84 protein-coding genes and 3 tRNA genes (1 of these 87 only partly in view) are annotated in these 89,985 nt (G+C 57.9%); 29 read left to right on the top strand and 58 right to left on the bottom strand.

Going from position 1 to position 89,985, the window contains the following annotated elements; all coding sequences use genetic code 11:
* Nucleotides 1-5 precede the first annotated feature (5 nt).
* The 12 genes from SK54_RS07080 to mltB form a co-directional block, all read right to left on the bottom strand.
* A tRNA-Arg gene (locus SK54_RS07080) sits at nt 6-82 on the bottom strand.
* A 64-nt stretch (nt 83-146) separates the two neighbouring features.
* Nucleotides 147-223: transfer RNA gene (locus SK54_RS07075), tRNA-Arg, on the bottom strand.
* Nucleotides 224-227: 4 nt separating this feature from the next.
* Nucleotides 228-320: transfer RNA gene (locus SK54_RS07070), tRNA-Ser, on the bottom strand.
* A gap of 342 nt (nt 321-662) precedes the next feature.
* The gene (gene csrA, locus SK54_RS07065) at nt 663-848 is read right to left on the bottom strand and encodes a carbon storage regulator CsrA (RefSeq protein WP_000906486.1); all 186 of its coding nucleotides are present in this window, start codon (nt 846-848) and stop codon (nt 663-665) included.
* Between the two features lie 241 nt (nt 849-1,089).
* Nucleotides 1,090-3,717 (bottom strand): alanine--tRNA ligase, encoded by a 2,628-nt coding sequence (alaS, locus tag SK54_RS07060; RefSeq protein ID WP_015571666.1) that lies wholly within the window; start codon nt 3,715-3,717, stop codon nt 1,090-1,092.
* A 131-nt stretch (nt 3,718-3,848) separates the two neighbouring features.
* Nucleotides 3,849-4,349, bottom strand: coding sequence for a recombination regulator RecX (gene recX / locus SK54_RS07055; protein WP_017382782.1), 501 nt, complete (start codon nt 4,347-4,349; stop codon nt 3,849-3,851).
* 68 nt (nt 4,350-4,417) lie between these two features.
* Nucleotides 4,418-5,476 (bottom strand): recombinase RecA, encoded by a 1,059-nt coding sequence (gene recA / locus SK54_RS07050; protein WP_015571667.1) that lies wholly within the window; start codon nt 5,474-5,476, stop codon nt 4,418-4,420.
* An 89-nt stretch (nt 5,477-5,565) separates the two neighbouring features.
* Nucleotides 5,566-6,063 carry a nicotinamide-nucleotide amidase gene (gene pncC, locus SK54_RS07045; protein ID WP_003862172.1) on the bottom strand — a complete coding sequence of 166 codons (498 nt, stop codon included), beginning with the start codon at nt 6,061-6,063 and terminating at the stop codon, nt 5,566-5,568.
* 130 nt (nt 6,064-6,193) lie between these two features.
* Complete coding sequence (locus tag SK54_RS07040) at nt 6,194-7,072, bottom strand: metal ABC transporter substrate-binding protein (protein ID WP_022649141.1); 879 nt, start codon at nt 7,070-7,072, stop codon at nt 6,194-6,196.
* Nucleotides 7,073-7,086: 14 nt separating this feature from the next.
* Nucleotides 7,087-7,947 (bottom strand): metal ABC transporter permease, encoded by an 861-nt coding sequence (locus SK54_RS07035; protein ID WP_015571669.1) that lies wholly within the window; start codon nt 7,945-7,947, stop codon nt 7,087-7,089.
* A complete protein-coding gene (locus tag SK54_RS07030; protein WP_017382783.1) occupies nt 7,944-8,597 on the bottom strand; it encodes a metal ABC transporter ATP-binding protein in 654 nt (217 codons plus the stop codon). Before SK54_RS07030 ends, SK54_RS07035 begins: the two co-directional genes overlap by 4 nt.
* 290 nt (nt 8,598-8,887) lie before the next feature.
* Nucleotides 8,888-9,988, bottom strand: coding sequence for a lytic murein transglycosylase B (gene mltB / locus SK54_RS07025; RefSeq protein ID WP_181007809.1), 1,101 nt, complete (start codon nt 9,986-9,988; stop codon nt 8,888-8,890).
* A gap of 251 nt (nt 9,989-10,239) precedes the next feature.
* Here mltB and srlA point away from each other — a divergent pair, with 251 nt between their 5' ends.
* The 7 genes from srlA (at nt 10,240) to gutQ (ending at nt 15,174) form a co-directional block, all read left to right on the top strand.
* A complete protein-coding gene (gene srlA / locus SK54_RS07020; RefSeq protein WP_015571673.1) occupies nt 10,240-10,803 on the top strand; it encodes a PTS glucitol/sorbitol transporter subunit IIC in 564 nt (187 codons plus the stop codon).
* Complete coding sequence (locus tag SK54_RS07015; RefSeq protein ID WP_045328227.1) at nt 10,800-11,759, top strand: PTS glucitol/sorbitol transporter subunit IIB; 960 nt, start codon at nt 10,800-10,802, stop codon at nt 11,757-11,759. The genes srlA and SK54_RS07015 overlap by 4 nt, the downstream gene beginning before the upstream one ends.
* Before the next feature lie 12 nt (nt 11,760-11,771).
* Nucleotides 11,772-12,134: a PTS glucitol/sorbitol transporter subunit IIA gene (srlB, locus tag SK54_RS07010; RefSeq protein WP_017692786.1), complete on the top strand. Its 363-nt coding sequence runs from the start codon at nt 11,772-11,774 to the stop codon at nt 12,132-12,134.
* Between the two features lie 14 nt (nt 12,135-12,148).
* Nucleotides 12,149-12,928, top strand: a complete 780-nt coding sequence (gene srlD, locus SK54_RS07005; protein WP_017382786.1) for a sorbitol-6-phosphate dehydrogenase — start codon at nt 12,149-12,151, stop codon at nt 12,926-12,928.
* Between the two features lie 91 nt (nt 12,929-13,019).
* Nucleotides 13,020-13,379, top strand: coding sequence for a transcriptional regulator GutM (gutM, locus tag SK54_RS07000; RefSeq protein ID WP_017692785.1), 360 nt, complete (start codon nt 13,020-13,022; stop codon nt 13,377-13,379).
* Between the two features lie 63 nt (nt 13,380-13,442).
* On the top strand, nt 13,443-14,216 hold the full coding sequence (locus SK54_RS06995; protein ID WP_015571676.1) for a glucitol operon DNA-binding transcriptional repressor SrlR: 774 nt from the start codon (nt 13,443-13,445) through the stop codon (nt 14,214-14,216).
* Nucleotides 14,209-15,174 (top strand): arabinose-5-phosphate isomerase GutQ, encoded by a 966-nt coding sequence (gutQ, locus tag SK54_RS06990; RefSeq protein WP_015571677.1) that lies wholly within the window; start codon nt 14,209-14,211, stop codon nt 15,172-15,174. The genes SK54_RS06995 and gutQ overlap by 8 nt, the downstream gene beginning before the upstream one ends.
* On the opposite strand, the gene norR is transcribed toward gutQ, so the two are convergent.
* The gene (gene norR / locus SK54_RS06985; protein WP_045341533.1) at nt 15,171-16,685 is read right to left on the bottom strand and encodes a nitric oxide reductase transcriptional regulator NorR; all 1,515 of its coding nucleotides are present in this window, start codon (nt 16,683-16,685) and stop codon (nt 15,171-15,173) included. The two genes, gutQ and norR, sit on opposite strands and share 4 nt — an antisense overlap.
* Nucleotides 16,686-16,872: 187 nt before the next feature.
* Here norR and norV point away from each other — a divergent pair, with 187 nt between their 5' ends.
* Both norV and norW read left to right on the top strand, forming a co-directional pair.
* Nucleotides 16,873-18,321 (top strand): anaerobic nitric oxide reductase flavorubredoxin, encoded by a 1,449-nt coding sequence (norV, locus tag SK54_RS06980; RefSeq protein WP_015571679.1) that lies wholly within the window; start codon nt 16,873-16,875, stop codon nt 18,319-18,321.
* Entirely contained in the window at nt 18,318-19,451 is a 1,134-nt protein-coding gene (norW, locus tag SK54_RS06975) for an NADH:flavorubredoxin reductase NorW (RefSeq protein WP_015571680.1), read from the top strand. Before norV ends, norW begins: the two co-directional genes overlap by 4 nt.
* A 126-nt stretch (nt 19,452-19,577) precedes the next feature.
* On the opposite strand, the gene SK54_RS06970 is transcribed toward norW, so the two are convergent.
* The 4 genes from SK54_RS06970 to SK54_RS06955 form a co-directional block, all read right to left on the bottom strand.
* The gene (locus SK54_RS06970; RefSeq protein WP_033487574.1) at nt 19,578-20,600 is read right to left on the bottom strand and encodes a HoxN/HupN/NixA family nickel/cobalt transporter; all 1,023 of its coding nucleotides are present in this window, start codon (nt 20,598-20,600) and stop codon (nt 19,578-19,580) included.
* Between the two features lies 1 nt (nt 20,601).
* On the bottom strand, nt 20,602-22,818 hold the full coding sequence (gene hypF, locus SK54_RS06965) for a carbamoyltransferase HypF (RefSeq protein ID WP_048246957.1): 2,217 nt from the start codon (nt 22,816-22,818) through the stop codon (nt 20,602-20,604).
* 6 nt (nt 22,819-22,824) lie between these two features.
* On the bottom strand, nt 22,825-23,370 hold the full coding sequence (gene hydN / locus SK54_RS06960) for an electron transport protein HydN (protein ID WP_017382793.1): 546 nt from the start codon (nt 23,368-23,370) through the stop codon (nt 22,825-22,827).
* Nucleotides 23,371-23,503: 133 nt separating this feature from the next.
* Entirely contained in the window at nt 23,504-24,541 is a 1,038-nt protein-coding gene (locus SK54_RS06955) for a LacI family DNA-binding transcriptional regulator (protein ID WP_332622756.1), read from the bottom strand.
* A 189-nt stretch (nt 24,542-24,730) separates the two neighbouring features.
* Here SK54_RS06955 and ascF point away from each other — a divergent pair, with 189 nt between their 5' ends.
* Together ascF and SK54_RS06945 are read left to right on the top strand one after the other, a co-directional pair.
* Nucleotides 24,731-26,182, top strand: a complete 1,452-nt coding sequence (gene ascF, locus SK54_RS06950; RefSeq protein ID WP_017382795.1) for a PTS cellobiose/arbutin/salicin transporter subunit IIBC — start codon at nt 24,731-24,733, stop codon at nt 26,180-26,182.
* Nucleotides 26,183-26,200: 18 nt separating this feature from the next.
* On the top strand, nt 26,201-27,625 hold the full coding sequence (locus SK54_RS06945) for a 6-phospho-beta-glucosidase (RefSeq protein ID WP_017692779.1): 1,425 nt from the start codon (nt 26,201-26,203) through the stop codon (nt 27,623-27,625).
* A gap of 88 nt (nt 27,626-27,713) precedes the next feature.
* Here the strand turns inward: SK54_RS06945 and hycI are convergent, their stop codons facing one another.
* The 9 genes from hycI to hycA form a co-directional block, all read right to left on the bottom strand.
* The gene (gene hycI / locus SK54_RS06940; protein ID WP_023295326.1) at nt 27,714-28,169 is read right to left on the bottom strand and encodes a hydrogenase maturation peptidase HycI; all 456 of its coding nucleotides are present in this window, start codon (nt 28,167-28,169) and stop codon (nt 27,714-27,716) included.
* Nucleotides 28,162-28,572 (bottom strand): formate hydrogenlyase maturation HycH family protein, encoded by a 411-nt coding sequence (locus SK54_RS06935; protein WP_017382798.1) that lies wholly within the window; start codon nt 28,570-28,572, stop codon nt 28,162-28,164. Before SK54_RS06935 ends, hycI begins: the two co-directional genes overlap by 8 nt.
* Nucleotides 28,569-29,336: an NADH-quinone oxidoreductase subunit B family protein gene (locus tag SK54_RS06930; RefSeq protein ID WP_023295327.1), complete on the bottom strand. Its 768-nt coding sequence runs from the start codon at nt 29,334-29,336 to the stop codon at nt 28,569-28,571. The genes SK54_RS06935 and SK54_RS06930 overlap by 4 nt, the downstream gene beginning before the upstream one ends.
* Complete coding sequence (locus SK54_RS06925; RefSeq protein ID WP_023295328.1) at nt 29,336-29,878, bottom strand: formate hydrogenlyase complex iron-sulfur subunit; 543 nt, start codon at nt 29,876-29,878, stop codon at nt 29,336-29,338. The genes SK54_RS06930 and SK54_RS06925 overlap by 1 nt, the downstream gene beginning before the upstream one ends.
* A gap of 9 nt (nt 29,879-29,887) precedes the next feature.
* On the bottom strand, nt 29,888-31,597 hold the full coding sequence (gene hycE, locus SK54_RS06920; RefSeq protein WP_023295329.1) for a formate hydrogenlyase subunit HycE: 1,710 nt from the start codon (nt 31,595-31,597) through the stop codon (nt 29,888-29,890).
* 15 nt (nt 31,598-31,612) lie between these two features.
* Complete coding sequence (locus SK54_RS06915; RefSeq protein WP_017382801.1) at nt 31,613-32,536, bottom strand: respiratory chain complex I subunit 1 family protein; 924 nt, start codon at nt 32,534-32,536, stop codon at nt 31,613-31,615.
* A 1-nt stretch (nt 32,537) separates the two neighbouring features.
* Entirely contained in the window at nt 32,538-34,352 is a 1,815-nt protein-coding gene (hycC, locus tag SK54_RS06910; RefSeq protein ID WP_023304318.1) for a formate hydrogenlyase subunit 3, read from the bottom strand.
* Nucleotides 34,349-34,957 carry a 4Fe-4S dicluster domain-containing protein gene (locus SK54_RS06905; protein WP_017382803.1) on the bottom strand — a complete coding sequence of 203 codons (609 nt, stop codon included), beginning with the start codon at nt 34,955-34,957 and terminating at the stop codon, nt 34,349-34,351. The genes hycC and SK54_RS06905 overlap by 4 nt, the downstream gene beginning before the upstream one ends.
* 72 nt (nt 34,958-35,029) lie before the next feature.
* Nucleotides 35,030-35,494: a formate hydrogenlyase regulator HycA gene (gene hycA, locus SK54_RS06900; protein WP_017382804.1), complete on the bottom strand. Its 465-nt coding sequence runs from the start codon at nt 35,492-35,494 to the stop codon at nt 35,030-35,032.
* Between the two features lie 210 nt (nt 35,495-35,704).
* Between hycA and hypA the strand changes: the two genes are divergently transcribed.
* The 6 genes from hypA to flhA all read left to right on the top strand — a co-directional run bounded on the left by hypA (nt 35,705) and on the right by flhA (nt 41,452).
* On the top strand, nt 35,705-36,055 hold the full coding sequence (gene hypA, locus SK54_RS06895) for a hydrogenase maturation nickel metallochaperone HypA (protein WP_006811742.1): 351 nt from the start codon (nt 35,705-35,707) through the stop codon (nt 36,053-36,055).
* A gap of 3 nt (nt 36,056-36,058) precedes the next feature.
* On the top strand, nt 36,059-36,922 hold the full coding sequence (gene hypB / locus SK54_RS06890) for a hydrogenase nickel incorporation protein HypB (protein ID WP_032671926.1): 864 nt from the start codon (nt 36,059-36,061) through the stop codon (nt 36,920-36,922).
* Nucleotides 36,913-37,185 carry a HypC/HybG/HupF family hydrogenase formation chaperone gene (locus SK54_RS06885; protein WP_045141992.1) on the top strand — a complete coding sequence of 91 codons (273 nt, stop codon included), beginning with the start codon at nt 36,913-36,915 and terminating at the stop codon, nt 37,183-37,185. Before hypB ends, SK54_RS06885 begins: the two co-directional genes overlap by 10 nt.
* A gap of 3 nt (nt 37,186-37,188) precedes the next feature.
* Complete coding sequence (gene hypD / locus SK54_RS06880; RefSeq protein WP_032671927.1) at nt 37,189-38,310, top strand: hydrogenase formation protein HypD; 1,122 nt, start codon at nt 37,189-37,191, stop codon at nt 38,308-38,310.
* On the top strand, nt 38,307-39,317 hold the full coding sequence (gene hypE, locus SK54_RS06875; protein ID WP_047745830.1) for a hydrogenase expression/formation protein HypE: 1,011 nt from the start codon (nt 38,307-38,309) through the stop codon (nt 39,315-39,317). Before hypD ends, hypE begins: the two co-directional genes overlap by 4 nt.
* Before the next feature lie 62 nt (nt 39,318-39,379).
* Nucleotides 39,380-41,452, top strand: a complete 2,073-nt coding sequence (gene flhA, locus SK54_RS06870; protein ID WP_032669319.1) for a formate hydrogenlyase transcriptional activator FlhA — start codon at nt 39,380-39,382, stop codon at nt 41,450-41,452.
* A gap of 61 nt (nt 41,453-41,513) precedes the next feature.
* Here flhA and SK54_RS06865 read toward each other — a convergent pair whose 3' ends face one another.
* Nucleotides 41,514-41,858 carry a nitrous oxide-stimulated promoter family protein gene (locus SK54_RS06865; protein ID WP_022649174.1) on the bottom strand — a complete coding sequence of 115 codons (345 nt, stop codon included), beginning with the start codon at nt 41,856-41,858 and terminating at the stop codon, nt 41,514-41,516.
* A gap of 175 nt (nt 41,859-42,033) precedes the next feature.
* On the opposite strand from SK54_RS06865, the gene SK54_RS06860 reads away from it, so the two are divergent.
* Nucleotides 42,034-42,264, top strand: coding sequence for a SymE family type I addiction module toxin (locus SK54_RS06860; protein ID WP_017692767.1), 231 nt, complete (start codon nt 42,034-42,036; stop codon nt 42,262-42,264).
* Between the two features lie 113 nt (nt 42,265-42,377).
* Nucleotides 42,378-44,939 (top strand): DNA mismatch repair protein MutS, encoded by a 2,562-nt coding sequence (gene mutS, locus SK54_RS06855; RefSeq protein WP_017692766.1) that lies wholly within the window; start codon nt 42,378-42,380, stop codon nt 44,937-44,939.
* A gap of 140 nt (nt 44,940-45,079) precedes the next feature.
* Here the strand turns inward: mutS and SK54_RS06850 are convergent, their stop codons facing one another.
* The 3 genes from SK54_RS06850 to SK54_RS06840 are packed head-to-tail and all read right to left on the bottom strand — an operon-like array spanning nt 45,080 to nt 47,331.
* Nucleotides 45,080-45,301: a non-oxidative hydroxyarylic acid decarboxylases subunit D gene (locus SK54_RS06850; protein WP_047745834.1), complete on the bottom strand. Its 222-nt coding sequence runs from the start codon at nt 45,299-45,301 to the stop codon at nt 45,080-45,082.
* Nucleotides 45,302-45,311: 10 nt separating this feature from the next.
* The gene (locus tag SK54_RS06845; protein WP_015571702.1) at nt 45,312-46,739 is read right to left on the bottom strand and encodes a non-oxidative hydroxyarylic acid decarboxylases subunit C; all 1,428 of its coding nucleotides are present in this window, start codon (nt 46,737-46,739) and stop codon (nt 45,312-45,314) included.
* Nucleotides 46,729-47,331: a non-oxidative hydroxyarylic acid decarboxylases subunit B gene (locus SK54_RS06840; protein WP_003862111.1), complete on the bottom strand. Its 603-nt coding sequence runs from the start codon at nt 47,329-47,331 to the stop codon at nt 46,729-46,731. The genes SK54_RS06845 and SK54_RS06840 overlap by 11 nt, the downstream gene beginning before the upstream one ends.
* A gap of 173 nt (nt 47,332-47,504) precedes the next feature.
* Here SK54_RS06840 and SK54_RS06835 point away from each other — a divergent pair, with 173 nt between their 5' ends.
* A complete protein-coding gene (locus SK54_RS06835) occupies nt 47,505-47,912 on the top strand; it encodes a MarR family winged helix-turn-helix transcriptional regulator (RefSeq protein WP_015571704.1) in 408 nt (135 codons plus the stop codon).
* On the opposite strand, the gene SK54_RS06830 is transcribed toward SK54_RS06835, so the two are convergent.
* The gene (locus tag SK54_RS06830) at nt 47,909-48,796 is read right to left on the bottom strand and encodes a LysR family transcriptional regulator (RefSeq protein ID WP_039269915.1); all 888 of its coding nucleotides are present in this window, start codon (nt 48,794-48,796) and stop codon (nt 47,909-47,911) included. The two genes, SK54_RS06835 and SK54_RS06830, sit on opposite strands and share 4 nt — an antisense overlap.
* Nucleotides 48,797-48,905: 109 nt before the next feature.
* Between SK54_RS06830 and SK54_RS06825 the strand changes: the two genes are divergently transcribed.
* Nucleotides 48,906-50,108 carry an MFS transporter gene (locus SK54_RS06825; RefSeq protein WP_039269912.1) on the top strand — a complete coding sequence of 401 codons (1,203 nt, stop codon included), beginning with the start codon at nt 48,906-48,908 and terminating at the stop codon, nt 50,106-50,108.
* A complete protein-coding gene (locus SK54_RS06820) occupies nt 50,105-50,482 on the top strand; it encodes a DUF4440 domain-containing protein (protein ID WP_015571707.1) in 378 nt (125 codons plus the stop codon). Before SK54_RS06825 ends, SK54_RS06820 begins: the two co-directional genes overlap by 4 nt.
* 50 nt (nt 50,483-50,532) lie before the next feature.
* On the opposite strand, the gene rpoS is transcribed toward SK54_RS06820, so the two are convergent.
* The gene (gene rpoS / locus SK54_RS06815; RefSeq protein WP_013098493.1) at nt 50,533-51,525 is read right to left on the bottom strand and encodes an RNA polymerase sigma factor RpoS; all 993 of its coding nucleotides are present in this window, start codon (nt 51,523-51,525) and stop codon (nt 50,533-50,535) included.
* A gap of 59 nt (nt 51,526-51,584) precedes the next feature.
* A complete protein-coding gene (gene nlpD / locus SK54_RS06810; RefSeq protein WP_225986322.1) occupies nt 51,585-52,658 on the bottom strand; it encodes a murein hydrolase activator NlpD in 1,074 nt (357 codons plus the stop codon).
* On the opposite strand from nlpD, the gene SK54_RS22730 reads away from it, so the two are divergent.
* Nucleotides 52,591-52,731: a peptidase gene (locus SK54_RS22730; RefSeq protein WP_223230135.1), complete on the top strand. Its 141-nt coding sequence runs from the start codon at nt 52,591-52,593 to the stop codon at nt 52,729-52,731. The two genes, nlpD and SK54_RS22730, sit on opposite strands and share 68 nt — an antisense overlap.
* Nucleotides 52,732-52,825: 94 nt before the next feature.
* Here SK54_RS22730 and SK54_RS06805 read toward each other — a convergent pair whose 3' ends face one another.
* The 11 genes from SK54_RS06805 to cysG form a co-directional block, all read right to left on the bottom strand.
* Nucleotides 52,826-53,452 carry a protein-L-isoaspartate(D-aspartate) O-methyltransferase gene (locus tag SK54_RS06805; RefSeq protein ID WP_048246953.1) on the bottom strand — a complete coding sequence of 209 codons (627 nt, stop codon included), beginning with the start codon at nt 53,450-53,452 and terminating at the stop codon, nt 52,826-52,828.
* Nucleotides 53,446-54,207: a 5'/3'-nucleotidase SurE gene (gene surE, locus SK54_RS06800; protein WP_017382816.1), complete on the bottom strand. Its 762-nt coding sequence runs from the start codon at nt 54,205-54,207 to the stop codon at nt 53,446-53,448. The genes SK54_RS06805 and surE overlap by 7 nt, the downstream gene beginning before the upstream one ends.
* On the bottom strand, nt 54,188-55,237 hold the full coding sequence (gene truD, locus SK54_RS06795) for a tRNA pseudouridine(13) synthase TruD (RefSeq protein WP_048246950.1): 1,050 nt from the start codon (nt 55,235-55,237) through the stop codon (nt 54,188-54,190). Before truD ends, surE begins: the two co-directional genes overlap by 20 nt.
* Nucleotides 55,234-55,713 (bottom strand): 2-C-methyl-D-erythritol 2,4-cyclodiphosphate synthase, encoded by a 480-nt coding sequence (gene ispF, locus SK54_RS06790; RefSeq protein WP_015571711.1) that lies wholly within the window; start codon nt 55,711-55,713, stop codon nt 55,234-55,236. Before ispF ends, truD begins: the two co-directional genes overlap by 4 nt.
* The gene (gene ispD / locus SK54_RS06785) at nt 55,713-56,423 is read right to left on the bottom strand and encodes a 2-C-methyl-D-erythritol 4-phosphate cytidylyltransferase (RefSeq protein WP_048246949.1); all 711 of its coding nucleotides are present in this window, start codon (nt 56,421-56,423) and stop codon (nt 55,713-55,715) included. Before ispD ends, ispF begins: the two co-directional genes overlap by 1 nt.
* Before the next feature lie 19 nt (nt 56,424-56,442).
* Complete coding sequence (gene ftsB, locus SK54_RS06780) at nt 56,443-56,754, bottom strand: cell division protein FtsB (protein ID WP_003862095.1); 312 nt, start codon at nt 56,752-56,754, stop codon at nt 56,443-56,445.
* A gap of 79 nt (nt 56,755-56,833) precedes the next feature.
* Entirely contained in the window at nt 56,834-57,160 is a 327-nt protein-coding gene (locus SK54_RS06775) for a DUF3561 family protein (protein ID WP_006811767.1), read from the bottom strand.
* 58 nt (nt 57,161-57,218) lie between these two features.
* A complete protein-coding gene (gene cysC / locus SK54_RS06770) occupies nt 57,219-57,824 on the bottom strand; it encodes an adenylyl-sulfate kinase (protein ID WP_015571713.1) in 606 nt (201 codons plus the stop codon).
* Nucleotides 57,824-59,248 carry a sulfate adenylyltransferase subunit CysN gene (gene cysN / locus SK54_RS06765; RefSeq protein WP_015571714.1) on the bottom strand — a complete coding sequence of 475 codons (1,425 nt, stop codon included), beginning with the start codon at nt 59,246-59,248 and terminating at the stop codon, nt 57,824-57,826. The genes cysC and cysN overlap by 1 nt, the downstream gene beginning before the upstream one ends.
* Before the next feature lie 9 nt (nt 59,249-59,257).
* On the bottom strand, nt 59,258-60,166 hold the full coding sequence (gene cysD, locus SK54_RS06760; protein ID WP_006811770.1) for a sulfate adenylyltransferase subunit CysD: 909 nt from the start codon (nt 60,164-60,166) through the stop codon (nt 59,258-59,260).
* A gap of 9 nt (nt 60,167-60,175) precedes the next feature.
* Nucleotides 60,176-61,534 carry a siroheme synthase CysG gene (cysG, locus tag SK54_RS06755; RefSeq protein WP_048246946.1) on the bottom strand — a complete coding sequence of 453 codons (1,359 nt, stop codon included), beginning with the start codon at nt 61,532-61,534 and terminating at the stop codon, nt 60,176-60,178.
* Nucleotides 61,535-61,771: 237 nt separating this feature from the next.
* Between cysG and SK54_RS06750 the strand changes: the two genes are divergently transcribed.
* On the top strand, nt 61,772-62,815 hold the full coding sequence (locus SK54_RS06750) for an aminopeptidase (RefSeq protein ID WP_015571715.1): 1,044 nt from the start codon (nt 61,772-61,774) through the stop codon (nt 62,813-62,815).
* A 93-nt stretch (nt 62,816-62,908) separates the two neighbouring features.
* On the opposite strand, the gene cysH is transcribed toward SK54_RS06750, so the two are convergent.
* The 3 genes from cysH to cysJ all read right to left on the bottom strand — a co-directional run bounded on the left by cysH (nt 62,909) and on the right by cysJ (nt 67,260).
* Complete coding sequence (cysH, locus tag SK54_RS06745) at nt 62,909-63,643, bottom strand: phosphoadenosine phosphosulfate reductase (protein ID WP_017382820.1); 735 nt, start codon at nt 63,641-63,643, stop codon at nt 62,909-62,911.
* A gap of 99 nt (nt 63,644-63,742) precedes the next feature.
* Entirely contained in the window at nt 63,743-65,455 is a 1,713-nt protein-coding gene (gene cysI, locus SK54_RS06740) for an assimilatory sulfite reductase (NADPH) hemoprotein subunit (protein ID WP_015571717.1), read from the bottom strand.
* Complete coding sequence (cysJ, locus tag SK54_RS06735; RefSeq protein ID WP_048246944.1) at nt 65,455-67,260, bottom strand: NADPH-dependent assimilatory sulfite reductase flavoprotein subunit; 1,806 nt, start codon at nt 67,258-67,260, stop codon at nt 65,455-65,457. The genes cysI and cysJ overlap by 1 nt, the downstream gene beginning before the upstream one ends.
* A gap of 303 nt (nt 67,261-67,563) precedes the next feature.
* Between cysJ and queD the strand changes: the two genes are divergently transcribed.
* On the top strand, nt 67,564-67,929 hold the full coding sequence (gene queD, locus SK54_RS06730) for a 6-carboxytetrahydropterin synthase QueD (RefSeq protein ID WP_006811776.1): 366 nt from the start codon (nt 67,564-67,566) through the stop codon (nt 67,927-67,929).
* Here queD and SK54_RS06725 read toward each other — a convergent pair.
* Nucleotides 67,914-70,268 carry a helix-turn-helix domain-containing protein gene (locus SK54_RS06725; RefSeq protein ID WP_048246942.1) on the bottom strand — a complete coding sequence of 785 codons (2,355 nt, stop codon included), beginning with the start codon at nt 70,266-70,268 and terminating at the stop codon, nt 67,914-67,916. The two genes, queD and SK54_RS06725, sit on opposite strands and share 16 nt — an antisense overlap.
* A gap of 171 nt (nt 70,269-70,439) precedes the next feature.
* On the opposite strand from SK54_RS06725, the gene SK54_RS06720 reads away from it, so the two are divergent.
* Nucleotides 70,440-71,609: a M20 aminoacylase family protein gene (locus SK54_RS06720; RefSeq protein WP_048246941.1), complete on the top strand. Its 1,170-nt coding sequence runs from the start codon at nt 70,440-70,442 to the stop codon at nt 71,607-71,609.
* 27 nt (nt 71,610-71,636) lie between these two features.
* Entirely contained in the window at nt 71,637-73,034 is a 1,398-nt protein-coding gene (locus SK54_RS06715) for an MFS transporter (RefSeq protein ID WP_048246938.1), read from the top strand.
* A gap of 17 nt (nt 73,035-73,051) precedes the next feature.
* On the opposite strand, the gene queE is transcribed toward SK54_RS06715, so the two are convergent.
* The 3 genes from queE to SK54_RS06700 are packed head-to-tail and all read right to left on the bottom strand — an operon-like array spanning nt 73,052 to nt 76,044.
* On the bottom strand, nt 73,052-73,723 hold the full coding sequence (gene queE / locus SK54_RS06710; RefSeq protein WP_006811780.1) for a 7-carboxy-7-deazaguanine synthase QueE: 672 nt from the start codon (nt 73,721-73,723) through the stop codon (nt 73,052-73,054).
* Between the two features lie 54 nt (nt 73,724-73,777).
* Nucleotides 73,778-74,485 (bottom strand): N-acetylmannosamine-6-phosphate 2-epimerase, encoded by a 708-nt coding sequence (locus SK54_RS06705; protein WP_017692753.1) that lies wholly within the window; start codon nt 74,483-74,485, stop codon nt 73,778-73,780.
* Nucleotides 74,485-76,044 (bottom strand): maltose/glucose-specific PTS transporter subunit IIC, encoded by a 1,560-nt coding sequence (locus SK54_RS06700; protein ID WP_017382825.1) that lies wholly within the window; start codon nt 76,042-76,044, stop codon nt 74,485-74,487. The genes SK54_RS06705 and SK54_RS06700 overlap by 1 nt, the downstream gene beginning before the upstream one ends.
* Before the next feature lie 166 nt (nt 76,045-76,210).
* Here SK54_RS06700 and SK54_RS06695 point away from each other — a divergent pair, with 166 nt between their 5' ends.
* Nucleotides 76,211-77,035, top strand: coding sequence for a MurR/RpiR family transcriptional regulator (locus tag SK54_RS06695; RefSeq protein ID WP_015571725.1), 825 nt, complete (start codon nt 76,211-76,213; stop codon nt 77,033-77,035).
* Between the two features lie 52 nt (nt 77,036-77,087).
* Here the strand turns inward: SK54_RS06695 and eno are convergent, their stop codons facing one another.
* From eno to rlmD, 5 genes are all read right to left on the bottom strand, one after another.
* Nucleotides 77,088-78,386, bottom strand: a complete 1,299-nt coding sequence (gene eno / locus SK54_RS06690) for a phosphopyruvate hydratase (RefSeq protein ID WP_006811784.1) — start codon at nt 78,384-78,386, stop codon at nt 77,088-77,090.
* A gap of 82 nt (nt 78,387-78,468) precedes the next feature.
* A complete protein-coding gene (gene pyrG / locus SK54_RS06685; RefSeq protein ID WP_003862718.1) occupies nt 78,469-80,106 on the bottom strand; it encodes a glutamine hydrolyzing CTP synthase in 1,638 nt (545 codons plus the stop codon).
* Nucleotides 80,107-80,329: 223 nt separating this feature from the next.
* Nucleotides 80,330-81,121, bottom strand: coding sequence for a nucleoside triphosphate pyrophosphohydrolase (gene mazG, locus SK54_RS06680; protein WP_017382826.1), 792 nt, complete (start codon nt 81,119-81,121; stop codon nt 80,330-80,332).
* Nucleotides 81,122-81,188: 67 nt separating this feature from the next.
* The gene (gene relA / locus SK54_RS06675; protein ID WP_032654831.1) at nt 81,189-83,420 is read right to left on the bottom strand and encodes a GTP diphosphokinase; all 2,232 of its coding nucleotides are present in this window, start codon (nt 83,418-83,420) and stop codon (nt 81,189-81,191) included.
* Nucleotides 83,421-83,471: 51 nt separating this feature from the next.
* Nucleotides 83,472-84,770, bottom strand: a complete 1,299-nt coding sequence (gene rlmD / locus SK54_RS06670; protein WP_023295343.1) for a 23S rRNA (uracil(1939)-C(5))-methyltransferase RlmD — start codon at nt 84,768-84,770, stop codon at nt 83,472-83,474.
* A 57-nt stretch (nt 84,771-84,827) separates the two neighbouring features.
* Here rlmD and barA point away from each other — a divergent pair, with 57 nt between their 5' ends.
* Entirely contained in the window at nt 84,828-87,587 is a 2,760-nt protein-coding gene (gene barA, locus SK54_RS06665) for a two-component sensor histidine kinase BarA (protein WP_048246936.1), read from the top strand.
* A 50-nt stretch (nt 87,588-87,637) separates the two neighbouring features.
* On the opposite strand, the gene SK54_RS06660 is transcribed toward barA, so the two are convergent.
* Complete coding sequence (locus SK54_RS06660) at nt 87,638-88,783, bottom strand: glycerate kinase (protein WP_045331239.1); 1,146 nt, start codon at nt 88,781-88,783, stop codon at nt 87,638-87,640.
* Between the two features lie 77 nt (nt 88,784-88,860).
* Nucleotides 88,861-89,985: the 3' portion of a glucarate dehydratase gene (gudD, locus tag SK54_RS06655; RefSeq protein WP_048246934.1), read on the bottom strand. 213 nt of this gene lie beyond the right edge of the window; the window shows 1,125 of its 1,338 coding nt (coding positions 214-1,338); the start codon falls outside the window, past its right edge; its stop codon occupies nt 88,861-88,863.

The following is an 89,985-nucleotide window of genomic DNA, read 5'->3' as shown; positions in this document are numbered from 1 at the left end:
AAAAATGGTGCATCCGGGAGGATTCGAACCTCCGACCGCTCGGTTCGTAGCCGAGTACTCTATCCAGCTGAGCTACGGATGCATCGGGATTTACTACTGTACTGCTCGATATTCATATCACTTCGAAAGCAATATGAAGTAATAGATGGTGCATCCGGGAGGATTCGAACCTCCGACCGCTCGGTTCGTAGCCGAGTACTCTATCCAGCTGAGCTACGGATGCAAAATGGCGGTGAGGCGGGGATTCGAACCCCGGATGCAGCTTTTGACCGCATACTCCCTTAGCAGGGGAGCGCCTTCAGCCTCTCGGCCACCTCACCACACAACGCCTCTTTCGAGTGCTTCGAGCAACTCGTTAAGAGCTTCTCGTCGCTGCGTGGCGCATATATTACTTTCTGGGACTTATAAGTCAAACAATTTTCCACATGCTTTTTTCGTTTGCACAATTCGCACCCAATTCGCATGTAAAAGCCGCAAAGAGAGTGTTTTATAAGCGGATTTTGCAGGCATCTTCACAGAATTGTGTTGAGAGAAGCGCGTCTTTTGGATGAGATAAAATTATGAGAGTGGTCAAAAACGAAGCGTTTGAAATAGAACGGTAACTTTATGCAGGAAAAATAGCAGGAGGGTTGCGTCTCGCCCGACAGCGAGACGCGACAATATCAGTAACTGGACTGCTGGGATTTTTCAGCCTGGATACGCTGGTAGATCTCTTCACGGTGGACAGATACTTCTTTAGGAGCGTTAACACCAATACGTACCTGGTTACCCTTTACCCCTAAAACTGTCACGGTGACCTCATCCCCAATCATGAGGGTCTCACCAACTCGACGAGTCAGAATCAGCATTCTTTGCTCCTTGAAAGATTAAAAGAGTCGGGTCTCTTGTATCCCGGCATTATCCATCATATAACGCCAAAAAGTAAGCGATGACAAACACGTAAAGTGTAAGCAGTCACGGCATCACATTCTGTTAAACGTAAGTTTAGCCGATATACACAAACTCAACCTGACTTTATCGTTATCGATAGCGCAGTGAGCAAGACGCCATAACGTTACCGCTATGGCGTCTGCTTGTGCTTTGTAGTTATTACAGTTTCGCGCTTACCCAGCTTTCAACGCTGGCTAATGCCGCGGGAAGTGCCGCCGCATCCGTACCACCGGCTTGCGCCATGTCCGGACGACCGCCACCTTTGCCACCCACCTGCTGGGCGACCATGCCAATCAGTTCCCCTGCTTTAACACGATCCGTCACATCCTTAGAGACGCCCGCAATCAGAGAAACCTTACCCTCTGCGACCGTTGCCAGCACGATAACCGTCGAACCAAGCTGGTTCTTCAGATCGTCGACCATGGTACGCAGCATCTTAGGCTCAACGCCCGCCAGATCGCTGACCAGCAGTTTGACGCCCTTAATGTCTACCGCTTTGCTGGAGAGGTTTGCGCTCTCCTGCGCCGCAGCCTGTTCTTTCAGCTGCTGGAGTTCTTTTTCCAGCTGACGGGTACGATCCAGCGCGACACGCACTTTTTCGCCCAGGTTCTGACTATCGCCTTTCAGCAGCTGCGCGATCTCGTGCAGCTGGTCGCTCTGCGCATGCAGGCTGGCAATCGCGCCTTCCCCGGTCACCGCCTCAATACGACGCACGCCTGCCGCCGTCCCCGACTCGGAAACGATGCGGAACAAGCCGATGTCACCGGTGCGGGATGCGTGAGTACCGCCACACAGTTCGGTAGAGAAGTCGCCCATGCTCAGCACGCGAACGCGGTCGTCATATTTCTCGCCAAACAGCGCCATCGCACCTTTCTTCTTCGCTGCCTCGAGATCCATGATGTGGGTTTCGATTGGCAGGTTACGACGGATCTGGGCATTCACCAGGTCTTCCACCGCACGAATTTCAGACGGCTTCATCGCTTCAAAATGCGAGAAGTCGAAACGCAGCACTTTGTCATTAACCAGAGAACCTTTCTGTGCAACGTGCGTACCCAGCACTTCGCGCAGGGCTGCGTGCATCAGGTGGGTTGCCGAGTGGTTCAGACGAATGCGCGCGCGGCGAGCTTCGTCAACGTTGGCCTGAACGCCCTCGCCCACTTTCAGAGAGCCGGAAACCAGTTTGCCCTGGTGACCAATCGCCTGACCGTATTTCTGGGTATCGCTTACGCTGAAGCTGAAGCCATTGCCTTTCAGTTCGCCTTTATCGCCAACCTGACCGCCCGATTCCGCATAGAACGGCGTTTTATCCAGGATAACAACCGCTTCCTGGCCCGCGCTAATGCTGTCTACGGCTTTACCGTCAACAAACAGCGCGGTCACGTTGCTGGTCAGGGCCAGCTCTTCGTAGCCTTTAAATTCAGACGCGCTATCAACGCGGATCATCGCGTTGTAGTCCGCGCCAAAACCGCTGGATTCACGCGCACGACGACGCTGTTCTTCCATTGCGGCTTCAAAGCCTGCTTCGTCAACTTTGATGTTGCGCTCGCGGCAAACGTCCGCGGTCAGGTCAACCGGGAAGCCGTAGGTGTCGTACAGGCGGAAAGCGGTTTCGCCATCCAGCGTGTCGCCCTTGAGTTTCGCCAGCTCGTCGTCCAGCAGCGCCAGACCGCGTTCCAGCGTACGGGCAAACTGCTCTTCTTCGGTTTTCAGAACCTGTTCAACCTGCGCCTGCTGGCGTTTCAGCTCATCGCCGGCAGAGCCCATCACGCCAATCAGTGGCCCAACGAGTTTATAGAAGAAGGTGTCCTTCGCGCCCAGCATGTTGCCATGGCGGATCGCACGACGAATGATACGACGCAGCACATAGCCACGGTTTTCATTCGACGGGATAACGCCGTCAGCAATCAGGAACGCACAGGAACGAATATGGTCTGCGATAACGCGCAGTGATTTGTTGCTCAGATCGGTTGCGCCCGTTACCTCAGCAACGGCTTTGATCAGGGTGCTGAACAGGTCAATCTCATAGTTGGAGTTAACGTGTTGCAGAACGGCCGCGATACGCTCAAGGCCCATACCGGTATCTACGGACGGTTTTGGCAGCGGCTCCATGGTGCCGTCGGCCTGACGGTTGAACTGCATGAAGACGATGTTCCAGATCTCAATGTAGCGATCGCCATCTTCTTCCGCGCTTCCCGGAGGGCCACCCCAGATGTGGTCGCCATGATCGTAGAAGATCTCGGTGCACGGACCGCAAGGGCCGGTGTCGCCCATCTGCCAGAAGTTATCAGACGCGTAAGGCGCGCCTTTGTTGTCACCGATACGGATGATACGTTCGCGCGGGATACCCACTTCTTTTTCCCAGATGTCGAACGCTTCGTCATCGGTCTCATACACGGTCACCCACAGACGCTCTTTCGGCAGATTGAACCAGTTTTCACCGGTCAGCAGTTCCCACGCGTATTGAATGGCATCGTGTTTGAAATAGTCGCCGAAGCTGAAGTTACCCAGCATTTCGAAGAAGGTGTGGTGGCGCGCGGTGTAACCGACGTTTTCCAGATCGTTGTGTTTACCGCCCGCACGCACGCAACGCTGTGAGGTTGTGGCGCGGGAATAATTACGCTTGTCGAGACCAAGGAACACATCCTTGAACTGGTTCATCCCGGCGTTGGTAAACAGCAGAGTCGGGTCATTGTTCGGTACCAGGGAGCTGCTGGCAACAACCTGGTGTCCCTTACTATGGAAAAAATCGAGAAACGCCTGACGGATCTCAGCGGTGCTCTTGCTCATAATTATCCTGAAATCAAGCTAACGAAATGTCGCAGCAGATCTGTATCTGTAAACAGTTGGACGGACCAGCTACTGGAAAAAGTGGGAATAAGATAAGTTTTCTTTAGTGGGAAGTAAAATCCCGCATGCGTTCAATCGGTAAAATTACGCCAGATATCCTGAATATCTTCCATCAGGAAGCCGCGGTAGAGCAAAAAGCGCTGGATTTTAACTTTTTCTGAAAATTCACGCGGCAGCGGCTCACCGTACTTTCGTACCGCCTGCTCACGCGCCAGTTCGCACCAGTCAATTTCACTTTCGCGCATGGCTTTTTCAATCGATTCACGGGCTACGCCTTTCTGGTTCAGCTCCTGGCGGATACGCGCTGGCCCATAGCCTTTACGACCACGGCTGGCAAGAAAGCGAGCGGCAAAACGGCCGTCATCCAGATAGTGATGCTCGTAGCACCAGGCAACCACGCGGTCATAATCTTCCGCGGTGGCATCAATGTCTTCCGGACCGTTTTTGCTCATGACGGGCGCTGACAGTTTCCGCCGCAGCTCCTGTTCGCTATGGTCACGCACGGCAAGAATACGCACGGCCCGATCCAGCAAGCGTGAGTAGGCTGGTCGGCGTGATGTCGGTTCACTCATAAAAAACCTGTCGATTCAGAAATGCAAAAAGGGCCGCATCAGCAGCCCTTCATTTTTATCCGAGAGGATTAAAAGTCTTCGTTGGTTTCTTCAGCATCCGCGCCGTCGACCACGAAATCAGGTTTAGAGTCCTGGTTGTTCAGCAGGAGTTCACGCACCTTCTTCTCAATCTCTTTCGCCGCCGCCGGGTTCTCTTTCAGCCAGGAGATAGCATTCGCTTTACCCTGACCAATCTTGTCACCGTTGTAGCTGTACCATGCGCCCGCTTTTTCAATCAGCTTCTCTTTCACGCCCAGGTCAACCAGCTCGCCGAGGAAGTTGATACCTTCGCCGTAGAGGATCTGGAACTCAGCCTGTTTGAACGGTGCTGCGATTTTGTTCTTCACAACCTTCACGCGGGTTTCGCTACCGACTACGTTATCCCCCTCTTTCACCGCACCGATACGGCGGATATCCAGACGGACAGAAGCGTAGAATTTCAGAGCGTTACCGCCGGTGGTGGTTTCCGGGTTACCGAACATTACACCAATTTTCATACGGATCTGGTTGATGAAGATCAGCAGCGTATTGGACTGCTTCAGGTTACCCGCCAGCTTACGCATCGCCTGGCTCATCATACGTGCCGCGAGGCCCATGTGAGAGTCACCGATTTCACCTTCAATTTCCGCTTTTGGCGTCAGCGCCGCAACGGAGTCGACGATGATCACGTCAACCGCACCTGAGCGCGCCAGCGCGTCACAAATTTCCAGTGCCTGCTCGCCGGTGTCCGGCTGGGAGCACAGCAGGTTGTCGATATCAACGCCCAGTTTACGGGCATAGACCGGGTCCAGCGCGTGCTCGGCATCGATAAACGCACAGGTTTTACCTTCGCGCTGTGCCGCCGCAACAACCTGCAACGTCAGGGTAGTTTTACCCGAGGATTCCGGACCGTAGATTTCTACGATACGGCCCATCGGCAAACCGCCAGCGCCCAGTGCGATATCAAGAGAAAGCGAACCAGTGGAGATAGTTTCCACATCCATGGAACGGTCTTCACCCAGGCGCATGATGGAGCCTTTACCGAATTGCTTTTCGATCTGGCCCAGTGCTGCCGCCAACGCTTTCTGTTTGTTTTCGTCGATAGCCATTATTACTCCTGTCATGCCGGGAGAAGCAACTGCGCTTCACCATGGACTTCTGTTCTGTTGAGGCAATTATACTGTATAGTCATACAGTATCAAGTATTTTGTAGAAATTGTTGCCAGAGCGTTTTTAACGCGTATTCCGTTGCCTGACGACGCACGCTTTCGCGGTCGCCGCTGAAGCATTCCCGGCGGGTGATCCCTTCACCTTTTGAGGTGGCAAAGCCAAACCAGACGGTGCCGACAGGCTTCACGTCGCTGCCGCCGTCCGGCCCCGCGATACCGCTGATGGAGATAGCGTAATCTGCGCGCGCCTCTTTCAGCGCGCCAATCGCCATCTCGATCACCACCGGCTCGCTGACCGCGCCATGCTGCTCAAGCGTGGCTTCACGCACGCCGATCATCTGCGCTTTCGCCTCGTTACTGTAGGTCACAAAGCCGCGTTCAAACCAGGCGGAACTGCCAGCAATATCGGTAATTGCTTTCGCCACCCAGCCGCCGGTGCAGGATTCTGCGGTCGTGAGAGTCGCGCCGCGCTGTTTCAGCGCCAGCCCCACCACTTCGCTTAGCTGCATCAATTCATGGTCAGTCATTCTCGCTCCAGGCCTTAGAAAAACATGCAGCACAAGATAGCACTTTCTCATCAAATATGGGGATGCGCGTCGGGTTTTACGAGGGGGCTTCAGAAAAAAGCCGATGCGGGCGCATCGGCCAGAGAGACGCTTATTTCATGCTGTTAGCGAGGGTGTCCACATTGTGGCGAAATGCCTTGACGTAGGTGTCCGCCACGCCGCCCTTCGCGGACAGCGCTTCCGGGTAAAGTTCACCACCCGGCTGGGCGCCCGTGGCGGTCGCAATCTGCTTCACCAGGCGTGGGTCAAGCTGGTTTTCCATAAACCAGGTTTTCACGCCGTCAGCTTTAATCTGATTGATGATCTCCGCTACCTGCGCCGCGCTGGCTTCACTCTCAGACGACAGCCCCTGCGGCGCCATAAACGTCACGCCGTAGGCGCGGCTGAAATAGCCGAAGGCGTCGTGGCTGGTCAGCACTTTGCGCTTCGCCTGTGGGATGTCGCTGAAACGCTTTTTAGCCCAACCGTCCAGTTGAGAGAGCTGCGCAATATAGGGTTTACCGGTAGCTTCAAGCGCCGCCGTATCTTCAGGATCGGCCTTCACCAGCCCTGAGAGAATATTTTGCGCATACAGCGCGCCGTTCGCCGCGCTGTTCCACGCGTGCGGATCGGTCACGGTTTTACCGTCCTCTTCCAGCGTGTGCGTTTTCACGCCGTCCGAAGCAACCACCAGTTGGCCTTTGAATCCGGAGGCTTTCACCAGACGGTCGAGCCAGCCCTCCAGCCCCAGCCCATTGACCACCACCACGTCAGCTTTACTCAGCGCCGCGCTGTCTTTGGGCGAAGGTTCGAAAGTATGGGGATCACCGTCCGGCCCCACCAGCGTCGTCACCTTCACACGATCGCCGCCAACCTGCTGCGTGATGTCTCCCAGGATGGAAAAGCTGGTCACCACATTAAGCGTTTTCGCCATTACGCCGTGCGTCATCATGCCGAGCGCGAGCGCCACGGCTAATCCTGTACGTTTCATCGTTTCCCCTTGCGTTAAAAAAGCGCCCGCAGGCTATCCGCCAGCCTGCTGCGCGTGCCAAATAAAACTGAAATAAAGAACAATGCGCTGGCGGTCAGCACAATGGAGGGCCCGGCGGGCAGACTCACTGCCCAGGAAAGGCTTAAGCCCAGCCACGCGCAAAAAATACCGCTGATACCCGCCATCAAAAGTAACCCTGGCAGTGTGCGCACCCAGCAGCGTGCCGCCACGGCGGGTAACATCATCAGCCCGACGGCCATCAGCGTGCCGAGCACCTGAAAACCGGCTACCAGGTTGAGCACCAGCAGCGCCAGAAACAGACCGTGTAACATCCCGGGCAGCCAGCGCGCGTTCACCTGCAACCACGCGGTATCAAACGCTTCGCTGACCAGCCCCCGATAAAAAATCGCCAGCGTGAGGAGCGTGAACATGCAAACGCCCGTCACGAACAGGGCTGACGCGCTATCCACGGCGAGAATGGAGCCAAACAGAAGATGAAGCAGATCGACATTTGAACCGCGCAGCGACACCAGCGTGACGCCCAGCGCCAGCGAGCCCAGGTAAAACCCCGCGAAGCTGGCATCCTCTTTAAGCGGCGTGCGGCGGCTGACCAGCCCGGCCACCAGCGCAACGGCGATCCCGGCAATAAACCCGCCGACAGTCATTGCCAGCAGCGACATCCCGCTGAGCAGATAGCCCACCGCAACACCCGGCAAAATGGCGTGAGAAAGGGCGTCCCCCATCAGGCTCATCCGACGCAGTTGAAGAAATACGCCCAGCGCAGTGGTGCTGACGGAGAGCGCCAGGCAAACCACCAGCGCGCGCCGCATAAAGCCGTACTCAATAAACGGCTGGAAGAAGAGATGCCAGATCATGCCACCCTCACCCGCTCGGTTTTCCAGTGCGGCGTATCAGCATCCAGCCGCAGCGTTTGTGGGAAGTGGCGCGAGACGCGTTCGCTGTCGTGCAGTACCGCCAGCAGGGTCTGCCCCTGCATATACATCTCCAGCATCAGATCCATCAGCACGTTGCAGGTCGCTTCATCGACGCCGGTGAAAGGCTCATCCAGCATTACCAGCGGCGCCTGCTGCACCAAAACGCGGGCAAACAGCATGCGCTGAAACTGGCCGCCGGAAAGTTCATCTATGGTAGAGAACGCCATGGACTCCAGCCCCACGCGCTCCAGCGCGCCGGCAATGCGCATGCGGGTATCCCGACGAAAACCGGCAAACAGTGAGATTGCTGGCCAGCAGCCCATACTCACCACGTCCTGCACGGTCAGAGGAAATTGCGCCTCCAGCGCGTGACGCTGCGCCAGCCAGCCCACCACCGGACGTCTCCCCTGCCAGCGAAACGTACCGCTGACGGGCGGAATAAAGCCGGCGAGCGTTTTCAGCAGCGTGGATTTGCCGCAGCCGTTGGCCCCGACGATAGCGGTCATGCTCCCGCGTTCAATCACGCCGGACAGCGCGCGCGTAACGGGCTGGCGATCGTAACCCGCCACCAGGTCGTTCATCACGATCATGGCAACGCCACCGCCCAGCGCACGGCCAGGCCGAGAAACAGAATGAGCACCAGCGCAAGCAGCAGCCGAACCGGGGATGAGAGAGAAAACAGGGACATGGATATCTCAATTCAAAAATAATGTTATAACATAACAATAATGAAAGTCGATTAAGATGTAAACGGTGGGAGTGAAATGGGAGTGTGGCGAAATGTTTCTGCAAACTTCCCTCTCCCGTGGGAGAGGGTCAGGGTGCGGGCAGCCATGCCGGGTGGCGGCGTTGCCTTAACCGGCCTACCCGTCAGGGTAACTTACTGGCTAAACGGTGACGCTGCCGGCACACGCGCCTGAGACACCGCCAGCCCCAGCTGCCACACCGCCATCGCATAGTGCGTGCTGTGGTTGTAGCGGGTAATGGTGTAGAAGTTCGGCAGCCCGAACCAGTACTGATAACCGGTTCCGACATCCAGGCGCAGCAGGCTCACCTGGTCAACATTGCCCAGCGGCTGCGACGGCGTTAAGCCTGCCGCTGCCAGCTGCGCCACGCTGTATTTGGTTTTAAATCCGTTTTCCAGACCAAACGCCTCGCCGTTCGCCTGCACCGCCACCTGGCCGCCCGGCGTCCAGCCATGCGCTTTGAAGTAGTTGGCCACGCTGCCAATGGCGTCTTCGGGATCCCACAGGTTGATGTGACCATCCCCGTTAAAATCTACCGCGTACTGCTTATAGGAGGACGGCATAAACTGGCCGTAGCCCATTGCCCCGGCGAACGACCCTTTCAGATCGAGCGGATCGTCCTGTTCGTCTCGCGCCATCAGCAGGAAGGTTTCCAGCTCGGAAGAGAAATACTCGGCGCGGCGCGGGTAGTTGAAGGAGAGCGTCGCCAGCGCATCAAGGATGCGGGTTTTACCCATAATGCGTCCCCAGCGGGTCTCGACCCCAATAATACCGACGATGATCTCCGGCGGCACGCCATAGACCTGCCACGCACGGTTCAGGGCGTCTTCATACTGATTCCAGAACACCACGCCATTCTGCACGTTGTCCGGGGTAATAAACTGTTTGCGATAGCGCAGCCACGCGCCGTTTGGCCCGGTCGGCACCTGGGCTGTCGGCGCCTGCCTGTCCATCAGGCGCAGCACATAGTCCAGACGCTTCGCCTGAGACAAAATGGCATGCAGCTGCTGGCGGTCAAAACCGTGCTTGCTCACCATTTTATCGATGAACTGTTCGGCCGCAGAGTTATTCGCGAAGTCGCCGCCCATCTGCATCATATTGTGCTGCGGCTCCAGCAGGAATCCTCCGGAAGGCGCGCCCGCCGTTGGCTGAGCGGCTTCGGTCTTGGGTTTGCTACTACAGGCGGACAGGAGAATAAGCGCAGGCAACAGCGCTGCATAACGACGCTTGAACATGTGGCATCCATTTAACGAGTTCGGTAAGAATCCAGTATGGTAAAGCATCCCCAACTCCTCAAGGAAGCGGTACACACCTCCCCGACGCAAATCCGCGCTTTTTTCCACCAAAAATTATTCACCTCACCAATAAACTTTCAAAATAATACATTTTTCTTTCATTGTGAGATCTGATTAACACTTTAAAACCTTTCAAAGTGATTATTATTAGCCGCAGATAGACAAAAACAAACGCCCTACAGGAGAGAAGAATGATAGAAACCATCACCCACGGCGCCGAGTGGTTCATCGGGCTGTTTCAGAAAGGCGGCGAGGTATTCACCGGCATGGTGACCGGGATCCTGCCCCTGCTGATCAGCCTGCTGGTGATCATGAACGCCCTGATTAACTTTATCGGCCAGCAGCGTATTGAACGCTTCGCCCAGCGCTGTGCCGGCAATCCGCTGTCCCGCTACCTGATCCTGCCCTTCATCGGCACCTTTGTGTTCTGCAACCCGATGACCTTAAGCCTCGGCCGCTTTATGCCAGAGAAGTACAAGCCGAGTTATTACGCCGCCGCCTCCTACAGCTGCCATTCAATGAACGGCCTGTTCCCGCACATTAACCCCGGCGAGCTGTTTGTTTACCTCGGGATTGCCAGCGGTCTCACTACGCTGGGACTGCCGCTCGGCCCGCTGGCGGTGAGCTATCTGCTGGTCGGCCTGGTGACCAACTTCTTCCGCGGCTGGGTAACGGACCTCACTACCGCCATTTTTGAGAAAAAAATGGGCATTCAGCTTGATGAGAAAGTCCAGCTTTCGGGAGCCACAGTATGAACCGGATCCGCATAGATAAAGGCACGGGCGGCTGGGGCGGCCCGCTGGAGTTCGACGCCACCGAAGGCAAAAAGATCGTCTACATCACCGCCGGCACGCGCCCGGCGATCGTCGACACGCTGCGCGAGCTGACCGGCTGGGAAGCAGTCGACGGCTTCAAAGAGGGTGAGCCGCCGGAAGCGGAAATCGGCGTGGCGGTAATCGACTGCGGCGGCACGCTGCGCTGCGGCATCTACCCGAAGCGCCGCATTCCGACGGTGAATATTCACTCCACGGGCAAGTCAGGCCCGCTGGCGCAGTACATCCTTGAGGACATTTATGTCTCTGGGGTGAAGGAGGACAACATCACGCTGGTGAATGGCACATCCGCACCGCAAAAAGCGGCCCCGCGCGAGTACGACACCAGCAAAAAAATCACCGAGCAGAGCGACGGCCTGCTGGCGAAGGTCGGGATGGGGATGGGGTCCGCCGTGGCGGTGCTGTTTCAGTCCGGGCGCGACACCATCGACACGGTGCTGAAAACCATTCTGCCGTTTATGGCGTTCGTCTCGGCGCTGATCGGCATCATCATGGCCTCCGGCCTCGGCGACTGGATTGCCCACGGCCTCGCCCCGCTCGCCAGCCACCCGCTCGGCCTGGTGACGCTGGCGCTGATCTGCTCCTTCCCGCTGCTGTCGCCGTTTCTCGGCCCGGGCGCGGTGATTGCCCAGGTCATCGGCGTGCTGATTGGCGTGCAGATTGGTCTGGGGAACATCCCTCCGCACCTCGCCCTGCCCGCCCTGTTTGCCATTAACGCTCAGGCGGCGTGCGACTTCATCCCCGTCGGGCTGTCACTGGCGGAAGCGCGCCAGGAGACCGTGCGCGTGGGCGTCCCCTCCGTGCTGGTGAGCCGCTTCCTGACGGGCGCGCCAACGGTGCTAATTGCCTGGTTTGTCTCCGGCTTTATTTATCAATAAGAGGTTCCTGCCATGACCGTGATTTACCAGACCACCATTACCCGCATCGGCCAGAGCGCAGCCGATGCGCTGAGCGACCAGATGCTGATCACCTTCCGCGAAGGCGCCCCGGCAGATATCGAAGAGTTTTGCTTCATCCACTGCCACGGCGAGTTAAACGGCGAGCTGAAGGCCGGTGGCCAGCTGGAACTGGGCAAGGCGCGCTATGCCGTAACCGCCGTCGGTGACGTCGCCGAGCAAAACCTGCGCGAGCTGGGGCACATCACCTTGCGTTTCGACGGCCAGCCGCGGGCGGAGTATCCCGGCACGGTTCACGTTGAGGGGCCGGTTCCGCAGGCTGTCACCCCAGGCTGCACGTTAAAATTTATTTCGTAATAAAGGAGAGACACATGAGTCAGGTTGCCGTTGTCATTGGTGGGGGACAAACCTTAGGCGAGTTCCTCTGCCATGGGCTTGCCGCAGAGGGCTACCGCGTGGCGGTCGTGGATATTCAGAGTGAGAAAGCCGCCCGCGTAGCGGACGCCATCAACACCGAATTTGGCGAAGGGATGGCGTATGGATTTGGCGCCGACGCCACCAGCGAGCAGAGCGTGATGGCGCTGGCCCGCGGCGTGGATGAGATTTTTGGTCGCACCGATCTGCTGGTCTACAGCGCGGGGATTGCGAAAGCGGCCTTTATCAGCGATTTCGAACTGGGGGATTTTGATCGCTCGTTGCAGGTGAATCTGGTGGGCTATTTCCTCTGCGCCCGCGAATTTTCCCGTCTGATGATCCGCGACGGTATTCAGGGTCGCATCATTCAGATCAACTCAAAATCGGGGAAAGTGGGCAGCAAGCACAACTCCGGCTACAGCGCGGCGAAGTTTGGCGGCGTCGGGCTGACGCAGTCTCTGGCGCTGGATCTGGCCGAATACGGCATAACCGTGCACGCGCTGATGCTGGGTAACCTGCTGAAATCCCCGATGTTCCAGTCCCTGCTGCCGCAGTATGCCGCCAAACTTGGCATCAAAGCAGAGGACGTCGAACAGTACTACATCGACAAAGTGCCGCTGAAGCGCGGGTGCGATTATCAGGACGTGCTGAACATGCTGCTGTTTTACGCCAGCCCGAAAGCCTCGTACTGCACCGGGCAGTCGATTAACGTCACCGGTGGGCAGGTGATGTTCTGAGTTCATTCCCCGGTGGCGCTGCGCTTACCGGTGCTACAATCCCCGTAGGCCGGGTAAGGCGCAGCCGCCACCCGGCAGTTAAGGAGCCGATATGGTCACCGCACTCATCACCGTCGCCGCCCTCGCCTGGCTTTGCCAGATGGCGTTTGGCGGCTGGCAAATCCATCAGTTTAACCGCGCCTTTGATGCCCTGTGCCAGAAAGGCCGCGTGGGCGTCGGGCGTTCCGGCGGCCGCTTTAAACCGCGGGTTGTCGTCGCTGTTGCGCTGGATGAAAACAATATGGTTTGCGATTCCCTCATCATGCGCGGCGTAACGGTGTTTGCCCGTCCGACCAAAATCCAGGCGATCGACGGCATTTCGCTGCATGAATTACAACCTGATGTGATCTTCCCCCATGATTCACTCTGTCAGAATGCACTATCATTAGCGCTTAATCTGAAACATGGATAATTTCGTTGTGAAAGTTATAAACTTGCGGAATTATCATTTCGCAACGTAAGGAACGAAGCGCCTATGAAACCACGTCAGCGGCAGGCGGCCATACTTGAGCATCTGCAAAAGCAGGGAAAGTGCTCGGTAGAGGATCTGGCCCACTACTTTGACACCACCGGCACGACAATACGCAAGGACCTGGTGTTGCTCGAAAACTCCGGCGCCGTCATTCGTACCTACGGCGGCGTGGTGCTCAATAAAGACGAAGCCGACCCGCCTATCGACCACAAAACACTGATCAATACCCACCAGAAAGCGCTGATTGCCGAAGCCGCCGTCAAATTTATCCAGGACGGCGATTCCATTATCCTCGACGCAGGCAGTACCGTCCTACAGATGATCCCGCTGCTCAGCCGCTTTAATAACATCACCGTGATGACCAACAGCCTGCACATCGTCAATGCCCTGTCAGAGTTCGACAGCGAGCAGACCATCCTGATGCCCGGTGGCACCTTCCGTAAAAAATCCGCGTCGTTTCACGGGCAGCTGGCGGAGAATGCCTTCGACCACTTCAGCTTCGATAAGCTGTTTATGGGCACGGACGGCATCGACCTCAACGCGGGCGTGACCACCTTCAACGAGGTGTTCAGCGTCAGCAAAGCGATGTGCAACGCCGCGCGGGAAGTGATTTTGATGGCGGACTCGTCGAAGTTTGGCCGTAAAAGCCCCAACATTGTCTGTAGCCTTGAAAGCGTCGATAAGCTGATTACCGACGCAGGTATCGATCCGGCATTTAAAAAAGCGCTGGAAGCGAAGGGCATCGACGTGATCGTAACCGGAGAGAAAAATGAGTGATTTTCTGTTAAACGCAGGCCGTCAGACCCTGCTGCTGGAGCTACAGGAAGCCAGCCGCCTGCCGGAACGTCTGGGTGAGGATTTTGTTCGTGCAGCCAACACCATTATCCACTGCGAGGGCAAAGTGATCGTGGCGGGTATCGGTAAATCCGGTCATATCGGCAAGAAGATTGCCGCGACGCTTGCCAGCACCGGCACCCCGGCGTTCTTCGTGCATCCTGCCGAAGCGCTGCACGGCGATCTGGGGATGATCGAAAGCCGCGACGTGATGCTGTTTATCTCCTACTCCGGTTCAGCCAAAGAGCTGGATCTCATCATCCCTCGCCTGCAAGAAAAATCGGTGGCCCTGTTAGCGATGACCGGCAAATCCCGTTCGCCGCTGGCGCTGGCCGCGAAAGCAACCCTGGATATTTCCGTTGAGCGCGAAGCCTGTCCGATGCACCTGGCACCGACCTCCAGCACCGTCAACACGCTGATGATGGGCGACGCCCTGGCGATGGCGGTGATGCAGGCGCGCGGTTTTAATGAGGAAGATTTCGCCCGCTCCCATCCTGCGGGCGCGCTTGGGGCTCGTCTGCTCAACAAAGTTCACCACCTGATGCGCACGGACGATGCCATTCCTCAGGTCAAACTCGACACCAGCGTGATGGACGCCATGCTGGAGCTGAGCCGCACCGGGCTGGGGCTGGTTGCGGTATGCGACAATGACCGCCAGGTGAAGGGCGTCTTCACCGACGGCGACCTGCGCCGCTGGCTGGTGGGCGGCGGCAAGCTGGAGGCGCGGGTATCCGAAGCAATGACCCAGGGCGGGCTGACGCTGAATGCCGACAGCCGCGCGATTGAAGCCAAAGAGGTGCTGATGAAGCGCAAAATCACCGCCGCGCCGGTGGTGGACGAGCACGGCAGGCTGTGCGGCGCGATCAACCTGCAAGACTTCTACCAGGCGGGGATTATTTAACCCTTCAGCCCCAGACGTTTCGCCAGCCTGTGAAGGTTGGCGACGTCCATCTCCAGCGCCCGCGCGCACGCCGCCCAGCTGCGGTTATTCTGCTCCAGCGCGCGGGCGATCATCTGACGCTGGAACGCATCCGTCGCCTCGCGCAGGTTTTCGTTCACGCTCTCAGGTATCACCGGCTTCACGGGCGGCATCGTTTCCTCATGCAGCGCGAAATGGCGCGCATGAATAACCACTTCATCCCCCGAACGCGTTGCCCGCGCCAGCACCACCGCGCGGTGGATCGCATGTTCCAGCTCACGCACGTTACCCGGCCAGCCGTAGCTCAGCAGGTGCGTCCTCGCGCCGGGACTTAGCACCACGCGGGAAAGCCCCATTTTGAGCCGACACTGTTCGCAGAAAAAGCCCGCCAGCAGAACCACATCCTCGCCCCGCTCGCGCAGCGGCGGCACCGTGAGCGGGAACACGCTCAGACGGTGGAACAGATCGGCGCGGAAATTCCCCGCCAGCACCGCTTCGCGCAGATCGCGGTTCGTCGCCGCCAGCACGCGCACATCCACGCGTAAGCTGCGATCGTCTCCCACGCGTTGAATATCGCCATACTGCAACACCCGCAGCAGTTTGGCCTGGAGCGAAAGGGAGAGTTCGCCAATTTCATCGAGGAACAGCGTGCCGTTATCAGCCATTTCGAACTTGCCGCTGCGGTTGCTGATCGCCCCGGTAAAGGCCCCTTTGACGTGTCCGAACAGCTCGCTTTCCGCCACGCTTTCCGGCAACGCCGCGCAGTTGAGATAGACCAGCGGATTCACCGCACGGGGCGAGGCTTCGTGGATCGCTTTTGCCACCAGCTCTTTACCGGTGCCGGTCTCCCCGAAGATCAGCACGTTCAAATCAGACGCGGCGACAATCTCAATCTCTTTTTTGAGCTGCGCCATGCCCGGCGAAAGGCCGATCATTTCGGTGTGCGCCACCTGCTCAAACGCCGTCGGGCTACCCGGAAGAATATTCTGGCTCTCCAGCTGTTCTATCAGCAGGGCGTTGTTCAGCGCCCCGGCCGCCAGCGCGGCAATCAGCCGTAGCTCTTCGTCGCTGAAGGTATCGAACTGATCCGGCGACATGCCGTCGAGGGTTAACGCGCCAATCAGGTTCTGCCCGGCAAACAGCGGCAGGCCGATACAGGCGTGCACCTTCAGGCTCTCCTGTCCGGGGATCAGGCCGTCGTACGGATCGGGCAGATCGCTGTCTGCCGGGAAACGCACCACGTCACCCGCGCGGGCGATGGTTTCCAGACGCGGGTGGCCCTCCAGGGTAAAGCGCCGCCCGAGTACGTCCTTCGCCAGACCGTCGATAGCCAGCGGAATAAACTGCCGCCCTTCGTAACGCAGCAGCGCCGACGCATCGCAATCCAGCACGTGGCGCAACGTGGAGATCAGCCGCTGAAAGCGGTCCTGATGACCAATACCGGTTTGCAGTTCTATGGCGATCTTCGCCAGCACATCTACGGAAAAGCTCATCTCTGCCTCACTGTCATTTTGACAATACATAGTGTCATATTGACAATTTTTAAGATAGTCAAAATGACTACCCATTAGGGGGCATCGAAACGAAAACACATTATTTTCAACAAGTTAAAAAGTTGGCACGCAACTTGATATATGACAGTCATCTTATTTGAAAACGCCGTATTAAGTTGAGGTTGCTATGTCTATTCTGGTTAAAAATAACATTCATTGGGTGGGTCAACGTGACTGGGAAGTACGTGATTTTCACGGGACGGAATACAAAACGCTGCGCGGCAGCAGCTACAACAGCTATCTCATTCGTGAAGGTAAAAACGTCCTGATCGATACCGTCGATCACAAATTCAGCCGCGAGTTCGTGCAGAACCTGCGCAGCGAAATCGATCTGAACGACATCGACTACATTATCATCAACCACGCGGAAGAGGATCATGCCGGGGCGCTGACCGAGCTGATGTCCCACATTCCGGATACCCCGATCTACTGCACCACCAACGCCATTGACTCCATCAACGGCCACCACCACCATCCGGAGTGGAACTTCCACACCGTGAAAACCGGCGACACGCTGGATATCGGCAATGGCAAACAGCTGATCTTCGTGGAAACCCCAATGCTGCACTGGCCGGACAGCATGATGACCTACATGACCGGTGACGCGGTGCTGTTCAGTAACGACGCCTTCGGCCAGCACTACTGCGACGAACGTCTGTTCAACGACGAAGTGGATCAGACCGAGCTGTTCGAACAGTGCCAGCGCTACTACGCCAACATCCTGACCCCGTTCAGCCGTCTGGTCACGCCAAAAATCACCGAGATCCTCGGCTTCAACCTGCCGGTGGATATGATTGCCACCTCCCACGGCGTGGTATGGCGTGAAAATCCAACCCAGATTGTCGAATTGTACCTGAAGTGGGCGGCGGACTATCAGGAAGATCGCATCACCATCTTCTACGACACCATGTCCAACAACACCCGCATGATGGCGGACGCCATTGCCCAGGGCATCAACGAAGTTGACCCGAACGTGGCGGTGAAAATCTTCAACGTGGCGCGCAGCGATAAGAATGAGGTATTGACCAACGTCTTCCGCTCCAAAGGCGTGCTGGTGGGTACCTCCACCATGAATAACGTGATGATGCCGAAAATTGCCGGACTGGTAGAAGAGATGACCGGCCTGCGCTTTCGTAACAAACGCGCCAGCGCCTTTGGTTCACACGGCTGGAGCGGCGGCGCGGTAGACCGTCTCTCCACCCGTTTACAGGATGCTGGTTTTGAGATGTCCCTGAGCCTGAAGGCGAAATGGCGTCCGGATCTCGACGCGCTGGAAATCTGTCGTCAGCACGGTCGCGACATTGCCCGCCAGTGGGCGCTTGCGCCGCTGCCGGAAACCGCACCCGCCGCGGCGGTTACGCCGAAAGCTGTAGCAGAAGCCGCTCCTGCCGCTGCCGACCTCGGCCCTTGCATGCAGTGCAGCGTCTGCCAGTGGATTTACGATCCTGAGCTGGGCGAGCCGTTGCAGGATGTCGCGCCGGGTACGCCGTGGAGCGAGGTGCCGGACAACTTCCTCTGCCCGGAATGTTCCCTCGGGAAAGACGTCTTTGATGAACTGGCAACGGAGGCAAAATGAGCCACGGCATCGTCATTATCGGCTCGGGCTTTGCCGCCCGCCAGCTGGTGAAAAATATCCGCAAACAGGATGCTAACGTGCCGCTGACGGTGATCGCCGCCGACAGCATGGATGAGTACAACAAGCCTGATTTAAGCCACGTCATTAGCCAGAATCAGCGCGCCGACGATCTCACCCGCCAGACGGCGGGGGAGTTCGCAGAACAGTTTAACCTGCGTCTGTTTCCGTACACCTGGGTCACCGATATCGACGCCGACGCCCACGTGGTGAACGCGAAAGATAAAACCTGGCAGTACGACAAACTGGTGCTGGCGACGGGGGCATCGGCGTTTGTGCCGCCGGTTGAGGGCCGCGAGCTGATGGTCACGCTCAACAGCCAGCAGGAGTATCAGGCCAGCGAGACCCTGTTACGCGACGCCACGCGGGTGATGATTGTCGGCGGCGGACTGATTGGCACCGAGCTGGCGATGGACTTCTGCCGGGCGGGAAAATCCGTCACCCTGGTTGACCACGCGGCCAGCATTCTGTCAGCGCTGATGCCAGCAGAAGTAAGCAGTCGCTTACAGCATCGTCTGACCGACATGGGCGTGCATCTGCTGCTGAAATCGCAGTTACAGAGCCTGAGCAAAACCGAAACCGGCATTTGTGCGACGCTCGACCGCAACCGCAGCGTTGAAGTGGATGTGGTTATTGCGGCGACGGGGTTGCGCCCGGAAACCGCGCTGGCGCACCGCGCGGGCGCAGAGATCAATCGCGGCGTGAAGGTGGACAGCTACCTGCAAACCACCCAGCCGGACATTTATGCCCTGGGCGACTGCGCGGAAATTAACGGCCAGGTGCTGCCGTTCCTGCAACCGATTCAGTTAAGCGCCATGTTCCTGGCGAAAAACCTGCTCGGCGGCAACGCCCCGGTGAAATTACCCGCCATGCTGGTGAAGGTAAAAACGCCGGAACTACCGCTGCATCTCGCAGGTGAAACGCAGCGTCAGGATCTGGACTGGGAGATTGTCCTTTCGCCTCAGGGCATGGTGGCGCGCGGCACCGATACCGACGGTCAGATGCGCGCCTTTGTCGTCAGCGAAGACAGAATGAAGGAGGCCTTCGCGCTGCTGAAATCGCTACCAGCTTAACCCTCGTCATGCCGGGTGGCGCTCCGCTTACCCGGCCTACAGTACTGCCACGCTTACTTAACCTTTGGATTTTGTTGTCCACCGCCCCGATGTCCCGGGGCTTTTTTTATCGCTACACTTTCAGCGTCAGGAGCGCACCACCAGCGCGTCATAACCGCGCCAGCGATAGTTCGCCATCGAGATCAGCCAGCAGGCGACAAACAGCCCGACCACCACAAATCCGGCATCGCCCAGGTTATCGTTCACCGCGCCAATCAGATCCCACACGCCGCCGCTGAGGGCGAACTTGTCCATCAGCAGACCCAGCGCTTCCAGGCCGCCGATAAACAGCGCCACCACCACCGAAGTGCCGGTGATGGTCATGTTGTAGTAGAGCTTGCGCTGCGGCTTGTTAAACGCCCAGCCGTAGGCACCCACCATCAGCAGGTTATCGAGCGTATCCACCAGCGCCATGCCGCTGGCGAAGAGCGCCGGGAAGATCATGATCGACCACACCGACATCCCGCTGGAGGCGCTGGCGGCGGAGATCCCCAGCACGCCGATTTCGGTGGCGGTGTCGAACCCCAGGCCGAACAGGAAACCGACCAGGTACATCTGCCAGCTTTTATTGACGAGGCGGAAGGTTTTGCCGAACAGCCAGTTCATGACGCCGCCCTGTGCAGGCAGCGTGATGTCGCCCTGCACGGGATTGCCGTGTTTCAGCGCCTGAAAACTGCGCCAGACGCCGCGCAGGATCACCATATTCACCAGCGCCATCGCCAGCAGGAAGGTGGCGGAGACGGCGGTGCCAATCAGGCTGCCGGTTTCGTGGAACCATGCCATGTTTTTCTGAAACGCCGTGGCGGTAGCGGCGATAGCAATGGAGGCCAGCACCACGATGGTGGAGTGTCCGAGGGAAAACCATGCGCCCACGCCGGACGGGCGCTTGCCCTGCTGCATCATTTTACGCGTCACGGTATCAATCGCGGCGATATGGTCGGCATCCACCGCATGACGCAGTCCGTAACACCAGGCCAGCAGGCTGGCGGCCATCAGCGCCGTACTGCCGCTAAAGGTGTGCCACGCCAGCCCCCAGGCCAGCAGGTTAGCCATCCCGAGAGCCAGCAGCAGGCACGCTGCACGAGGTTCATTGCGTAAAAGTCGTAACATTTTAAATCCCTTGTGAACATGATCGGGCGGCAGCAACCACCGCCTGCCCGAAGGAGATCGCTCCGTCGCCTGCGGGCAGGCGCGAAGGAAAAAGAAGCGTGAAATCAGAAAGGTAATGACGAAGGCGCGCGCGCAGCAGGCGGTTGTGAAGGACGCCTCCGCTGAAACACACCGTCGTGAGCGACCGTCGGCGGGCATGCGTTGCCGCCAGTACGCTCAGCCCTTTTGCCAGCGCATCGTGAAAAGCCCAGGCGCGCTCGCCGGGCTCCGCCCGCCAGGTAAGCCACTGTTGCCAGAACAGCGCAAGGTTATCCGTCTGGAGCGTCACCGGATGATCAACCCCTGCGCAGCGTTCGGCCAGCGCCTCCAGCCGGCACGCGGCTTCGCCCTCATAGCGTTGCGTTTCAATACCCAACGCACAGGCCACAGCGTCGAACAGACGACCACAGGAGGAGGCCCGCGGCGCATTGATACCGCGCGACACAGCCGTTGCCAGCAGCGGCCAGTTTTGACGCTGTACCACCTCAGTTTCCGGGTACTGCTGCCAGTCAGGTACGAACGCCAGACAGTGGGCGAGCAAATTGCGCCACGGCTGTTTTGCCGCCAGATCGCCCCCCGGCAGCGCAACGGCTGGCAGACCGCCCAGCCGTTCGCAGTCGCGATAGTTCACCCGCAGGCACTCGCCGCCCCACAGCGCGCCGTTCTCGCCCATGCCGATCCCGTCCAGGGTCAGGGCAATAACATCCCCGCCGTCGAGCGGCCAGCCATTCTCCGCCAGACACGCTGCCGCATGCGCATGATGATGCAGCACGGTCTCAACGGGCAGCGCCTGCGCCCGGGCCCACAGTCGGGCGTGATAACCCGGATGGGCATCGCACACCACGCGCTCAGGCTGAAAGGCGTAGATGTCCTGCATCGTCGAGAGCGCACTGCGCCACTGCGCCTCTACCCCCTCGTCGCTCAGATCGCCAAAATGCTGGCTCAGCACCGCCTGGTTGCCACGCACCAGGCTGAAGGTGTTTTTCATCTCCGCGCCGGTGCATAACATGGGCGGGATGTCGCGGAATCCGGCGGGCAATGTGATGGCATCCGGCACAAAACCGCGTGCGCGACGCAGCATCGTGCCCTCCTGGTCCATCACTGAATCATCCATCCGTTGCAGGATGTCGCGGTTGTGCAGCAGGAAGCCGTCAGCGATGTCACTGAGTTCTTCCAGCGCCTGCTGGTTGCTTATGGCGGGTGGATGGCCGCTGAGGTTGCCGGAGGTCATCACCAGCAGGCGCTGGCAGTCCAGCATCAGCAAATGCTGGAGCGGGTTCGCAGGCAGCATCACGCCGACCGTATCCAGCCCCGGCGCAATCTCCTCAGGAAACGCAGGAAGGCAGGCTTTTGGCGTCAGCACAATCGGCGCAGCGGGTGAACGTAACAGCGTCTGGATGGCCTCCGGCAGATCGTCCGCATGCGGGATCATCACCGCCAGCGGCCTGGTCGGGCGCTGCTTGCGTGCCCGTAATTTCCGAACCGCCTGCGGGTTAAGCGCGTCGCAGACCAGGTGAAAACCGCCCAGCCCTTTGACCGCCACAATCCCGCCGCCTTCCAGCATCGCCACCGCCGCGCTTAACGCCGATTCGCGGGTGGCAGCAGCCTCCCCGGCTCGCCACTCCAGCTGCGGTCCGCAATCCGGGCAGGCCACCGGCTGGGCGTGAAAACGCCGGTCAGCCGGGTTGCGGTACTCCGTTTCACAGGGCACACAGAGCGGGAATGGCGCCATTGACGTGGCCGGGCGGTCATAGGGCATGGCGCGGATAATGGTAAACCGCGGCCCGCAGTGGGTGCAGTTGATAAACGGGTAGCGGTAGCGACGTTCGCGGGGATCGCGCATCTCCGCCAGGCATGCGGGACAGGTGGCGGCATCCGGGACGATTTGCGTGTCCATCGCCCCGCTCTCGCTGTGGCGGATGACAAACTCGTCCGGCAGCGTCGTCCAGCTGAACGGCTGCGTTTCAACGCGATCGATGCGCGCCAGCGGTGGGCAGTCCTGGCGCAGTCTCGCGGTAAAGTCACCCCCACTGCCCGCGAGACGCACCAGGACACCCTCTCCGTCGTTGCAGACGTCGCCTGCCAGCCCCAGCTGGTGCGCAAGCTGCCAGACGAAGGGACGAAATCCTACCCCCTGCACCTTGCCGCGCACCCGAATCTGTACGCCATTAACGCGCATTGCAGCTTAAAACAGCAGCGATGACGAGGTGTCGAACGCCGCGCGGCGGCGTTTTTCGGCACTCATCTGTTCGAGCTTGTCGCGATCGACGCAGACCAGCGCATGCGTCGGACAGGCTTCCATACACGCCGGACCGGCATCGCGGTGGTAGCAGAGGTCACATTTATTGGCTTCGGCTTTCTCCGCGCGTACGCTCAGCCCGATACCGCTGTTGCGCACCACCGGGCGAACCACCACCTCCATCGCGCCATACGGACACGCCACCACACAGGTTTTGCACCCGATGCAGCGCTCCTGCATCACATGCACGAAGCCTTTCTCGCGCTTAATCGCCCCGTTCGGACAGACGTTGGCGCACGGCGCGTCTTCGCACTGGCGACAGATAGCGGCGGTAGAAATATTCACGCCTTTAATGACGTGGATGCGCGGCAGGAAGGTATCAGGGGTGAGAGAGGCGCAATCCTGCTCTGCCTGATGGGACACCACGCACGCCACTTCACAGGTACGGCAACCAATGCATTTGCTGGCATCGGCCATAATAAAACGGTTCATCTGCTTCTCCGGCATAACTGTTATGCGCGAAGCTATTCATAAACCGTGCCAATATTTAATGCATTGATTTTATAGGGAAATTTAAAAGAGAAGGATCTGTCATCGTCATTAGTGACGATGACAGATGTCGACGTCAGCGATGCGGGCCGTCAATGACGGAGTCGCGCAGGATAAGCTCGCCGGAGAAGGTTTGCTGAGGCTTAAACTCACCGCCGTCGAGCATGAAAATAAGACGGCTGATGGTCTCCTGAATCATCTCCGTTACCGGAATACGCACGCTGGAGAGGGACGGCACGATATAGGGCGCGATTGCCACGTCGTCAAAGCCGATGACGGACACTGCGCCCGGCGTGGAGACGCCGCTCTCGTGCAGCTGCCTGATGGCGCCAATCGCCATGTCGTCGTTACTCGCCACCAGCGCGGTAAACGTTTCGCCGCGGGTGAGCAACTGAGAGACCGCCGCCGCGCCGCTGGCCGGGTTCCACTTCCCTTCGGCGATCAGCGCGTCGCGAACTGCAATCCCGTGCTGCGCCAGCGCGTCCTTGTAGCCGGAAAGACGCTCCACCCCGGTGGGGGAATCCAGCGAACCGGTGATAAACGCAATCTCCCGGTGGCCTTTCTCAATCAGCTGCGATACCGCGTCCTGACACGACGCTTTATGATCGGACCAGACGCTGTGACTGCTGTTTTTCCGCAAACGGCGGTTGAGCACCATGATCGGCTGCTCGCATTTCTCAATGATCTCGTCCAGCGCTTCCACGCTCAGAAAACGCGGATAGATGATTACCGCGTCGCAGCGCATGTCGAGCAGGTACTGGATCGCCTCGCGCTCCTCTTCGGCGCTGTGCTTGCCGTCCGCCAGGATCAGCTGACGCCCCTTCTCTTCCGTCATCCGCGCGGCGTTAAACAGCAGCTCGCTAAAGTAGACCCCATGGTACAGGGTGTTCGTCACCACCAGCCCCAGAGTCTGGGTGCGTTTGGTCGCCAGGTTTCGCGCCAGCAGATTGGGGCGATACCCGCTCTCTTCGATGGCCTGAAACACGCGGTCTTTCGTCTCCTGGCTGACGTAACCGTTCCCCGACAGTACCCGGGAGACCGTCGCTTTTGATACGCCTGCCCGCTTCGCCACTTCCAGCATCGTGGTCATATTATTATTCCGTCTGAACCTGATGGGCGCAGTGTACTGCACCGCAGAAAAATTGTCGCAGCGGCGTTATCACGCTTTTTACGGCCACGAGTGATCGTCATCACGAAACGAAAAAATGCATAAAAAGTGGTCTTGTTTCATTAAAAGAAACTCATGATGATTATGTGAAACCGGTTTCCTACATTTCACACAACGATAACAGGATCACATCCGATGGCAAAAAATTACGCTGCGCTGGCGACCGACGTCGTTAGCGCGCTGGGCGGCAAAGAGAACATCGTCGCCGTCACCCACTGTATGACGCGACTGCGCTTCGTCCTGAAAGACGAAAGTCTCACCGACGCCGCACGCCTGAAAAGCATCAGCGGCGTGCTCGGCGTGGTGCGCAACGACAACCAGTGTCAGGTGATCATCGGCAACACCGTGTCCCAGGCATACCGTGAAGTGGTGAGCCTGCTGCCCGCTAACCTGCAACCTGCCGTAGCGGAAGGTCCACAGAAGCTCACGCTGCGCCGGATTGGCGCCGGGATCCTCGACGCGCTGATCGGCACCATGTCTCCGCTGATCCCGGCGATCATCGGCGGGTCGATGGTCAAGCTGCTGGCGATGATCCTTGAGATGACCGGCGTGCTGGGCAAAGGCGACCCGACGCTGACGATCCTGACCGTTATCGGCGATGGCGCGTTCTTCTTCCTGCCGCTGATGGTGGCGGCGTCCGCGGCGGTGAAGTTCAAAACCAACATGTCGCTGGCAATCGCCATCGCGGGCGTTCTGGTTCACCCGAGCTTTATCGAGCTGATGGCGAAAGCCGCGCAGGGCGAGCACGTTGAGTTCGCCTTCATTCCGGTGACGGCGGTGAAATACACCTACACGGTGATCCCCGCCCTGGTGATGACCTGGTGCCTGTCATACATCGAACGCTGGGTGGATCGCATTACCCCGGCGGTGACCAAAAACTTCCTCAAGCCGATGCTGATCGTGCTGATTGCCGCCCCGCTCGCCATCGTACTGATTGGCCCGCTCGGGATCTGGATCGGCAGCGCCATCTCCGCGCTGGTCTACACCATTCACGGCTATCTGGGCTGGCTCTCCGTTGCCATTATGGGCGCGCTGTGGCCGCTGCTGGTGATGACCGGGATGCACCGCGTGTTTACGCCGACCATCATCCAGACCATTGCCGAAACGGGCAAAGAAGGGATGGTGATGCCGTCGGAGATCGGCGCCAACCTGTCGCTCGGCGGTTCGTCGCTGGCGGTGGCGTGGAAAACCAAAAATCCGGAGCTGCGCCAGACGGCGCTGGCCGCGGCGGCCTCCGCCATCATGGCGGGGATCTCTGAACCGGCCCTGTACGGCGTAGCGGTACGCCTGAAGCGTCCGCTGATTGCGAGCCTGATCAGCGGCTTTATCTGCGGCGCGGTGGCAGGCATGGCAGGCCTTGCCAGCCATTCGATGGCGGCGCCGGGGCTGTTTACCAGCGTGCAGTTCTTCGACCCGGCCAACCCGATGACCATCGTCTGGGTGTTTGGCGTGATGGGTCTGGCGGTAGTGCTGTCGTTTGTGCTAACCCTGCTGTTAGGGTTTGAGGATATCCCGGTAGAAGACGAAGCCGAAAAAGCACGCGCCCTGCAAACCGCACCGGTACAGAACAAAGCAGCAGAAGCATAAACTGAAAGCGAGGTAAGAATGTCTGTTTTTCCACAAGGATTTTTATGGGGCGGCGCGCTTGCCGCCAACCAGAGTGAAGGGGCTTACCGTGAAGGCGGCAAAGGACTGACGACGGTCGACATGATCCCCCACGGCGCAAACCGTCTGGCGGTAAAAGTCGGCAAGGAAAAACGGTTTTCGTTGCGGGACGACGAATTCTACCCGAGCCACGAGGCGATTGATTTTTACCATCGCTACAAAGAAGACATCGCCCTGATGGCGGAGATGGGCTTTACGGTGTTCCGCACCTCGATTGCCTGGAGCCGCCTCTACCCGAACGGCGACGAACCGCTGCCGAATCAGGAAGGCATTGCCTTCTACCGCGCGGTGTTCGAGGAGTGTAAAAAGTACAACATCGAGCCGCTGGTGACGCTCTGCCACTTCGACGTGCCGATGCACCTGGTGACGGAGTACGGCTCCTGGCGCAACCGTAAGATGGTGGATTTCTTCGCCCGCTACGCCCGCACCTGCTTCGAGGCGTTTAACGGGCTGGTGAAATACTGGCTGACCTTCAACGAAATCAACATCATGCTGCACAGCCCGTTCTCCGGCGCGGGGCTGGTATTTGAAGAAGGTGAAAACGAAGATCAGGTGAAATACCAGGCCGCGCACCACGAGCTGGTGGCGAGCGCGCTGGCGACCAAAATCGCCCACGAGGTGAACCCGGAAAACCACGTCGGCTGCATGCTGGCGGGCGGCAATTTCTACCCGTACTCCTGCAAGCCGGAAGACGTGTGGATGGCGCTGGAGAAAGACCGCGAGAACCTGTTCTTTATCGACGTGCAGGCGCGCGGCAGCTATCCGGCTTACTCTGCCCGCGTGTTCCGCGAGAAAGGCGTGGTGATTGTGAAAGACCCGGGCGACGATGAACTGCTGAAAAACACCGTCGACTTTGTCTCGTTCAGCTATTACGCCTCGCGCTGCGCGTCGGCGGACATGAACGCGGGAAACACCAGCGCGGCGAACATCGTGAAGTCCCTGCGCAACCCGCACATTCAGGTGAGCGAATGGGGCTGGGGCATTGACCCGCTCGGCCTGCGCATCACCATGAACATGATGTACGACCGCTACCAGAAGCCGCTGTTCCTGGTGGAAAACGGCCTTGGAGCGAAGGACGTCATTGATGAAAACGGCGAGATCAACGACGACTACCGAATCAGCTACCTGCGCGAGCATATTCGCGCGATGGCTGATGCGATTGAGGACGGCGTACCGCTGCTGGGCTACACCACCTGGGGCTGCATTGACCTTGTCTCGGCCTCAACGGGGGAAATGAGCAAGCGCTACGGGTTTGTGTACGTCGAACGGGACGACGCCGGGAACGGCACGCTGGACCGCAAGCGCAAGAAATCATTCTGGTGGTATAAGAAGGTGATTGCGAGTAACGGGGGGGATCTGGAGTAGCCTGTTGCCCTCACCCCAGCCCTCTCCCACAGGGAGAGGGGGATGGGTTTGGTAGGCCGGGTAAGGCGAAGCCGCCACCCGGCACTGCTCAGAGCTGAGAAAATCCCCCATCCCCAACCCACCCGGCAAGCCGTGAATAGACCACGTCCACCGCCTCTTTCACCGGCGGCGTCATCGGGTAATAGAACCCGACAATGTCCGGCTGAATCCCCAGAAACAGCACCTCACCCACGTCGTCTTTAATCTGATCGACCAGGTAGTTCAGCGGCATATTGTGCGTCGTCATCATAAACATTTCGGCGATGTCGTCCGGGTCAATCAGGCGGATCTCACCGGGGTTGAGCCCCATATCGGTGGCATCAACGATTAACAGCCTGTCCGGGCGCAGCTCGCGAATGGCCACCACGTCGTTTTCCGGCGCGCTGCCGCCGTCAATCACCACCCAACTGCCCGGCGGGTTTGCGGCGCACAGTTCCGCCAGCAGCGGACCCGCGCCGTCGTCGCCCATCATGCTGTTGCCGACACACAGTAAAACGTCAGTCACGTAATCTCCTCACCATCAGGTAGATGGCGCTCTCCTGATGAATATCGTGCAGCATGCTAAGCAGCGTTTTGCTCCACGCCTGCTGCTCGGGGGTTTGCCTGCTCAGCGCCTCGTCAAAGGCGTTGGCGAGCATCGCAATGTGGTTGGCATCGATGACGATCTCGCCGTATTTCGGCACGCCCTCCATCTTGCGCCGCGCCGTGCTGCCCTCCTCCAGCGTGGCGATCCACGCCAGGTAATCGGCCCACGGGCAGCTCAGCGCCGCCTCCAGGCAGTCGATCACCCCTAGGTGATGCCCAATCGCCAGGCTGTAATAGACCACCTGCTGCGCCGCAGCCGGCGTGGCATCGTTCTCATCAATAAACTTACGGCTCAGCTGGCTGAACACCACCGTTTCACTCATCGGATACGCGCCTCATCCACGATGCTGTTCAGGTTCGCCACGATCTCATTGAGTCGCGGATCGTTTTCCGCCTCCAGCCAGCGCGCCACCTGATGGTCGCCCTGGCTCAGCAGGCGCAGATAATCGTCGGCAATCTGGCGGCCATAGCGATAGCCCGCCAGTTTCCGCGCCGTGCGGTCAACCTTCACCCGCAGCGGCTGCACCATGTCCGGGTGCAGAATGGCGGCAGGCTGGTTGTCCAGCTCGCCCGGCTCGCGGGCGTGGATTTTTTGCTCCAGCAGGCCGAGCGCCATCGCAAAGCCGTACAGCGTCGCGGCAGGCGTTGGCGGACAGCCTGGAATGTAAACATCAACCGGCACGATTTTGTCGGTGCCGCCCCAGACGCAGTACAGGTCGTGGAAGATGCCGCCGCTGTTGCCGCAGGCACCGTACGAGATGCAGATTTTCGGGTCCGGCGCGGACTGCCAGGCGCGCAGCGCGGGGGATCGCATGGCGCGGGTGACGGCCCCGGTAAACAGCAGAATGTCCGCATGGCGCGGAGACGGCACCACTTTGATGCCGAAGCGCTCGGCGTCAAACAGCGGTGACAGCGTGGCGAAGATCTCAATCTCGCAGCCGTTGCAGCCGCCGCAGTCCACGCGGTAGACGTAGGCCGAGCGTTTGATTTTTTTCAGCAGCGACGCCTTCATGCTGGCGATGGATTCGTCCACCGTCATCGGCACAGGAATGCCGTTAGCATCGCGCGGGCCCAGTAGGTTTTCCATCAGCTGGCCTCTCTCATATGGCGGGTGATATCAATACGGTCGGACGGCAGCAGGCACTTCTGACGCTTGCACTCCGGGCAGGTTTCGAAGTTTTCGCGGTGATGCTCCGCGCGGACGTCGCCGTTGTGCTTCAGCAGCGCGATGGCGTAGTCGATCTCTTTTTGCACGGCGAACGGACGCTTGCAGACGCGGCAGTTGCACAGCGCAAAGCGCGACTGCTGGAGGAAGTCCTCTTTTTTCCACACCGCCAGCTCGTACTCCTGAGACAGGCGAATGGCCACCGTCGGGCAGACCTCCTCGCAGCGGCCGCAGAAGATGCAGCGCCCGAGGTTAAACTGCCAGGCCAGCTCGCCGGTTTTCAGGTCCGTTTCCACCGTTAAGGCATTCGACGGGCAGGCGTTGACGCAGGCCGCGCAGCCGATGCACTGCTGCGGATTGTGCTCCGGCTTGCCGCGAAAGTTTTTATCCACCGGCATCGGCTCCAGCGGATAGCTGCTGGTCTGCGTGCCGGTTTTGATCACTTTTTTGATAAAGGTAAACATGGCGAGTCCTTATTTCAGCGGCGAGTTTTTACGCTCAATGCTGTAGCGCTCAAGCTCTTTGTACGGCACCACCTGGCTTTTCTTCTTGCGCACGTCCACGACGGTCATGCGGTCGGTGCAGGAGTAGCACGGGTCGAGGCTGCCGATGATCAGCGGCGCATCGGAAACCGTGTTGCCGCGCAGCATGTAGCGCAGGGTTGGCCAGTTGGCGTAGGTGGCCGCGCGGCAGCGCCAGCGGTAGAGCTTCTGGTTGTCGCCGGTCATGCTCCAGTGGATGTCGTCCCCGCGCGGCGCTTCGGCAAAGCCGAGGGCAAAGCGGTTTGGAATGTAGGTGAAGCCTTCCACCATCAGCGGGCCGCCCGGCAGATTATCGAGGCCGTAGTCGATCATGTTCAGCGCGGTGAATACCTCGTTGATGCGCACCTTCAGGCGGGAGATGACGTCGCAGCCCTGCTCGCTGTGCACGGTCATCGGCAGCAGGCCGTAGCCGACGAACGGGTGATCGGCGCGGGTATCGCGGGCGTGGCCGCTGGCGCGCACCATCGGACCGACGTTGCTGAAGTCGCGGGCGATTTCCGGATCAAGACGACCGATGCCGACGGTGCGCTGCTCGATGTTGGGCGTGCTGAGCAGCATATTCACCAGCTCCTGCACGTCCCGCCGCATCTGCTGCGCCAGCTGGCGGGTCTGGATCATGTCGTCTTTCAGCAGGTCGCGGCGGATCCCGCCGATCAGGTTCAGGCCGTAGGTTTTACGCGCCCCGGTAAGGATCTCCGCCATCTTCATCGACGCCTCGCGCACGCGGAAGAACTGCATAAACCCGGAGTCAAAGCCAACGAAGTGGCAGGCCAGGCCGAGGTTCAGCAGGTGCGAGTGCAGGCGCTCCACCTCCAGCAGAATGGCGCGGATCATCTGCGCGCGTTCCGGCACCACGATCCCCATGCCGTTTTCCACCGAGGTGGTGTAGGCGGTGCTGTGGGCAAAGCCGCAGATGCCGCACACGCGGTCAGAGAGGAATGTGACTTCGTTGTAGCCCATGCGGGTCTCCGCCAGCTTCTCCATGCCGCGGTGGACGTAGAACAGGCGGTAGTCGGCGTCGATAATGTTCTCGCCGTCGACGAACAGGCGGAAGTGGCCCGGTTCGTCGGAGGTAACGTGCAGCGGGCCAATCGGCACCACGTTATTCTTCTTGCTGCCCAGCTCGTTGATGAACTCGTAGGTTTCGCTGTCGGTGGTCGGGGCCGGGCGCTGGCGGTAGTCCATGCTGTCCTTGCGCAGCGGATAGAGTTCATCCGGCCAGTCGTCCGGCAGCACCAGGCGACGCTCGTCAGGCAGGCCAACCGGCACCAGACCATACATGTCGCGCACTTCGCGCTCGCCCCAGACGGCGGCAGGCACGCGCGGCGTGACGGAGGGGTATTCCGGCTTGTTCGGGTCGACTTCGACGCGCACGGTGAGCCAGCACTTCTCCCCCTGCTCCATCGACATCACGTAGTACACCGCATAGTTGCCACACAGCTGACGCTCGTCGTTGCCGAACAGCACTGACAGCCAGCCGCCCTGCTGGTAATAGAGAAACTCCACCACTTCCGGCAGATAGTTCACCTTAATGGTGACGGTGATCTGGTCTTTGGTTTGCCAGGACTCCTCCAGCACCACGCCCGGGAAAGCCTGATGCAACGCGGCGAGATACTGCTGACCTTTCTTTTCTTCAGACATAAACACTCTCTTTAATCACGCCACCAGCAAGGAGACGAACGCTAAAAATGCAAAACCAAAACCGGCCCAGGTGATGCGTGACGTTTCGACAAAACGCAGGCGCGCCATGCTGTTTTCAAACAGGGCAATCACCAGCACGCCGATAAGCAGCTTGAGCACAGCCACCACCACGGCCAGCAGCAGGCCGCCCGCAGAGAAGTGCGTCATCTGCCCCCACGGGAAGAAAACGCCGACGAACATCTGCAACACCACCAGCTGCTTGAGGCTGATGCCCCACTTCAGCACCGCAAAGCCGTAGCCGCTGTATTCGGTGAGCGGCCCCTCCTGTAATTCCTGCTCCGCTTCCGCGAGATCGAACGGCAACTTGCCCATCTCGATAAAGGTGGCGAACGCGCAGGCGCAGAGCGCCAGCACCAGCGGGAGAGAACGTGAAACCGGCCAGTGGTAAACGGTGTCGGTGATAAAACTGATATGGGTCGAGCCTGCAACCTGCGCGGCGACCCACAGCCCCAGCAGCAGAATTGGCTCAACCAGCACGCCGAGCATCGCCTCGCGGCTGGCGCCGATACCCGTAAACGGGCTGCCGGTATCCAGACCCGCAATCGCAAAGAAGAAACGCGCGATGGCGAAGAGGTAGATCAGCGTAATCAGATCGCCCAGCACCGGCAGCGGCGAGCCCACCGTCACCACCGGCAGCGCGGTGGCGATGGTCAGCATCACGCCCACCATCACAAACGGCGTCAGGCGGAACACCCAGCCTGCGGCGTCCGGCGCGACGCTCTGACGGGAAAGCAGTTTGAAGAGATCGCGGTACTCCTGGAGCACGCCAGGTCCGCGACGGTTGTGCAGCCGGGCGCGCGCCACGCGCGTGATGCCCGACAGCAGCGGCGCGGCGGCGAACAGCACCAGCGCCTGAAGAATTGCCAGTAACAGACTCATGTCAGGCTCCTCGTGAAATGACAATCACCACCAGCACCGCCAGCTCGATCAGCGCCAGGCGGCGGAACAGCACGGGCACGGCGGCACCCTGCCAGCCCGGCACCCAGCCCACCGGGTTCAGCCAGTGGCGCAGCTTCAGCACGGCGGCGAAGTTCTCCTTCACCGGCATAGCGAAACCGTGGGCGGTGATGACCATCGACTGCTCATGTTCGTAGCCGCAGGCCCACGCCGCGCCGCGCGAGCGGGAGGCGAGACGGTCGCGTCTGAAGAACAGCATCAGCACGAACGGCAGGAGCGGCGCGGCAATCAGCAGCAGCGCCATCATCGGCTGGGAAACGACGGTATGCGCCGTGACCAGCGGCAGCGGAATGGCGTGGCCCAGCAGCGGCAGCAGCCACGGCGCGGCGACGCCGCCCGCGATGCAGCACAGCGCCAGTGCGACCACGCTTACGCCCATCAGTAGCGGTGCGCAGCAGGCGTTCTCAGCCTCACGCGTACGCGGTGCGCCCAGGAAGGTGACTCCGTAAACCTTCGCCATACACATCACCGCCAGCGCGCCGGTGATCGCCAGGCCCACCGCCAGCAGCGGGCCGAGTAAACGCCCGATAAACGCCTCGCTCTGGCCGAGGGCGAAGAAGGACTGATAAATCACCCACTCGCCGGCAAAGCCGTTCAGCGGCGGCAGCGCAGCCATCGCCATCAGCCCGACCAGCATCGCCAGCGAAATGACGGGCATTTTTTTGCCAATCCCGCCGAGCTTTTCAATATCGCGGTGCCCGGTGCGGAACCAGACGCTGCCCGCACCGAGGAACAGGGTGCTTTTAAACAGACTGTGGTTGATAAGGTGATACAGACCGCCAATAAACCCGGCGGCAATCAGCGCCGGCTGGTTGAGCGCCAGCCCGGTGACGCCCGCGCCCATGCCGAGCAGGATAATCCCGATGTTCTCCAGGGTGTGGTACGCCAGCAGACGCTGGATGTTGTGCTCCATCAGCGCGTACAGCCCGCCGACGAACGCGGTGATCATCCCTGCAATCAGCAGCGCCACGCCCCACCACAGCGGCGGCTGACCGCCCGTCAGGGTTATCATCAGGATGCCGAACAGACCGACCTTCATCACCACGGTGGAGAACAGCGCAGCGGCCGGGGCTGAGGCATTGGCATGCGCCTGCGGCACCCAGCCGTGCAGCGGGATTATCCCGGCCAGCAGGCCAAAACCAACTACGCCCAACGTCCAGACGTCGTTGCCCAGCGGCTGGCCGTTAAGCATGGCAAAATCCAGCGTGCCGAAACGCTGCCACACCAGCCAGCAGGCCAGCGCCAGCAGCAGCGTGCCGAGACGTCCGAGCGCAAACCACAGCTTGCCGGAGGCGCTGCATCCGGTCAGGAACACGCCGCACAGGGCCATGATTTCTGCCATCACCACCAGCGCGCCGAGGTTGCTGGCGATAACGGTACAGACCGCGGCGGCCATCAACAGGTTAACCAGCAGGCCGTTGGCTTTGGTGTGCTGATGTCGGTGCCAGTCGATATTAAACAGGCTGATAAACAGCCCGCACAGGCCAAAGGTTATCAGCCAGATGGCGTTCAGCGGCGTAAGCTCAACGGCGTGGTGAATCAGCGGGATGAGGGTGTCAACAGACTGGCCGTCGATCAGGACAACCCCGCCCGCCGCCAGCGTCATCAGGCTGCCGACCGCCCCGCCGATACCGGCGATCACCCCGCTCAGCGTTTTATGGAAGGAGAGAAGCAGCGCCAGGACAGCGGCGGCGGCAAACCAGGCCACACCGCTGGTCATCATAACTATCGCGTTCATTTCGCCCCCTCGTTAAGCGCCCGCAGCAGCGAAAGATCGCCAACGTCGGTATTGATGGTCAGCTCGCGCTTGCGTTTGCTGGTGCGAGCGATGTCGCGGATGTTGACCAGGACCAGCGCCCGGGTCGGGCAGGTCCGCACGCAGGCCGGACCCTGCTCATCGAAGCTGCACAGATCGCACTTCACCGCAACGGCGCGAATGCCCGGCACCCAGTCCAGCAGCGTACTCACGCGTGCCGGAGCCGGTGGCGCAGGCGGCGCTTTCGCAGTATTAGCATTCGCCGGAATATGCAGCGGGCGGCTGCCTGAAAACTCAATGGCGCCGAACGGACAGGCGATGCCGCACAGCTTGCAGCTCACGCACAGGCTTTCGTTCAGCTGTACCGCGCCGTCAACGCGGGTGATGGCATTGACAGGACAGACGCCCGCGCACGGAGCGTCTTCACAGTGGTGACAGAGCTGCGGGGCAGACTCTTTCTCATTACGCATGACGCGCAGGCGCGGCATGGACTGTAGCCCGTGCAGGCGGTGCGTTTCCGAGCACGCCGCCTCACAGGTCCGACAGCCAATACAGACCGTCGAGTCAGCAATTACAAAACGGTTCACCGGGTCATCCTCTGGTGATAGTCATTTTTGACGAAAAAAACTGTCTTATCGACACTTCTCGACACTCGCTTTTCAGGCCACGTTCGCGGAGGATTTTCCGTCGATCAGCTGTTTCAGGTTGACTGGCCGATCGTGCTCAACGGCGGCGTAGAGGCCGTTATAAACCGGCGCGATTTTCTCCAGATAGTGCTCCAGCACCTGCTGGCGATCGCGGTTGCTGACATGACCGTCCACCATGCCGTCCGCCATCAGCTGCGCCCGGGCGATGCAGTGCCTGTCGCCCTCTTTCGTCTCGACGTAGTACTCAATCGTGTGGCTGTTGAAGGTCTCCGCCAGGGTGACGTAAATCGTAAAGTGACCGAACAGGACAAAACGCATATCCCCCTGCGCCGCACAGCTCATGGCGTGATGCAGATGGGCCTTCGACAGCGTAATCCCCTGGATCAGTGAATTGCAGTACAGGTGCCATTGCTCCTGGAGCTGCTGATGACGTTGCGCGATGTAATCCGCTTTTTCGCTAATTTCCCAAATAGTCATAAAAGGTATCCGGTTAATGGAGTTAGCGGCTGTTAAGCAGATTTCGTGCCAGTTTTTAATTTATTGATTTAAATGGATTTTAAAGAGAAGCGCACTGTCATCGCCGCGGTGTCGACGTGTCATTTCGACAGCGTTGACATCGTCACGCCATAACGCAAATCAAGCTGGCACCGTTATTGCATTGAAGGGGCAATTCATTAAGGAGGCGTCATGCACGAAATTACCCTCTGCCAGCGGGCACTGGAACTTATCGAACAGCAGGCAGTGCAAAACCACGCGAAACGCGTCACCGGCGTCTGGCTGAAGGTCGGGGCGTTTTCCTGCGTCGAGACCAGCGCCCTCACCTTCTGTTTTGAGCTGGTATGCCGCGGCACGCTGGCGGAAGGCTGCGAGCTGCATATTGAAGAGCAGCAGGCAGAGTGCTGGTGCGAGCAGTGTCAGGAGTACGTCACGCTGCTGTCATCGAAGGTGCAGCGCTGTCCGCAGTGCCAGAGCAGCGGGCTGCGCATCGTGGCGGATGACGGTATGCAGATCCAACGCCTCGAAATCGAGAAGGAGTAATGTATGTGTAGTACCTGCGGTTGCGCTGAAGGCAACCTGTATATAGAAGGGGATGAACACCGTCCCCACTCCGCGTTTCGCTCCGCGCCCTTTTCCCCTGCCCCGCGTCCCGCGGCGGCACTGACCGGCATCACCTTTGCCCCGCAGCGTTCCGACGCGGGCGACCTCCATTACGGCCATGGCGAAGCGGGTACGCACGCGCCGGGCATCAGCCAGCGCCAGATGCTGGAGGTGGAGATCAACGTGCTGGACAAGAATAACCAGCTCGCCGCCCGCAATCGCGCCCGCTTTGCCGCGCGCGAACAGCTGGTGCTGAACCTGGTCTCCAGCCCCGGCTCCGGTAAAACCACGCTGCTGACCGAAACCCTTAAACGTCTGAACGAACACGTCTCCTGCGCCGTAATCGAAGGCGACCAGCAAACGGTAAACGACGCCGCGCGCATCCGCGAAACCGGTACGCCTGCGATTCAGGTCAACACCGGGAAAGGGTGCCACCTGGACGCGCAGATGATTGCCGACGCCGCCCCGCGCCTGCCGCTGGCGGATAACGGTATCCTGTTTATTGAAAACGTCGGCAACCTGGTCTGCCCGGCAAGCTTCGACCTCGGCGAGCGGCATAAAGTGGCGGTGCTCTCCGTGACCGAAGGGGAAGACAAGCCGCTGAAATATCCGCATATGTTTGCCGCCGCCTCCCTCATGCTGCTGAACAAGGTCGACCTGCTGCCGTACCTGAATTTCGACGTGGATAAGTGCCTGGCTTACGCCCGGGAAGTGAACCCGGACATTGAGATCCTGCTGGTTTCCGCCACGCGCGGCGACGGGATGGACGCCTGGCTGAACTGGCTGGAGAACGAACGATGTGCATAGGCGTCCCCGGACAAATTCATTCCATCGACGGCAATCAGGCCAAAGTGGAAGTCTGCGGCATCCTGCGCGATGTCGACCTGACGCTGGTAGGCAGCCACGATGAGACCGGCGCAACGCGTCTAGGCCAGTGGGTGCTGGTCCACGTGGGTTTTGCCATGAGCGTGATTAATGAGGAAGAAGCCCGCGACACGCTGGATGCGCTACAGAATATGTTTGACGTCGAGCCGGACGTGGGCGCCCTGCTGTATGGTGAGGAGCGATAACACATGCGTTACGTTGATGAATATCGCGCGCCGGAGCAGGTGTTGCAGCTTATCGATCGCCTGAAAACCCGCGCCTCGCTGCTGGACTACACGAAAGAAAAACCGCTGCGGATCATGGAGGTGTGCGGCGGACACACCCACGCCATCTTTAAATTTGGCCTCGACCAGCTGCTGCCGGAGAACATCGAGTTTATCCACGGCCCCGGCTGCCCGGTGTGCGTGCTGCCGATGGGGCGCATCGACAGCTGTATCGACATCGCCAGCCGCCCCGGTGTGATTTTTTGCACCTTTGGCGACGCCATGCGTGTTCCGGGAAAAAATGGCTCGCTGCTCCAGGCGAAGGCGCGCGGCGCGGACGTGCGGATCGTCTACTCACCGATGGATGCCCTGACGCTGGCGATGGCTAATCCTGAGCGTAAGGTCGTCTTTTTCGGGCTGGGTTTTGAAACCACCATGCCCGCCACCGCCATTACCCTCCAGCAGGCGAAAGCCCGCAACGTCACAAACTTTTACTTTTTCTGCCAGCACATCACGCTTATTCCCACGCTGCGCAGCCTGCTTGAAGCGCCGGATAACGGTATCGACGCGTTTCTGGCGCCGGGCCACGTCAGCATGGTGATCGGCACAGAAGCCTACGGTTTTATCGCTGAACAGTACAATCGTCCGTTAGTGGTGGCTGGTTTCGAGCCACTTGATCTACTGCAAGGCGTGACCATGCTGGTTGAGCAGAAAATAGCGGCCCTGAGTGCGGTGGAAAATCAGTATCGTCGCGTGGTGCCCGATGCAGGTAACAGACGGGCACAGCAGGCCATAGCCGACGTGTTTAGCGTCGAAGGCGACAGCGAGTGGCGCGGACTGGGGCTGATTGCCGAATCCGGCGTGCACCTGACGCCCACGTATCGCGCCTTCGACGCCGAAGCGCATTTCCGCCCGCAACCGCAGCAGGTGTGCGACGATCCCCGCGCCCGCTGTGGCGACGTACTCACCGGCAAATGCAAACCTCATCACTGCCCGTTATTTGGCAACGCCTGTAACCCGCAAACCGCGTTTGGCGCGCTGATGGTCTCTTCCGAAGGGGCATGCGCCGCGTGGTATCACTATCGCAACCAGGAGTGTGAAGCATGAACACGGTGGAAATGGCGCACGGAAGCGGTGGACAGGCGATGCAGCAGTTGATTAACCGGCTGTTCATGGACGCCTTTAATAACCCCTGGCTCGCCGAGCAGGAAGATCAGGCGCGTATTGACCTCGCGGCCCTGACCGCCCACGGTGACAGGCTGGCGTTCTCTACCGACAGCTACGTGATTGACCCGCTGTTCTTCCCGGGCGGCGATATCGGCAAGCTCGCCGTCTGCGGCACGGCAAACGACGTCGCCGTCAGCGGCGCGATCCCCCGCTACCTCTCCTGCGGGTTTATCCTCGAAGAAGGGTTACCGATGGAGACGCTCACGGCGGTAGTCAACAGCATGGCGCACACCGCCCGCGAGGCGGGGATCGCCATCGTCACCGGGGATACCAAGGTGGTGCAGCGCGGCGCGGCGGATAAGCTCTTCATCAACACCGCCGGGATGGGGGCGATCCCCGCCGACATTCACTGGGGCGCGCAGCAGCTTTGCGCAGGCGACGTGCTGATTGTCAGCGGCACGCTGGGCTGCCACGGGGCAACCATCCTGAACCTGCGCGAAGGCCTGGGGCTGGGCGGGGAACTTCGCAGTGACTGTGCGGTACTCACGCCGCTGATCCAGACGCTGCGCGACATGCCGGGCGTAAAAGCCCTGCGCGACGCCACACGGGGCGGCGTGAATGCCGTCGTGCACGAGTTCGCGGCAAGCTGCGGCTGCGGAATGGAGCTGACCGAGCGCGGCCTGCCCGTTAAGCCCGCCGTACGTGGGCTGTGCGAGCTATTAGGGCTAGACCCGCTTAACTTTGCCAACGAGGGCAAGCTGGTGATCGGCGTGGAACGCGCGGCGGCGGAAGCCGTACTTGCACAGCTGCGCGCGCATCCTTTAGGGAAAGACGCGGCCATCATCGGCGACGTGGTTGAGCGCAAAGGGGTGCGCCTGACCGGGCTTTACGGCGTGAAGCGCACGCTGGATCTGCCGCACGCTGAACCGTTACCCCGAATTTGCTAGACCGCGCCAAAAGCGGTCAGCGCTGAATTTCTCTTTTTGCCAGTTTCTATTGGAAAGCAACAATGCCGTATACACCGATGAGCGATCTTGGACAGCAGGGCCTGTTTGACATCACGCGCACACTTTTACAACAGCCCGATCTCGGCGCGCTGAGCGATGCCCTGACGCGGCTGGTCAGGCAATCAGCGCTGGCGGACAGCGCCGCCATTGTGCTCTGGCATAGCGCAACCCACCGCGCGAGCTATTTCTCAACGCGTGATAACGGCAAAATCTTCGAATATGAAGATGAAACGTTTCTGGCCCACGGCCCGGTGCGGCGTATCCTCTCCCGCCCGGAAGCGCTGCACTGCAATTTTGACCAGTTTCGCCAGGCCTGGCCGAAGCTGGCAGAGAGCAATCTTTACCACCCGTTCGGCCACTACAGCATGCTGCCGCTGGCGGTGGAAGGGCAAATTTTTGGCGGCTGCGAGTTTATCCGCGATACCGACCAGCCCTGGAGCGAGGCGGAGTACGAACGCCTGCACACCTTTACCCAGATTGTGGCCGTTGTCGCGGAGCAGATCCAAAGCCGCGTCACCAATAACGTGGACTACGACCTGCTGAGCCGCGAGCGCGATAACTTCCGCATTCTGGTTGCCATCACCAACGCCGTGCTCTCCCGCCTGGACATGGATGAGCTGGTCAGCGAAGTGTCAAAAGAGATCCATCACTATTTTAAAATCGATGCCATCAGCATTGCGCTACGCGGCAACCGGAAAGGCAAGCTGAACATCTACTCCACCCACTACCTTGATGAAGCCAACCCGGCGCACGAGCAGAGCGAAGTGGACGAAGCGGGAACGCTGTCCGAGCGGGTATTTAAAAGCAAAGAGATCCTGCTGCTCAATCTCAATGAACAGGATCCGGTAGCCCCCTACGAGCGGATGTTGTTCAACACCTGGGGCAACAAGATCCAGACCCTGTGCCTGCTGCCGCTGATGTCCGGCAACACCATGCTCGGCGTGCTTAAACTGGCGCAGTGCGATGAAGCCGTATTTACCACCGCCAACCTGAAGCTGCTGCGCCAGATCGCCGAGCGTATCTCCATTGCGCTGGATAACGCCCTCGCCTATCAGGAGATCCATCGCCTGAAGGAGCGGCTGGTGGACGAAAACCTGGCGCTGACCGAGCAGCTCAACAACGTGGACAGCGAGTTTGGCGAAATCATCGGACGCAGCGATGCCATGTACAGCGTCCTTAAGCAGGTGGAAATGGTGGCGCAGAGCGACAGCACGGTGCTGATCCTCGGTGAAACCGGTACCGGGAAAGAGCTGATTGCCCGGGCGATCCACAACCTGAGCAACCGCAATAGCCGCCGGATGGTGAAGATGAACTGCGCGGCGATGCCTGCGGGCTTACTGGAAAGCGACCTGTTCGGCCACGAGCGCGGCGCCTTTACCGGCGCCAGCAGCCAGCGGCTGGGCCGTTTTGAACTGGCGGATAAAAGCTCGTTGTTCCTCGACGAAGTGGGCGATATGCCGCTGGAGCTTCAGCCCAAGCTGCTGCGCGTTTTGCAGGAGCAGGAGTTCGAGCGCCTCGGCAGCAACAAGCTGATCCAGACCGACGTGCGTCTGATTGCCGCCACCAATCGCGATCTGAAAAAAATGGTCGCCGACCGCGAGTTTCGCAGCGATCTTTACTATCGCCTGAACGTCTTCCCGATCTGCCTGCCGCCGCTGCGCGAGCGCCCGGAAGATATTCCGCTGCTGGTGAAAGCCTTTACCGCGAAGATTGCCCGCCGGATGGGGCGAAATATCGACAGTATTCCTGCCGAAACGCTACGCACACTCTCGGCGATGGAGTGGCCGGGGAACGTGCGCGAGCTGGAAAACGTCATTGAACGCGCGGTCCTGCTGACCCGCGGGAACGTGCTCCAGCTCTCCCTGCCAGAGGTTACTCTCTCTGAAACGACCGTGACCGCAACCGAGCTTGCGAAAGAGGGAGAAGATGAATATCAGCTCATTATGCGAGTGCTGAAGGAGACCAACGGCGTGGTAGCCGGACCGAAAGGTGCGGCGCAACGGCTGGGGCTGAAGCGTACCACCCTGCTCTCGCGCATGAAGCGTCTGGGAATCGATAAAGAGAGTCTGAATTAACCCGTCATTCCGGCGACGTCGCCCTGCGCGTAATTTGTCGCCCACTGCGGCGCGGAGCCGGTTATTTTTTGGGCCGATACTTTTCGGGTAATTCCGGAACCGGACGGCGATCGTCGATCAGATGACGGATGGTCAGAATCGGATGGCGCCATAACATACGTGGCCCTGCCCAGCGCATCACCTGCTTCATCTCTTCCCGTCGGGCGGGCTGATAACAGTGCACAGGGCACTGTTTGCAGGCAGGTTTTTCCTCACCAAACACGCATTTATCCAGCCGCTTATCGGCATAAGCCTTGAGCGCCGAATAGTGCCCCTCTTCTTTTATGGCGTGCGGACACCTGTTTTCGTACAGGGCGATCATTCTGGCGATCGTCTTTTTTTCTCGTGAAATACGTTTACCGGACATAACGTCATCCTCAACAATAAAGTGCATTTATAATACCCTTTTATCCGCACATTTTCAGTCATTGCATTCCATTTTCTGAAGCGCCCTTCCAGAATTACCCCGCCCCCCGCTGCGTTTTACTGGTATTTTATACAGGCATAAATAACCACCTTTGACCGCATTCACCGGAGCGCTTATGCAAGAGATCGCGATCGCCAAACCCTATCGTCACTTGAAAGTGGGTTACTTCAGAAAACGTCATGAAGACCGTAAAACGAAAATTCCAAAACGCTACAGCGTACACGCAGCGCTGAGCCTGAAAGGCGACTGGCTTGAGCAAGCGGGATTTACCACCAACTCGCAGGTTCGGGTGGGCGTCGAGCACGGGAAAATCATTATTGAATTAATGGTGGAAGATGCCTCGTAAAGTCGTGACTTTTTTCTGCGCCGCACCTTTTTTTCATGCGACAATAGAAGGAACAATCGGCCATTGAGCCGCTCAAAGCGTAATATTTTCAAAGAAATGGATATCATAACTCCATGAGCACAATCGACAATTTCGACGCGCATACGCCAATGATGCAGCAGTACCTGAAGCTGAAGGCACAGCATCCGGAAATTTTGCTGTTTTACCGTATGGGCGATTTTTACGAGCTTTTTTATGACGATGCGAAACGTGCGTCTCAGCTGCTCGACATTTCCCTGACGAAACGTGGCGCGTCAGCAGGCGAGCCCATCCCGATGGCAGGTATCCCGCATCACGCGGTTGAAAACTATCTGGCGAAGCTGGTGAACCAGGGTGAGTCTGTCGCTATCTGCGAACAAATTGGCGACCCGGCCACGTCGAAAGGCCCCGTTGAGCGCAAGGTCGTACGCATCGTGACGCCGGGAACCATCAGCGATGAGGCCCTGCTTCAGGAGCGCCAGGATAACCTGCTGGCGGCGATCTGGCAGGACGGTAAAGGGTTTGGCTACGCCACGCTGGATATCAGCTCCGGTCGTTTTCGCCTGAGTGAACCGGCTGACCGTGAAACCATGGCGGCTGAACTACAGCGCACCAATCCGGCAGAACTGCTTTATGCAGAGGATTTCGCCGAGACGGCGCTGATTGAAGGTCGCCGCGGCCTGCGTCGTCGCCCACTGTGGGAGTTCGAAATTGATACCGCGCGCCAGCAGCTGAACCTGCAATTTGGCACGCGAGATTTGATTGGCTTTGGCGTAGAAAACGCCCCGCGCGGGCTGTGTGCCGCAGGCTGCCTGTTGCAGTACGTTAAGGATACGCAGCGTACCGCCCTGCCCCATATCCGTTCCATTACCATGGAGCGTCAGCAGGACAGCATCATCATGGATGCCGCCACGCGCCGCAACCTGGAGATCACTCAGAACCTCGCTGGCGGCATGGAAAATACGCTGGCGTCGGTTCTCGACAGCACGGTTACCCCCATGGGCAGCCGTATGCTCAAACGCTGGCTGCATATGCCGATCCGCAATACCGACACGCTGATCGGCCGCCAGCAAACCATTGCCGCATTGCAGGATCGTTACACCGACTTGCAGCCGGTGCTGCGTCAGGTGGGTGATCTTGAGCGTATCCTGGCGCGCCTGGCACTGCGCACCGCGCGTCCACGCGATCTTGCCCGTATGCGTCACGCGTTCCAGCAGTTGCCGGAACTGCGTGCTCAGTTGGGAGAGATCGACAGCGCGCCAGTGCAGAAGCTGCGCGAAACCATGGGCGAATTTACCGAGCTTCGCGAACTGCTGGAACGCGCCATCATTGATGCGCCGCCTGTTCTGGTGCGGGATGGCGGGGTTATTGCTCCGGGTTACAACGAAGAGCTGGACGAATGGCGTGCGCTGGCCGATGGCGCGACGGATTATCTGGATAAGCTGGAAATCCGCGAGCGTGAACGTCTGGGGCTCGACACCCTGAAAGTCGGCTACAACGCGGTACACGGTTACTATATCCAGATCAGCCGTGGGCAGAGCCACCTGGCACCTATTCACTACGTTCGCCGCCAGACGCTGAAAAATGCCGAGCGCTACATTATTCCCGAGCTGAAAGAGTACGAAGACAAAGTGCTCACGTCGAAAGGTAAAGCGCTGGCGCTGGAGAAACAGCTGTATGACGAGCTGTTCGACATCCTGATGCCGCACCTGGCTGACCTGCAACTGAGCGCCGCTGCGCTGGCCGAGCTGGATGTCCTGGTAAACCTGGCCGAGCGCGCCGATACGCTGAATTACACCTGTCCGACCTTTACTGACAAACCCGGCATTCGCATTACCGAAGGCCGCCACCCGGTGGTTGAGCAGGTGCTGAACGAACCGTTTATTGCCAACCCGTTGAACCTGTCACCGCAGCGAAGAATGCTGATCATTACCGGCCCCAACATGGGCGGTAAAAGCACCTATATGCGCCAGACAGCCCTTATCGCGCTGCTCGCCTACATCGGCAGCTACGTTCCGGCGCAGAAGGTTGAGATTGGCCCTATCGACCGTATCTTCACCCGTGTGGGTGCGGCGGACGATCTGGCGAGCGGTCGCTCTACCTTTATGGTCGAGATGACCGAAACCGCCAACATTCTGCATAACGCGACAGAGAACAGTCTGGTGTTGATGGACGAAGTAGGACGCGGTACCTCCACCTATGACGGCCTGTCCCTGGCCTGGGCGTGCGCGGAAAGTCTGGCAAATAAAATCAAGGCGCTGACGCTGTTCGCAACGCACTATTTCGAACTGACACAGCTGCCAGAGAAAATGGAAGGCGTGGCTAACGTCCACCTTGATGCGCTTGAGCACGGCGACACCATCGCCTTTATGCACACGGTGCAGGACGGCGCGGCAAGCAAGAGTTATGGCCTGGCCGTCGCGGCGCTGGCGGGCGTGCCGAAAGAGGTGATCAAGCGCGCGCGTCAGAAACTGCGTGAGCTGGAAAGTTTGTCACCGAATGCGGCGGCGACGCAGATAGATGGTACGCAGATGTCACTGCTGGCGGTCCCGGAAGAGACCTCTCCGGCCGTGGAAGCGCTGGAAAATCTCGACCCGGATTCCCTGACGCCGCGACAGGCGCTGGAGTGGATTTATCGGTTGAAGAGTCTGGTTTAGTTCTCTGCGGTCTTTTTTGCCGGGTGGCGGCTTCGCCTTACCCGGCCTACAAAACCCGTAGGCCCGGTAAGCGTAGCGCCACCGGGCAAAGGACCGCACAATATTATCGCCCGGTAAGCGCAGCCGCCACCGGGCTTTTTTTACAGCAGCGGCGGGATCGTCGGCACCTGCGGCGCCTTATCAATATCCTTCTGCGTCATGCGGAACGCTTCCGGGTAATGCTCGCGGCTGGTACGGCGCAGCGGTTCGGTATCGCGCCAGGTATACAGACAGTGCTGACACTGGTATACCGTCCAGACACCTTTCACCGGTGATGTTGCCATCACTTCAATATGTTCATCGGCACAACGTGGACAAATCATTTTTTCCTCCTTATTGACGTGCCGCCAGCATCGCGGTCAGTTTTTCGGCCCAGGCTTTGGTTTCAGGGAGATCCTGTACCGGCTGGCTGTAGTGACCACGGTTGTCCGGGGCAACAGGGGTGGTGGCATCAATGATCAGCTTGTCAGTGATCCCCGCCGGGCTGGAGCCGGGGTCAAGCTCGAGCACAGACATATTCGGTAGCTGTACCAGATCGCCTGCCGGATTGACCTTCGATGACAGCGCCCACATCACCTGCGGCAGGTTAAACGGATCGACATCTTCATCCACCATAATCACCATCTTCACGTAACCCAGACCGTGTGGCGTAGTCATGGCGCGGAGCCCGACCGCACGGGCAAAACCGCCGTAACGCTTTTTAGTGGAGATAATCGCCAGCAGACCGTGGGTGTACATGGCGTTTACCGCCTGCACTTCCGGGAATTCCGCCTTCAGCTGCTGATAGAGCGGTACGCAGGTGGCGGGCCCCATCAGATAATCAATTTCGGTCCACGGCATGCCCAGGTAGAGAGATTCGAAAATCGGTTTGGTGCGGTAAGAAACTTTGTCGATACGCACAACCGTCATGTTGCGCCCGCCGGAGTAGTGCCCGGTAAACTCGCCGAACGGCCCTTCAATTTCACGTTTCCGGCCTTCAATCACCCCTTCGAGGATCACTTCCGACCCCCACGGCACATCGAAACCGGTCAGCGGAGCCGTCGCAATCGGATACGGGCTTTCGCGTAGCGCGCCGGCCATCTCATACTCGGATTGATCGTATTTCAGCGGCGTGGCGCCCATCAGGGTGATGATCGGATCGTTACCCAGCGTAATGGCAATTGGCAGGTCTTCGCCGCGCTCTTCTGCCTTATGCAGATGCAACGCAATATCGTGCATCGGCACCGGTTGCAGGCCGAGCTTACGCTTGCCCTTCACTTCCATACGATAGATCCCGACGTTCTGCTTGCCGAAGTGATCGGGGTCGAGCGGATCGCGGGAGACAACGCATGCTTTATCGAGATAAAAGCCCCCGTCACCGTCGTTCAGGCGGAACAGCGGCAGAATGTCGAACAGGTTAATGTCTTCCCCGTCCACCGTGTTCTGCGCCCAGGCCGGGTTTGCACGACGCTCTGGCGCGACGGGAAATTTGTCCCAGCGACGAATAAACTCGTCGATCTGTTTTTTCACCGGGGTATTCGCCGGCAGCCCCATCGAAATAGCGTGGTTTTGCCACGAGCCGATAGTGTTCATCACCACACGGGCATCGGTGAAACCGCGAATATTATCGAACCACAGCGCAGGCGCGCCATCGCCAATGCGCCCGGTAGCGTTGGCGGCCGCCGCTAAATCCGGCTCAGCGTTTACCTCTTCCTCAATTTTCAGCAGCTGCCCTTGCTCATCGAGCGCCTGCAAGAAGCTTCTCAAATCATCAAATGCCATCTTTATTCTCCTGTGAAAAATGTTTCGCTGCCTGCAAACCTTCCCAGCGTCGGGCTTTTTTATGCTCCAGACCGAACTGGTCGAGAACGCGGGTCACGATATGCTGGGTAATGTCATCGGCGGTTTGCGGGTGGTTGTAGTACGCAGGCATAGGCGGCACCATCGCCACGCCCATGCGGGAAAGGGCAAGCATGTTCTCGAGATGGATGGTGCTGAGCGGCGTCTCACGGGGAACCAGCACCAGCTTGCGTCCCTCTTTCAGCACCACGTCTGCCGCACGCCCTACCAGCCCTTCGGCGTAGCCCGCGCGGATACCCGCCAGCGTTTTCATGCTGCACGGGATGACGATCATGCCGTCGGTGCGAAACGAGCCGGAGGAGATGGTGGCAGCCTGATCGGCCGGGCTATGGACGACATCCGCCAGGGCAGCAACGTCATGCGCAGTGAAGGGCGTTTCCAGCTCAATCGTGGTTTTTGCCCACTTCGACATCACCAGATGCGTTTCCACCTCCGGCATTTCCCGCAGCGCCTGCAACAACGCCACGCCTAATGGCGCACCCGTTGCGCCCGTCATTCCCACAATCAATCTCATTCAGCACCTCAATTAGTTTGTTCGTATACGAACATATTAATTAAACTACGCCTTGATCCTGCTGCTGACAAGATTGTTCGCATACGATCACACTAATCGCTAAAAAACTCTCGCGTTAAAATTCAGCCCGAGAGCGGCTATCATAGAGGGAGTATTTTTCCGTCGGAGTGTCCATGGAGTTAAGACAAGAAGCTTTCCACCTGCTACGTCAGCTTTTTCAACAGCATACCGCCCAGTGGCAGCACGCATTGCCCGAACTGACAAAGCCACAGTATGCGGTGATGCGGTCAATTGCTGAAAATCCTGGCATTGAGCAGGTTGCCCTGACTGAAGTCGCGGTGAGCACCAAAGCGACGCTGGCAGAAATGCTGAGCCGCATGGAAGCACGCGGCCTGGTCAGGCGCGAGCACGATCCGGCGGACAAGCGCCGTCGGTTTGTCTTTCTGACGGCCGAAGGTGAGGCCCTGCTTGAGAGCAGTAAACCGATTGGAAATGAGGTGGATGAGGCGTTTTTAGGGCGCCTTAACGGCGCGGAACGAGAGCAATTTTCAGCGCTCATTAAAAAGATGATGCAGGATTAAGTAACCCTGACGCGCATAAAATCAATAAATGTTCGCACTTTCGCGGGCACATGCCGGGCATCAGGATAAACGGCATAGATGCCCTGCTGAGCGAACGTGTACGCCGGTAACAGCGAGACCAGTTCCCCTGCATCCAGTGCGTTTCGCACCAGCCACTCCGGCAGCAGCGCCACTCCACATCCCGCGAGGGTAAAAGCCATCAGCGCCTGGGCGCTGTCTGCATACAGGCGCGGCGCTTTCTTGATCTCAAAGGAAACCGGCTGCCCATCAACGCCTCTCACCTGCCAGCGCAGCGGCGACGTTAAACGCTCATGAATGATCCAGTCCGCTTCCGCCAGCTGCTCCAGCGAGTTAACCGGATGGTTTGCCAGCCAGCCTGGCGTTGCCACGGGCAGGATGGTGAAGAAGGTCATCAACGCGGCGTGGTAGCGCGAATCTGCAAGCGTGCCGAGCCGGATAGCGACATCGAAGCGCTCGGCGATAAGATCGGCATGCAAAGAGGACGAGACATGCCGCACGCGAAGGTCCGGGTGCAACTGGCTAAATTCAGCCAGCAAAGGCACCACCACCTGCGAGCCATATTCGGGCGTGGTGGTGATCCGCAGTTCTCCCGTCAGCCCGGCGTGGTTGGCGCGAACATCATCCTGCAATCGCTCTGCATCCCGTAACAGCATCACGCTTCGTTGATGAAAGAGCTTCCCCGCCTCGGTAAGCGTCAGGCGTCGGGTGGTTCGCAGCAACAGGGTGACGCCCAGCTCCTCTTCAAGCTGACGAATATGAAAGCTGACCACCGCTTTTGTCAGCCCCATCGCCTCCGCTGCGGCGGTGAAACTGCCGGTGTCCGCTACGGCGATAAACATCGCCGTACGCTGTAAATTAAGCATCGCTTGCCTGGTTAACTGTCAAAATAATGTTGACAGTATATCGTGCTTTGTCGCGTTTATCCGTAACGCGCGGGCCGATACGATACGCCACCTCACCGGAGGAACTTCCATGACGTATCGCAGCAAAATCGCCGTCGTCTTTCTGCTCGGCTTTTTCCTTGATTTGATAAACATGTTTATTGCCAGTATCGCCTTTCCGGCGATGGCTCGTGCTTTCAATACCACACCTTCCGCGCTTGCCTGGGTAAGTAACGGATACATTGCCGGGCTGACGCTAGTCATCCCTTTCAGCAGTATCCTGACGCGCCGCGTCGGGCCGAAGCGCGTTATCCTGCTCTCACTGCTTCTCTTTAGCGCGGCCTCCGTTGCGGCGGGTCTCTCATCTTCGCTGGAAAGTCTGATTGCCTGGCGAGTCGTACAGGGCGCCGGAGGGGGGTTACTGATCCCGGTTGGTCAGGCGCTGACCTGGCAACAATTTAAGCCTCATGAGCGGGCCAGACTCTCCTCGGCGGTGATGCTGGTCGCACTGCTTGCCCCCGCGTGCTCACCGGCTGTGGGCGGTATGCTGGTTCAGACATTCAGCTGGCGCTGGATATTTTTTGCCACCCTGCCCGTCGCCATTGTCACCTTTGCTTTGGCCTGCGCGTGGCTTAAAACAGAACCGTCGCCGATAAACACCACCAGGACAGTAAACCTGTCTTTGCTGACGGATCCGCTGTTGCGCTTATCCATGCTTATCTATGTGTGCGTACCCGGCATCTTTATCGGCGTGAACGTAACGGGCATGTATTACCTCCAGAGCGAGGCCAATATGACGCCCGCCGCAACGGGCATGCTTATGCTGCCGTGGTCTGTGGCTTCGTTTGTGGCTATCACCGCGACAGGACGCTATTTCAACCGTATCGGCCCCCGGCCGCTGGTGGTCATCGGTTGCCTTTTGCAGGCGACGGGCATTCTGCTTTTAGTTAACGTCGGCCCGGCAATGCTGCTACCTGCCGTTGCGTTTGCGCTGATGGGCGCGGGGGGAAGCCTTTGCAGCAGTACGGCTCAGAGCAGCGCGTTTTTGACGATGCGACCGGAAGATATGCCCGATGCCAGCGCGCTATGGAATCTGAATCGTCAGTTGAGCTTTTTTGCGGGCGCTCTGCTGCTGGCGCAGGCGCTGAGCTTCATGCAGGATTATCTCGCGCCGCTGGTCGCCTGGCACGGGATGTTTGTTTTTGCCGCAGTCATCACCCTACTGCCCGTACTGTACGTCTACCGTCTTAACAACACGCAGTTACTTGCGCAACTGCAACAGGAGCAACCATGACCCATTTCGAACAAGAGATCCTCGACATTCACGTCGCCCTTGAAAACTGGTTAGGTGCAGGCGAAGGCGATCGGGACGCCCTGCTCGCCCGTTTCCGTCCGGATTTTCTGATGGTTCCACCGAGTGGCAACCCTTTAGATCATCACGCGCTTGCCCAATTTTTATATGCGCAGCGGGGAACCCGACCGGGGCTCAGGATCGACATTGATGCGTTAACAACGCTTCAGACATGGGACAACGGCGCAGTGCTCCATTACCGGGAAACGCAAACCCGGCCAGGCCAGCCCGTCAACGTGCGCTGGTCAACCGCAGTGCTTAATCAGGAAGGGGATAACATCACCTGGCGTTTGCTGCACGAAACGGCGCAGCCGTAAGACATAAAAAAGGCCCGTCTCACGACGGGCCTTTTCTGACGAATGGTTGCTTACTCGCGGAACAGCGCTTCGATATTCAGACCTTGCCCTTGCAGGATTTCACGCAGGCGACGTAGTCCTTCAACCTGAATCTGACGAACACGTTCACGGGTCAGGCCAATCTCACGACCGACGTCTTCCAGTGTCGCAGCTTCATACCCCAGTAAACCGAAACGACGTGCCAGCACTTCACGCTGTTTGGCGTTCAGTTCGAACAACCATTTGACGATGCTCTGTTTCATGTCATCGTCCTGCGTGGTGTCTTCCGGGCCGTTGTCTTTTTCATCGGCCAGGATGTCCAGCAGCGCTTTTTCGGAGTCGCCACCCAGCGGGGTGTCAACCGAGGTAATGCGCTCGTTGAGACGCAGCATACGGCTTACGTCATCAACCGGTTTGTCGAGTTGCTCTGCAATCTCTTCCGCACTTGGCTCGTGGTCCAGTTTATGGGACAACTCGCGCGCGGTACGCAGATAAACATTCAACTCTTTGACGATGTGGATCGGCAGTCGGATCGTACGGGTCTGGTTCATAATAGCCCGTTCGATGGTCTGACGAATCCACCAGGTCGCGTAGGTTGAGAAACGGAACCCGCGTTCCGGGTCAAACTTCTCAACTGCGCGGATGAGACCTAAGTTGCCCTCTTCAATCAGATCCAGCAGAGCCAGACCACGATTGCCGTAACGGCGGGCAATTTTCACGACCAGTCGCAGGTTACTTTCGATCATGCGACGACGCGAGGCAACATCACCACGCAAAGCACGACGTGCGAAATAGACTTCTTCTTCGGCCGTTAGCAGTGGGGAGTAACCAATCTCCCCAAGGTAAAGCTGAGTCGCGTCCAGCACACGCTGTGTGGCACCCTGCGATAACAGCTCTTCTTCAGCCAAATCGTTATCACTGGGTTCCTCTTCTACTAAGGCTTTTTCGTCAAAAGCCTCTGCTCCGTTCTCATCAAATTCCGCGTCTTCATTTAAATCATGAACTTTCAGCGTATTCTGACTCATAAGGTGGCTCCTACCCGTGATCCCTGGACGAGACACCCTGGCTGGCATGTCCCATCAATTTATCGCTGCGGTAAATATTGCAGCGGGTTTACGGATTTCCCCTTGTAACGAATTTCAAAATGCAAGCGTGTAGAACTGGTTCCGGTGCTACCCATGGTAGCGATTTTTTGCCCCGCCTTAACTTCTTGTTGTTCCCGGACCAGCATACTGTCGTTATGGGCGTAGGCACTCAGGTAATCATCATTATGTTTGATGATAATAAGATTACCGTAACCGCGCAGTGCGTTACCGGCATAGACAACGCGCCCGTCTGCGGTCGCGATGATTGCCTGTCCTTTACTGCCTGCGATATCGATCCCTTTGTTGCCCCCCTCAGAGGTAGCGAAGTTCTCGATAATCTTGCCGTCAGTTGGCCAGCGCCAGGTGGTGATTGACGAGCTGGCATTCTGACTGCTTGCAGTCGGTACAGTAGAGCTAACCACAGGTGCCGTAGTCGGTGCTGTGACAACAGTCGCAGTACCTTTATTATTCGGCAACATTTTGTTAGCACTCTGATCACCTGAATCCTCAGAATACGTAATTACAGGTTGTGAAGCAACCACCGTGGTGGTTTTTTGTGCAGGGGTGACGCTGTTATTTTGCGCAGTTACGTCGGCCGCTGAAACGGTGTTGCCTGGCGTAAGCGGTGTCCCCGTCGCGTTGCCAACCTGAAGCGTTTGCCCGACTTCCAGACCATACGGGGCCTGGACGTTGTTTCGCTGTGCCAGATCGCGGAAATCGTTCCCGGTGATCCAGGCAATATAGAACAGCGTATCGCCGCGCTTCACGGTATAGGTGCTGCCGCCGGTATAGCTACCTTTCGGAATGTTCCCATACTTACGGTTATACACTATGCGGCCATTTTCGGTCTGAACAGGCTGATCCACTGGCTGAATCTGCGAAGGCTGCGTAACTGGACGCTGAACCGGCTGGATCTGCGGAGTTTGCTGCGCCGTGGACGTGCCCATTTTAGGCGGAGGGGTAATCAACATTCCGCTGGACGTGTTACCCGAGCCGCTGGTTCCATTGACGGAACTGACGGGCGCAGGTGCATTGTCAGAACTTGTACAGCCTGCCAGCCAGAGCGAAACCAGTGATAATGCCGCAACACGGCTGATGGTGAATTTTGGGCTTCCCGCGCTCATTTATCCCCCAGGAATGTGTTAACTACCAGTGACTTAAAAATAACCGTGATGGCACGAACCTATCGCGCCACACCATACGCTGAATTTGCCTCAATAACCCTGGAAAAATCCGAGTCTCAGGCCAGCTCGCCCTTAACCAGAGGCACAAAGCGCACGGCTTCCACGGTATCGATAATAAACTCGCCGCCGCGTCGACGAACGCGCTTTAAAAGCTGCTGCTCATCGCCGACGGGCAAAACTAGAATGCCGCCCTCGTCCAGCTGCGAGAGAAGTGCAGCGGGAATTTCAGGTGGCGCGGCCGTGACTATTATGGCGTCAAACGGGGCGCGAGCCTGCCAACCCTGCCATCCATCGCCGTGGCGTGTCGATACATTATGTAAATCAAGCTGTTTCAGGCGACGGCGCGCCTGCCACTGCAAGCCTTTAATCCGTTCCACGGAACAGACATGGTGCACAAGGTGGGCCAAGATCGCGGTCTGATACCCTGAACCGGTGCCAATTTCCAGCACCCGGGAGTCTGGCGTTAACTCCAGAAGCTCCGTCATACGCGCCACCATGTAAGGCTGCGAAATCGTCTGGCCTTGCCCGATGGGCAGCGCCACGTTTTCCCACGCTTTGTGTTCAAACGCCTCATCTACAAACTTCTCACGGGGAACCTGGGCAAGCGCATCCAGCACCTGCTCGTTGGCGATCCCCTGTACGCGTAATTGTTCCAGAAGAGTTTGTACACGTTTACTTACCATTGCGCGTTCACTCCGACCCGATCTAACCAGTCCGACACCACATCATGCGCGCTATAAGCGGTTAAATCTACGTGCAACGGCGTAACGGAAACGTAACCCTCATCCACCGCAGCGAAGTCGGTGTCTGGCCCGGCATCGCATTTATCTCCCGGCGGGCCGATCCAGTACAGGGTATTGCCGCGCGGATCCTGCTGGGGAATAACCTGATCGGCCGGATGGCGACTGCCGCAGCGCGTCACGCGGATCCCTTTAATCTCGTCCAGCGGGAGATCCGGCACGTTAATATTGAGGATACGTCCGGTACGCAGCGGCTCGCGGCCAAGCGCACGGAGAATAGAGCAGGTTACCGCGGCGGCAGTGTCATAGTGGGTGTGGCCGTTTAACGAGACCGCCAGCGCCGGGAACCCCAGGTGACGCCCCTCCATCGCCGCGGCCACGGTGCCGGAGTAAATCACATCATCGCCAAGATTCGGCCCGGCATTGATGCCGGAGACCACAACATCCGGCCGCGGGCGCATCAGCGCATTTACGCCCAGAAACACGCAATCGGTCGGCGTCCCCATCTGGACGGCAATATCGCCATTCTCAAAGGTAAAGGTGCGAAGTGAAGACTCCAGCGTCAATGAGTTAGACGCGCCACTGCGGTTACGATCGGGAGCCACGACCTGCACATCCGCAAATTCGCGGAGGTGTTTCGCCAGCGTCTGAATACCTGGCGCATGGATCCCGTCATCGTTACTCAGCAATATTCGCATAATCACCCGACGTGTTGATAAGTTCCCTGACAACACTGGTGGCAAAGCTACCTGCCGGCAGCCAGAAGCGTAACTCGACGGTTACGTCATCCCACCAGTTCCAGCTCAGCTGTTGCGGGTAGAGGAGCATCGCACGGCGCGCCGCCTCGACTTTTTCCCGCACCAGCAATGATTGTAATTCTGGCGCATCCGCCACCGCTGACTGCTCAGCGGCCAGCGCCTCGCCCTGGGTTCCCCAGTCGCCTGAGCCCGGCAAGGCGGCGGTAATCATCAGCGCTTTAGCGTCCACGCGCGACTGGGCATCGGCCATCTCATCGGCCGTTGCCACAAACCAGCTTCCGCGTCCCGCTAATTGTAGCGCATCGCCGACAACAACTTGATTCGCGTCCGGTTTTTTCAGCCGTTCGCTCACAATCTGATTAAACAACGCACTGCGGGCTGCCGACAACCAAAAACTGCGTTTATTCCTGTCGCGCACCGGCGCGCTGCTTTGCGCCCAGCGCAGCGCGCCCAGCAGGTTGCTGCCACCAATGCCAAAGCGCTGTGCGCCAAAATAGTTTGGCACGCCGCGTTCGGTAATGGCCTTAAGGCGTTTTTCAACGTCATCGCGGTCGGTCACTTCACGCAGCACCAGCGTGAAATTGTTGCCTTTCAACGCTCCCGGACGCAATTTGCGTTTGTGGCGGGCATACTCCAGTACCTTACAGCCCTCAAGCTCAAATTTGCTTAAATCGGGCATGGCATTGCCGGGCACGCGGGCGCAAAGCCACTGTTCGGTCACGGCATGCTTATCCTTTTGACCGGCAAAGCTCACCTCGCGGGCGTGAATTTTGAGGAATTTTGCCAGCGCGTCCGCCACGAAGCGGGTGTTGCAGCCGTTTTTCAGAATGCGCACCAGGATGTGCTCACCTTCGCCGTCCGGCTCAAAACCCAGATCTTCCACCACCACGAAATCTTCAGGGTTGGCTTTCAGCAGACCCTTGCCCTGCGGTTTACCGTGCAGATACGTCAGGTTGTCGAAATCCGTCATTTGACCGCCTTCACCAGCAGCGCCACGGCTTCACAGGCAATGCCTTCGCCACGACCGGTAAAGCCCAGCTTCTCCGTGGTGGTCGCTTTGACGTTGACGTCGTCCATATGGCAGCCCAGATCTTCAGCGATAAACACGCGCATCTGAGGGATGTGCGGCAGCATCTTCGGTGCCTGAGCAATGATCGTCACATCAACGTTGCCGAGGGTGTAGCCTTTGGCCTGAATACGACGCCAGGCTTCGCGCAGCAGTTCGCGGCTGTCTGCGCCTTTAAAAGCAGGATCGGTGTCCGGGAACAGTTTGCCAATGTCGCCCAACGCGGCGGCACCCAGCAGCGCGTCGGTCAGCGCATGCAGCGCCACGTCGCCATCAGAATGCGCCAGCAGACCTTTTTCGTAAGGAATGCGCACGCCGCCAATGATAATTGGGCCAACGCCGCCAAAGGCGTGTACATCAAAACCGTGTCCAATACGCATTATGCCTTCTCCTGAGGGGTCGTACGGGTAAGATAAAATTCCGCGAGCTGTAAGTCTTCCGGGCGCGTCACTTTTATATTATCAGCGCGCCCTTCAACAAGCGTTGGGTGGAAACCGCAATACTCCAGTGCCGAGGCTTCGTCCGTAATGGTCGCACCTTCTTTAAGCGCACGCGTTAAGCAGTCGTGGAGTAATTGGAGGGGAAAAAATTGTGGCGTCAGCGCGTGCCATAAATCCACGCGCTCGACGGTGTGGGCAATCGCCGGTTTACCCGGTTCGGCACGCTTCATGGTGTCACGCACCGGGGCGGCCAGAATGCCGCCCACGTTACTGGTTTCACTCAGGGCCAGCAGACGTGACAGATCGTCGTGATGCAGACAGGGACGCGCGGCATCGTGCACCAGCACCCACTGAGCGTTCCCGGCAGCCTGAATGCCCGCCAGAACAGAGTCGGCCCGCTCGGCGCCGCCGTCAACAACGGTAATCTGGGGATGATGTGCCAGCGGGAGCTGCGCAAAACGCGCATCGCCGGGGCTGATGGCAATAACCACGCGTTTCACCCGGGCATGCGCCAGCAGCGCTGCCACGGCGTGCTCGAGGATCGTTTTATCACCAATTGAGAGGTACTGCTTGGGACACTCTGTCTGCATGCGCCGGCCAAAACCTGCGGCCGGCACCACGGCACAGACGTCCGAAAAAGTTGCTGCCATGTCGTAATCCTGGGCCTGATTATCGATTGTTTTGTGCGGAGCCCTGATTGCGTTTAGACGCATCCGGAACCAGGCGATAAAACGTTTCGCCCGGCTTAGTCATACTGAGTTCATTGCGTGCGCGCTCCTCAATCGCCTCCTGGCCGCCATTGAGGTCATCAATTTCAGCAAAAAGTTGATCGTTACGCGCTTTAAGTTTGGCGTTTGTAGCCTGCTGTGCCGCGACGTCATCGCTCACCCGGCTGTAGTCGTGCAGTCCGTTTTTGCCGAACCACAGCGAATATTGCAGCCAGACCAGCAAAGCCAGCAACAGCAGCGTTAGTTTACCCATCCTGCCCCCTGAAAAAACGGCATCATCATCCCATAACTTTCCGCTGGACTCTACTGCGGGGTTTTAATTATGCCGTAAGTTAGCCCATCAGCCATAAAAACAGCAGGCCAAAGATGACCACAACGGTGGCGATAGTGATGAGCGTACTATACAGGAGCTTGCCGTTGAAAAGGGAGTGCAGCGCCACGCCCACAACCACCGCAACGGGCATCAGCGCCAGAAAGAAAGGCCAGGTATAGAGGAAGAAAAAGAGGGTGTTACCACCGTAGATCAAAAACGGGATACCCAGCGCCAGTAACCACGACACGAAGCCGACTATCGCCCCAGGGAAGGACCAGGTCGTCTCGTCGTCGGTCGTTAACGGTTCCGACCCGGTGGTAATCATGTAGTTTTCACTGTTGCGCATAGCTAATCCTGTGACCGTGACTCATCGCTCGGGAAGACAGCTCCCGAACGATACCGTCTCAGGATCTGATAATATCGTCCCGTCTGAGCAGGTCTAATAATTGGCTTACTAAATTTGTTACCAATTGTTGGCCTTCCAGATGAATCTCAGGGGATTCAGGCGCTTCGTAAACCGAGTCAATGCCGGTGAAGTTTCGCAGCTCTCCCGCGCGGGCTTTTTTGTACAGCCCTTTTGGATCGCGCGCTTCGCAGATTGCCAGCGGGGTATCCACAAACACTTCAATAAAGCGATTCTGCCCCACGCGCTCACGCACCATCTGACGTTCGGCGCGGTGCGGTGAGATAAACGCCGTTAGCACCACCAGCCCGGCATCCGCCATCAGGCTGGCGACTTCCCCTACCCGACGAATGTTCTCTTTACGGTCTTCATCGCTGAACCCTAAATCGCTGCACAGGCCGTGACGCACGTTGTCGCCGTCCAGCAGGTAGGTGCTCACCCCCTGCTGATGCAGCGCCTCTTCCAGTGCGCCTGCCACCGTGGATTTACCGGAGCCAGACAGCCCGGTAAACCACAGCACAACCCCACGGTGACCGTGGAGCTGTTCGCGCTGGGCGACGGTGACCGGATGAGGATGCCAGACGACGTTCTCATCATGGGCGGCCATCACTTGCCTCCCAGCAGATCGCGTGCGCCCCAGTGCGGGAAGTGCTTACGCACCAGCGCGTTCAGTTCCAGCTCGAAGGCGCTGAACTCAGACGTCACGCTCGCCTGTGCGTCAGGCTCGCGGACCATGCCGGCACCGACGGTGACGTTGGTCAGGCGGTCAATGAAGATCAGCCCGCCCGTCACCGGATTCTGCTGATACGGATCCAGCACCAGCGGCTCGTCGAAGGTCATATCCACCAGACCGATGCCGTTCAGCGGCAGCTCGCTCACGTCACGGTGGGTCAGGTTGTTGATGTCCACCTGGAACTGAATGCCGTCCACGCGGGCGCGGGTTTTCTTGCCGGCGATTTTAATGTCATAGCTCTGGCCTGCGGTCAGCGGCTGTTCGGCCATCCACACTACATCCACGGATGCGCCCTGCACCGCCGCCAGCGTTTCCTGAGCGTCGACCAGCAGGTCGCCGCGGCTGATATCAATTTCGTCTTTCAGTACCAGGGTTACCGCTTCACCTGCCCCGGCTTCGTCCAGATCGCCATCAAAGGTGACGATACGGGCGATGGTCGATTCCACGCCGGATGGCAGCACCTTGACGCGCTGACCCACCTTCACGGAGCCTGAAGCGAGAGTACCGGAGAAGCCGCGGAAATCGAGGTTCGGACGGTTCACGTACTGCACCGGGAAGCGCATCGGCTGGGTATCGACCACGCGCTGAATTTCAACGGTTTCCAGCACTTCCAGCAGCGTCGGGCCGCTGTACCACGGCATGTTCGCGCTCTGAGAGGCGACGTTATCCCCTTCCAGCGCCGACAGCGGCACAAAGCGAATATCGAGGTTGCCCGGCAGCTGTTCAGCAAAGGTCAGGTAGCTCTGGCGGATCTCGTCGAAACGCGCTTCGCTGTAGTCCACCAGATCCATTTTGTTTACTGCCACCACCAGGTGTTTGATCCCCAGCAGCGTAGAGATAAAGCTGTGACGACGAGTCTGATCCAGCACACCTTTACGGGCGTCGATCAGCAGGATCGCCAGGTCACAGGTGGACGCGCCGGTCGCCATGTTACGGGTGTACTGCTCGTGCCCCGGGGTATCGGCGATAATAAATTTGCGCTTTTCGGTAGAGAAGTAGCGATAGGCGACATCAATGGTAATGCCCTGCTCGCGCTCCGCCTGCAAGCCGTCCACCAGCAGCGCCAGGTCGAGTTTTTCGCCCTGGGTGCCGTGGCGTTTGCTGTCATTGTGCAGGGAAGAGAGCTGATCTTCGTAGATCTGGCGCGTGTCGTGCAGCAGACGACCAATCAGGGTACTTTTCCCGTCATCCACGCTGCCGCAGGTCAGGAAACGTAGCAGGCTTTTGTACTGTTGGGCGTGCAGATAAGCTTCTACGCCGCCTTCATCGGCAATTTGTTGGGCAATAGTCGTATTCATGGCGGCTCCTTAGAAATAACCCTGACGTTTCTTCAGCTCCATGGAGCCTGCCTGGTCGCGGTCAATCACGCGGCCCTGTCGCTCACTGGTGGTCGACACCAGCATCTCCTCGATGATCTCCGGCAGCGTCTGCGCACTGGATTCCACCGCGCCGGTCAACGGCCAGCAGCCGAGAGTACGGAAACGGACCATCTGTTTTTTGATCACTTCGCCCGGCTGTAAATCAATGCGATCGTCGTCGATCATCATCAACATGCCGTCGCGCTCCAGCACCGGGCGCTCGGCCGCCAGATACAGCGGAACGATCTCAATATTTTCCAGATAGATGTACTGCCAGATATCCAGCTCGGTCCAGTTAGAGAGCGGGAAGACGCGAATGCTTTCGCCCTTGTTGATCTGGCCGTTGTAGTTGTGCCACAGCTCCGGACGCTGGTTTTTCGGGTCCCAGCGGTGGAAGCGGTCGCGGAAAGAGTAGATACGCTCTTTGGCGCGGGATTTCTCTTCGTCACGTCGCGCGCCGCCGAAGGCCGCATCAAAACCGTATTTATTCAGCGCCTGCTTCAGCCCTTCGGTTTTCATGATGTCGGTATGCTTGGCGCTGCCGTGCACGAACGGGTTGATGCCCATCGCCACCCCTTCCGGGTTTTTGTGCACCAGCAGCTCGCAGCCGTAGGCTTTGGCGGTACGGTCACGAAACTCGTACATCTCGCGGAATTTCCAGCCGGTATCCACGTGTAACAGCGGGAACGGCAGCGTACCCGGATAAAACGCTTTACGCGCCAGGTGCAGCATGACGCTGGAATCTTTACCGATGGAGTACATCATCACCGGGTTAGAAAACTCGGCGGCCACTTCGCGGATAATGTGGATACTTTCCGCTTCGAGCTGCCGCAGGTGAGTAAGTCGTTTTTGGTCCATAACCGTTCCTTAAGCCAAATTTATAACAGAAGCGCCAAAGCCTTCTGTGTCGGTTGTGTGTTGGAACCAGGCGAGCGTGCTGTGCAGCTGCACCACTTCTCCCACCACGATCAGGGCGGGCATTGGGGCGTCTTTCGCCAGGGTTGCAAGGTCTTGTAAGGTGCCGATGGCGACATGCTGATCGACGCGTGTCCCGCGGGAGATCACCGCTACCGGCGTCGTCGCATCGCGACCGTGCTGAATAAGCTGTTCGCTGATGTCAGCCGCTTTCATCGTGCCCATATAAATCGCCAGCGTTTGTCGGCTCTGGGCGAGATGCGACCAGTCAAACGGCGTGCTGTCGGCTTTATAGTGCCCGGTCACAAAGGTCACGCTCTGGGCGTAATCGCGATGGGTCAGCGGAATACCGGCGTAGGCCGTGACGGCAGACGCCGCCGTAATGCCGGGAACCACCTGGAACGGGACGCCCGCTTCGGCTGCCGCCTGCAACTCCTCGCCACCACGACCGAAGATAAACGGGTCGCCCCCTTTCAGGCGCACCACGGTCTTGCCCGCTTTCGCGGCGGCAATCAGCATCTGGTTGGTGTCGTGCTGGGGCACGGAGTGCTCGCCGGCACGTTTGCCGACGCAAATTTGCTCCGCGTCACGGCGGATCAGCTCGCGAATACCGTCGGTGACCAGGTGGTCATAGAACACGACATCCGCATCCTGAAGAACCTGGAGGCCACGCAGCGTGAGCAGCCCGGCATCGCCCGGCCCGGCGCCCACCAGAATGATCTCCCCGCCCGTACTGCCGGGGTTATCCAGTTCGTCTTCGAGAATTTGTTGCGCCGCCGTCTCGTTACCGGCCTGCATCAGGCTGGCAAAGCGGCCGCGAAACACACGCTCCCAGAAGCGACGGCGTTCCGTCACGCTGGTCAGACGCGTTTTCAAATGGTTGCGCCAGTAGCTGGCCTTCTCCGCCATGCGTCCGAGGCTGGTCGGCAGCAGCGCTTCGATTTTTTCTCTCAGCACGCGCGCCAGCACCGGGGCGGTGCCGCCGGAGGAGATCGCCACCAGCAGCGGCGAGCGGTCGACAATCGACGGGAAGATAAATGAACATAACGGCTGGTCGTCTACCACGTTCACCAGACGGTGACGGGCCTGAGCTGCGTCGGAGATGCGGCGGTTGAGCGCCCGATCTTCGGTTGCCGCAATCACCAGCACCACGCTGTCGATCTTAGACTCTTCAAAATCCGCCTCTGCAACGATCTGCACCTGCGCCCCGGCGCGTTGCAGGAAGGCGATTTTGCGATCGGCAATTTCACCCGTCCCGACAACCAGTACCGGTCGGTCTTTTAAGGCAGCAAAAAGGGGGAGATAGTCCACAGGCAACAACTCACTAACAACCACGAATAAAGGGACTATAGGGGGCGGCTTAGATCGAATGAAATTACGAATTGGAATGAGTAGTTACTCAATGGAATAACGCCGTGGAAAAGCAAATATCAAAAAATGCTTAACACGCGAAATTTCGGGCATTTAGGAGCAATTCAAATTGTGTCTACCCGATCACAGTTTCATACTATGCGGGTTAAAATTTTGCTCTGTTTTTAAGGACTCACTATGTTTTCCGCAATGCGCCACCGATTCGTTGCCCTGGCGCTCGGCGTTTGCTTTATCCTTCCGGCTCAGGCAAAAAATCAATCTTACGGTGAAATAGCCAGTATGCAGGCGCGGCATATTGCGACGGTCTTTCCGGGCCGTATGACCGGAACCCCAGCCGAGATGCTCTCGGCAGACTATATTCGTCAGCAGTTTGCGGATATGGGCTATGAGAGCGACATTCGCGCTTTCCACAGCCGCTACATCTATACCACACGCAATAAAACGCAGAACTGGCATAACGTAACCGGCAGCACGGTCATTGCGGCGCACGAAGGAAAGGCGGCTGAGCAGATTATTATTATGGCGCACCTTGATACCTACACGCCGTTGAGCGACGCCGATGTCGATAATAACCTCGGCGGGCTGACGCTTCAGGGACTGGATGACAATGCGGCGGGTCTGGGCGTGATGCTTGAGCTGGCCGAACGCCTGAAGAATATTCCGACGAAATACAGCATTCGCTTTGTTGCGACCAGCGGCGAAGAAGAAGGAAAACTCGGCGCTGAGAATCTCCTTAAGCGCATGAGCGCTGAGGAGAAGAAAAATACGTTGCTGGTGATTAACCTCGATAATCTGATCGTGGGGGATAAGCTCTATTTTAATAGCGGACAGAGCACGCCGAGCAGCGTACGTAAACTCACCCGCGACCGCGCGCTGGCGCTTGCCCGCACGCATGGCGTCTATGCCGCGACAAATCCGGGCGGTAACCCGCAGTATCCTAAAGGCACAGGCTGCTGTAATGACGGTGAAGTGTTTGATAAGGCGGGCATTCCGGTGCTTTACGTCGAGGCGACGAACTGGGCGCTGGGCAAAAAAGATGGCTATCAGCAGCGCAGCAAATCGAAAGCCTTTCCGGACGGGACCAGCTGGCATGATGTGCGGCTGGATAATCAGCAGCACATTGATAAAGCGCTGCCGCAGCGGATTGAGCACCGCAGCCGGGATGTCGTGAAAGTGATGCTGCCGCTGGTGAAGGAGCTGGCGAAAGCGGGGAAAGCCTGATGTCGTTAAGCCCGGTGGCGGCTACGCCTTACCGGGCCTACGTTTTGTGCCGTTGTAGGCCCGGTAAGCGCAGCGCCACCGGGCGAAAAAACATTACCCTTCGTGCAGCCCGCACTCGCGCTTCAGCCCAAAGAATCGCGTCTCTTCTTCCGCCATTCCCGGTTCCCATTTACGCGTGGTGTGGGTGTCGCCTACCGACAGGTAGCCTTGATCCCACAGCGGATGGTACTTCAGCCCGTGCTTTTGCAGATACTGGTACACCGTGCGGTTATCCCAGTCGATGATCGGCAGCACTTTGAACACGCCGCGCTGCACCGCCAGCACCGGCAGCGTTGCCCGGCTCCCGGACTGCTCGCGGCGCAGGCCCGCGAACCAGGTCTGAGCGTTCAGCTCTTTCAGCGCCCGGTTCATCGGCTCGACCTTGTTGATCTCATTGTATTTCTCAATGCCCTCAACGCCCTGTTCCCACAGCTTGCCGTAGCGCGCCTCCTGCCAGGCCGCGCTTTCCGTCGCGCGGTAAACTTTGAGGTTCAGCTTGAGCTTGTCCGTCAGCTCGTCAATAAACTGGTAGGTCTCCGGGAACAGATAGCCGGTATCGGTGAGGATCACCGGAATGTCCGGGCGGATCCGATTCACCAGGTGCAGGCTGACCGCCGCCTGGATGCCAAAGCTTGACGACAGCACATAGTCACCCGGCAGGTTTTCCAGCGCCCACGCCACGCGCCCTTCGGCGTCGAGTTTTTCCAGCTGGGCGTTGGTTTCTGCCAGGGCCAGAATGCGTTCGACTTTTGGCAGGTCATTTAGGGCGTTTAGATCGAGTACGGACATAAGAACCTCGTTTGCCTGTTTTGCCGGGCGGCACTGCGTTTGCCCGGCCTACAAAACCCGTAGGCCCGGTAAGCGAAGCGCCACCGGGCAAAGGATGCGTTACTCCCAGAAATCCCTTGCGGGATCGAGCACCGGGCGAATGATGCCCGCACGCACCGTAAAGTCGCCGAAGCCTTCACCCGCTTCGCGCTCTTTCGCCCAGCGCCCGACAAGCTCGTCGATGGAATCAAGAATTTCCGGTTCCGTAATATTTTCACGGTACATACGCGGAATGCGCGTCCCCATACGGTTGCCGCCAAGGTGCACGTTGTAACGACCCGGCGCTTTGCCCACCAGACCCAGCTCGGCCAGCATCGCGCGACCGCAGCCGTTCGGGCAGCCGGTGACGCGCATAACAATATGCTCGTCCGGAATACCGTGCTTTTCCAGAATCGCTTCCACTTTATCAGTGAAGGACGGCAGGAAACGTTCCGCTTCGGCCATCGCCAGCGGGCAGGTCGGGAACGACACGCAGGCCATCGAGTTTTCACGCTGCGGTTTAACCGCATTCATCAACCCATGATCGCGCGCCAGCTTCTCGATCTTCGCCTTCTGGCTTTCCGGCACGCCGGCAATAATCAGGTTCTGGTTGGCGGTAATGCGGAACTCGCCTTTATGGATCTTAGCAATTTCCAGCAGACCGGTTTTCAGCGGGCGGCCCGGATAATCCAGAATACGACCGTTTTCAATAAACAGCGTCAGGTGCCATTTATTATCGATACCTTTCACCCAGCCAATGCGATCGCCGCGACCGGTGAATTCGTAAGGGCGGATCGGCTCAAACTTGATCCCCGCGCGACGCTCCACTTCTTCTTTGAACGTCTCGACGCCTACACGCTCCAGGGTGTATTTGGTTTTCGCGTTTTTACGGTCGGTACGGTTGCCCCAGTCGCGCTGGGTAGTAACCACCGCCTCAGCCACGGCCAGCGTGTGCTCCAGCGGCAGGAAGCCGAACTCGCTCGCGGTGCGGGCGTAGGTTTTCTTGTTCCCATGCTCGATGGACAAACCGCCGCCCACCAGCAGGTTAAAGCCGACCAGCTTGCCATTTTCGGCAATCGCCACGAAGTTCATGTCGTTGGCGTGCAGGTCGATATCGTTCTGCGGCGGGATAACCACCGTGGTCTTGAATTTGCGCGGCAGGTAGGTCTGACCGAGGATCGGCTCTTCGTCCGTGGTCGCGACTTTCTCCTGATCGAGCCAGATCTCCGCATAGGCACGCGTGCGTGGCAGCAGGTGCTCGGAGATCTTCTTCGCCCACTCGTACGCTTCGGCGTGCAGCTCGGACTCATACGGGTTCGAGGTGCAAAGCACGTTACGGTTCATGTCGTTGGCGGTCGCCAGCGCGTCCAGCCCCACGGAGTGCAGCATCTGGTGCACCGGCTTGACGTTTTTCTTCAGAATGCCGTGGAACTGGAAGGTCTGACGGTTAGTCAGACGGATGCTGCCGTAAATCGTGTTTTCACCGGCAAACTTGTCAATCGCCTGCCACTGTTTGGTGGTGATGATGCCACCCGGCAGGCGGCAGCGCAGCAGCATCGCATGACGCGGCTCCAGCTTCTGTTCGGCACGTTCGGCGCGGATATCGCGGTCGTCCTGCTGGTACATACCGTGGAAACGGATCAGCAGAAAGTTGTCGCCTTTGAAACCGCCGGTCAGGCCGTCATTTAAATCTTCGGCAATGGTACCGCGCAGGTAGTTGCTCTCTACCTTCATGCGCTCGGCATCAGACAGTTTGCCTTCGACCACCAGTGGGCCAGGATGTTTTTCGCTCATTAGTAGACATCTCGCTGATAACGGCGCTCTACGCGCAACTCACTTAAAAATTCATCCGCCGTTTCGGCATCCATACCGCCGAATTCGGCAATCACTTCCAGCAGTGCCTGCTCAACGTCTTTCGCCATGCGATTGGCGTCGCCGCAGACATAAATGTGGGCACCGTCATTGATCCAGCGCCACAGCTCTGCGCCCTGTTCGCGCAGTTTGTCTTGTACGTATACTTTTTCTTTCTGATCGCGGGACCAGGCCAGATCGATGCGGGTCAGCACGCCCTCTTTGACGTAGCGCTGCCATTCAACCTGGTAGAGGAAATCTTCAGTAAAATGCGGGTTGCCGAAGAACAGCCAGTTTTTACCCGGCGCCTCGTCCGCTGCACGCTGCTGCATAAAGGCGCGGAACGGTGCGATGCCGGTGCCCGGGCCAATCATGATCACCGGCGTTTCCGGGTTTGCCGGCAGGCGGAAGTTGTCGTTGTGTTCGATAAAGACGCACACCTCGCCCTCTTCTTCCACGCGGTCGGCCAGGAAGCCCGACGCCCCGCCCGCCCGCGCGCGGCCTTCGATGTCGTAACGCACCACGCCAACGGTGATGTGGACTTCGTTTTCCACTTCCGCCTGTGAAGAGGCGATGGAGTAAAGACGCGGCGTCAGCGGACGCAGCAGGCCGATCAGCGCGTCGGCATCCAGCTGTGCCGGGGAGAAACGCACCATGTCGACAATCGGCGTCGTCGCGGCGTAATGCTGTAACTTCACCTTGTCCCCCACCAGCGGCAGAAGGGACTCGCTGCGCGTTAAGGTGGCGTAGTTTTCAACGATATTGGCGGTGTTCACCGTCAGCTCGAAATGCCACTGAAGCGCCTCAGAGAGCGGTAAGGTTTTACCTTCCACCTGGACCGGCTCCGTGCCTTTCAGCCACAGCAGCTCGACCAGCTCTTTCACCAGCGCCGGATCGTTCTGATACCAGACGCCCAGCGCATCGCCAGGCTGATAACGCAGGCCGGAGTCACCGAGATCGATTTCGATATGGCGCACGTCTTTTTCCGAATCACGGCCCGTGATTTTCTGGTTTACCGACAGGCTCGCCGTCAGCGGCGCCTCTTTCGTGTAAGGGCTGGTGTGGATTTCGTTGACGGTGCCCGCTGCGGTAACGGCGGCTTGCGCTGGCGTCTCTTTCGGGACGCGGGCCTTCAGCACCTCAACGATGCGCGTCCGCCATTCGGCGGCGGCGGCCTGGTATTCGACATCAGCGTCTACGCGATCCAGCAGGCGCTCTGCACCCAGCTCCGCCAGCTTGCTGTCGAAGTCTTTACCGGACTGGCAGAAAAATTCATAGGACGTATCACCGAGGCCGAAGACGGCAAAGGCGGTGCCCTCCAGCCTGGGCGCTTTTTTCGAGAACAGGAACTTATGCAGCGCGACGGCTTCTTCCGCAGGCTCACCTTCCCCCTGCGTTGACGCCACCACCACCAGCAGTTTTTCTGACGCGATCTGTTTGAATTTATAATCCCCGGCGTTGACCAGGTTGACGTTCAGCTTCGCGGCGAGCAGGTCATCACGCAGCGCTTCGGCCACACGACGGGCATTACCCGTTTGCGAAGCGGAGATAAGCGTGATGGCAGGAATTTCAACGGCCGTTGGCGGGACGCCAGCCACAGCACCCGGCTGCTGATTGAGCATTCCCCAGAAATAGCCGGAGACCCAGGCGAGCTGGGTGGGTGAAAAATCGGAAGTCGCGGCCTGGAGGCGCGCCAGTTGCTCCGGGTTAAGGGGAAGCAAATTTGAAGGTGGGGCCTGTGTTGTCATGCGTCGTTATGTTCCAGTAGCAAAGCGGACTTTAAGCGAATAAATCCAAACTGAAGATAAGGTTAACGGCGGGGATAATAACAATTAAAGAAGGGATGGAAATAATAAATAACCAAATGGACTAACCTGTTTTAGTTATCGTTCTTAACGATAAAAGCGATTAAATAACTATCTGAAATAAAACAATAAAGGCCGATAAACACCATGAATACGAGGCGGTGACCGTTCAAAGCCGTTTTAGTTAATGATAAAAATTGTGCTTTCCGGTACTATGCGGCGGTTTTTTCCGCATTCCTGAGAGCTATGATGTCCACCACACTGTTTAAAGATTTCACCTTCGAAGCCGCACACCACCTTCCACACGTTCCTGCCGGGCACAAATGTGGCCGCCTGCATGGACACTCGTTTATGGTGCGTCTTGAAATCACCGGTGAAGTCGATCCCCATACGGGCTGGATCATGGACTTTGCCGAACTGAAGGCTGCGTTTAAGCCGACCTACGATCGTCTCGATCACTACTACCTGAATGATATTCCGGGCCTTGAAAACCCGACCAGCGAAGTGCTGGCGAAATGGATTTGGGATCAGATGAAACCGCTGGTGCCGCTGCTGAGCGCGGTGATGATCAAAGAGACCTGCACGGCAGGCTGCGTCTACCGCGGGGAGTGAATCTCCTCCGTTGCGGCCTCACGAGGCACGAGCGGCGTAAACTCGTAGAGCACCAGCGCATTACTCTCCAGTGATTCACTCAGTTGCCAGCCGTCATAAAGGCGTTCATCGCGTACGGAAAGCGTTGGACGCGCTTTATGCGCTATCCAGCGCCACATCTCTTCATCAGGGCCGCTTTCGCTGCCAACCCCTTCAAGTAACGGATAGAGCGCGCCGTTGTGCTGATCAAACAGATGACATTTAATTCGCCATTTACCGCACATTCCCTTCAGGTGTAAATGATACTGCTGGCGAAAACGCTGGATGAATGCTTCTTCACTGGAAAGCAGCGGATTAAAAACCACCACATTACGCAGCAACAGCTGATAACCATTGAGATGGCGCGTAAGCAGGACACGCTTATCATTGACCAGCACCTCGCCCCGCAGACGTTGCCAGAGCCAGAGTACCCAATAAACCGGACGCGGCAGACCATGGTTATACTGTAGCGCCAGGCTTGATGTATCGATGGTGTTGTTCGCACGGGCTTCTCCCTGAAGGCCCGAATTGAGCCAGAATCCCGCCAGCCAGACCTGCTCCGAAAGCCCGAGCAGGTTCTGCATCAGCAACGCCCCACGAAAAAACCAGCCGTTTGTCGCCCGCGTGTTGCCGGTGAGGGTATTCCAGGAGAGAAGCCAGACGGGAAGCGAACATTTACGCAAGCGAAGGGCAGCGAGGATCTGGCGGACCTTCAGTATCGGATAATTTTCCGTTGAGGAGAGAGGGGTTGCCCCCAGTTGCGCGGGATCGAGAAGCTCATTGGCATCGGCCGAACAGGCAAGAAAATCGGCCTGCATCAGGATGGCTGAACTGAACAGGGTATCGTCGCTTACGCCCGCGCTGACGGGGGCAAATCGGTGCCATAAACCAAACTTTGCCTGCGGAAGATAAGTTCGTATTGCCTTTTGCTGGGCCAGCCAGACCTGCTCCCGGGTCTCCTCACTCGCCTGTGTTGACCAGTGCATGACGAAGTGCCAGCCCGCGGTGATCTCTGGCGAAAAATGATTAACCGACTGTTGTAAAAAACGGGTAAGAAGATCGCGACGGGTCGTTACGCCGGTGTGCAGTAGCACCGTCCACTGCTTTTTTGCCAGCCAGGTGAAGAGCTGATGCAGATTGTACCAGCAGGCGTAGCCCGCCATCTGGGGGTCATCCCACCCGGTGGCAAACAGACGACTGCTGAGAAAAGGTTCGGCGATATCAATTCCCTCAATGGGAATGGCCTCATTTATCGCCTCCAGATTTTGTCGGACGTCCTCACGCAGCAAATCGTCGAGTTCACGCAGGGTAATGACCACCCGCATACGGCGCAGCGAGGCAGAAAGAGGATTAAGCTGCTCAAGATCCAGGCTCTGCTCCTGCTGCGGATGAACGATGAGCGGCGAGGCTCCCCAACCGCGCGCCACCGGTTCATTGATCAGGCTAAACAGCTTGTCCACGGCGACCGGATAGCGCTGCTCACGCCTGTCCGTCCGAATACGTGCCGCCTCCGGGTGCTGGCGCCGGGCCTTACGAAACTCACCCGGGGACATATTGTGAACACGCCTGAACCGATCGCTCATCATACGCGTGCTGGCGAAACCCTGCTCAAGCGCAATCTGGTGCAGCGGTCGGTTCGTCAGCCGGAGAGCGTCGGCCGCCTTTTCCAGCCGCAGGTGGGTGATGTACTGCATGAAACTGATCCCCACCTCCTTGCGAAAGAGACGAGAGAGCCAGGCTTCAGAGACATATTCACTCGCGGCGATTTCCGCAAGCGTAATACGGCGGGAATAACTGGCATTGATCCGCTCTATCACCCGGGCGATGCGTTTGCTGTGCGCTGAGGAAAGTTCCCGGGACAGCATACGGGCAGGCTGTTGAAAGCGGCTGGTCAGCAACAGCAATATCTCGCTCAGCCAGCGGTACGCCTCCAGCCGGTAGCGGTGCGGGTCGTTGATGAGGGTGACCACAAGAAGCTGGCGCAGCAGATCGCGAAGCGCATCGCATTGGGGCCAGACGCCTCCGGCTTCTGCCGGTACAGCATAATCATGGGCAAAAAAATCATTGCAGAGCTGGACGACCCAGCGCCCGGAAAGGGTTACGCGCAGGGTGACATTTGCCGTTTCGCTCGTGAACTGCCAGCGCCGATGACGGTTGATGATAGCAAGGGTATTGGCCTCCAGGATGTCATGTCCCACATCGGTGTTCAGCTCTGCCCGCCCTTCCAGCACCCAGAGCAACGTTAGCGTATCGCCTTCATCCTCCACGCAGTGGCGAATGTCCTGAATCTCTATCCAAAACTCATCTCCCCGTTGCGCCATCTTACCCCTCACCAAAGACAAAAAATGACCTGATCTTTTTTGTCATAACTGAATTGTATGAAAAACAATCAAAATAAAGCCGTCGCTTTACAACAAAAAAATGCATTTTCAGGCGGGACGATCGTCATAGACTCGAAATTATCATCGTTTGGCAGAAAAAGGATAACAAAAATGACACATCCAATTATCGAAGCTCTGCGTGGCAACGAAGCCCGGTTCACTGAATTACGTCACTATTTTCATCAGCATCCTGAAATTGGTTTTGAGGAGCACAACACGAGCGATCGCGTTGCAGCGCTGCTTCAGGAATGGGGATATGAGGTTCATCGCGGCCTGGCGAAAACCGGTGTGGTCGGCACACTGAAGGTGGGTAACGGGCATAAACGCCTGGGCCTGCGCGCCGATATGGATGCGCTGCCAATGCAGGAAAACAACGGCAAGGCGTGGAGCAGTACCGTTGAGGGTAAATTCCACGGCTGCGGTCATGACGGCCACACAACAACGCTCCTGTATGCAGCGGAGTACCTGGCACGCACCCGCAATTTTAACGGCACGCTGCACCTTATTTTTCAGCCCGCGGAAGAACTTCTGTATGGCGGACGCGTTATGGTAGAGGACGGTTTGTTTGACCTGTTCCCCTGCGACCACATCTTTGGCCTGCACAATATGCCGTCACAGCCCCTCGGAAAAATTGGTCTGCGCGATGGCGCCATGATGGCCTCTTCCGACACCCTTCATATTGAGGTTAACGGCGTAGGTGGTCACGGCGCGGTGCCAGAACATACCGTTGACGCCACCCTGGTTGCCTGTCATATCACTATCGCGTTGCAGTCCATTGTTTCGCGCAATATCACCCCTTTTCAGCCTGCCGTCGTTACCGTAGGCAGCATTCAGGCCGGACATGCCCCCAACATTATCAACGACAAAGTATTGATGAAACTTACCGTGCGCACGCTGGATGAACGCGTGCGGCAAACCGTGCTACAGCGTATCCATGATATCGCCGTTGCACAGGCGGAAAGTTTCAATGCGACGGCCACCATTCGACACATTAACGGCAGCCCGGTGCTGAAAAACAATCCGCAAGCCAACGAGATGGTGCGCAGCGTCGCCACCGATCTGTTCGGTCAGGATGCCGTCGCGGAGATCAATGCGTTTATGGGCAGCGAGGACTTTGCTTTCATGCTCGAGAAAAATCCCAATGGATGCTATTTCACGCTTGGCGCCGGGGATGAGCCTGACCGCTGCATGGTACATAACCCGGGCTACGACTTTAACGACAACATTCTCCTCACCGGCGCGGCGCTGTGGGCCGCACTGACCGAACACTATTTGCGCTGATTCGCACCTTCCCGGGAGGGCTGCACTATGAGTACCGTTTCCCTGACAGGCGCATCCGCCTACGCCGGTAACGATCGGCTGCTGGCGGGTATCGTCATGAGCGTTCTGACATTCTGGCTGTTTGCCCAGTCGGTTATCAACGTGGTTCCGGCCATGCAGAATAGCCTCGATATTGCCCTCGAAACCCTTACGCTGGCCGTCAGCCTTAGCGCGTTGTTCAGCGGCTGTTTTGTCGTCGCCTGCGGTGGGTTTGCCGATAAGTTTGGGCGCATGCGCCTGACCATGATTGGCCTGATCCTGAGCATGATCGGGAGTGGTCTGCTGTTCATTTCATGGGAGCCCGTCCTGTTTCTGTTGGGACGAGCGATACAGGGGCTATCAGCGGCCTGCATTATGCCCGCCACGCTGGCGCTGATTAAAACCTGGTATGAAGGTAAAGCACGCCAGCGCGCAATCAGTTTCTGGGTTATCGGTTCATGGGGCGGGAGTGGCCTGAGCTCGTTTGTGGGAGGCGCCATCGCCACCACGCTGGGCTGGCGCTGGATTTTTATTTTGTCGATGGTGGTAGCGCTGGTCGCGCTATTGCTTATCCGCGCCACGCCGGAAAGCCGCAGCCCTAATGCGTGTCGACACAAACTGGATATCAGCGGCCTGGTGAGTTTTGTCCTTATGCTGGTGCTGTTCAATCTGTTTATCAGCAAAGGACACAGCTGGGGCTGGAGCAGCAGTTTATCGCTTCTTGTACTGTGTGGAGCCGTGATTGCACTGATGTGTTTTGTCGTTACCGGGCGGCGGAAAGGCGATGCGGCGCTGATCGATTTCGCCCTGTTTAAAAACCGGGCCTATAGCGCCTCGGTATTCTCAAATTTCCTGCTCAACGGCTGCATTGGCACCATGATGATTGCCAGCATCTGGTTGCAGCAAGGCCATCATCTGTCACCGCTACAGACCGGCATGATGACGCTGGGGTATCTGGTTACCGTACTGGCGATGATCCGGGTGGGTGAAAAACTGCTTCAGCGCTATGGCGCCAGGCTGCCGATGATGACCGGCCCGCTGCTGACCGCAACAGGTATTTCGCTGATTTCATGCACCTTCTTAAGCAAAGAGGTCTACATTGTTACCGTTTTTCTGAGCAATATTTTATTCGGGCTGGGGCTCGGATGTTACGCCACGCCCTCAACGGACACGGCGGTAATGAATGCCCCTGAAAACAAAGTGGGGGTGGCTTCTGGGATCTATAAGATGGGCAGTTCCCTGGGCGGCGCCATGGGGATCGCGGTCACCGCATCGCTGTACGCGCTATGGCTGCCGATGGGAACGGCCAGTGCCGCGCAGTATGCCTTGCTTTTCAACAGTGCGATTTGCCTTGGGTCGGCAGTCGTGACCTGGGCTTTACTGCCAACAACAAAAGCCCCGCGTTAAGCGGGGCCACAAAAGTATCAGGCAATGTTCAGATATTTGTGCGTCTGCATCGACAGCCGCCAGTTGCGGGCGATACAGGTTTCAATGCACAGACGGGTCGCATCGTCTTTCTGGCTGATAGGCTGTAGCGCGATCACGCGCTGCTTTTCGTCCGTCAGCGTCGCCAGCAGTTCATCCAGCGCTTCGATGTCACGCACGCGCCCCACCGGATGTTTGATCTCATCAGCACGCTCAAGCGCCTGCGACAGTACGTCATACCCGCCGCGCATATTCACTTTCGGTGAAACCGTTACCCACGTTGAATGGGAGCAGCGCACTTCATGGGTGCCGCTGGTTTCGATCTGACAGCTATAGCCGTTCTTCTCGAGCAGTTCGGTGAGCGGCATCAGATCGTGAATGCAGGGTTCCCCGCCGGTGATCACCACATGCCGCGCCGTCCAGCCCTGACGACCAATAATGGCAAGCAGATCTTCCGCGCTGCCCGCGCCCCATTTATCGCTCTCTTTGGTTTTCGCCAGAATGCTGAATAGCGACACTTCCCGATCTGCGAGCTTATCCCACGTATGTTTGGTATCACACCAGGCGCAGCCAACCGGGCATCCCTGTAAACGAATAAAGATAGCGGGAACGCCGGTAAAGTAACCCTCGCCTTGCAGGGTCTGGAACATCTCGTTAATCGGGTACTGCATAGTCAACTCTGTTAAGGGGATAAACGATAAGTATCGCAGATCCCCGTCAGATGATCATGCTCCATCGGTGCTTTGCGCGCCAATTGCCGCCATAAACCGTTCCGTAATTTGCTGTGGTCGGGTGATCGCCCCGCCGACGACAACCGTGTGCGCCCCCAGCGCCAGACACCTGGCCGCGCGTTCAGGCGTATCCACGTTACCTTCAGCAATCACGGGGATCGTGACGGCAGACAGCACCTCTTTCAAAAACGCGCAGTCATTTTCCGGTAGCGAATGGCCCGCAGTCTCCGCCGTATAACCGTAAAGGGTGGTTCCGACGCAATCAAACCCCAGCGCCTGCGCGGCCACGGCCTCCTGCACGGTGGCAATATCCGCCATCAGCAGCAGCGAAGGGTAACGGGTGCGGATCTGCGCGATCAGCATGTCCAGCGATCCGCCACCGGGCCGTTTCCGGGCGGTCGCATCCAGCGCAACGATCTCCGGGCCGACCGCCATCAACTCATCCACTTCTTTGAGCGTTGCGGTGATGAACACCTCGCTGTCCGGATAGTCTCGTTTGATGATGCCGATTACCGGCAGTGAGACCAGCCCTTTGATAGCCTCAATATCCACCACGCTATTGGCGCGGATCGCAGCGGCACCGCCCTGGGCCGCCGCCAGCGCCATTCGCGACATAATAAACGGGCTGTGCAGCGGTTCGTTTTCCAGCGCCTGGCAGGAGACGACCAGTTTTCCTTTCAGGTTATCCAGTACAGTTTTCATTACGATAAGATCTCTTCTACTTCGTTTTTGATAATGGTGACGTGCGGGCCATAGATGACCTGGACCCCGTTGCCGCGGACGATTACGCCGCGGGCGCCGGTCGCTTTCAGTGCAGATTCATTGACTTTGCTACCGTCTTTCACCGTGACGCGAAGGCGCGTGGCGCAGCAGTCAACGTCATCCAGATTGTCTTTTCCTCCCAGCCCGGCGATCACCGCCGCGGCGCGCTCGCTTTGCGGCAGGGTAGCCTCGTCAGCCAACGCCTCCTTTTCACGGCCCGGCGTGGCAAAATCAAAACGTTTGATCAGATAGCGGAAGGTACAGTAGTAAAGGAAGAACCACGGTACGCCCACCAGCGGGACGAACATCCAGTTAGTTTTCGCTTCCCCCTGCAAAATGCCGAACAGCACGAAATCAATAAACCCGCCGGAGAATGTTTGTCCGATGGTGATGTGCAGCATGTGCGCGAGCATGAACGCCAGCCCGTCAAACAGCGCATGAATGACGTACAGCACCGGGGCAATAAACAGGAATGAGAACTCTATGGGCTCGGTAATTCCCGTCAGGAATGAGGTTAACGCCGCAGAGAGCAGCAGCCCGGCAACCCGCTTTTTGTTCTCCGGCCTGGCCGTGTGGTACATCGCAAGGCAGGCGCCGAGCAGACCAAACATCATGGTAATAAAGCGCCCGGACATGAAGCGCGACGTGCCCTCATAGAAATGCTGCGTGTTCGGGTCGGCGAGCTGGGCGAAGAAGATCCGCTGCGTGCCCTCAACCAGGTGACCGTTAACAATTTCACTGCCGCCAAGCGCGGTGGTCCAGAACGGAAGATAGAAGATGTGATGCAAACCAAACGGGCCAAGCATGCGCAGGATGAAGCCGTACAGCAAAGTCCCCAGATAGCCGGTGGCATCCACCAGCCCGCCGAGGCCAAAGATCAGCTTCTGAAAATGCGGCCAGACCACGGTCATCAGCGCGCCGACGAGTATCGCCGCCAGTGAGCTGATAATGGGAACGAAGCGTGAGCCGCCAAAAAAGCCCAGGAATTGCGGAAGCGCAATTTTATTAAACCGATGATGCAGTGCGCAGGTCACCAGCCCAATAACTACCCCACCAAACACGCCCGTTTCAAGCGTCTGAATACCCAGCGTCATGCCCTGCCCTACGGCGCCCGGGTTCTCATGCGCCAGTTTTCCGGTCAGGATCAGCAGCGCATTGATAGTGGCATTCATCACCAGATAAGCGAGCAACGCCGCCAGCCCTGCCGTGCCTTTATCATTTTTCGCCAGCCCAACGGCGACCCCAACAGCAAACAGTACCGACAGGTTTGCAAACACAATCGAGCCTGCGCTGCTCATGATGGTAAAGATGGCCTGTAGCCAGCCAACGTCTAAAAATGGATACGCAGTAAGCGTATTTGGATTCGATAGCGCCCCGCCGATCCCCAGCAACAGACCTGCTGCGGGCAGTATGGCGATGGGTAACATAAAGGATTTGCCGAAGCGCTGCGCTTTTTCAAACCATCCGCCGGAAGACGCTCCGCTGAACATTTGCATCATTTTTTTATCCCCCTGGTTATTGATGAAAATTTTTACCACATATATTTTTAATTGTGAAAATTACCACCAAAAACCAGGACACCGATCATACTTTTTCGAAATGACTGGCATCTTTCCCCCGCTTTCCGCCACACTAGTTGGCAGAGAAACGCATTAAGGATCTAGCATGTCGGACCATGAAAACCTGCTGCTGAAGCTACGCCAGGAGGCTTCCGGGTACAGCCCAACGCAACAAAAACTGGGGGAGTTTGTCCTCAACGATCCTGCCAGGGTGCTCTACCTGACGATCACCGAGCTGGCGCGTGAAAGCGGCACCAGCGAGGCCAGCGTCACACGCCTTTGCCGCACGCTGGGCTGTAAGGGATATAACGAATTTAAAATGGCGCTTGCGCTGGATATTCAGCAGGGTTTGCCGGAGCGTCAGGCAGGAGATGCAATAGATAACGTGGTGGATGAGTCTGTCCAGGCGCTGCAAGATACCGCAAAACTCCTTGACCGGGCCCAGCTTGAACAGGCGACACTGGCCCTGCATCAGGCGCAGTCAGTGCAAATTTACGGAGTGGCGGCCAGCGCGATTCTGGGGGAGTATTTGCATTACAAGCTGCTGCGACTCGGCAAACCTGCACAGCTGTTTAGCGATATGCATCGCGCCGCCATGAACGCGACGACGCTCTCGAAAGAGACGCTGGTGGTGGCCATCTCAAGTTCCGGCTCTACACGGGATCTGCTTCACGTGGTGAAACTCGCCCGCAAGCGCGGCGTTAAGGTACTGGCGCTCAGCAATACGCCCCGCAGCCCGCTGGCCTCCCTGAGCGATTTACAGCTGGTTGCAGCCAAACCCGAGGGACCGCTGAGCGCGGGTGCGCTCAACGCCAAGGTTGGCGTGATGCTACTGGTTGAACTGCTAACCACGTCCCTTATTGCAGTAGACAGCCATTACGGTGACGTTAGCCAGCAAACGGCAAGCGCCACGTTGCCGCTTCTGCTATAGAAAACAAAAAACCCGCCGAAGCGGGTTTTTTCATAAGAACGAAGGTTCAGGCTTATGCCTGGCCTTTGATCTCTTTACGACCGTTGTAAGGTGCTTTTTCGCCCAGCGCTTCTTCGATACGAATCAGCTGGTTGTATTTAGCAACACGGTCAGAACGGCTCATAGAACCGGTTTTGATCTGGCCAGCAGCGGTACCAACAGCCAGGTCAGCGATGGTAGCATCTTCAGTTTCGCCAGAACGGTGAGAGATAACCGCGGTGTAGCCAGCGTCTTTCGCCATTTTGATCGCAGCCAGCGTTTCGGTCAGAGAACCGATCTGGTTGAATTTGATCAGGATGGAGTTAACGATGCCTTTCTCGATGCCTTCTTTCAGGATCTTGGTGTTGGTTACGAACAGATCGTCACCAACCAGCTGGATTTTGTCGCCCAGTACTTTGGTCTGGTATGCGAAACCATCCCAGTCAGACTCGTCCAGACCGTCTTCGATAGAAACGATTGGGTACTGTTTGGTCAGGTCTTCCAGGAAGTGGGTGAATTCTTCAGAGGTGAACGCTTTGTTGCCTTCGCCGGCCAGAACGTATTTACCGTCTTTGTAGAATTCAGATGCTGCGCAGTCCATCGCCAGGGTGATGTCTTTGCCCAGCTCGTAGCCTGCTGCTTTAACTGCTTCAGCGATAACAGCCAGTGCTTCTGCGTTAGAACCCAGGTTTGGCGCGTAGCCGCCTTCGTCACCAACAGCCGTGTTCATGCCTTTAGCTTTCAGAACTTTAGCCAGGTTGTGGAACACTTCAGAACCCATACGTACCGCTTCTTTCAGGGTTTTCGCGCCAACTGGCTGAATCATGAATTCCTGAATATCAACGTTGTTGTCTGCGTGCTCACCACCGTTGATGATGTTCATCATTGGTACAGGCATGGAGTATTTGCCTGGGGTGCCGTTCAGTTCAGCGATGTGCTCGAACAGTGGCATGCCTTTAGCTGCCGCTGCCGCTTTGGCGTTCGCCAGGGAAACGGCCAGGATTGCGTTCGCACCGAAGTTAGATTTGTTTTCAGTACCGTCCAGATCGATCATGATCTTGTCGATGCCAGCCTGATCTTTAGCATCTTTGCCAACGATAGCCTGAGCAATAGGACCGTTAACAGCGCCAACCGCTTTCAGTACGCCTTTGCCCATGAAACGGGATTTGTCGCCATCACGCAGTTCCAGCGCTTCGCGGGAACCTGTAGAAGCACCTGATGGAGCCGCTGCCATACCGACGAAACCACCTTCCAGATGAACTTCAGCTTCAACGGTCGGGTTACCACGGGAGTCGATGATTTCACGACCGATGACTTTAACGATTTTGGACATTAGATTTTCCTCAGTACAAGTTAAACTAAAACTCCAGACAAACAACGCGTACCAAAGGTACGCGTTGCCGTTCTAACTTTTTTTACTTCGCCTGACGCTTCTGGTACTCGCTGGCGGCTTTCACGAAGCCTGCAAACAGCGGATGCCCGTCACGCGGCGTTGAAGTAAATTCCGGGTGGAATTGGCAGGCCACGAACCACGGATGGTTAGGCACTTCGATGATCTCGACTAACTGATCATCCCCGGAACGGCCCGCAACACGCAGACCCGCAGCTTCAATTTGTTTCAACAACATGTTGTTGACTTCATAGCGGTGACGATGGCGCTCGGTGATGACCGGCTCGCCGTACAGCTTGCGTACCACGCTATCGTCGGACAGCTGGCATGCCTGTGCGCCAAGACGCATGGTGCCACCCAGATCGCTCTTCTCGGTACGGACTTCGACGTTACCGTCTTCGTCGCGCCATTCCGTAATCAGCGCCACAACAGGGTACTTACAGTCTGGCACAAATTCCGTAGAGTTCGCGTTTTCCATTCCCGCTACGTTGCGCGCAAATTCAATCAGCGCAACCTGCATACCCAGGCAGATACCGAGGTATGGAATATTGTTTTCACGCGCATAGCGTGCAGTGGCGATCTTGCCTTCAACACCACGGTAGCCGAAGCCGCCAGGGATGAGGATAGCATCCAGATCTTTAAGAATTTCAACGCCGCGCGTCTCCACATCCTGTGAATCAATCAGCTTGATGTTCACAGAGACGCGATTCTTCAGACCACCGTGTTTCAGCGCTTCGATAACTGACTTGTAGGCATCCGGCAGTTCGATGTACTTGCCGACCATACCGATAGTCACTTCGCCGCCCGGATTGGCTTCTTCGTAAATCACCTGCTCCCATTCAGACAGGTTAGCTTCCGGACAGTTCAAGCTGAATCGTTTACAAATATAATCGTCCAGACCCTGTGATTTCAACAGGCCCGGGATTTTATAAATGGAATCGACATCTTTCATTGAAATAACGGCTTTTTCAGGCACGTTACAGAACAATGCAATTTTCGCGCGTTCGTTCGCCGGAATCGCGCGATCGGAACGGCAAACCAGGATGTCAGGCTGAATACCGATGGAGAGCAGCTCTTTAACAGAGTGCTGAGTCGGTTTGGTTTTCACTTCACCTGCTGCTGCCATGTAAGGCACCAGCGTCAGGTGCATGAACAGCGCGTGCTCACGACCAATATCTACCGCCAACTGACGAATCGCTTCGAGGAACGGCAGGGATTCGATATCCCCTACGGTACCGCCGATTTCAACCAGCACAACGTCATGCCCTTCGCCACCGGCAAGGACACGCTCTTTAATGGCGTTAGTGATGTGTGGGATGACCTGCACGGTCGCGCCCAGGTAGTCACCACGGCGCTCTTTACGCAGAACGTCAGAGTAGATACGGCCAGTCGTAAAGTTGTTACGACGGGTCATTTTGGTACGGATGAAACGCTCGTAGTGGCCAAGATCCAGATCGGTTTCAGCGCCGTCTTCAGTAACGAACACTTCCCCGTGTTGGGTTGGGCTCATGGTGCCAGGATCGACGTTGATGTACGGATCCAGTTTCATCATGGTCACATTGAGGCCACGGGCTTCAAGAATGGCTGCGAGGGAGGCTGCGGCAATGCCTTTACCCAGAGAGGATACGACCCCGCCGGTCACAAAAATATAGTTCGTTGTCATGCTGAACCTGAGAAGTTAGGGTGAAACGATGGAATAACCAGGACGGGAAAGTAGTATACCCGAACACGACGAGCGCCACAAACTTTCATTCTCCGTCTCCACTCCAGGCCATGACAAACATAAGGAGTGAGAAAATAGCCCCTTTTGGGTAAATGTTTTTGACGCAAATCAAGCGCTTGTCATTTAAAAAATCACACAAATTGCGCTTGATCGCAAAATCTCGTTAGAGATCATGTTCCTGGCGTTTTACTTCCTGCCAGACTTCTTCCATCGCGTCGAGGTCAATCCCGCTCATTTCCAGGCCGCGCGAGGCCACAATCCGCTCAACTTCGCGAAAGCGTCGTTCGAATTTAATGTTTGCTTTTTGCAGGGCGGTTTCCGCTTTTACACCGAGGTGGCGCGAAAGGTTGACGGTCGCAAACAGCAGATCGCCCATCTCCTCTTCCAGCTTTGCTTCATCCACAACGGCCTGCTGCGCTTCATGCATCACTTCGTCGATCTCTTCGTGCACTTTTTCCAGCACCGGGCCGAGAGAGTTCCAGTCAAACCCTACCGCCGAGCAGCGCTTTTGAATTTTGTGCGCGCGCATCAGCGCGGGAAGGTTCAGGGGAATGTCGTCCAGCGCCGAGTGCTGGGATTTTTCAGCGCGTTCGGCGCTTTTTATCTGCTCCCAGCGCGCCAGCACTTCCGCACTGTTGCCTGCGGAGGCATCGCCAAAAATATGCGGATGACGACGCTCCAGCTTGTCGCTGATAGCGGCGCAGATATCGTCAAAGTTAAAGCGCCCCTCTTCCTGCGCCATCTGCGCGTAGAACACAACCTGGAACAGCAGGTCGCCCAGCTCACCGCGCAGGTCGTCGAAATCTTCGCGCGAAATCGCGTCCAGCACTTCGTAGGTCTCTTCCAGCGTGTAAGGCGCAATGGTGGCGAAAGTCTGCTCTTTATCCCACGGGCAGCCGTTTTCCGGGTCGCGCAGGCGTTTCATGATGCCAAGCAGGCGGTCGATTTGAGTCATAACAGATTCCATTAAATGCCTGAGCCGGGTGGCGGCGTTGCCTTACCCGGCCTACAGAAGAGGATGTTTAGCCGCCGTGCAGACGACGCGCGTCAATCACATCCGGCACCTGGTTCAGTTTGCCGAGTACGCGGCCCAGCACCTGAAGGTTATAGATTTCGATAGTCATATCGATGGTGGCAAGCTGCTCGCGGGTATCGCTGCGGCTGGCAACGCCCAGCACGTTGACCTTCTCGTTGGCGAGAATGGTGGTGATGTCGCGCAGCAGGCCGCTGCGGTCGTTGGCAGTGACGCGCACCACCAGCGAGTAACCCGCCGAGTAGCTCTCCCCCCAGACGGCTTCCACGATACGTTCCGGCGCATGCGATTGCAGCTCTGCAAGCTGATCGCAGTCGGAGCGGTGAATCGAGATCCCACGCCCCTGGGTGATAAAGCCGACAATATCGTCTCCCGGGATCGGCTGGCAGCAGCGGGCAATATGGTGCATGAGGTTACCCACCCCTTCAACCACCACGCGGCCATTGTCCTTGCTGCGCTGCTGCGGAGCGTAGGTTTTCTGCTGGAGCTGTTTCAGCGCCGCCGCATCCTGCTCCGCTGCGCTTGGCTTGTTGAACTGCGCTTGCAGGAAGTTCACCATCTGGTTCAGGCGGATATCGCCGCCACCAATCGCCGCTAACAGTTCGTCGAGCTCGTTGAAGTTGTAGCGTGGCAGCAGGAACTTCTCCGCCTCTTTCAGGCTTATCCCGATATGTTCCAGCTCGTCGTCCAGGATCTGACGACCGGCAAGGATGTTCTTGTCACGATCCTGCTTGCGGAACCAGGCGTGGATTTTAGAGCGCCCACGGCTGGTGGTAACGTAACCGAGGTTCGGATTCAGCCAGTCGCGGCTTGGGTTTGGCTGCTTCTGGGTGATGATTTCAATCTGATCGCCCATCTGGAGCTGGTAGGTAAACGGTACGATACGTCCGCCGATCTTCGCCCCGATGCAACGGTGCCCCACATCGCTGTGGATGTGGTAGGCGAAATCGAGCGGCGTGGAGCCTGCCGGCAAATCAACAACATCCCCTTTCGGGGTAAAGACGTAGACGCGATCGTCGAAGACCTGACTGCGCACTTCGTCGAGCATTTCGCCGGAGTCGGCCATCTCTTCCTGCCACGCAATCAGCTTACGCAGCCAGGCGATACGGTCCTCGTGACCGGAGCGACCGCCGCCGGAGGTACCCTCTTTGTATTTCCAGTGCGCCGCCACGCCCAGCTCGGCGTCTTCGTGCATCTGTTTGGTACGGATCTGAATTTCCACCGTTTTGCCGCCAGGGCCGAGCACCACGGTATGAATAGACTGATAGCCGTTTGGTTTGGGGTTGGCGACGTAGTCATCGAACTCATCCGGCAGATGGCGGAAGTGAGTATGCACTATCCCCAGCGCGGCATAGCAGTCCTGGAGACGCTCCGCCACGATACGTACGGCGCGCACGTCAAACAGCTCGTCAAAGGCGAGATGTTTCTTCTGCATTTTGCGCCAGATGCTGTAGATGTGCTTCGGACGCCCGTAGACCTCGGCGCGCACATTCTCCTCTTTCATCGACTGGCGCAGCCCGCCGACAAATTCCTCGATATAGTGCTCGCGGTCAATGCGGCGTTCGTGCAGCAATTTTGCAATGCGTTTGTATTCCGCCGGATGCAGGTAGCGGAAGCAGTAATCTTCCAGCTCCCACTTCAGTTGCCCGATACCGAGACGGTTCGCCAGCGGCGCATAGATATTCGTACACTCTTTAGCGGCCAGGACGCGCTCGTCTTCCGGCGCATCCTTCACTTCACGCAGATGGGCAACCCGTTCGGCCAGCTTGATAACCACGCAGCGGAAATCATCTACCATCGCCAGCAGCATGCGACGGACGTTATCCACCTGCTCGGAAGAGACAGAGTCCGTTTGCGCGGCTTTAAGCTGACGAATGGCTGCCATGTCACGCACGCCGTGGATAAGCGCCACGACGGACTGGCCGACGCTTTCACGCAGGACGTCTTCCGTCACCACGTCGGCGTCCGCCAGGGGGAACAGCAGTGCGGCCTGTAGCGTTTCGATGTCCATGTTCAGCATGGAGAGAATTTCAACCATCTCCACGCCGCGCCACAACAGCAGTTCAGCGTCCGGATGCCCCTGCGTTGTGCGTAAACAATAGGCCCAGGTTTCGGTTAAGCGTTCACACGACTGCTGGCTGGAAATCCCCAGACTTGCGATCCATTTTTGAGGGTCAAACTCACCAGCTTTATTTAAATGTGCACTTCTTACCGCAACCATCGTCCTCTCCTTTAGGGACAAGGGCCTGTCGAAGTCGACAAGCCAAACTCATTAGATGTGCTCGAACAACACCATCGATTCCAGATGACCAGTGTGCGGGAACATGTCCAGCATTGCCAGACGTCGAATCTGGTAACCCCCGCTCAATAATGCTTCGCTGTCACGGGCAAGCGTCGCCGGGTTACAGGAAACATAGACCACGCGTTCAGGCGCGAGTTTAATTATATGCTGCATCACGCCCGGCGCACCTGCGCGCGCCGGGTCGAGCAGGATCTTATCAAAGCCCTGCTTAGCCCACGGTTGCTGAGTAACATCATCCTCAAGATTTTGATGAAAGAATGTCACATTTTGCAAGCCGTTCTGTTGGGCGTTTTCCTGGCCTTTCACCACCAGCGCCTCAACGCCTTCCACCCCGACCACGCTTGCTGCTTTGCGGGCCAGCGGCAGGGTAAAGTTCCCCATACCGCAGAACAGATCGAGCACCCGATCGGTGGGCTGTACGTCCAGCCACGCCAGCGCGTTCGCTACCATCTGCTGGTTCACGCCGTCGTTAACCTGGATAAAATCCCGCGGGCTGAACGTTAAGCGTAGCCCGTCTGACGCATACCAGGGCGCTTCTCCGCTGACCTGCTCAAGTATCTCGCTTTGCGGCGCGAGGAAAAGCGCAAGCTCATGAGAATGCGAAAAGCGTTCCAGTTTTTCGCGATCTGCCTTTGACAGCGGCGCGGTGTGGCGCAGTACCATCAGCGGGCCACTGTTGGCCAGCACCAGTTCGACATGGCCCAGCGAACGCACGCCATCCAGCGATGCAAGACAGTGGTGCACGTCCGGGAGCAACGCCTCAAGATGGGGCACCAAAACAGGGCACTGCGTGACAGAGACGATATCGCTGGAGCCGGCTTTGCGAAAACCCATCTCCAGCCGCTCGGTTTTGGACTGGTAGCTGAGGCTCAGGCGAGCGCGGCGACGGTAGCCCCAGGGCCGATCGGCAATGATGTCATTCACGTCGTGTCCGACCAGGCGGGCCAGCGCGCTGCTTTTACTTTTTTGCTGTAATTCTGTGCTGGCATGCTGTTGCTGGCAGCCACCGCAGACGCCAAAATGGGGGCAGCGAGGCATCACGCGCTCCGGGCTATCATTAAGACGGCGCTTGACCTGACCGCGCGCATACTGACGTTTTTCTTCCGTCAGCGTAATATCTGCGCGTTCTCCTGGCAGCAAACCTGTGATAAACAGTGTCTTACCCTTGTGACGCGCCACCCCCTGTCCAAAAGGATCGAGGTCCGTGGCTTCAACAGTTATGATCTGACGCGTCGTCACGCGTCGTTTTGCAGAGTAGAATTGCGCCATCGCCGAGATTGTTCTCAAATAAACATAATTAGCCTGATTGTCCCATAACGGAACTCCATGACCAACTACAGCCTGCGCGCGCGCATGATGATTTTGATCCTCGCTCCTACCGTTCTCATCGGTTTGCTGCTGAGCATTTTCTTTGTGGTGCATCGCTATAACGATTTGCAGAGACAGCTTGAAGATGCCGGGGCCAGCATTATCGAACCGCTGGCCGTCTCCAGCGAGTACGGTATGAACCTGCAAAACCGTGAATCCATTGGTCAGTTAATCAGCGTGCTGCACCGCCGTCATTCAGAGATCGTGCGCGCCATTTCCGTTTACGATGAGCATAACCGTCTGTTCGTCACCTCGAATTTCCATCTGGATCCCACGTCGCTGAAAATTCCGGATGGTACCCCCTTCCCGCGTCATCTTACGGTGTTGCGGCGCGGCGATATCATGATCCTGCGCACGCCGATTATCTCCGAAAGCTATTCACCCGATGAATCCGCCCAGTCCGATGCGAAGTCCAGCAATAATATGCTGGGATATGTGGCGCTGGAGCTGGATCTTAAGTCGGTACGGCTCCAGCAGTACAAAGAAATATTCATCTCCGGCGTGATGATGCTGTTCTGTATCGGCATCGCGCTGATCTTCGGCTGGCGACTGATGCGCGACGTCACGGGGCCTATCCGCAACATGGTGAATACCGTTGACCGGATCCGCCGGGGTCAGCTCGACAGCCGCGTGGAAGGCTTTATGCTCGGCGAGCTGGATATGCTGAAAAATGGCATCAACTCAATGGCGATGTCGCTGGCGGCTTATCACGAAGAGATGCAGCACAACGTTGACCAGGCCACCTCTGACCTGCGCGAAACGCTGGAGCAGATGGAGATCCAAAACGTGGAGCTGGATCTGGCGAAAAAACGTGCGCAGGAGGCGGCACGTATTAAGTCTGAGTTCCTGGCGAACATGTCGCACGAGCTGCGCACGCCGCTGAACGGGGTGATTGGCTTCACCCGTCTGACGCTCAAAAGCGAGCTGAACCCGACCCAGCGTGACCATCTGCATACCATTGAACGCTCAGCCAACAACCTGCTGACCATTATTAACGACGTACTGGACTTCTCGAAGCTGGAAGCGGGCAAGCTGATTCTGGAGAGTATTCCCTTCCCGCTGCGCAGCACGCTGGATGACGTGGTCACGCTTCTTGCCCACTCATCGCATGATAAGGGTCTGGAACTGACGCTCAATATTAAAAATGATGTGCCGGATAACGTTATTGGCGACCCGCTGCGCCTGCAACAGGTCATTACCAATCTGGTGGGCAACGCGATTAAGTTCACCGAGAGCGGCAACATCGACATTCTGGTCGAAAAAAGGGCGCTCAGTAATAACAAAGTCCAGATTGAAGTGCAGATCCGGGATACCGGCATCGGTATTCCGGAGCGCGATCAGACGCGTCTGTTCCAGGCTTTCCGCCAGGCCGATGCGAGCATTTCCCGTCGTCACGGCGGAACGGGCCTGGGGCTGGTGATCACCCAAAAGCTGGTGAAAGAGATGGGAGGCGATATCTCCTTCCACAGCCAGCCTAACCGGGGCTCAACCTTCTGGTTCCATATCAACCTTGATCTTAACCCTAACGTGCAGACCGACGGCCCGGTCACCGGCTGCCTGAAAGGGATGCGTCTGGCCTATGTGGAACCGAACGCCGCGGCGGCGCAGTGTACGCTGGATGTATTAAGCAGCACGCCGCTGGAGGTAATCTACAGCCCGACCTTCTCCGCGCTGGCGAACGATCATTACGATATCCTGTTGTTGGGGATTCCGGTGACGTTTACCGGAGAACTGACCATGCAGCAGGAACGCCTGGCGAAGGCGGCCTCAATGACGGACTACCTGCTGCTGGCGCTGCCGTGCCACGCCCAAATCAACGCCGAAGAGCTGAAAAACGACGGAGCGGCGGCGTGTCTGCTGAAACCCCTCACCGCCACACGACTGTTACCTGCGTTGACCGAATATTGCCGTCTGACGCATCAGTCCCTGCCGCTGGAAAACGACGAACATAAGCTGCCGATGACGGTGATGGCCGTGGACGATAACCCGGCGAACCTGAAGCTGATTGGCGTGCTGCTTGAGGATCAGGTTCAGCATGTTGAGCTGTGTACCAGCGGCGCCGAAGCCGTGGAACAAGCCAAACAGATGCAGTTCGACCTGATCCTGATGGATATTCAGATGCCGGGCATGGATGGCATCCGCGCCTGCGAGTTGATTCGCCAGCTTCCGCACCAGCAGCAGACGCCGGTGATTGCCGTGACGGCGCACGCGATGGCGGGGCAAAAGGAGAAACTGCTGGGTGCGGGCATGAACGATTATCTGGCGAAACCGATCGACGAAGAGAAGCTGCACAGCCTGCTGCTGCGCTACAAGCCGGGGCACATTGGCGGGACATACACCATTACAGCTGAATCGCCGGAGATCAGCGTTAACCAGAATGCCACGTTTGACTGGCAACTGGCGCTGCGCCAGGCGGCAGGCAAACCCGATCTGGCCCGCGATATGCTGCAAATGCTGGTGGACTTCCTGCCTGAGATCCGTAACAAGGTTGAAGAACAGCTGGTGGGTGAAAACCCCGAAGGACTGCTGGAAGCCATTCATAAACTGCATGGCAGCTGCGGCTACAGCGGCGTACCGCGGTTGAAAAATCTCTGCCAGTTGCTTGAACAGCAGCTCCGCGCGGGTACGCCAGTATCCGATCTCGAACCGGAGTTCCTGGAGCTGCTGGACGAGATGGACAACGTGACGCGGGAAGCAATGAAGGTGTTGGGGAGCTAAGACCAAAGCCCGGTGGCGCTTCGCTTACCGGGCTTACAGGAGCACGAACGTTAACGCGACATCCCCTGCCCCATCTTTATCACCGCCGCAATATTCCTTGCGGCCATCTGTACATTCTGTTGCGCATTTTCCAGCGCATCCTCCAGCGAGCAGATGGTGTAAATCACGCTGAATACGGCATCCAGTCCATGCTCATGCACCACGCCAACATCCGCCGTCAGGCTGCCGGCAATGCCGATAACTGGCTTGTTATAGCGTTTCGCGACTCTCGCCACGCCAACGGGCACTTTGCCGTGGATCGTCTGGCTGTCGATACGCCCTTCGCCCGTGATCACCAGATCGGCGTCCGCGACCTGTTCATCAAGATGCAGGGCATCGGTGACAATCTCAATCCCCTGACGGAGCTGTGCGCCGCAAAATGCATACAGCGCCGCCCCCATTCCGCCAGCCGCACCGCCGCCCGCCAGGTTTAAGACGTCAATATCCAGATCCCGGGCGATAATTTTTGCGTAATGCGCCAGCGCGTTGTCCAGCGTCCTGACCATCTCCGGCGTCGCCCCTTTCTGCGGACCAAATACCGCAGAAGCGCCTGTCTCGCCGATCAGAGGGTTGGTTACATCGCAGGCCACTTCAATTCGACAGTCTGCCAGCCGCTTATCCAGCCCGCTAAGATCGATATGTGCAAGGCTTGCCAGTTCGCCGCCGCCCGGCCCTACGGGCTGCGCTTTCGCATCCAGCAGTTTTACGCCCAGCGCCTGCACCATGCCTGCGCCACCGTCATTGGTCGCGCTGCCTCCAATGCCAATAATGATATGCTTAACGCCCGCATCCAGCGCATGACGGATCAGTTCCCCGGTTCCCCAGGAGGTGGTGATTAACGGGTTACGCTTTGCGGGAGCAACAAGCTCCAGACCGCTCGCTGCCGCCATCTCGATAAAGGCGCTTTTCCCGTCTCCGGATAACCCGAAAAACCCTTCCACGCGTTCACCCAAAGGCCCGGTAACGGGAACATGGACAAGACGCCCATGCGTGGCTGCCACCATCGCTTCCACCGTCCCTTCGCCACCATCGGCAACCGGTAATTTGACATAGTCCGCTGACGGGAAAATGTCGCGAAAACCGACCTCTATCGCTGTCGCCACCTCCAGCGCGCTCAAGCTTTCCTTATACGAGTCCGGAGCGATAACAATTTTCATAAGCCATCCTTACGCATGTTAGTTACGTTAAGCATACACCACGTAAGGGACCACTCATGGGAGCGGTCCCAATGTGCTTATCGTACCATGCTCGGACGTTTATTGTCGAATGTCCACTCTGGGATCAGGTATTGCATCGCCAGCGCGTCATCACGCGCACCCAGGCCGTGTTTCTGGTACAGCTCATGTGCTTTCATGACCTGGTCCATATCCAGTTCTACGCCCAGACCCGGTGTAGCAGGAACCTGTACCATACCGCCTTTGATTTCAAACGGCTGTTTGGTCAGGCGCTGGTTGCCCTCCTGCCAGATCCAGTGGGTGTCGATAGCGGTAATGTTGCCCGGCGCGGCAGCCGCCACGTGGGTGAACATCGCCAGCGAGATGTCGAAGTGGTTGTTGGAGTGCGAGCCCCAGGTCAGGCCGAACTCATGGCACATCTGCGCCACGCGAACCGAGCCCTGCATCGTCCAGAAGTGCGGGTCTGCCAGCGGAATGTCCACCGATTGCAGCGAGAGCGTGTGCCCCATCTGACGCCAGTCGGTCGCGATCATGTTGGTGGCGGTTGGCAGCCCGGTGGCGCGACGGAACTCCGCCATCACTTCACGTCCGGAGAACCCCTGCTCTGCACCGCACGGATCTTCCGCATAGGCCAGCACGCCTTTAAGCTGCTTACCGATTTTTATCGCCTCATCAAGCGACCAGGCACCGTTCGGATCCAGCGTGACGCGCGCCTGCGGGAAGCGCTTCGCCAGCGCGGCGATCGCCTCTGCTTCTTCTTCACCCGCCAGTACGCCGCCTTTCAGCTTGAAGTCATTAAAGCCATATTTTTCATACGCGGCTTCCGCCAGGCGCACTACCGCGTCCGGGGTCATCGCTTCATCGTGACGCACACGATACCAGTCGCATTTTTCGTCCGGCTGGCTCTGGTACGGCAGCGGGGTGAGTTTGCGGTTGCCGATAAAGAACAGGTAGCCGAGCATTTCCACTTCGCTGCGCTGTTGGCCGTCGCCCAGCAGGGAGGCGACATTGACGCCAAGATGCTGGCCCAGCAGATCCAGCATCGCGGCTTCAATGCCCGTGACCACATGGATAGTGGTGCGCAGATCAAACGTTTGCAGACCACGGCCACCCGCATCACGATCGGCAAAGGTCGTACGCACGCGAGTCAGCACATTTTTGTACTCGCCCAGCGTTTTACCCAC

Origin of the sequence: Enterobacter sp. MGH120, assembly GCF_001037725.1 — a bacterium.
Classification (GTDB): domain Bacteria; phylum Pseudomonadota; class Gammaproteobacteria; order Enterobacterales; family Enterobacteriaceae; genus Enterobacter; species Enterobacter hormaechei_C.
The sequence above is the reverse complement of the archived record's forward strand: the minus strand, read 5'-3'. Positions and strand labels throughout refer to the sequence as shown.

Bases quoted from the DNA above. Each gene is read 5' to 3' on its own strand.
- hycA (WP_017382804.1), bottom strand. From the start codon at position 35,494: ATGACTATTTGGGAAATTAGCGAAAAAGCGGATTACATCGCGCAACGT.
- mutS (WP_017692766.1), top strand. From the start codon at position 42,378: ATGAGCACAATCGACAATTTCGACGCGCATACGCCAATGATGCAGCAG.
- SK54_RS06925 (WP_023295328.1), bottom strand. From the start codon at position 29,878: ATGTTTACCTTTATCAAAAAAGTGATCAAAACCGGCACGCAGACCAGC.
- SK54_RS06700 (WP_017382825.1), bottom strand. From the start codon at position 76,044: ATGATGCAAATGTTCAGCGGAGCGTCTTCCGGCGGATGGTTTGAAAAA.
- hypA (WP_006811742.1), top strand. From the start codon at position 35,705: ATGCACGAAATTACCCTCTGCCAGCGGGCACTGGAACTTATCGAACAG.
- norV (WP_015571679.1), top strand. From the start codon at position 16,873: ATGTCTATTCTGGTTAAAAATAACATTCATTGGGTGGGTCAACGTGAC.
- alaS (WP_015571666.1), bottom strand. From the start codon at position 3,717: ATGAGCAAGAGCACCGCTGAGATCCGTCAGGCGTTTCTCGATTTTTTC.
- cysN (WP_015571714.1), bottom strand. From the start codon at position 59,248: ATGAATACGACTATTGCCCAACAAATTGCCGATGAAGGCGGCGTAGAA.
- queD (WP_006811776.1), top strand. From the start codon at position 67,564: ATGATGTCCACCACACTGTTTAAAGATTTCACCTTCGAAGCCGCACAC.
- csrA (WP_000906486.1), bottom strand. From the start codon at position 848: ATGCTGATTCTGACTCGTCGAGTTGGTGAGACCCTCATGATTGGGGAT.
- pncC (WP_003862172.1), bottom strand. From the start codon at position 6,063: ATGACTGACCATGAATTGATGCAGCTAAGCGAAGTGGTGGGGCTGGCG.
- cysJ (WP_048246944.1), bottom strand. From the start codon at position 67,260: ATGACAACACAGGCCCCACCTTCAAATTTGCTTCCCCTTAACCCGGAG.
- SK54_RS06915 (WP_017382801.1), bottom strand. From the start codon at position 32,536: ATGAGTCTGTTACTGGCAATTCTTCAGGCGCTGGTGCTGTTCGCCGCC.
- hypF (WP_048246957.1), bottom strand. From the start codon at position 22,818: ATGCGCGTTAATGGCGTACAGATTCGGGTGCGCGGCAAGGTGCAGGGG.
- relA (WP_032654831.1), bottom strand. From the start codon at position 83,420: ATGGTTGCGGTAAGAAGTGCACATTTAAATAAAGCTGGTGAGTTTGAC.
- cysH (WP_017382820.1), bottom strand. From the start codon at position 63,643: ATGTCCGTACTCGATCTAAACGCCCTAAATGACCTGCCAAAAGTCGAA.
- SK54_RS06830 (WP_039269915.1), bottom strand. From the start codon at position 48,796: ATGCTTAATTTACAGCGTACGGCGATGTTTATCGCCGTAGCGGACACC.
- hypD (WP_032671927.1), top strand. From the start codon at position 37,189: ATGCGTTACGTTGATGAATATCGCGCGCCGGAGCAGGTGTTGCAGCTT.
- hypE (WP_047745830.1), top strand. From the start codon at position 38,307: ATGAACACGGTGGAAATGGCGCACGGAAGCGGTGGACAGGCGATGCAG.
- hydN (WP_017382793.1), bottom strand. From the start codon at position 23,370: ATGAACCGTTTTATTATGGCCGATGCCAGCAAATGCATTGGTTGCCGT.
- SK54_RS06825 (WP_039269912.1), top strand. From the start codon at position 48,906: ATGACGTATCGCAGCAAAATCGCCGTCGTCTTTCTGCTCGGCTTTTTC.
- barA (WP_048246936.1), top strand. From the start codon at position 84,828: ATGACCAACTACAGCCTGCGCGCGCGCATGATGATTTTGATCCTCGCT.
- SK54_RS06725 (WP_048246942.1), bottom strand. From the start codon at position 70,268: ATGGCGCAACGGGGAGATGAGTTTTGGATAGAGATTCAGGACATTCGC.
- recX (WP_017382782.1), bottom strand. From the start codon at position 4,349: ATGAGTGAACCGACATCACGCCGACCAGCCTACTCACGCTTGCTGGAT.
- SK54_RS06850 (WP_047745834.1), bottom strand. From the start codon at position 45,301: ATGATTTGTCCACGTTGTGCCGATGAACATATTGAAGTGATGGCAACA.
- queE (WP_006811780.1), bottom strand. From the start codon at position 73,723: ATGCAGTACCCGATTAACGAGATGTTCCAGACCCTGCAAGGCGAGGGT.
- srlD (WP_017382786.1), top strand. From the start codon at position 12,149: ATGAGTCAGGTTGCCGTTGTCATTGGTGGGGGACAAACCTTAGGCGAG.
- SK54_RS06865 (WP_022649174.1), bottom strand. From the start codon at position 41,858: ATGTCCGGTAAACGTATTTCACGAGAAAAAAAGACGATCGCCAGAATG.
- SK54_RS06930 (WP_023295327.1), bottom strand. From the start codon at position 29,336: ATGGAAAACCTACTGGGCCCGCGCGATGCTAACGGCATTCCTGTGCCG.
- SK54_RS06820 (WP_015571707.1), top strand. From the start codon at position 50,105: ATGACCCATTTCGAACAAGAGATCCTCGACATTCACGTCGCCCTTGAA.
- gutM (WP_017692785.1), top strand. From the start codon at position 13,020: ATGGTCACCGCACTCATCACCGTCGCCGCCCTCGCCTGGCTTTGCCAG.
- SK54_RS06715 (WP_048246938.1), top strand. From the start codon at position 71,637: ATGAGTACCGTTTCCCTGACAGGCGCATCCGCCTACGCCGGTAACGAT.
- SK54_RS06660 (WP_045331239.1), bottom strand. From the start codon at position 88,783: ATGAAAATTGTTATCGCTCCGGACTCGTATAAGGAAAGCTTGAGCGCG.
- SK54_RS06970 (WP_033487574.1), bottom strand. From the start codon at position 20,600: ATGTTACGACTTTTACGCAATGAACCTCGTGCAGCGTGCCTGCTGCTG.
- cysD (WP_006811770.1), bottom strand. From the start codon at position 60,166: ATGGACCAAAAACGACTTACTCACCTGCGGCAGCTCGAAGCGGAAAGT.
- rlmD (WP_023295343.1), bottom strand. From the start codon at position 84,770: ATGGCGCAATTCTACTCTGCAAAACGACGCGTGACGACGCGTCAGATC.
- SK54_RS06945 (WP_017692779.1), top strand. From the start codon at position 26,201: ATGTCTGTTTTTCCACAAGGATTTTTATGGGGCGGCGCGCTTGCCGCC.
- cysC (WP_015571713.1), bottom strand. From the start codon at position 57,824: ATGGCCGCCCATGATGAGAACGTCGTCTGGCATCCTCATCCGGTCACC.
- hycE (WP_023295329.1), bottom strand. From the start codon at position 31,597: ATGTCTGAAGAAAAGAAAGGTCAGCAGTATCTCGCCGCGTTGCATCAG.
- cysI (WP_015571717.1), bottom strand. From the start codon at position 65,455: ATGAGCGAAAAACATCCTGGCCCACTGGTGGTCGAAGGCAAACTGTCT.
- eno (WP_006811784.1), bottom strand. From the start codon at position 78,386: ATGTCCAAAATCGTTAAAGTCATCGGTCGTGAAATCATCGACTCCCGT.
- SK54_RS07030 (WP_017382783.1), bottom strand. From the start codon at position 8,597: ATGATCGTGATGAACGACCTGGTGGCGGGTTACGATCGCCAGCCCGTT.
- recA (WP_015571667.1), bottom strand. From the start codon at position 5,476: ATGGCTATCGACGAAAACAAACAGAAAGCGTTGGCGGCAGCACTGGGC.
- SK54_RS06695 (WP_015571725.1), top strand. From the start codon at position 76,211: ATGTCGGACCATGAAAACCTGCTGCTGAAGCTACGCCAGGAGGCTTCC.
- SK54_RS06860 (WP_017692767.1), top strand. From the start codon at position 42,034: ATGCAAGAGATCGCGATCGCCAAACCCTATCGTCACTTGAAAGTGGGT.
- SK54_RS06840 (WP_003862111.1), bottom strand. From the start codon at position 47,331: ATGAGATTGATTGTGGGAATGACGGGCGCAACGGGTGCGCCATTAGGC.
- hypB (WP_032671926.1), top strand. From the start codon at position 36,059: ATGTGTAGTACCTGCGGTTGCGCTGAAGGCAACCTGTATATAGAAGGG.
- SK54_RS06935 (WP_017382798.1), bottom strand. From the start codon at position 28,572: ATGAGTGAAACGGTGGTGTTCAGCCAGCTGAGCCGTAAGTTTATTGAT.
- SK54_RS06835 (WP_015571704.1), top strand. From the start codon at position 47,505: ATGGAGTTAAGACAAGAAGCTTTCCACCTGCTACGTCAGCTTTTTCAA.
- mltB (WP_181007809.1), bottom strand. From the start codon at position 9,988: ATGTTCAAGCGTCGTTATGCAGCGCTGTTGCCTGCGCTTATTCTCCTG.
- rpoS (WP_013098493.1), bottom strand. From the start codon at position 51,525: ATGAGTCAGAATACGCTGAAAGTTCATGATTTAAATGAAGACGCGGAA.
- SK54_RS06995 (WP_015571676.1), top strand. From the start codon at position 13,443: ATGAAACCACGTCAGCGGCAGGCGGCCATACTTGAGCATCTGCAAAAG.
- SK54_RS07040 (WP_022649141.1), bottom strand. From the start codon at position 7,072: ATGAAACGTACAGGATTAGCCGTGGCGCTCGCGCTCGGCATGATGACG.
- ispF (WP_015571711.1), bottom strand. From the start codon at position 55,713: ATGCGTATTGGACACGGTTTTGATGTACACGCCTTTGGCGGCGTTGGC.
- surE (WP_017382816.1), bottom strand. From the start codon at position 54,207: ATGCGAATATTGCTGAGTAACGATGACGGGATCCATGCGCCAGGTATT.
- SK54_RS06845 (WP_015571702.1), bottom strand. From the start codon at position 46,739: ATGGCATTTGATGATTTGAGAAGCTTCTTGCAGGCGCTCGATGAGCAA.
- SK54_RS06885 (WP_045141992.1), top strand. From the start codon at position 36,913: ATGTGCATAGGCGTCCCCGGACAAATTCATTCCATCGACGGCAATCAG.
- flhA (WP_032669319.1), top strand. From the start codon at position 39,380: ATGCCGTATACACCGATGAGCGATCTTGGACAGCAGGGCCTGTTTGAC.
- SK54_RS06720 (WP_048246941.1), top strand. From the start codon at position 70,440: ATGACACATCCAATTATCGAAGCTCTGCGTGGCAACGAAGCCCGGTTC.
- srlB (WP_017692786.1), top strand. From the start codon at position 11,772: ATGACCGTGATTTACCAGACCACCATTACCCGCATCGGCCAGAGCGCA.
- SK54_RS06805 (WP_048246953.1), bottom strand. From the start codon at position 53,452: ATGGTAAGTAAACGTGTACAAACTCTTCTGGAACAATTACGCGTACAG.
- srlA (WP_015571673.1), top strand. From the start codon at position 10,240: ATGATAGAAACCATCACCCACGGCGCCGAGTGGTTCATCGGGCTGTTT.
- SK54_RS06750 (WP_015571715.1), top strand. From the start codon at position 61,772: ATGTTTTCCGCAATGCGCCACCGATTCGTTGCCCTGGCGCTCGGCGTT.
- ascF (WP_017382795.1), top strand. From the start codon at position 24,731: ATGGCAAAAAATTACGCTGCGCTGGCGACCGACGTCGTTAGCGCGCTG.
- truD (WP_048246950.1), bottom strand. From the start codon at position 55,237: ATGACGGATTTCGACAACCTGACGTATCTGCACGGTAAACCGCAGGGC.
- SK54_RS07035 (WP_015571669.1), bottom strand. From the start codon at position 7,947: ATGATCTGGCATCTCTTCTTCCAGCCGTTTATTGAGTACGGCTTTATG.
- SK54_RS06775 (WP_006811767.1), bottom strand. From the start codon at position 57,160: ATGCGCAACAGTGAAAACTACATGATTACCACCGGGTCGGAACCGTTA.
- ispD (WP_048246949.1), bottom strand. From the start codon at position 56,423: ATGGCAGCAACTTTTTCGGACGTCTGTGCCGTGGTGCCGGCCGCAGGT.
- hycC (WP_023304318.1), bottom strand. From the start codon at position 34,352: ATGAACGCGATAGTTATGATGACCAGCGGTGTGGCCTGGTTTGCCGCC.
- ftsB (WP_003862095.1), bottom strand. From the start codon at position 56,754: ATGGGTAAACTAACGCTGCTGTTGCTGGCTTTGCTGGTCTGGCTGCAA.
- pyrG (WP_003862718.1), bottom strand. From the start codon at position 80,106: ATGACAACGAACTATATTTTTGTGACCGGCGGGGTCGTATCCTCTCTG.
- SK54_RS06705 (WP_017692753.1), bottom strand. From the start codon at position 74,485: ATGAAAACTGTACTGGATAACCTGAAAGGAAAACTGGTCGTCTCCTGC.
- mazG (WP_017382826.1), bottom strand. From the start codon at position 81,121: ATGACTCAAATCGACCGCCTGCTTGGCATCATGAAACGCCTGCGCGAC.
- norW (WP_015571680.1), top strand. From the start codon at position 18,318: ATGAGCCACGGCATCGTCATTATCGGCTCGGGCTTTGCCGCCCGCCAG.
- norR (WP_045341533.1), bottom strand. From the start codon at position 16,685: ATGAGCTTTTCCGTAGATGTGCTGGCGAAGATCGCCATAGAACTGCAA.
- SK54_RS07015 (WP_045328227.1), top strand. From the start codon at position 10,800: ATGAACCGGATCCGCATAGATAAAGGCACGGGCGGCTGGGGCGGCCCG.
- gutQ (WP_015571677.1), top strand. From the start codon at position 14,209: ATGAGTGATTTTCTGTTAAACGCAGGCCGTCAGACCCTGCTGCTGGAG.